Source organism: Microbispora sp. H11081 (assembly GCF_012999535.1).
In the GTDB taxonomy this organism is placed as follows: Bacteria; Actinomycetota; Actinomycetes; order Streptosporangiales; family Streptosporangiaceae; genus Microbispora.
The window spans coordinates 1-114,388 of the sequence record NZ_JABBWV010000019.1 but is presented as its reverse complement, the minus strand read 5'-3'; the positions used below and the strand labels follow the sequence as shown (position 1 = coordinate 114,388).

106 protein-coding genes, 3 tRNA genes and 1 riboswitch (1 of these 110 cut by a window edge) are annotated in these 114,388 nt (G+C 70.9%); of the genes, 63 read left to right on the top strand and 46 right to left on the bottom strand.

Annotated features, from left to right (window positions below):
- The 6 genes in view from HHX31_RS31190 to HHX31_RS31165 are tightly spaced (at most 38 nt apart) and all read left to right on the top strand, a layout consistent with a single transcriptional unit that may run on beyond the window.
- Positions 1-755, top strand: partial view of an FtsK/SpoIIIE domain-containing protein gene (locus tag HHX31_RS31190; protein ID WP_169952945.1) — the 3' portion only. The gene continues 685 nt to the left of window position 1, outside the view; 755 of the gene's 1,440 nt are visible here — the last part of the coding sequence; its start codon lies beyond the left edge, outside the window; it ends in the stop codon at positions 753-755.
- Positions 742-903: a hypothetical protein gene (locus HHX31_RS31185; RefSeq protein ID WP_169952943.1), complete on the top strand. Its 162-nt coding sequence runs from the start codon at positions 742-744 to the stop codon at positions 901-903. Before HHX31_RS31190 ends, HHX31_RS31185 begins: the two co-directional genes overlap by 14 nt.
- 38 nt (positions 904-941) lie before the next feature.
- Entirely contained in the window at positions 942-2,516 is a 1,575-nt protein-coding gene (locus HHX31_RS31180; RefSeq protein ID WP_211590587.1) for a replication initiator, read from the top strand.
- Positions 2,513-2,704 (top strand): helix-turn-helix domain-containing protein, encoded by a 192-nt coding sequence (locus HHX31_RS31175; protein ID WP_311932384.1) that lies wholly within the window; start codon positions 2,513-2,515, stop codon positions 2,702-2,704. The genes HHX31_RS31180 and HHX31_RS31175 overlap by 4 nt, the downstream gene beginning before the upstream one ends.
- Entirely contained in the window at positions 2,701-4,062 is a 1,362-nt protein-coding gene (locus HHX31_RS31170; protein WP_169952939.1) for a tyrosine-type recombinase/integrase, read from the top strand. The genes HHX31_RS31175 and HHX31_RS31170 overlap by 4 nt, the downstream gene beginning before the upstream one ends.
- A 26-nt stretch (positions 4,063-4,088) precedes the next feature.
- Entirely contained in the window at positions 4,089-4,601 is a 513-nt protein-coding gene (locus HHX31_RS31165; protein ID WP_169952937.1) for a hypothetical protein, read from the top strand.
- Positions 4,602-4,849: 248 nt separating this feature from the next.
- On the opposite strand, the gene HHX31_RS31160 is transcribed toward HHX31_RS31165, so the two are convergent.
- A tRNA-Arg gene (locus HHX31_RS31160) sits at positions 4,850-4,923 on the bottom strand.
- Positions 4,924-5,343: 420 nt separating this feature from the next.
- Here HHX31_RS31160 and HHX31_RS31155 point away from each other — a divergent pair.
- The 8 genes from HHX31_RS31155 to HHX31_RS31120 all read left to right on the top strand — a co-directional run bounded on the left by HHX31_RS31155 (position 5,344) and on the right by HHX31_RS31120 (position 11,927).
- The gene (locus HHX31_RS31155; RefSeq protein ID WP_169952935.1) at positions 5,344-6,156 is read left to right on the top strand and encodes an aminoglycoside phosphotransferase family protein; all 813 of its coding nucleotides are present in this window, start codon (positions 5,344-5,346) and stop codon (positions 6,154-6,156) included.
- Positions 6,157-6,197: 41 nt separating this feature from the next.
- On the top strand, positions 6,198-7,166 hold the full coding sequence (locus tag HHX31_RS31150) for a cobalamin biosynthesis protein (RefSeq protein ID WP_169952977.1): 969 nt from the start codon (positions 6,198-6,200) through the stop codon (positions 7,164-7,166).
- Positions 7,163-7,309, top strand: coding sequence for a hypothetical protein (locus tag HHX31_RS31145; RefSeq protein WP_169952933.1), 147 nt, complete (start codon positions 7,163-7,165; stop codon positions 7,307-7,309). Before HHX31_RS31150 ends, HHX31_RS31145 begins: the two co-directional genes overlap by 4 nt.
- A 10-nt stretch (positions 7,310-7,319) precedes the next feature.
- Complete coding sequence (locus HHX31_RS31140; protein ID WP_169952931.1) at positions 7,320-7,703, top strand: thiol-disulfide oxidoreductase DCC family protein; 384 nt, start codon at positions 7,320-7,322, stop codon at positions 7,701-7,703.
- 92 nt (positions 7,704-7,795) lie between these two features.
- Positions 7,796-8,704 carry an ABC transporter ATP-binding protein gene (locus HHX31_RS31135; protein ID WP_169952929.1) on the top strand — a complete coding sequence of 303 codons (909 nt, stop codon included), beginning with the start codon at positions 7,796-7,798 and terminating at the stop codon, positions 8,702-8,704.
- Positions 8,685-9,488 carry an ABC transporter permease subunit gene (locus HHX31_RS31130; RefSeq protein ID WP_169952927.1) on the top strand — a complete coding sequence of 268 codons (804 nt, stop codon included), beginning with the start codon at positions 8,685-8,687 and terminating at the stop codon, positions 9,486-9,488. Before HHX31_RS31135 ends, HHX31_RS31130 begins: the two co-directional genes overlap by 20 nt.
- The gene (locus tag HHX31_RS31125; RefSeq protein ID WP_169952925.1) at positions 9,488-10,540 is read left to right on the top strand and encodes a CdaR family transcriptional regulator; all 1,053 of its coding nucleotides are present in this window, start codon (positions 9,488-9,490) and stop codon (positions 10,538-10,540) included. Before HHX31_RS31130 ends, HHX31_RS31125 begins: the two co-directional genes overlap by 1 nt.
- Positions 10,541-10,697: 157 nt before the next feature.
- Positions 10,698-11,927, top strand: a complete 1,230-nt coding sequence (locus HHX31_RS31120) for a glycosyltransferase (RefSeq protein WP_169952923.1) — start codon at positions 10,698-10,700, stop codon at positions 11,925-11,927.
- Here HHX31_RS31120 and HHX31_RS31115 read toward each other — a convergent pair.
- The 7 genes from HHX31_RS31115 to HHX31_RS31085 form a co-directional block, all read right to left on the bottom strand.
- Complete coding sequence (locus HHX31_RS31115; protein WP_169952921.1) at positions 11,917-12,879, bottom strand: quinone oxidoreductase; 963 nt, start codon at positions 12,877-12,879, stop codon at positions 11,917-11,919. The two genes, HHX31_RS31120 and HHX31_RS31115, sit on opposite strands and share 11 nt — an antisense overlap.
- A gap of 87 nt (positions 12,880-12,966) precedes the next feature.
- A complete protein-coding gene (locus HHX31_RS31110) occupies positions 12,967-14,013 on the bottom strand; it encodes a zinc-binding alcohol dehydrogenase family protein (protein WP_211590563.1) in 1,047 nt (348 codons plus the stop codon).
- A 280-nt stretch (positions 14,014-14,293) separates the two neighbouring features.
- A complete protein-coding gene (locus tag HHX31_RS31105) occupies positions 14,294-14,959 on the bottom strand; it encodes an HAD family phosphatase (RefSeq protein ID WP_169952919.1) in 666 nt (221 codons plus the stop codon).
- Entirely contained in the window at positions 14,949-16,043 is a 1,095-nt protein-coding gene (locus HHX31_RS31100; protein ID WP_169952917.1) for an ABC transporter ATP-binding protein, read from the bottom strand. Before HHX31_RS31100 ends, HHX31_RS31105 begins: the two co-directional genes overlap by 11 nt.
- On the bottom strand, positions 16,040-16,927 hold the full coding sequence (locus HHX31_RS31095) for an ABC transporter permease (RefSeq protein WP_169952916.1): 888 nt from the start codon (positions 16,925-16,927) through the stop codon (positions 16,040-16,042). The genes HHX31_RS31100 and HHX31_RS31095 overlap by 4 nt, the downstream gene beginning before the upstream one ends.
- The gene (locus HHX31_RS31090; protein ID WP_169952914.1) at positions 16,915-17,751 is read right to left on the bottom strand and encodes an ABC transporter permease subunit; all 837 of its coding nucleotides are present in this window, start codon (positions 17,749-17,751) and stop codon (positions 16,915-16,917) included. Before HHX31_RS31090 ends, HHX31_RS31095 begins: the two co-directional genes overlap by 13 nt.
- 4 nt (positions 17,752-17,755) lie before the next feature.
- Positions 17,756-18,907 carry an ABC transporter substrate-binding protein gene (locus HHX31_RS31085; protein WP_249347141.1) on the bottom strand — a complete coding sequence of 384 codons (1,152 nt, stop codon included), beginning with the start codon at positions 18,905-18,907 and terminating at the stop codon, positions 17,756-17,758.
- A gap of 112 nt (positions 18,908-19,019) precedes the next feature.
- Between HHX31_RS31085 and HHX31_RS31080 the strand changes: the two genes are divergently transcribed.
- Complete coding sequence (locus HHX31_RS31080) at positions 19,020-19,757, top strand: GntR family transcriptional regulator (protein ID WP_169952912.1); 738 nt, start codon at positions 19,020-19,022, stop codon at positions 19,755-19,757.
- On the opposite strand, the gene HHX31_RS31075 is transcribed toward HHX31_RS31080, so the two are convergent.
- Genes HHX31_RS31075 through HHX31_RS31065 form a run of 3 tightly spaced genes read right to left on the bottom strand, consistent with a single transcriptional unit; the run spans position 19,758 to position 22,074 of the window.
- A complete protein-coding gene (locus HHX31_RS31075; RefSeq protein ID WP_396712263.1) occupies positions 19,758-20,744 on the bottom strand; it encodes a biotin-dependent carboxyltransferase family protein in 987 nt (328 codons plus the stop codon).
- A complete protein-coding gene (locus HHX31_RS31070; protein WP_169952908.1) occupies positions 20,672-21,310 on the bottom strand; it encodes an allophanate hydrolase subunit 1 in 639 nt (212 codons plus the stop codon). The genes HHX31_RS31075 and HHX31_RS31070 overlap by 73 nt, the downstream gene beginning before the upstream one ends.
- Positions 21,307-22,074 (bottom strand): LamB/YcsF family protein, encoded by a 768-nt coding sequence (locus HHX31_RS31065; protein WP_169952972.1) that lies wholly within the window; start codon positions 22,072-22,074, stop codon positions 21,307-21,309. Before HHX31_RS31065 ends, HHX31_RS31070 begins: the two co-directional genes overlap by 4 nt.
- A gap of 144 nt (positions 22,075-22,218) precedes the next feature.
- Here HHX31_RS31065 and HHX31_RS31060 point away from each other — a divergent pair, with 144 nt between their 5' ends.
- From HHX31_RS31060 to HHX31_RS31045, 4 genes are all read left to right on the top strand, one after another.
- Positions 22,219-22,917: a GntR family transcriptional regulator gene (locus HHX31_RS31060; protein ID WP_169952906.1), complete on the top strand. Its 699-nt coding sequence runs from the start codon at positions 22,219-22,221 to the stop codon at positions 22,915-22,917.
- A 68-nt stretch (positions 22,918-22,985) separates the two neighbouring features.
- Complete coding sequence (locus tag HHX31_RS31055; protein WP_169952904.1) at positions 22,986-24,245, top strand: hypothetical protein; 1,260 nt, start codon at positions 22,986-22,988, stop codon at positions 24,243-24,245.
- Positions 24,246-24,403: 158 nt separating this feature from the next.
- Positions 24,404-24,670 carry a DUF6504 family protein gene (locus HHX31_RS31050; protein WP_030509646.1) on the top strand — a complete coding sequence of 89 codons (267 nt, stop codon included), beginning with the start codon at positions 24,404-24,406 and terminating at the stop codon, positions 24,668-24,670.
- A gap of 91 nt (positions 24,671-24,761) precedes the next feature.
- Positions 24,762-28,319, top strand: a complete 3,558-nt coding sequence (locus HHX31_RS31045) for a DNA polymerase III subunit alpha (RefSeq protein WP_169952902.1) — start codon at positions 24,762-24,764, stop codon at positions 28,317-28,319.
- A 1,065-nt stretch (positions 28,320-29,384) separates the two neighbouring features.
- Here the strand turns inward: HHX31_RS31045 and HHX31_RS31040 are convergent.
- The 3 genes from HHX31_RS31040 to HHX31_RS35875 form a co-directional block, all read right to left on the bottom strand.
- Positions 29,385-32,240, bottom strand: coding sequence for a LuxR family transcriptional regulator (locus HHX31_RS31040; protein WP_249347138.1), 2,856 nt, complete (start codon positions 32,238-32,240; stop codon positions 29,385-29,387).
- Between the two features lie 285 nt (positions 32,241-32,525).
- Positions 32,526-32,960, bottom strand: a complete 435-nt coding sequence (locus HHX31_RS31035; protein ID WP_169952898.1) for a hypothetical protein — start codon at positions 32,958-32,960, stop codon at positions 32,526-32,528.
- Positions 32,961-33,314: 354 nt separating this feature from the next.
- The gene (locus HHX31_RS35875; RefSeq protein ID WP_169952896.1) at positions 33,315-34,040 is read right to left on the bottom strand and encodes a FadR/GntR family transcriptional regulator; all 726 of its coding nucleotides are present in this window, start codon (positions 34,038-34,040) and stop codon (positions 33,315-33,317) included.
- A gap of 93 nt (positions 34,041-34,133) precedes the next feature.
- Here HHX31_RS35875 and HHX31_RS31025 point away from each other — a divergent pair, with 93 nt between their 5' ends.
- From HHX31_RS31025 to HHX31_RS31015, 3 genes are read left to right on the top strand one after another with little or no spacing between them, the layout of a single operon-like run.
- Positions 34,134-34,871, top strand: a complete 738-nt coding sequence (locus HHX31_RS31025; RefSeq protein ID WP_169952894.1) for a (Fe-S)-binding protein — start codon at positions 34,134-34,136, stop codon at positions 34,869-34,871.
- On the top strand, positions 34,868-36,283 hold the full coding sequence (locus HHX31_RS31020) for a lactate utilization protein B (protein WP_169952892.1): 1,416 nt from the start codon (positions 34,868-34,870) through the stop codon (positions 36,281-36,283). Before HHX31_RS31025 ends, HHX31_RS31020 begins: the two co-directional genes overlap by 4 nt.
- Positions 36,280-36,891, top strand: a complete 612-nt coding sequence (locus HHX31_RS31015; protein ID WP_169952890.1) for an LUD domain-containing protein — start codon at positions 36,280-36,282, stop codon at positions 36,889-36,891. Before HHX31_RS31020 ends, HHX31_RS31015 begins: the two co-directional genes overlap by 4 nt.
- Positions 36,892-36,903: 12 nt before the next feature.
- Here HHX31_RS31015 and HHX31_RS31010 read toward each other — a convergent pair whose 3' ends face one another.
- Positions 36,904-37,977 carry a Vms1/Ankzf1 family peptidyl-tRNA hydrolase gene (locus HHX31_RS31010; protein ID WP_169952881.1) on the bottom strand — a complete coding sequence of 358 codons (1,074 nt, stop codon included), beginning with the start codon at positions 37,975-37,977 and terminating at the stop codon, positions 36,904-36,906.
- Between the two features lie 9 nt (positions 37,978-37,986).
- A complete protein-coding gene (locus HHX31_RS31005; protein WP_169952879.1) occupies positions 37,987-38,406 on the bottom strand; it encodes a DUF2795 domain-containing protein in 420 nt (139 codons plus the stop codon).
- Positions 38,407-38,540: 134 nt separating this feature from the next.
- Here HHX31_RS31005 and HHX31_RS31000 point away from each other — a divergent pair, with 134 nt between their 5' ends.
- The 10 genes from HHX31_RS31000 (at position 38,541) to HHX31_RS30955 (ending at position 52,577) form a co-directional block, all read left to right on the top strand.
- Positions 38,541-39,629: a GNAT family N-acetyltransferase gene (locus HHX31_RS31000; RefSeq protein ID WP_169952877.1), complete on the top strand. Its 1,089-nt coding sequence runs from the start codon at positions 38,541-38,543 to the stop codon at positions 39,627-39,629.
- Positions 39,630-39,843: 214 nt separating this feature from the next.
- On the top strand, positions 39,844-40,992 hold the full coding sequence (locus tag HHX31_RS30995; protein ID WP_249347135.1) for a sirohydrochlorin chelatase: 1,149 nt from the start codon (positions 39,844-39,846) through the stop codon (positions 40,990-40,992).
- Between the two features lie 103 nt (positions 40,993-41,095).
- Complete coding sequence (gene cobT / locus HHX31_RS30990; RefSeq protein ID WP_169952876.1) at positions 41,096-42,181, top strand: nicotinate-nucleotide--dimethylbenzimidazole phosphoribosyltransferase; 1,086 nt, start codon at positions 41,096-41,098, stop codon at positions 42,179-42,181.
- A 130-nt stretch (positions 42,182-42,311) separates the two neighbouring features.
- Positions 42,312-43,544: a uroporphyrinogen-III C-methyltransferase gene (cobA, locus tag HHX31_RS30985; RefSeq protein ID WP_169952874.1), complete on the top strand. Its 1,233-nt coding sequence runs from the start codon at positions 42,312-42,314 to the stop codon at positions 43,542-43,544.
- Positions 43,541-45,718, top strand: coding sequence for a dynamin family protein (locus HHX31_RS30980; RefSeq protein WP_311932374.1), 2,178 nt, complete (start codon positions 43,541-43,543; stop codon positions 45,716-45,718). The genes cobA and HHX31_RS30980 overlap by 4 nt, the downstream gene beginning before the upstream one ends.
- Before the next feature lie 57 nt (positions 45,719-45,775).
- On the top strand, positions 45,776-47,407 hold the full coding sequence (locus HHX31_RS30975) for a GTPase (RefSeq protein WP_169952872.1): 1,632 nt from the start codon (positions 45,776-45,778) through the stop codon (positions 47,405-47,407).
- A 269-nt stretch (positions 47,408-47,676) separates the two neighbouring features.
- Complete coding sequence (ssb, locus tag HHX31_RS30970; protein WP_169952871.1) at positions 47,677-48,462, top strand: single-stranded DNA-binding protein; 786 nt, start codon at positions 47,677-47,679, stop codon at positions 48,460-48,462.
- Between the two features lie 626 nt (positions 48,463-49,088).
- Complete coding sequence (locus tag HHX31_RS30965; protein ID WP_169952870.1) at positions 49,089-50,390, top strand: GGDEF domain-containing protein; 1,302 nt, start codon at positions 49,089-49,091, stop codon at positions 50,388-50,390.
- Positions 50,391-50,400: 10 nt separating this feature from the next.
- A complete protein-coding gene (gene ettA / locus HHX31_RS30960; protein WP_169952868.1) occupies positions 50,401-52,065 on the top strand; it encodes an energy-dependent translational throttle protein EttA in 1,665 nt (554 codons plus the stop codon).
- Between the two features lie 77 nt (positions 52,066-52,142).
- Complete coding sequence (locus HHX31_RS30955; RefSeq protein WP_311932370.1) at positions 52,143-52,577, top strand: thioesterase family protein; 435 nt, start codon at positions 52,143-52,145, stop codon at positions 52,575-52,577.
- A 185-nt stretch (positions 52,578-52,762) separates the two neighbouring features.
- Here the strand turns inward: HHX31_RS30955 and HHX31_RS30950 are convergent, their stop codons facing one another.
- From HHX31_RS30950 to HHX31_RS30935, 4 genes are all read right to left on the bottom strand, one after another.
- Entirely contained in the window at positions 52,763-54,316 is a 1,554-nt protein-coding gene (locus HHX31_RS30950) for an alpha-amylase family glycosyl hydrolase (RefSeq protein ID WP_169952866.1), read from the bottom strand.
- Between the two features lie 30 nt (positions 54,317-54,346).
- Entirely contained in the window at positions 54,347-54,730 is a 384-nt protein-coding gene (locus HHX31_RS30945; protein WP_169952864.1) for a globin, read from the bottom strand.
- Between the two features lie 34 nt (positions 54,731-54,764).
- Complete coding sequence (locus HHX31_RS30940) at positions 54,765-55,778, bottom strand: mechanosensitive ion channel family protein (protein ID WP_311932368.1); 1,014 nt, start codon at positions 55,776-55,778, stop codon at positions 54,765-54,767.
- 474 nt (positions 55,779-56,252) lie between these two features.
- Positions 56,253-56,513, bottom strand: coding sequence for a hypothetical protein (locus HHX31_RS30935; protein WP_030509616.1), 261 nt, complete (start codon positions 56,511-56,513; stop codon positions 56,253-56,255).
- 336 nt (positions 56,514-56,849) lie between these two features.
- Between HHX31_RS30935 and HHX31_RS30930 the strand changes: the two genes are divergently transcribed.
- The 4 genes from HHX31_RS30930 to purU all read left to right on the top strand — a co-directional run bounded on the left by HHX31_RS30930 (position 56,850) and on the right by purU (position 62,124).
- Positions 56,850-58,439: an XRE family transcriptional regulator gene (locus HHX31_RS30930; protein WP_169952862.1), complete on the top strand. Its 1,590-nt coding sequence runs from the start codon at positions 56,850-56,852 to the stop codon at positions 58,437-58,439.
- Between the two features lie 21 nt (positions 58,440-58,460).
- On the top strand, positions 58,461-59,027 hold the full coding sequence (locus tag HHX31_RS30925; protein WP_311932366.1) for a GNAT family N-acetyltransferase: 567 nt from the start codon (positions 58,461-58,463) through the stop codon (positions 59,025-59,027).
- A gap of 242 nt (positions 59,028-59,269) precedes the next feature.
- On the top strand, positions 59,270-61,195 hold the full coding sequence (locus HHX31_RS30920; protein WP_311932365.1) for a tetratricopeptide repeat protein: 1,926 nt from the start codon (positions 59,270-59,272) through the stop codon (positions 61,193-61,195).
- 80 nt (positions 61,196-61,275) lie between these two features.
- Positions 61,276-62,124 (top strand): formyltetrahydrofolate deformylase, encoded by an 849-nt coding sequence (gene purU, locus HHX31_RS30915; RefSeq protein WP_169952858.1) that lies wholly within the window; start codon positions 61,276-61,278, stop codon positions 62,122-62,124.
- A 2-nt stretch (positions 62,125-62,126) separates the two neighbouring features.
- On the opposite strand, the gene HHX31_RS30910 is transcribed toward purU, so the two are convergent.
- Positions 62,127-64,190, bottom strand: a complete 2,064-nt coding sequence (locus HHX31_RS30910; RefSeq protein ID WP_169952856.1) for a prolyl oligopeptidase family protein — start codon at positions 64,188-64,190, stop codon at positions 62,127-62,129.
- A 299-nt stretch (positions 64,191-64,489) separates the two neighbouring features.
- Here HHX31_RS30910 and HHX31_RS30905 point away from each other — a divergent pair, with 299 nt between their 5' ends.
- The 3 genes from HHX31_RS30905 to HHX31_RS30895 are packed head-to-tail and all read left to right on the top strand — an operon-like array spanning position 64,490 to position 66,096.
- Positions 64,490-64,999, top strand: coding sequence for an HNH endonuclease (locus HHX31_RS30905; RefSeq protein WP_169952854.1), 510 nt, complete (start codon positions 64,490-64,492; stop codon positions 64,997-64,999).
- A gap of 6 nt (positions 65,000-65,005) precedes the next feature.
- A complete protein-coding gene (locus tag HHX31_RS30900) occupies positions 65,006-65,824 on the top strand; it encodes a GNAT family N-acetyltransferase (RefSeq protein ID WP_169952852.1) in 819 nt (272 codons plus the stop codon).
- 50 nt (positions 65,825-65,874) lie between these two features.
- A complete protein-coding gene (locus HHX31_RS30895; protein ID WP_169952850.1) occupies positions 65,875-66,096 on the top strand; it encodes a zinc ribbon domain-containing protein in 222 nt (73 codons plus the stop codon).
- 64 nt (positions 66,097-66,160) lie between these two features.
- Here the strand turns inward: HHX31_RS30895 and HHX31_RS30890 are convergent, their stop codons facing one another.
- Positions 66,161-66,655, bottom strand: a complete 495-nt coding sequence (locus HHX31_RS30890) for a YafY family protein (protein ID WP_169952848.1) — start codon at positions 66,653-66,655, stop codon at positions 66,161-66,163.
- Between HHX31_RS30890 and HHX31_RS36090 the strand changes: the two genes are divergently transcribed.
- Both HHX31_RS36090 and HHX31_RS30880 read left to right on the top strand, forming a co-directional pair.
- Positions 66,635-67,147, top strand: a complete 513-nt coding sequence (locus HHX31_RS36090; RefSeq protein ID WP_211590562.1) for a nuclear transport factor 2 family protein — start codon at positions 66,635-66,637, stop codon at positions 67,145-67,147. The two genes, HHX31_RS30890 and HHX31_RS36090, sit on opposite strands and share 21 nt — an antisense overlap.
- Positions 67,032-67,901: a GNAT family N-acetyltransferase gene (locus tag HHX31_RS30880; protein WP_211590561.1), complete on the top strand. Its 870-nt coding sequence runs from the start codon at positions 67,032-67,034 to the stop codon at positions 67,899-67,901. Before HHX31_RS36090 ends, HHX31_RS30880 begins: the two co-directional genes overlap by 116 nt.
- 25 nt (positions 67,902-67,926) lie before the next feature.
- Here HHX31_RS30880 and HHX31_RS30875 read toward each other — a convergent pair whose 3' ends face one another.
- Entirely contained in the window at positions 67,927-68,145 is a 219-nt protein-coding gene (locus tag HHX31_RS30875) for a helix-turn-helix domain-containing protein (protein WP_311932360.1), read from the bottom strand.
- 204 nt (positions 68,146-68,349) lie between these two features.
- Here HHX31_RS30875 and HHX31_RS30870 point away from each other — a divergent pair, with 204 nt between their 5' ends.
- From HHX31_RS30870 to pip, 3 genes are all read left to right on the top strand, one after another.
- Positions 68,350-70,041, top strand: coding sequence for an alpha/beta hydrolase domain-containing protein (locus tag HHX31_RS30870; RefSeq protein WP_169952846.1), 1,692 nt, complete (start codon positions 68,350-68,352; stop codon positions 70,039-70,041).
- 369 nt (positions 70,042-70,410) lie between these two features.
- Entirely contained in the window at positions 70,411-70,866 is a 456-nt protein-coding gene (locus tag HHX31_RS30865; RefSeq protein WP_169952844.1) for a hypothetical protein, read from the top strand.
- A gap of 148 nt (positions 70,867-71,014) precedes the next feature.
- Complete coding sequence (gene pip / locus HHX31_RS30860; RefSeq protein WP_169952842.1) at positions 71,015-71,977, top strand: prolyl aminopeptidase; 963 nt, start codon at positions 71,015-71,017, stop codon at positions 71,975-71,977.
- 75 nt (positions 71,978-72,052) lie between these two features.
- Here the strand turns inward: pip and ilvD are convergent, their stop codons facing one another.
- Both ilvD and HHX31_RS30850 read right to left on the bottom strand, forming a co-directional pair.
- Positions 72,053-73,894, bottom strand: coding sequence for a dihydroxy-acid dehydratase (gene ilvD, locus HHX31_RS30855; RefSeq protein ID WP_169952840.1), 1,842 nt, complete (start codon positions 73,892-73,894; stop codon positions 72,053-72,055).
- Between the two features lie 98 nt (positions 73,895-73,992).
- Complete coding sequence (locus HHX31_RS30850; RefSeq protein WP_311932359.1) at positions 73,993-74,595, bottom strand: nuclease-related domain-containing protein; 603 nt, start codon at positions 74,593-74,595, stop codon at positions 73,993-73,995.
- A gap of 372 nt (positions 74,596-74,967) precedes the next feature.
- Between HHX31_RS30850 and HHX31_RS30845 the strand changes: the two genes are divergently transcribed.
- Positions 74,968-76,395, top strand: a complete 1,428-nt coding sequence (locus HHX31_RS30845) for an amidase (protein WP_169952836.1) — start codon at positions 74,968-74,970, stop codon at positions 76,393-76,395.
- 4 nt (positions 76,396-76,399) lie between these two features.
- Here HHX31_RS30845 and HHX31_RS30840 read toward each other — a convergent pair whose 3' ends face one another.
- The 4 genes from HHX31_RS30840 to pepN all read right to left on the bottom strand — a co-directional run bounded on the left by HHX31_RS30840 (position 76,400) and on the right by pepN (position 82,747).
- Entirely contained in the window at positions 76,400-77,368 is a 969-nt protein-coding gene (locus HHX31_RS30840) for a hypothetical protein (RefSeq protein ID WP_169952834.1), read from the bottom strand.
- 9 nt (positions 77,369-77,377) lie between these two features.
- Positions 77,378-79,216, bottom strand: a complete 1,839-nt coding sequence (locus tag HHX31_RS30835; RefSeq protein ID WP_169952833.1) for a DUF2207 family protein — start codon at positions 79,214-79,216, stop codon at positions 77,378-77,380.
- 2 nt (positions 79,217-79,218) lie between these two features.
- Positions 79,219-79,770 carry a LemA family protein gene (locus HHX31_RS30830; protein ID WP_169952831.1) on the bottom strand — a complete coding sequence of 184 codons (552 nt, stop codon included), beginning with the start codon at positions 79,768-79,770 and terminating at the stop codon, positions 79,219-79,221.
- 412 nt (positions 79,771-80,182) lie between these two features.
- A complete protein-coding gene (gene pepN / locus HHX31_RS30825; protein ID WP_169952829.1) occupies positions 80,183-82,747 on the bottom strand; it encodes an aminopeptidase N in 2,565 nt (854 codons plus the stop codon).
- 182 nt (positions 82,748-82,929) lie between these two features.
- On the opposite strand from pepN, the gene HHX31_RS30820 reads away from it, so the two are divergent.
- Together HHX31_RS30820 and HHX31_RS30815 are read left to right on the top strand one after the other, a co-directional pair.
- Entirely contained in the window at positions 82,930-83,538 is a 609-nt protein-coding gene (locus HHX31_RS30820; protein ID WP_169952828.1) for a DsbA family protein, read from the top strand.
- 94 nt (positions 83,539-83,632) lie between these two features.
- Positions 83,633-85,039, top strand: a complete 1,407-nt coding sequence (locus HHX31_RS30815; RefSeq protein WP_169952821.1) for an aldehyde dehydrogenase family protein — start codon at positions 83,633-83,635, stop codon at positions 85,037-85,039.
- Position 85,040: 1 nt separating this feature from the next.
- On the opposite strand, the gene def is transcribed toward HHX31_RS30815, so the two are convergent.
- Positions 85,041-85,529: a peptide deformylase gene (gene def, locus HHX31_RS30810; RefSeq protein WP_169952819.1), complete on the bottom strand. Its 489-nt coding sequence runs from the start codon at positions 85,527-85,529 to the stop codon at positions 85,041-85,043.
- Between the two features lie 107 nt (positions 85,530-85,636).
- Here def and HHX31_RS30805 point away from each other — a divergent pair, with 107 nt between their 5' ends.
- The gene (locus tag HHX31_RS30805; RefSeq protein WP_142557400.1) at positions 85,637-86,107 is read left to right on the top strand and encodes a ribose-5-phosphate isomerase; all 471 of its coding nucleotides are present in this window, start codon (positions 85,637-85,639) and stop codon (positions 86,105-86,107) included.
- Here HHX31_RS30805 and HHX31_RS30800 read toward each other — a convergent pair.
- Positions 86,068-86,274: a hypothetical protein gene (locus HHX31_RS30800; protein ID WP_169952817.1), complete on the bottom strand. Its 207-nt coding sequence runs from the start codon at positions 86,272-86,274 to the stop codon at positions 86,068-86,070. The two genes, HHX31_RS30805 and HHX31_RS30800, sit on opposite strands and share 40 nt — an antisense overlap.
- Positions 86,275-86,324: 50 nt before the next feature.
- Positions 86,325-87,557 carry a GNAT family N-acetyltransferase gene (locus tag HHX31_RS30795; RefSeq protein WP_169952816.1) on the bottom strand — a complete coding sequence of 411 codons (1,233 nt, stop codon included), beginning with the start codon at positions 87,555-87,557 and terminating at the stop codon, positions 86,325-86,327.
- Between the two features lie 117 nt (positions 87,558-87,674).
- Here HHX31_RS30795 and HHX31_RS30790 point away from each other — a divergent pair, with 117 nt between their 5' ends.
- Both HHX31_RS30790 and HHX31_RS30785 read left to right on the top strand, forming a co-directional pair.
- The gene (locus tag HHX31_RS30790) at positions 87,675-88,787 is read left to right on the top strand and encodes a PP2C family protein-serine/threonine phosphatase (RefSeq protein ID WP_169952814.1); all 1,113 of its coding nucleotides are present in this window, start codon (positions 87,675-87,677) and stop codon (positions 88,785-88,787) included.
- A 118-nt stretch (positions 88,788-88,905) separates the two neighbouring features.
- Entirely contained in the window at positions 88,906-90,213 is a 1,308-nt protein-coding gene (locus HHX31_RS30785; RefSeq protein WP_169952813.1) for an RIP metalloprotease, read from the top strand.
- 15 nt (positions 90,214-90,228) lie between these two features.
- On the opposite strand, the gene HHX31_RS30780 is transcribed toward HHX31_RS30785, so the two are convergent.
- On the bottom strand, positions 90,229-90,738 hold the full coding sequence (locus HHX31_RS30780) for a DinB family protein (protein ID WP_169952811.1): 510 nt from the start codon (positions 90,736-90,738) through the stop codon (positions 90,229-90,231).
- Between the two features lie 328 nt (positions 90,739-91,066).
- On the opposite strand from HHX31_RS30780, the gene HHX31_RS30775 reads away from it, so the two are divergent.
- Positions 91,067-91,516 carry a hypothetical protein gene (locus HHX31_RS30775; protein ID WP_169952809.1) on the top strand — a complete coding sequence of 150 codons (450 nt, stop codon included), beginning with the start codon at positions 91,067-91,069 and terminating at the stop codon, positions 91,514-91,516.
- Positions 91,517-91,547: 31 nt separating this feature from the next.
- On the opposite strand, the gene HHX31_RS30770 is transcribed toward HHX31_RS30775, so the two are convergent.
- From HHX31_RS30770 to HHX31_RS30750, 5 genes are all read right to left on the bottom strand, one after another.
- Positions 91,548-91,943, bottom strand: coding sequence for a nuclear transport factor 2 family protein (locus HHX31_RS30770; protein WP_169952808.1), 396 nt, complete (start codon positions 91,941-91,943; stop codon positions 91,548-91,550).
- Between the two features lie 73 nt (positions 91,944-92,016).
- Complete coding sequence (locus HHX31_RS30765; RefSeq protein WP_211590560.1) at positions 92,017-92,589, bottom strand: hypothetical protein; 573 nt, start codon at positions 92,587-92,589, stop codon at positions 92,017-92,019.
- A gap of 233 nt (positions 92,590-92,822) precedes the next feature.
- Positions 92,823-93,704 carry a hypothetical protein gene (locus tag HHX31_RS30760; protein ID WP_311932352.1) on the bottom strand — a complete coding sequence of 294 codons (882 nt, stop codon included), beginning with the start codon at positions 93,702-93,704 and terminating at the stop codon, positions 92,823-92,825.
- 64 nt (positions 93,705-93,768) lie between these two features.
- Positions 93,769-93,907: riboswitch (cyclic di-AMP (ydaO/yuaA leader) on the bottom strand.
- 70 nt (positions 93,908-93,977) lie between these two features.
- The gene (gene galT, locus HHX31_RS30755; protein ID WP_169952805.1) at positions 93,978-95,036 is read right to left on the bottom strand and encodes a galactose-1-phosphate uridylyltransferase; all 1,059 of its coding nucleotides are present in this window, start codon (positions 95,034-95,036) and stop codon (positions 93,978-93,980) included.
- Positions 95,037-95,070: 34 nt separating this feature from the next.
- On the bottom strand, positions 95,071-95,874 hold the full coding sequence (locus HHX31_RS30750; protein ID WP_169952803.1) for a DeoR/GlpR family DNA-binding transcription regulator: 804 nt from the start codon (positions 95,872-95,874) through the stop codon (positions 95,071-95,073).
- A gap of 139 nt (positions 95,875-96,013) precedes the next feature.
- Here HHX31_RS30750 and HHX31_RS36085 point away from each other — a divergent pair, with 139 nt between their 5' ends.
- Positions 96,014-96,091 carry a 50S ribosomal protein bL37 gene (locus HHX31_RS36085; protein ID WP_396712280.1) on the top strand — a complete coding sequence of 26 codons (78 nt, stop codon included), beginning with the start codon at positions 96,014-96,016 and terminating at the stop codon, positions 96,089-96,091.
- A gap of 2 nt (positions 96,092-96,093) precedes the next feature.
- Here the strand turns inward: HHX31_RS36085 and HHX31_RS30745 are convergent, their stop codons facing one another.
- From HHX31_RS30745 to HHX31_RS30730, 4 genes are all read right to left on the bottom strand, one after another.
- Complete coding sequence (locus tag HHX31_RS30745) at positions 96,094-96,660, bottom strand: TIGR03086 family metal-binding protein (RefSeq protein ID WP_169952801.1); 567 nt, start codon at positions 96,658-96,660, stop codon at positions 96,094-96,096.
- An 88-nt stretch (positions 96,661-96,748) separates the two neighbouring features.
- A complete protein-coding gene (locus HHX31_RS30740) occupies positions 96,749-98,482 on the bottom strand; it encodes a SpoIIE family protein phosphatase (RefSeq protein ID WP_169952799.1) in 1,734 nt (577 codons plus the stop codon).
- Between the two features lie 164 nt (positions 98,483-98,646).
- A complete protein-coding gene (locus HHX31_RS30735) occupies positions 98,647-100,005 on the bottom strand; it encodes a TrpB-like pyridoxal phosphate-dependent enzyme (protein ID WP_169952797.1) in 1,359 nt (452 codons plus the stop codon).
- A gap of 64 nt (positions 100,006-100,069) precedes the next feature.
- A complete protein-coding gene (locus tag HHX31_RS30730) occupies positions 100,070-100,570 on the bottom strand; it encodes a DUF2087 domain-containing protein (RefSeq protein WP_169952795.1) in 501 nt (166 codons plus the stop codon).
- Between the two features lie 50 nt (positions 100,571-100,620).
- On the opposite strand from HHX31_RS30730, the gene HHX31_RS30725 reads away from it, so the two are divergent.
- Complete coding sequence (locus HHX31_RS30725) at positions 100,621-101,013, top strand: VOC family protein (protein WP_169952793.1); 393 nt, start codon at positions 100,621-100,623, stop codon at positions 101,011-101,013.
- 308 nt (positions 101,014-101,321) lie between these two features.
- Here HHX31_RS30725 and HHX31_RS30720 read toward each other — a convergent pair whose 3' ends face one another.
- The gene (locus HHX31_RS30720; RefSeq protein WP_169952791.1) at positions 101,322-101,795 is read right to left on the bottom strand and encodes a MarR family winged helix-turn-helix transcriptional regulator; all 474 of its coding nucleotides are present in this window, start codon (positions 101,793-101,795) and stop codon (positions 101,322-101,324) included.
- A gap of 67 nt (positions 101,796-101,862) precedes the next feature.
- Here HHX31_RS30720 and HHX31_RS30715 point away from each other — a divergent pair, with 67 nt between their 5' ends.
- From HHX31_RS30715 to HHX31_RS30705, 3 genes are all read left to right on the top strand, one after another.
- Positions 101,863-102,249: a tautomerase family protein gene (locus HHX31_RS30715; RefSeq protein ID WP_169952789.1), complete on the top strand. Its 387-nt coding sequence runs from the start codon at positions 101,863-101,865 to the stop codon at positions 102,247-102,249.
- 92 nt (positions 102,250-102,341) lie between these two features.
- Complete coding sequence (locus tag HHX31_RS30710) at positions 102,342-102,629, top strand: hypothetical protein (protein WP_169952787.1); 288 nt, start codon at positions 102,342-102,344, stop codon at positions 102,627-102,629.
- Positions 102,630-102,820: 191 nt separating this feature from the next.
- Positions 102,821-103,384 (top strand): tyrosine-type recombinase/integrase, encoded by a 564-nt coding sequence (locus tag HHX31_RS30705; RefSeq protein ID WP_311932349.1) that lies wholly within the window; start codon positions 102,821-102,823, stop codon positions 103,382-103,384.
- A 108-nt stretch (positions 103,385-103,492) separates the two neighbouring features.
- On the opposite strand, the gene HHX31_RS30700 is transcribed toward HHX31_RS30705, so the two are convergent.
- Positions 103,493-103,569 (bottom strand) — tRNA-Pro (locus tag HHX31_RS30700).
- Between the two features lie 90 nt (positions 103,570-103,659).
- Here HHX31_RS30700 and HHX31_RS30695 point away from each other — a divergent pair.
- Positions 103,660-103,730 (top strand) — tRNA-Gly (locus tag HHX31_RS30695).
- 207 nt (positions 103,731-103,937) lie between these two features.
- Here HHX31_RS30695 and HHX31_RS30690 read toward each other — a convergent pair.
- Both HHX31_RS30690 and HHX31_RS30685 read right to left on the bottom strand, forming a co-directional pair.
- The gene (locus tag HHX31_RS30690; RefSeq protein WP_169952785.1) at positions 103,938-104,720 is read right to left on the bottom strand and encodes a methylenetetrahydrofolate reductase; all 783 of its coding nucleotides are present in this window, start codon (positions 104,718-104,720) and stop codon (positions 103,938-103,940) included.
- Between the two features lie 113 nt (positions 104,721-104,833).
- Positions 104,834-105,313, bottom strand: a complete 480-nt coding sequence (locus HHX31_RS30685) for an ATP-binding protein (RefSeq protein ID WP_169952783.1) — start codon at positions 105,311-105,313, stop codon at positions 104,834-104,836.
- A gap of 277 nt (positions 105,314-105,590) precedes the next feature.
- On the opposite strand from HHX31_RS30685, the gene HHX31_RS30680 reads away from it, so the two are divergent.
- The 6 genes from HHX31_RS30680 (at position 105,591) to HHX31_RS30655 (ending at position 113,886) form a co-directional block, all read left to right on the top strand.
- A complete protein-coding gene (locus HHX31_RS30680; RefSeq protein WP_169952781.1) occupies positions 105,591-106,457 on the top strand; it encodes a helix-turn-helix transcriptional regulator in 867 nt (288 codons plus the stop codon).
- Positions 106,458-106,658: 201 nt separating this feature from the next.
- A complete protein-coding gene (gene tig / locus HHX31_RS30675) occupies positions 106,659-108,050 on the top strand; it encodes a trigger factor (RefSeq protein WP_169952779.1) in 1,392 nt (463 codons plus the stop codon).
- Positions 108,051-108,423: 373 nt separating this feature from the next.
- The gene (locus HHX31_RS30670) at positions 108,424-109,068 is read left to right on the top strand and encodes a ClpP family protease (RefSeq protein ID WP_169952777.1); all 645 of its coding nucleotides are present in this window, start codon (positions 108,424-108,426) and stop codon (positions 109,066-109,068) included.
- 14 nt (positions 109,069-109,082) lie between these two features.
- Positions 109,083-109,730: an ATP-dependent Clp protease proteolytic subunit gene (locus HHX31_RS30665; RefSeq protein ID WP_169952775.1), complete on the top strand. Its 648-nt coding sequence runs from the start codon at positions 109,083-109,085 to the stop codon at positions 109,728-109,730.
- Positions 109,731-109,937: 207 nt separating this feature from the next.
- Positions 109,938-111,221 carry an ATP-dependent Clp protease ATP-binding subunit ClpX gene (gene clpX, locus HHX31_RS30660; protein ID WP_169952773.1) on the top strand — a complete coding sequence of 428 codons (1,284 nt, stop codon included), beginning with the start codon at positions 109,938-109,940 and terminating at the stop codon, positions 111,219-111,221.
- A gap of 76 nt (positions 111,222-111,297) precedes the next feature.
- Positions 111,298-113,886, top strand: coding sequence for a valine--tRNA ligase (locus HHX31_RS30655; protein ID WP_169952771.1), 2,589 nt, complete (start codon positions 111,298-111,300; stop codon positions 113,884-113,886).
- Positions 113,887-114,388: the final 502 nt, after the last annotated feature.

The following is a 114,388-nucleotide window of genomic DNA, read 5'->3' as shown; positions in this document are numbered from 1 at the left end:
ACGGCACACCGTACCGGCTCAAGGTCCACGGCACGCATGTGCTGATCGCGGGCGCGACCGGGGCCGGCAAAGGCTCCTACCTGTGGGCGGCGATCCGCGGCCTGCTCCCGGCGATGCGGGCGGGCCTGGTGCAGGTCTGGGCGCTCGACCCCAAGCGAATGGAGCTGTCCTTCGGACGGGCGCTGTTCGGCCCCCGCTACGCCGCCACTCCCGCCGAGTGCGTCGACCTGCTTGAGGCGGCCGTCTCGGTGATGCAGGAGCGGGCCGACCGGTTCGGCGGCAACCAGCGCTCCCACACAGCCACGGTGGCGGACCCGTTCGTCCTGGTCGTCGTCGACGAGGTCGCCTTCCTGACCGCCTACCAGTCTGACAAGGGCCTCCGTGAGCGGACCAAAGCGGCCCTCGCCACGCTCACCACTCAAGGCCGCGCGGTCGGCGTCGGAGTGATGGCCGCACTTCAGGACCCGCGCAAGGAGGTCATGAACATCCGCAACCTGTTCCCCGACAAGATCGCGCTCCGGCTGGATGAGTCCGAGCAGGTGGACATGGTCCTCGGCGACGGCGCACGCGACCGGGGCGCGCTCGCTGATCACATCTCGCCGGTCCCCGAACTCGGCGCGGGCATAGGCTACGTCCGGCTGGAGACCTCACCCGACCCGATTCGCGTGCGCGCGGCCTACGTCTCCGATGAGGACATTCGCGCCATGGTCGCCACCTTTTCCACCGGCAGGGCGGGGGCGCATGCCCGTGGTTGAGATCTCCCACCTCCTCGATGAGCTCACCTGCGCGGCCTGCGGCACCCGCAACGCGCTGTGGCTCTACCCCATCCGGGGCGTCATCGAATGCCGCGAGTGCGGCGAGAAGGCAACCGTGATCGTCGAGCCCTCCGGCGGTGACCGGTGACAGCCACGAACGACAGGGCCACCCCTCGCGCCGTCCGCATGGCGATGCCACTGGCCCGGAACGTTGTGGAAGAGATCGCCAAGCAGCACGGCGTCTGTATCCGCCCGGTTCCGCTGCGGCGGCAGGACATCCTCACCGGACAGGTTGAAGTTATCGACGTTCCCTGCGGGGCGACGCTGGAGAGCAAGTGCCCGCCGTGCGCCAAGCGCAACCGGCAACTCCGGCGGGCACAGTGCCGTGAGGGCTGGCACCTCAACTACGAACCGGTCAACCTGCCCGACAACGCCGACGACTATCAGCGGCACCTCGTGGAGCTGCGGGCCGACGCCCAGGCCTGGCGGGACGAGGTCGAAAAGGCCGGCGGCGACACCACCGACCTGGACGCCGCGATCGAGGACTTGGACGAGGAGATCAACGCCGCAGGCATGCGGGGCAACGTCCTCGGCCGTACCTCCGGCAAACGCACGCGGTCCACGAAGCGGCGGCAGGATGCCCCGGACCTGCCCAAGCGGCAGATGACCAAAACCACGCTCGGACGGACCTTCTCGGGATCGGATGGCAGGGTCTACCGGCCGTCGATGTTCGTCACGCTGACCCTGCCGTCGTACGGACGGGTGCAAGACGGGGTGCCGCTCAACCCGGACCGGTACGACTACGGCCGAGCGGCCCGGGATGCGTTGCACTTCTCCAAGCTCGTCGATCGCTTCGTGCAGAACCTTCGCCGGGTGGCGGGCTATGACGTGCAATACTTCGCCACCGTCGAGCCTCAGAAGCGGCTCGCTCCACATTTGCATTTGGCGATACGCGGCACCCTCCCTCGTGCGGAGCTGCGGCAGATCATCGCCGCCACGTATCACCAGGTGTGGTGGCCTCCGGCCGATGTCGTGCGGTTCGACGGCGACCGCGCGCCGGTCTGGGAGGACGGGGTTGGCTACCTCGACCCCGACACCGGGGAACTGCTGCCGACCTGGGAACAGGCCCTCGACCGCCTCGATGCCGACAACGACGCCGAGCCCCTGCACGTGCTGCGCTTCGGCGACCAGCTCGACATACAGAGTGTGCTCGCCGGGACCCCGGACGCTGACCAGCTCATCGGGTACCTGTCGAAGTACCTGACCAAGTCCCTCGGCGACGCTCTCGGCACCGACGACCCTCGCCGCAAGGCACACGCCGAACGGCTGCTTGAGGCGCTGCGGTTCGAGCCGTGCTCGCCAACCTGCCCGAACTGGCTTCGCTACGGCGTCCAGCCCAAGGGCGCCAAACCGGGCATGGCTCCCGGCCGGTGCAAAGGCAAGGCGCACAAGCCCGACCACCTCGGCTACGCGGGCCGCCGCGTCCTGGTCTCAAGGAAGTGGTCCAACAAGACCCTGACCGAGCACAAGCAGGACCGCCGTACCTGGGTCCTGGAAGCCCTCGGCGTCGAAGACGAGCCGGTCGACCCCCACCGCTACGTCTGGCGACCGGTTAAACCCGGTGATCCCGACCTGGCCCCGATCGGCGTACGGCTGCTCCGGTCGGTCCATGAACGCCAGCGCTGGCGCAACCATCTCGACCGGCTCCAGGCCGAAGCAGACGGACAGCATCTTTCGGCAACTGAAGGGAGGGCGGCGTGAAGAAGGACGACAAGCTGATGACGGTTCCCGAGATCCTCGCCGAGCTTGGCGGCATCTCCCGCCGCACCTTCTACCGCTGGCGCGAGATCGGCAAGGCCCCCGAGGGCATCAAGCTCCCCAACGGGGAGATCCGCATCTACCGCAGTGAGTTCACCGCCTGGCTTGAGAGCCTCCGGGAGGTCGCGTGAACGCCTCCTACGACGTGAAGTTCTGGGAGACCAGGCGGAACAAGTCGAGCAAGAAACCGTCCTACGAGGTGCGCTGGAAGGTCGGCGGCCGGGAGAAGTCCAAGAGCTTCGGGACCAAGGCGCTCGCGGACAACTGGCTGTCCGACCTCCGGCAGGCCGCGAAGCGCGGCGAGGCTTTCGACGTGGAGACCGGCCTCCCGGAATCCATGCTTAAGGCCAAGAAGGCGCGCACTTGGTTCGCCTTCGCGGTCGCGTACGTCGAGACCCGCTGGCCTCACTCGGCGGCCAAGAGCCGGGAGGGCATGACGGACGCGCTGTCCAATGTCACGCCCGTGCTCACCAGCGACCGGCCGGGCCGCCCCGATGACGAGACCCTGCGGCGGGCGCTGCGAGAGTTCGCCTTCGTCCCGGCCGACCGTCGCCCGGCGCCCTCGCCGGAGATCGCGGCGGCGCTGCGCTGGCTGGAAGCGGCTTCGCTGCCCTTGACGGCTGTGGAGGACGCCAAGCACGCCAGGGCGGCCCTGGAAGCCCTCTCGCTGCTCCTCGATGGCAAGGCCGCGGCGGCCTCCACCTTCCGGCGGAAGAGAGCTGTCTTCCATCACGCCCTGGAGTACGCGGTGGAGCTGGAAGAGCTTTCGGCAAATCCGCTCGACCGGGTGAAGCTGCGCCGGACCAAGGCGAATGGCGAGATAGACCGGCGCGTCGTCGTCAACCCGGCCCAGGCGCGGGAGCTCCTCGTCGCGCTCACCTACTGCGGCCGTAAGCGCGGGCCGATACTCGTGGCGATGTTCGCCTGCATGTACTTCGGCGGCCTGCGTCCGGCTGAGGCGGCCGGGCTGCGTGAGAAAGACTGCCACCTTCCCGAATCCGGCTGGGGCCTGCTGACGCTGGAGAGGACTCGTCCCCAGAGCAACAAGCGGTTCACTGACTCGGGGGAGGGCCACGACGAGCGGGGCCTCAAGCACCGGGACGACACGACGACGCGAGATGTCCCCATCCCGCCGGAACTGGTGAAGATCCTGCGCGCGCACCTGGAGACCTTCGAGACGGCGAAGGATGGCCGGCTGTTCCGGACGAGGACGGACGGCGTGATCTCGGGCTCGGCGTACGCGAAGATCTGGAAGCAAGCCCGGAGCTACGCGTTCACTCCCGAGCAGGTCGCCTCGCCCCTCGCGGCCCGGCCGTACGACCTACGTCATGCAGCCGTGTCCCTTTGGTTGAACGCGGGTGTCCACGCTCCGGAGGCGGCTGAGCGCGCCGGTCACGGCGTGGACGTCATGCTGCGCGTCTACGCCAAGTGCATCGACGGACAACGCGAGATCGCCAACCAACGTATAGAGGGCGCTCTGGCCTCATGAGTGATCAATCGCGGAATACTGGTCTGGTGGAACTTTCCCCCGAGCTCAGGAATCGTCTGGCTGAGCTGAGGGGTGATCTCCTCTGGGGCCGCCTCTCCGGGACCGCGCCGGAGGCCGGTTGGTTGGCCTGCGAACTGATCGAAGCGGGGCTTGACTCTCCAGAGGTGTGGGAGTTGGCGGGCTGTGCGCTGTCCATTGGATCAATGACCGAAGTTGAGCCGCTCATCCGCGAAGTGATGACGGAGAGCGGCTTCCCACCCATCGATGTTCAGCGCACGCCATGGGAGGTCGCCCGCGACGTGGCGCAGGGCATAGCCGAGGGCACACTCCCCATCGGTAAGGGTGCGGACTTCCTGATTCTCGAACTCAGGGACAAGTGCGACGGTCCCGAGGAGATCTTCTGGCTGATGATGCTTATCGACGACTGGGAGGCAGTGCGGGCAACTCCACCGAGCGACGACGAACTCCGCCTGCAAGCACGAAAGATCGCCGACGCCGCAACCGACCGGCTTGAGGCGTTGAAAGATCAGGATTCGTAGAAGTGAGAATCGCGCCAGCCAAGGGTCTCGGGTCACTCCGGGGCCCTTCGGCGTTCCCGGGGCGGGTCTCATCCCGCAGAGGTGCCGGGAAGCCCCGCGCGACCTGGGGAAACGCGACCAACATCATCCCGCGTATATCCCGTGACTGGCGACAAACGGCGGCTCTCGGCGGCGTACGGCTGCGCATGCGATCACGGAACGATCAAGCAGAAGCCCAGGTCAGAGGCCAAAGAGGCGGAGGAGAGGAGCGCGCCCTGAGGGATTCGAACCCCCGACCGTCGGATTAGAAGTCCGATGCTCTATCCAGCTGAGCTAAGGGCGCTCGTGCCTAATTGTGCATGATCCCGGGACCGGGTACACACCCGGTTTCCCCGGCATGGGCCGGAGCATGCCTCGCGGAGGCTTCCGAGCCTGGTGGGCGGGCCCGTCAGGGGCCGCGAACCGCGTTCCGACGCCGCTCGGGCGTCCCCGCTTGATGGGCTGACGCGCGGGCGCCGTGCCGCCGCGAAGCGGAACCGGGTCGGATTACGGCCGGCCGTGTGCGGCACGGGGCTGCGGGAACCCGATCGTGGCGGGCTCCGCCGTACGGCTCAGGCGCCGCCCGATGTGACGCAGTCCCAACCGCCGAGGTCCCCACAGATGGTCTCGCCACCCGGACGGTTGTCCGGGTGGCGAGACGTTTTCCTGTTCTTCGTGGTTTCGGGCGGAAATTCGGCCGCCTGCGGGGCTAAAATCCAGCGCCATGTCCGTTCGCGAGATCCCGCTCATCGGAGACGTCTCCGAGGGGGTCGTGCGGGTGGGGGCGACCGTACGGCGGCCGATGCGGCCTTCGTCGAAGGCCGTCCACGCGCTGCTGCGGCATCTGGAGGCGGTGGGGTTCGATCGGGCGCCCCGGTTCCTCGGGACCGACGACCGGGGCAGGGCGGTCCTCACGTACGTCGAGGGCGTGGCGCCAACGCATCCCCTGCCGGATTACGCGGTGAGCGACGAGGCGCTGACGGAGATGGCCCGGCTGCTGCGGCGCTTCCACGACGCGGCTGCGTCGTTCGCTCCGCCTTCCGGCGCGATCTGGGAGGACGGTTCGGGGCCCGAGGGCCCGGCGGACGTCGTGGGCCACTGCGACGTCACCCCGGCCAACGTCGTCTTCCGCGCGCGGCCGGGCGCGGGCCTCCTGCCGTACGCGCTGATCGACTTCGACCTGGCCAGGCCGACGACGCGGCTGTTCGACGTGGTCACCACGCTGCGGCACTGGGCTCCGCTCGCCGATCCGGTGGACCGCGACCCCACGCAGCGGTCCCTGGACGCGGCGGCCCGCGTGCGGCTGTTCTGCGACGCGTACGGCCTGCCGGCGCGGGACCGGCTCATGCTGGTGGAGACGGCCAGGATCCGGTTCGGCCACTCCTACACGATCATGCGGGACAGGGCGCGGACGCTGGGCGGAGGCTGGGCGCGCCTGTGGGCGGGCGGCGTGGGCGGGCGGATCAGGCGCGCCGCCGCCTGGCTCGACGCCAACGAGGACGCGATCCAGAGCCGCCTCCTCGCCCCCGGCCCCTGAGCTCCGGCGGCGTACGGCAGAATGCCTGCGTGACCCGGATCATGGACGGTGCCACGGCGGCGGGGCTGCTCGCCGGGGCCGCGATCGACGCCGCGGTGGGCGATCCCCGTCGGGGTCATCCCGTGGCGGTGTTCGGGAGCCGGGCCGCCGCCCTCGAAAAGCGCATATATCGAGACTCGCGGTTAGCGGGGGTGGCCTACACCGCCGTCTGCGTGGGCACGGCGACGGGCGTGGGCCTGCTCGCCGAGCGGCTGACCCGGTCGAGCCCGGTCGCGCGGGCCGCGGTCACCGCCGCCGCGACCTGGGCGGTCCTCGGCGGCACGACGCTGGGCCGGGAGGGCTCGCTGATGGCCCGCTCGTTGCGGGAGGGCGACCTGGCCGCGGCCCGCGCGCGTCTCCCGCACCTGTGCGGGCGCGACCCGTCCGGGCTGGACGCGGCGGAGCTCGCGCGGGGCACGGTGGAGTCGATCGCGGAGAACACCTCGGACGCCGTCGTGGCCCCGCTCCTGTGGGGCGCGGTCTTCGGCGTTCCCGGCCTGCTCGGCTACCGCGCGGTGAACACGCTCGACGCGATGGTGGGCCACCGGTCGCCGCGCCACGCGCGGTTCGGCTGGGCCTCGGCCCGGCTGGACGACGTGGCCAACTACGTGCCGGCCCGGCTGACCGCGCTGCTCACCACGGGCCTCGCCGGTCTGGTGGGCGGCTCACCGCGCCGCGCAGCGGCCGTCCTGGCGCGCGACGGGCACCGTCATCCCAGCCCCAACTCCGGGCGCTGCGAGGCGGCCTTCGCCGGCGCCCTCGGCGTACGTCTCGGCGGGGCCAACGACTACGGTGGCAGGGTGGAGCACCGCCCCGAGCTGGGCGACGGCCCATGCCCCGCCGTCTCCGACATCCCCAGGTCCGTACGGCTGGCGCGCGCGGTGTCGTGGGCGTCGGTCGGCCTGGCCGTCGCCGCACGCGCGGCCCGCGCACGGTCCGGGCGAAGGGCGGGGCGAGGGGACCGGCGATGAGCGTGCTCGTCCTGCTGCTGCTCTTCGCGGTCGTCTTCAGCGTCTCGGTCGCGGTGATCATCGTCGTGGTGCTGGCCCTGCGCGCGTCGCGGCGGTCCGCGCCGCCACCTCGCGACCGGAATGATCCGCCCCAGGATTGGTAGGTTCCATGACATGGGCGGAGAAAGCGGAGAGCACCGGATCACGCTGGTCTTCGACGGCGACTGCGCCTTCTGCCAGACGTGCGTGAACGCCGGGCACCGGTTCCTGCCCCACATGCCCGCCGTACGGGCGTGGCAGGGCCTCGACCTCGGCGCGGCGGGCCTGACCCGCGCGGAGGTGACGGCGTCCGTGCAGCTCCTCGGCCCGGACGGGCTGCGTGCCAAAGGCGCGCGGGCCGTCGCGCTGATCCTGGCCCTGCAGCCGGTCGCGGCCTGGCGCGCGGCCGGCCGGGTGATGCTGACGCCGCCGGTGAGCTGGCTCGCCGAGGCGGGCTACCGGCTGGTGTCCCGCTACCGCCACCTTCTGCCCGGTTCCACCACGTGCGGCACGTCATGACCTCCGCTTTGCCGAAGGTGCGAACGAACGGCACCGGCAAGTGTCCGGAAGCGGGCATACCCCGCGCGTGACGGCAGCGCCACCATTGCGGCATGACAGCAGTGGTGGAGACCGAAGGACTGACCAAGTTCTACGGTACGAGACGAGGGCTCGAAGACCTCACCCTCGACATCCGGCATGGCGAGGTCTTCGGCTATCTGGGCCCCAACGGCGCGGGCAAGACGACGACGATCCGGCTGCTCCTGGACGTGATCCGGCCGACGTCCGGCCGGGCGAGCGTGCTCGGCACCGACCCCCGTGATCCGCGCGTACGGGCCCGGATCGGCTATCTCCCGGGCGAGCTGGCCCTGGAGGGCAGGGAGCGGGCCCGCGACTATCTCCAGTTCCTGGCCGACGTACGCGGCGGGGTGAACCGGGGCAGGATCGACGACCTGGCCGAGCGGCTGGACGCGGACCTGTCCGCCAGGATGGGCGAGCTGTCGAAGGGCAACAAGCAGAAGGTCGGCCTCATCCAGGCGTTCATGCACGAGCCGGAGCTGCTCATCCTGGACGAGCCGACGAGCGGGCTCGACCCGCTGGTGCAGCAGGAGTTCCTGGCCATGGTCAGGGAGGCGCGCACGGCGGGCCGCACGATCCTGATGTCGTCGCACGTGCTCGCCGAGGTGGAGCACGTGGCCGACCGCGTGGGCATCGTGCGCGCGGGACGTCTCGTCGCGGTCGAGGACATCGCGGCCCTGCGCGAGCGGGCCGTACGGCATGTGGAGCTCCACTTCGACGCGCCGGTTCCCGCCGAGTCGTTCGAGGGGCTCCCGGGCGTACGCGACGTGGTCGTGCGCGGCGCGAGCCTGCGCTGCACGATCGACGGCAGGCCGGACGCGCTGATCAAGGCGGCGGCCCGCCACACCGTGGTCCACATGGTCAGCGCGGAGCCGGACCTGGAGGAGATCTTCCTGACCTACTACAGCGAGGAGGAGGGCCGTCATGCCCACGCTGGTGCGTAAGAGCCTCAGGGAGTACCGCCGCGCGCTCGTCGGCTGGACGGTCGGGCTGTGCGCGTTCCTCGGGATGTACATCTCGATCTACGCGAGCATGATGAAGCAGGATCCCGAGACGTTCGGCGCGCAGGCGATCGCCAAGTATCCCGGCGCGCTCAGGGACCTGATGGGCGGCATGTCCGACATCGCGACCGGGCGCGGCTACCTGCAGGCGATCGCCTACCAACTGCTCGGCCCGCTGCTGTTCACCATGTGCGCCGCGATCCTCGGCAACCGGGCCGTCGCCGGCCCTGAGGAGGCCAAGACGCTGGAGCTCACGCTGACGCTGCCGGTCGACCGCAGGCGGCTGGTCCTGGAGAGGTGGGCCGCGCTGGCGCTCGGCCTGCTCGCCGTGGCGCTGGTGACGCTGGCGCTCGTCGCCGGAGCGTCGTCCGCCGCCGGGATGGGCGTGCCGTTCGGCGACATCCTGGCCGCCCACACCGGGCTGTTCCTGCTCGTGCTGTTCTTCGGGACGCTGACGCTGTGCGTGGGCGCGGCCTTCGGGCGCAAGCAGGTCGCGCTCGCCGTGGTCGGCGTCTGGGGCGTCGCCGGATACATCATCGAGACCATGGGCAGGAGCATCGACGCGATCTCCTGGCTGCGCTGGATCTCGCCCGTCCACTACTACCTCGACGGCAGGCCGCTCTATCAGGGCTGGCCGTACGGTGACTACCTTGTCCTGCTGGGTGCGACGGCCGTCCTGCTCATGACGGCGCTGCTCGCCTTCGAACGGCGTGACGTAGGAGTCTGATGGACAGCGTTCTCGCTCGCGTGAGCGAGGAGACCGGGGTGCCCGCCGACTTACTCGGCGGGTTCCTGTCGGTTCTGGCCGCGTCGGCCGCCACCGGCAGGATGCCCGCCCGCGCCGACATGGACGGCCTGCGCGAGTGCGGCGCGCTCGCCGCCGAGCGCGGCATCCCGCTGCGGGTGCTCGCCGACGCCTGCCTGCACGCCGCCGAACTGTCCGCCGGCGGGGCCTTCGGCGCCGTACGCCGGGGCATGGCCGCCTACATCGAGGGATACGAGGAGGCCCAGCGCGCCGCACTCCGCCAGGAGGAGGAGGCCCGCCGCCTGTTCGTCGACGACCTGCTGCAGGGCAGGGCGGACGCCGAACGGGCCGAGCACTTCGGCCTGCGGCTCGCCGGGGGGTACGTCGTTACCGTGGCGAGGCCGCGGGCCCCGGTCGCGGCGGGCGACCCGCTGGCCGCGCGGATCGAGCAGGCGATGGTGGCGAGGTTCGGCTCGCACAACATCCTGGTCGCGGTCCGCGAGGGCCTGCTGGTGTGCGTGGCTCCGGCGGCGCTGGCCGCCGCGAGCGGCGAGTTCACCCACCACGTACGCGTCGCGCTCACGGACTGGCGGGTGGGGGTGGGCCGCCCCCACCAGGGTCCGGGCGGCATCGTCACCTCCTATCGGGAGGCGGCGGGCGCCATCGACCTGGGCGAGCGGCTGGGCCTGCGGGCCCAGGTGCTGAAGGCGGCCGACCTGCTGGTGTTCCCGGTGCTGCTACGGGACAGGGACGCGATCGTGGACCTCGTCTCCACCGTGCTCGGGCCGCTGACCGGCGCGCGCGGCGGGCCCGAACCGCTGCTGGAGACGCTGGAGGCCGTCTTCGCCTCCCAGGGCAACCACACGGCGGCGGCGCGCAGGCTCGGCGTCAGCACCCGGGCGATCACCTACCGGCTGGAGCGGATCCGGCGGTTGACCGGCTTCTCGCCCAGCGACCCGACGCAGCGCTTCACGCTGGAGACGGCCGTGCTCGGGGCCCGCCTGCTGGAGTGGCCCGTCCACCCGCTGGCCTGACCGGACGCGCTGGACACCCCGCCACCTTCAACGTATAGGCGACGGGGGGACTTGCCGCAATCCCCATGTGTTCCCGCACAATCGGGGGCCGTGAGCCGGGCCGGGTCCACGGGACGCCGTACCGAGCCTCACGTCCATCACGTCCGGGGGGAGTGCCATGCGCGTGCTGTTGTCCACGATCGGAACGCGGGGGGAAGTCCAGCCGATGATGGCGCTGGCCATGGCGTTGCGGGAGATCGGTCAGGAGGCCCGCCTGTGCGTGCCTCCCGACTTCCGCGACTGGGCCGAGAGCCTCGGATTCCCCGTGGTGCCCATCGGGCCCGAACTCCGCCCGACCGCGTCGGCCGCCGCGGGGGCGCAGGCACCGCCCACGCCCGAGCAACGCCGGCGGATGCTCGAAGGCATGGTCGCCGTCCAGTTCGCCACGATCCCCGCGGCGGCCGAGGGCTGCGACCTCATCGTGGGAGGCGGGGCGCTGTCGATCGCCGCCCGTTCGGTGGCGGAGCGGATGGGCATCGGCTACGTCTACGTGAGCTACTGCCCGGTCACGCTGCCGTCGCCGCACCACGCGCCTGTGCCCGTCTGGGGCCAGGCGCCGGCGGACGCGACGGCCGGCAACCGCGCGCTCTGGGCCGAGGACGCGCGGCGCTGGAACGGCGCCGTCGGCGCCGCGCTCAACGCCCACCGGGCCTCGGCCGGCCTGGCCGCGGTGACGGACACGCGAGGTCACATGTTCACCGACCGGCCCTGGCTCGCGGCCGACCCGACGCTCGGGCCCTGGCCCGGGCCCACGGACGTCGACGTCGTGCAGACGGGCGCCTGGATCCTGCCGGACCGGCGCCCGCTGCCACCGGACCTGGAGAGGTTCCTCGACGACGGTGAGCCGCCCGTCTGCGTCGGCTTCGGCAGCGTCCGCGCTCCCCGGGACGTCGCGCGGGCGACGGTCGAGGCGGCCCGCGCGCTGGGCCGCCGCGTGATCGTGCTCCGCGGCTGGGCCGGCCTTACTCAGGCGGACGACGGGCCCGATCACCTGTCGGTCGGCGAGGTCGACCAGCAGGTCCTCTTCCCGAGGGTCGCCGCCGTCGTCCATCACGGCGGCGCGGGCACCACGACCACCGCCGCGCTGGCCGGGACGCCCCAGGTCGTGCTGCCGCAGCAGTACGACCAGCACTACTGGGCGCGCCGGGTCGGCGATCTCGGGATCGGGGTCGCGCATGGGCCCGCGGCGCCGACCGCCGATTCGCTGACCACGGCTCTCGGCCAGGCCCTCGCCCCCGGTGTGGCGGCCCGAGCCGGGGTGGTCGCGGGCGAGGTGCGAACGGACGGCGCCGCGGTCGCGGCGCGACGTCTGGCGGACCTGGCCGCCGCGTGGGAGGTCAGGGGATGAGCAGCAGCTTGCCGGTCGTCCGGCGGCCTTCGAGGTCGTCGTGCGCCCGGCCCGCCTCGGCCAGCGGGTAGCGCTCGGACACCCGCACCTTCACCGCGCCGGAGGCGACCCAGCCGAGCACGTCGTCCGTCCGCGACAGCAGTTCCTCGCGGGTGGCCGTGTAGTGGCCGAGCGTCGGGCGGGTCAGGAACAGCGACCCGCCCGCGTTGAGCCGCTGCGGGTCGAACGGCGGGACGGCACCGCTGGCCGCGCCGTACAACGCCATCATGCCGCGGGGCCGCAGCGACGCGAGCGACCCGTCGAACGTGGCCGCGCCGACCCCGTCGTAGACGACGTGCACTCCGGCGCCCTCGGTGATGTCCCTGACCGCCTCGGGGAAGCCCTCGTAGCCGACGACCTCGTCGGCCCCGGCCTGCCGGGCGAGCTTCTCCTTCTCGGGGCTGGAGACCGTGCCGATCACGCGGGCGCCGCGCAGCTTGGCCATCTGGACGAGCAGCAGGCCCATGCCGCCGGCCGCCGCGTGCACGAGCACGTCGTCGCCCGACCGGACCGCGTACGTGGAATGGGTCAGGTAGTGCGCGGTCAGCCCCTGGAGCATCACCGCGGCCGCCAGGTCGGGCGACAGCCCGTCGGGCAGCCGGATCGCCTTGTCCGCCGGGATCACGGCCTTGGTCGCGTACGCGCCGGTCACGCTCGCGGAGGCGACGCGGTCGCCTGGCACGATGTCGGTCACCCCCGGCCCGACGGCCGTGACGGTCCCGGCCGCCTCCGAGCCGGGGATCAGCGGCAGCGGCAGCGGATAGCGGCCCTCGCGGTGGTAGACGTCGATGAAGTTGACGCCCGTCGCCGCCACGTCGACCAGCACCTCACCGGGGCCGGGCTCGGGATCGGGCCGCTCGGCGTACTCCAGCACCGAGGAATCACCGTACGCGGGGACGACGATGGCATGCATGCGGGCTCCTGTTGTCTTCGGCTCGGTTCCTGTGGTCCCCAACCGGCCGGGCCGTGCTCGTTGTTCCCCGGCCCGGCGCGGCGGGCCTCAGAAACCGGTGAGAGTGATCTTGCCGATGGCGGCGCCAGACTCGAGGATGCCGTGGGCCTCGCGCAGGTTGGCGGCGTTGACCGGGCCGAGGTCCAGGTTGGCGGTGGTCGTGACTACCCCGGCGTCGACGAGCCGCGCGACCCGCTCCAGGATGAGGTGCTGGTTCACCTGGTTCCTGGTCTGGAACAGCGAGTGGGTGAACATGAGCTCCCAGTGGAACGCGATGCTCTTCGGCTTGAGCACGCCGATGTCGAGGGCGTCGTGGTCGTCGATGGCGACGATCGCGCCGAAGGGGGTGACCACCTCGGCGAAGGCCGGGAGGTTGCGGTCGGTGCCGATGGTGCTGAAGACGTAGTCCACTCCGTCCGGCGCGACCTCGGTGAGCTGCTTGGCCAGCGGGCCGTGGTGGTCCACCACGTGGTGGGCGCCCATGCGGCGGGCGAACTCCACGGTCTCGGGCCGGGAGGCCGTGCCGATCACGGTCAGCCCGGTCAGGGCGCGGGCGAACTGGATCGCGACGGCGCCGACACCGCCCGCGCCCGCGGTGACCAGCAGCGTGCCGGTCTGGCCGAGCGCGTCGCCGCGCAGGCCCAGGCGCTCGAACAGGCCCTCCCAGGCCGTGAGGGAGGTCAGCGGCAGGGCGGCGGCCTCGGTGAACGACAGCGTGGCGGGCTTGTGGCCGGTGATGCGCTCGTCGACGACGTGGTAGCGGGAGTTCGCGCCGGGCCGGTCGAGCGCGCCGGCGTAGTAGACCTCGTCGCCGACCTCGAACAGCTCCACCTCGTCGCCCACCGCGACGACGGTGCCGGCCGCGTCCCACCCGAGCACCTTGGTCTCGCCGCCCGGGTCGGTGTTGCGCCGGACCTTGTAGTCCACCGGGTTCACGGCGACGGCCTCCACCCGGACCAGCAGGTCGCGCGGGCCGGGCTGGGGCACCGGCAGTTCGACGTCCACGAGGCTCTCCGGATCGTCCACGGGCAGGCTGCGCCGGTAGGCGACGGCGGGCATGACGGCGGGCACGTCGGTGCCGGGGTGCTCACTCATGATGGTCCTCCCACACACTGGGGCGTCGGCGCGGGTCGCGCGCCGGCGCGGTGACTGTCGGACGGTACGCCGGCGCGTGGCCACCCGTGAGGTGCACGAGTGCCGGCACGCCGGAGCCGGGCGCGCGGCGCGTCTACGGCGCGCCCAGGGCCGGCTCGCTCCGTCTGCCGGCCGCCGGGTCGTGCGTGTCGCGGCACAGGCAGGCGGTGAGGACCTTTCCGGGGTCATCGCAAACGCGCTGCACAGTGCGAAGATACCCGCGAAGAGGAACAAAAGGGACTTATGTCCCTGGAGTGACGGCCTCGGGAGGGGAGCCCAACCGGCGCAGCAGCGGCAGGTCGACGCTCTCCAATGTCGGTACGGTCGTGACGCCGCTCATCCCGGCGGACAGGCCGACCGCGATGACGGCGCACCCCGCGGCGCGCGCGGAGGCGACGCCCGTCGGGCTGTCCTCGATCGCCACGCACGCGGCCGGGTCGACGCCGAGCAGCGCGGCGGCGGCCAGGTAGGGATCGGGTGCCGGCTTGTTCCTGGCGCTGTCCCCGGCGGCCACCGACAGCCGGAAGCGGTGCCCGCCGACCGTCTCCAGCACCAGGTCCACGACAGGCCGGGGGGACGCGCTGACCAGCGCGGCCGGGACCCCGGCCGCGCGCAGGGCCTCAAGCAGCGCGACCGCGCCGGGGAGCGTGGTCACCCCGTTCTTCAGCCGGCGGGTGAACGCGTCCGTCAGCAGGGACTCCACGGCCCCCGCCCCCGGACCTCCGGCGATGTGCAGGGCGGCGTCCTCGACCGACAGGCCGAACAGCGCCTCCCGGTCGGCCTCCCCGAGAGGGGAGCCGAGGCCGTACGCGACCTCCACGCAGGCGTCCCACCACAGGCCCTCGGTGTCCACCAGCGTGCCGTCCATGTCGAACAGGACCGCCGCCGGGCGCTCCCTAGACGACATCGGGCTCGGGGACCGCCGCGGCGGCCCCGGCCTCGGTATGGGCCTCGGTGCGGGCCGACACGAGCACGGGCCGCTCGACCAGCCCGACGCGTACGGCGGTGCCCGGCGCGAAGCGCACGGAGTCGTGCCCGGGGACGTCGGCGAGCACCTCGGTGCCGTCGCCCAGGCGGACCCGCAGGCGGGCGGTGGAGCCGCGGAACGACGAGACCATGACGATCCCGCCGCCCTCGCCGTCGGGGGTGACCAGCACGGCCTCCGGCCGTACGAGCACGTCCACCGGCGCGGCGTCCGGGACCGGACCCTCCACAGGCAGCGTCTGGCCGAACACCGTGACCCGGTCGCCCGACACCAGGCCGGGCAGGTGGTTCATCGCCCCGACGAACTCGGCGACGAACGGGGTGGCGGGCCGGTCGTACAACGTGGCGGGGTCGGCGACCTGCTCCAGGCGGCCCTCCCGCAGCACGGCGACCCGGTCGGCCATCGACAGCGCCTCCTCCTGGTCGTGCGTCACGAAGATCGTCGTGATGCCGAGGGAGAGCTGAAGGCGGCGGATCTCCTCGCGCAGCGAGACCCGCACCTTGGCGTCGAGCGCCGACAGCGGCTCGTCGAGCAGCAGCACCCTGGGCTCCAGGGCGAGCGCGCGGGCCAGCGCCACACGCTGCTGCTGGCCGCCGGACAACTGGTGGGGGTAGCGGTCGCCGACCGAGGGCAGGCCGACCAGTTCGAGCAGTTCCCGCGCGCGGGCGTGCCGCCTGGCGGCGGGCACCTTGCGCACCCGCATGCCGAAGGCCACGTTGTCCCGCGCGTTGAGGTTGGGGAAGAGGCTGTAGGACTGGAAGACCATGCCGGCGTCGCGCCGGTTGGCCGGCACGCGCGTGATGTCGGCGCCGTCCACCAGGACCTCGCCCTCGTCGGGCTGCTCGAAGCCGGCCAGGCAGCGCAGCGCGGTGGTCTTGCCGCATCCCGACGGGCCGAGCAGCGCGATCAGCTCGCCCGGCTCCACCGTCAGGTCGAGCCCGTCCAGCGCGACCGTGCTGCCGAACCGCCGCCGCAGGCCGCGGAACTCGACCCGGGCGCCGTTCATGATCCACTCCTTTGCCTCGCGCCGGCGGACGACAGGGCGAGCAGCAGCAGCCAGGTGATCAGCAGGCTGAACACCGAGACGGCCACCGACACCTGCGCCTGAGAGCCGGAGATCCGGTAGATCCAGTTGGGGAAGGTCTGGAAGCTGAGCAGCCGGGCGATGGTGAACTCCCCGAGCACCAGCGCCAGCGTGAGGAACGACGCGCTCGCCATCGCCGACCGCATGTTGGGGATGATCACCCGCAGCAGCACATGGGGCCACGACGCCCCGAGGTTCCTGGCCGCCTCCGACAGCGTGCGCACGTCGATCGCGCCCAGGCCCGCGTCGAGCGAGCGGTAGGCGAACGGCAGCGCGAGCACGACATAGGCGAGCACGAGCACCACCGGGAAGCCGGGATTCTGCAGCGCGATGATCGTCTGGTAGAAGGGCGTGCTCGCCAGGTAGTCGGGCCCCCACCGCAGCACCGTGCTGATCCCGGCCACGAACGTGATCGGGGGCACGACCAGCGGCAGCGTGCAGACCACCTCCAGCACCGGCCGCAGTCGCGGCGCGCCGAGCCGTACGGCCACCGCGGCGGGCAGGGTCAGCAGCAGCACGACCACGATCGTGGCGAGCCCGAGCCCGAGCGACAGCAGGAGGCTGCCGCCGAAGCCCTCGGTCGAGAAGATCCGGCCGTACGCGTCGAGCGAGAAGCCCTGGCCCGGCGCCTTCACCGTGAAGACGAACGACGCGATCAGCGGGACGAGGAAGTAGACGCCGGCGAGCAGGAGGACCACCCCGCGCCACACCCGGGGACGCCGGGGGCGGCCGGGCCGGGCGGAGACGGGGGCCGGGGCGGCGCCGGGCACCGTCCCCGGAGTCACCTGGGGGGTCAGCGAAGCCATCGGGCGCTCCTTCGCTGCAGCGGGAGATAGACGGCCATGACCAGGCCCGCGACCACGATCATGTCGAGGCTGAGGGCCAGCGCGACGTTCTCGTGGCCGATCAGGACGTTGCCGGTGAGCGCGTCGGCGATCTTCAGCGTGACCAGCGGCACGGTGGACCCGACCATGGCCTGCGCCGTGGCGTAGGCCGAGAACGCGCCGCCGAACAGCAGCACGGCCCCGCCGAGCAGCGCCGGGGTCAGCACCGGGATCCCGACGTACCGCCAGAACTGCCAGGTGCTCGCGCCGTTGTTCTGCGCGGCCTCACGCCACTGCGGGCGCAGCCCGTCCAGGGCGGGCACGACCGTGAGCACCTGGAGGGGGATGGAGAAGTACAGGTAGACCAGGGTGAGACCCCAGAAGTTGTACAGGCTCCACCCGTGTCCGCCGAGGCCGAGCGTGGTGGTGACGACGCCCGCGTTGCCGAGCGTGGCGATCCAGGCGAAGGCCAGCGGCACGCCGCCGAAGTTGGCCAGCACGCCCGAGGCGGTCAGCACCCCCTCGCGCAGCGCCCGGAACCTGGAGGTCACCACGGCCTGGGCCAGGAAGGTGCCGAGCACCGCGCCCAGCACCGCCACGAGCGCCGAGAGCTTGACGCTCCCGATCAGCGCGGTCAGATACGCGCCCTGGAGCGACTCGGTGAGGTTGGCGGTGCTGAACGTGCCCTCCTTGGTGAACGTGCCACCGAGGAGGACGAGCAACGGCACGCCGAAGACGACGGCGACGAAGACCAGCAGCGGCGCCGCCGCCCACCGGCTCTTCGATCGTGTACGGCTGTCGCGCACGGTCTCAGCCCGAGACCGCCGCGCCCCACCCGCTCGCCAGGACCTCCTTGGCCTTGTTGACCTGGTCCGGAGTGGGGAAGGACGGGGTGCCCTCGACCTTGGGGAGCTGGGCGACCATGGCGGCGTCCGCGCTGCCGTCCTCCTGCATGGAGGGCAGCAGGACCGGGCGGGCGTAGCCCTTCAGCCAGAGGTTCTGGCCCTCGGAGCTGTAGAGGAACTCCTGCCACAGGCGGGCGGCGGCGGGGTGCGGCGCCCACTTGTTGATCGCCTGGGCGTAGAAGTTGGCGTACTGGCCGTCCGAGGGGATCGAGATCTGCCAGTCCACGCCCTTGGAGGAGAACTGCTTGGCATAGCTGGCCTGCAGGTAGTCCCAGTCGAGGGTGATCGGGGTCTCGCCCTTCTCGACCGTGGCCGGGGTGGCCTCCACCGGGTTGAAGTTGCCGTTCTGCTTGAGCTTCTTGAAGAAGTCGATGCCGGGCTGGATGTCGTCGAACGAGCCCTGGTTGGCGAGCGAGGCGGCGTACACGCCGGCGAAGGCGGCGCCCGCCTTGGTCGGGTCGCCGTTCAGCGCGACCATGCCCTTGTATTCCGGCTTGAGCAGGTCGGCGAACGTCTGCGGGCAGGTCTTCACCCGCTTGGCGTCGCAGCCGATGGAGATGTAGCCGCCGTAGTCGAAGTACCAGGCGCCGCCGGCGTCCTTCTGCGCGTCGGGGATCTTGTCCCAGCTCTGCACCTTGTAGGGCGCGAACAGGCCCTCCTGGGCGCCGCTGAGCGCGAAGGCGCTGCCGAGGTCGAGCACGTCGGGGGCGCGGTCCTGGCCCTTGAGGGTCTTGACCGCGTTGATCTCGTCCTGGCTGGAGCCGTCCGGGTTGTCACTGTTGATCTTGATGCCGTACTTGGCGGTGAACGCCTGGATGACCTCGCCGTAGTTCGCCCAGTCCGGGGGGAGGGCGATGACGTTGAGCTGGCCTTCCTTCTTGGCGGCCTCGACCAGCGCGTCCATCCCGCCGAATTCCTGCGCGGAGGTCGCGGAGGCGGCCTTGGAATCGCCCGTCCCCGAGCCGCCGCCGGCGGTCGTAGGGGCGGCTCCGCATGCCGCGATCGCCGAGGTGGCTATCGTGAGCGCGGCCACGAGGCCGGCGGTACGTGTGGACAACTGTCCCTCCCACTGTGTTGCGTGGATCGAACTTAAGCGAACTTGTACAAACAAGCCAGAGCTAGTAAGTCGCATATCGATGTCGGTCGCGTGAACAGAAGGGCTCAGCACGATGGCGCGCTACGAACAGATCGCGGGTGACCTGAGGGACGCCATCGTCCGGGGGGACTATCCGATAGGCGCCCAGCTTCCCTCCGAGGCTGAGCTGGCCTTGCGGTACTCGGCGGCGCGCGGCACCGTCCGCCAGGCCGTCGCCCTGCTCGCCGCGGAGGGGCTGGTCGGGTCCCGGCAGGGCGCCCGGCGCATCGTGCTAGGCAGCGAGCGCAGCCAGAGCTTCGCCGAGTTGCACAGCTTCGCGCAGTGGGCCCGCTCGATGGGCTACCGCGCCAGCGGGACCGTGCTGTCCTCCGCGCGCCGCCCGTGCTCGCCCTCAGAGGCCGTACGACTGTCGCTGGAGCCTGGGGAGGAGGTGCTCACCGTGCTGCGGCTGCGGCGGCTCGACGGCGATCCCGTGCTGGTCGAGCGCACCGTCTACGCCGGTTGGATCGCTCCCGCCGTCGAGCGGCTCGACCCCGAGTGCGAGTCGGTGACCCAGGAGCTCTACGACTCGGTCGGCCTCGTCTTCGCGTACGGCGAGCACCTGATCGACGCCGTGGCGGCCGGCAGCGAGGACGCCCGGCTGCTCGACGTGCGGCGGGGCAGCCCCCTGCTGCGCCAGCGCCGCGTCACCACCACCCAGGAGGGCCGGCCCGTCGAGTGCTCCGACGACCGCTACCGCGCCGGCAGCGTGACCTTCAGCATCCGCAACTCCACCGCCGCCAACCCCCTCGTCCGCCGTGCAGGGGAGTGATCAGGGCCGTCCCCGGCCGGCGGGCCGGGAGTCGCGGGTCATCCGGAAACGGACGCGCTGGCCGGGGCGGGCCTGCGCCGCCCGGTCGACGTGGTGGTCGCGCACCACCGCGATGACGGGGTATCCGCCGGTCACGGGGTGATCGGCGAGGAAGAGCGTCGGCTGCCCGGACGGCGGCACCTGCAGCGCGCCGGGGACCATGCCCTCGCTGGGCAGTTCCCCGTCGCGCGCGCGTTCGAGGCGCGGCCCGCGCAGCCGCATGCCGACCCGGTCGCTGTCCGCGGTGACCTCGTACGGCTCGGAGCACAGGGCGGCCAGGGCTCCGGGGGTGAACCAGTCGTGGCGTGGTCCCGGTAGCACGTCCAGCATGAGGACGCCGGACTCGGGCTCGGGCACCGGCGCGAGATCGGCCACGGGGAAGCCCGCGGGCGCGGGCCCGACCGGCAGCAGCGAGCCGGGGGCGGGACGTTCGGGGCCGAGCCCCGACAGCAGGTCGGTGGCCCGCGACCCCAGCACCTGGGGGACGTCGACACCCCCGCGGACCGCCAGATAGGTGCGCAGGCCGCGCGGGGGCACGCCGAGCCGCAGCGTGGCCCCGTCCGGCAGGCGCTCGACCGACGCGTGCCCGATGCCGCGCGTGCGCCCGCCGGGACAGCCGACGACTGCGGGACAGGGCGCGCCGGTGAGCGTCACGAGCAGGTCCCCGACGGCCCGCACGGCCAGCCCGCCCATTGTGACCTCCAGGCAGGCCGCGCCTTCGGGATTGGCCAGCAGGCGGTTCGCCAGCCGCAGCGCGCCCCGGTCGGCGGCGCCGGAACGCCCCGCGCCGAGATGGCCGTGCCCGCGCCGCCCGAGGTCCTGCACCGTGGTGAGGGGGCCGGGGGCCAGCACCAGCAGCGCACGCCGAAGATCGCTCACAGCGCCTCGCTGAACCGCACCAGGACGCCCGGCCGCAGCAGGGCGGGCGGCTCGGCCGCGACGTCCCACACCACGGTCTCGGTGCGCCCGATCAGCCGCCACCCGCCGGGCGACTCGCGCGGGTAGACCCCGCTGAACTCGCCCGCGAGCCCCACGGCGCCGGGGGGCACGCGTACGCGCGACTCCGGCCGCCGGGGCACGGCGAGCCGGGGGTCGCCGCCGACCAGATATCCGAAGCCGGGGGCGAACCCGCAGAAGGCGACGGTCCAGGGAGTCCCGGTGTGCGCCGCCACGACCTCGCGTTCCGTGAGCCCGGTCAGCGCGGCCACCTCGCCGAGGTCGTCGCCGTCGTACACGACCGGGACGACTACCTCCTCGGCCGCCGTACGGCGCCGCACGCCGGGCCGTACGGCCAGGACGGCGGACTCCGCGGCGGCCTCCACTGCGGCCTCCACAGTGGCGTGACGCGCCGGCGGCTCGAACCGGATGAGCACCGTCCGCGCCGCCGGGACGATGTCGGCGACTCCCGGCGGGGTGTCGGCCGTGAGGGCGTCGTAGAGCGCGACGACCTCGTCGAGCCGGTCGAGTTCGACCAGCACGGCGTGCTCGCCGCAGCGGCGCAGCCGCGCGTTCACCGGTTCTCCTCCACGAACGGCGCCAGGCCGATGCCGCTCGCCCTGAGCGCGTCGCGGACCTCCTGGGCCATGGCGACCGGGCCGGGGCTGTCGCCGTGCACGCAGATGGAGTCGGCCGTGATGGTGAGCGGCGTGCCGTCGACGGCCTCGATCGGCTCTCCTGTGGCCATGCGCACGCTGCGCTCGGCGACCAGGGCGGGATCGTGCAGGACGGCGCCGGGCGTGCCGCGCGGCACCAGCGTGCCCTGGGGGGTGTAGGCGCGGTCGGCGAAGCACTCGGCGACCGGCGTGAGGCCGGCCTTGCCCGCCCTGCGCAGCCACGCGGAACCGGGGAGGCCGAGGACGGGCAGGCCGGGATCGAAGGCCCGCACCGCCGCGACCACCGCGGCCGCCTGCTCCTCGTGGTGCACGATCGCGTTGTAGAGCGCGCCGTGCGGCTTGACGTACCTGACCCGGGTGCCCGCCACCCGCGCGAAGGCGTCCAGCGCCCCGATCTGGTAGATGACGTCGTCGGCGAGTTCGGCGGGCGGCACGTCGATGAAGCGCCGCCCGAAGCCCGCCAGGTCGCGGTAGCCGACCTGGGCGCCGATCACCACACCGCGCGCGGCCGCGGTCTCGCAGGTGCGCCGCATGGTCACCGGATCGCCGGCATGGAATCCGCAAGCGACGTTGGCGCTCGTGATGATCGACAGCAGCGCCTCGTCGTCGCCGAGCTTCCACTGGCCGAAGCTCTCGCCCAGGTCCGAGTTCAGGTCGATGCGCATGGTTCCGTACGGCACGTCGGCTCCGCTCGCCTCTCCGCCGAAGCGGGAGTATTGTTCAACAATTCAACAATACCGTCGGGGTCGCCTCCGTGCCACGGCCGTCCGCGATCCGGTGGTGATCGGCGGTCGGAGGAGGGGGAGGGAATGACGGACACGGAGGGCTGGACAGTGCGGTTGAGCGCCGCCCGGCCGCTGTTCGAGCGGGCCGGCGCCGCGGAACTGGTCGCCGACGTCCTGCGGGAGAACGTGATCGACGGCTCCCTGCCGCCGGGCACCCGTCTGTCGGAGGAGACGATCGGCAATCTGCTCGGCGTCTCCCGCAACACCCTCCGAGAGGCGTTCAGGCTGCTGACCCACGAGAACCTGCTGGTCCACGAGCTGCACCGCGGCGTCTTCGTGCGCAGGCTCGCGGCGGCCGACGTGGCCGACATCTACGCGATGCGGCGCGTCCTCGAGACGGCGGGCGTGCGGGCCGCCGCCACGGCCCCGCCCGAGGCCGTACGGGAGGTGGGGCGCCAGGTCGACGAGGGCCGGGCGGCGGCGGAGGCGGGTGACTGGGTGGCCGTCGGCACCGCCAACATGCGGTTCCACCGGGCGATCGCCGCGCTGCTGTCCAGCCCGCGCGTGGACGAGAGCATGGCCCGCCTGCTCGCCGAGCTGCGGCTGGCCTTCCACGTGATGGGCGAGCTCAGGCCCTTCCACGAGCCCTACCTGGAAGGCAACGCGCGCATCGCCGCGCTGCTGGCCGAGGGCGACCCCGAGCGGGCCGAGCGGGAACTGCTCGCGTACTTCGACGCCGCGCAGGCCCAGTTGCTCGCCGCCTACGCGGAACACACCGGCTGAGCCCCGCCTGGCCGGGCCCGCCGCCGTCACGGCGGAAACCGGATGACCGCCCCTCGCGTCCTACGGGTATGCGTACGCGGATTCTCGGGGTGGCGGCGGCGCTGGCGGCGGCGATCCTGCCGGTGGCATGCGCGTCGGCCACGCCACGCGATCTCGAGACCTGGAACGAGTCCGACGCAATGAGCGGAGAGTCCGCCGAGCAGGAGCAACCGCCGCCCCCCTGCCTGACCGGGTCGCCGACGCCGGAACCGGGCGGGGTGGCCGGGGGGACCGGGGCGTGGCGCGCCGCCTACTACGACTACCGCGACCGCCTCGCGGGCCTGGCCGTGACCCGCGAGGGCACCGTGTGGGCGGCCGGCGCGCGGGTGCCCCTGCCGTGCGGGCCCGAGACACGGGCGCCGCTGCTGCTGCGCGGGGACGGCGGGCGGTGGCAGGAGGTCGCGGCCCCGCCGGCGGTGCCCGAGCCGAGAGCCGTGGCCGCGTACTCCGACCGTGACGTGTGGTTGTTCGGCGGGGAGAACGCCGCGCACTGGAACGGGCGGGAATGGGCCGCGGCGCCCGGCCCGGGCGCCGACCTGAAGCGGGTGCACGCGGCGGCTCCCGGCGACGTCTGGGCGATCGTGGACGCGAACTTCCTGGACGGGGCCGGGGGAGCCGAGGGCGCCTGGGGCTCCCGGGCGGACCTGCGGCGGTGGGACGGCAAGGCCTGGCGTAAGACGCGGCCGCCGCTGGTCGCCAAGGACGTGGACGGCCTGCCCGGCGGCGAGGTCTGGGTGGCCGGTTCCAGCCGCGGCCGGGCCGCCGTGGCCCGGTGGAACGGCTGGTCCTGGAGCACGGTCCCGCTGCCCGCCGTTCCCGCGCTGCACGGAGCCTCCGCACCGCACGGGGGCCAGCTCTCCGAACTCGTCGACCTCGCGGTGGACGAGTCGGGCGGGGTGGCGGCCGTCGGCTGGGTCGCGTGGGTCTGCGGCACCCAGGAGGAGGACGTGAGCTACTGCGGCAGCACGCTCTTGCTGCGGCGGGAGAACGGACGGTGGAGCTACAGCCTGCCGGGCGAGCCCGCGCTCGATCCTCACCTGCGGCTGGAGGCCGACGGCCGGGGCGGGTTCTGGCTGTTCTACGCGAAGAACGAGTGGAACACGGCGGTCGGTCACCTGTCGGGCGGCAAATGGACGCACGGGACGTTTCCGGCGGGTCCGCTCGGGCACACCCAGCTGACGGCCGTCGTCAGGGAGCCGGGGACCGCGCGCCTCTGGGCGACGGTGACGGACTCGACCGAACGAGAGGAACCGCCCTACCGAGGCGGCGGGATCTGGCTCGGCGAGTGATCCGCCGGACGCGCTTCCTGGGCTTTCGCCCCCGCGAGCGGGTGCTGCCGACTTGCGTTCCCTCTCCTGGGAACGTATGTTCGAAGTAGCGGCGATTCCGTCCGAATCATCCGCCCGTCTTCCCCCGGGTGGCCAGAAAGCCACAGGGAGAAGGAGTCTTGAGCAGACTTTACGGGGATCCGATCGAGGTGTGGGTCCGGGACGGGCACCCTGCTCAGTTCGTCTGGCGTGACCGGCTCTACACCGTCCGCGAGATCCAGGACCACTGGGTGGTCGCCAGAGAGTGGTGGAAGACCTCGGACGCCGATCCCGGCGAGCGGCGCTTCTGGCGGGTGGGGGCCGCGGCCGGCAAGGAGGTCGGGACCTATGAACTGCGCTTCGACACCGCCAGCGGCGGTTGGCTCCTGCTGAGGGCCTGGGACTGATGGGAACGCTCCAGCCACCCACGACGACCGGGGGACGGGCCGCTGGAGGACGGAACGCCCGACGGGCCGGGGGGCGGACGGGGGCGCGCCGATGACGCGACCCTTCACGCACCTGCACGTGGCGTCCGCCTTCTCGCTGCGGTACGGCACCGCGTTCCCGGCCGCCCTCGTCCGGAGGGCAGCCGAGCACGGCATGGACACCCTGGCGCTGACCGACCGCGACGGCCTCTACGGCGCGATCAAGCACGTCATCGCCTGCCACGAGCAGGGCATTCGCCCGGTCGTCGGCGTCGATCTCGCCCTCGACAAGGGCTCCTCGACGCCGGACGACCTGTTCGGGGACGGCCTGCCGTCCGGCCGCCGCGCCGCGCCACGCCACCACACGGGACATGGCACGGGACACCGCACGGGGCACGGCAGGGGGACGGCGGCCGAGCCCGCGCGGGTCGTCGTGCTCGCGCGCTCGCACGGCTGGGCGGCGCTGTGCCGCCTGGTCACCGCCGCGCACCACGCGGGGGAGCGCGGCGAGCCGCGCGTCACGCCGGGGATGGTGGCCGAGCACGCGACAGGCCCGGACGGGGAGCCGCTGCTGACCGTGCTGCTCGGGCCCCGCTCCGGCTTCGGCCGCGCGGCGGCGGAGCGGCGCGACGACCAGGCCCGCGCCCTGCTGGCCGCCTGGCGCGCGGTGGTGCCCGACCTGGTCGTCGAGGTGTGCGACCTGTACGGCTACCGCGACGCGAACACCGCCGCCCGCATGATCGGGCTGGCCGAGTCGATGGGCGTGCCGGTCGTGCCGACCAACGCGGTCCGCTACCTGGACGCCGCCGACCACCAGGTCGGCAACGTGCTCGACGCGGCGCGCAAGCTGGTGCCCCTCGACGGGCGGCATCTGGACGACGCCACCGCCCACGCGTACCTGAAGGACGGGGCCGAGATGGCGCGGGTGGCCGCGCGGATCTGCGGCGGCGATCTCGACAGGGCCGGGCGGCTGCTGGCGGAGACGCGCCGCGTGGCCGACCAGTGCGCGCTCGACCCCGTCGAGATCGTGCCGCTGCTCGAACCCGAGCATCCCCGGCTCCACCTGCCGGAGGCCGGCGAGGACCCGGTGCCCCTGCTGCGGCGCCGCTGCGAGGAGGGGCTGGCCCGGCGAGGGCTGGAGCGCTCGGCCGAGGCCCGCGACCGGCTCGCCGCCGAACTCGGCGTCATCGAGAAGAAGCGGCTGTCGGGCTACTTCACGTCCGTCGCCGGCATCACGGACATGATCAGGGCGATGGGCGTGCGGTGCGCGATCCGCGGCTCGGGGGCGGGCAGCCTGGTCAACTACCTGATCGGCATCGGCGAGGTGAACCCGCTCGAACACGGCCTGCTGATGGAGCGTTTCCTTTCCGAGGGACGCAAGGGCCTGCCCGACATCGACGTCGACGTGGAGTCGGCCCGCCGCCTCGACTGCTACCGCGCGATCCTCGACAGGTTCGGCGAGGACCGGGTGGCCTGCGTGTCGATGATGGAGACCTACCGCGCCCGCAGCGCGATCAGGGACGTCGGCGCCGCCATGGGCCTGCCGCCGCACGAGATCGACGTCATCGCCAAGGCGTTCCCGCAGGTGCGGGCCAGGCAGATCAGGGCGGCGCTGTCCGACCTGCCGGAGCTGCGCGACAGCGGGCTGAACGACCGGTCGCTCCAGACCGTGTTCCGCCTGGCGGAGCGGCTCGACGGGCTGCCCCGGCACATCGCGCTGCACCCCTGCGGCGTGCTGATCGGCAACTCCACGCTGCGCGACCGCACGCCGGTCGAACGCAGCCTGCTGGAGTTCCCGATGTCGCAGTTCGACAAGGACGACGTCGAGGAGGCGGGCCTGCTCAAGCTCGACGTGCTCGGCGTGCGCATGCAGTCGGCGCTCGCCTACGCGCTCCAGGAGATCGAACGGGTCGAGAACCGGAAGATCGACCTGGACGCCGTGCCGCGCGACGACCGGGAGACCTACGACATGATCCGCCTCAGCCGCACGATCGGCTGCTTCCAGATCGAGTCGCCGGGACAACGCGAGCTGGTCGCCAAACTGGAGCCGCGCACGATGCACGACCTGATCGTGGACATCTCGCTGTTCCGCCCGGGACCGGTCAACTCCGACATGGTCACGCCATACCTGGAGACCAGGCACGGCTTCCGCGAACCGCGCTACCCGCACGAGTCGCTGCGCGACGCGCTCAGGGAGACCAACGGGGTGGTCGTCTTCCACGAGCAGGTCATGAAGGTCATCGACATCATGACCGGGTCGGGGCTCTCGGAGGCCGACCGGGCCCGCCGCGCGCTCGGCACGCCGGAGGGCCGCGCCGCCGTACGCGCCTGGTTCGTGCCGCTCGCCACGGAGAACGGCTACGCGCCCGACGTCGTGGAAAGGGCGTGGAAGGTGCTCGACGCGTTCGGCGGGTTCGGGTTCTGCAAGGCCCACGCGGCGGCGTTCGCGCTGCCCACCTATCAGTCGGCCTGGCTGAAGCGGCATCACACCGCCGCGTTCCTCGCGGGCGTGCTCACCCACGACCCCGGCATGTACCCGAGCCGGGTCATCCTCGACGAGGCCCGCCGGTGCGGGGTGGGCGTCCTGCCTCTCGACGTCAACCGCTCGGGGAAGACCTGGCTGGTGGAGCGTACGGGCCCGGCGGGCGACGGTCTGGGCGGGTACGGCCTGCGGGTGCCGCTCTCGGCCGTCCGGGGGGTGAGCGAGGCCGAGGTGGACCGCATGGTGGCGGGCCGGCCGTACACCTCGCTGGCCGACTTCTGGGAGCGGGCCAGGCCCTCGCGCCCGGTCGCCGAGCGGATCGTGGAGGTCGGCGGGCTCGACGCGCTGCACGGCCTGCGGCCGGGCGAGCCGCGCTGGCGGCCGGGACGGCTGACCAGGCGTGACCTGATCGCCCAGGTCGGCGCGCTCGACCGCGGCTCTCCCGCGGGCGCGGCGGGGCAGCTCCCCATGGCGTTCACCGAGAGGGTCACGCCGGGCGAATTGCCGGAGATGAGCGAGGCGGAGGCGGTCGAGGCCGAGCTGGAGATCCTCGGCATGGACGTGAGCCGCCACGTCATGGACTTCTACCAGGACCTGCTCGACGCGCTCGGCGTGACGCGGGCCAGGGATCTGCTCGGGCAGCGCAACGGCGCGGAGATCCTGGTCGCGGGGGTCAAGGTCGCCACCCAGACGCCCGCCGTGCGGTCGGGGCAGCGGGTGATCTTCACCACGCTCGACGACTCCACCGGCCCGATCGACCTGACGTTCTTCGAGTCGGTGCAGGCGCACACGGCCGCGACCGTGTTCGGGTCGTGGCTGCTGGCCGCCAGGGGGGTGGTGCGGCGCACCGGGGGCCGGGCGGTCTCGCTGCGGGCCGTCCACTGCTGGAACCTCGCCGACCTCGACCGCGTGTGGCGGGCCGAGGGGCTCGACGCCGTACGCGCCGTGATCGTCGAGACGCCCGCGCCCGGCGCCGGGGTGGGCGGACGGCCCATCGAGTACGGCAACGGCTTCCGGGTGTCGCCCTACTCCGACAACGGCGCTCCGCCGGCCGCGCGGGGAGAGCGGTTGCCCGGCCTGTCGGGGGAGCCCCAGCGGCGGCTCTGGCACGCCAGCTCCGGCAGTTCGGGGCCGTCGCCCGACCGGTGATCCTCTCCGCCGCCGTCGGCGGGTGCGGTGTAGGCGACGGGCCTGCCGGACGGCCGTTCGGCCTGGCCGAGTGCCTGGTCGCGTGCCTGGTCGAGTGCTGGGTTGCGGGCTTCGTCCAGGGCCTGGCCGACGCGGACCCGCGGGAGATCCTGCGGCCGATCCTGTGACAGTACCTGTGACAGAGCCTGTGACCGGGCCTGCGACCGGGCCGGGGGCCGGGCCGTGCGGCCGAGTCCCGCACCCGTGTGCCGGGCGGTGACCTCGCGGACGGCCGAGGCGAACAGGAGCGCCGCGACGGCGGTCGCGGCGGCCTGCGACACGCCGAGGCCGGTCAGCCCGTCCCGCCCCTGGCCGGCGAACACCAGCCCGAGCACCGCCAGCCAGCTCATCCACCAGCAGGCGAGGAGCACCAGCCAGCGGGTGCGCTCGCCGGGCCCTGTGCCGCCGTTTCCTGTGCCGCCGCGCTCTGTTCCGCGCGCGCCGCTCGTCTGCCGCGCGAGCCCGGCCCGGCCGCCGCGCGGCGGCACGGGCGCCTCACGCCAGGCGAGGTCCGCCAGGAACGGCGGGACCACCAGGTTCACGCCGGGCACGAGGCACGCCGCCGCGAGCGCGACGGGCGGCGTGCCGGGGCGCACCTGCCGCAGCCAGGACAGGAAGGCGACCGCGGTGATCACGGTGGCGGCGAGGAGCGCCAGGACCAGCACGGCGAACGTCGTCGCCGCGCCGCTGACGGTCCGCGCGGCGGGAGAGGCGGGATCCCCGCCGAAGGCCGCGATCTGCGAGGCCAGCCGCGCGCCCCTGGACTCCTCGAACACTGCCAGCGCGGCCACGGAGACGACCTGGGCGGCGAGAGCGGCGTACACTCCAGCAGCCGCCCGGCTCACCGCTGACGACGTGGACCGCATCTGTTCTCCCCCCGCGCCGGGTGTGTGACCTGCCTCACTCTTATCCCGTCCGCGATCGCGCTAATCCGGTCCGGGGCCACCTCGCGAGGAAGGGTGGTGCACGGTGATCACGCTCGGCGATCAGGCGAGAACACGACCCCGCTCCAATGTGAAGACCCGCTCAACTTCTGATGAGTTCGGGGCACTTCTCGGCGACGATGCGGGCCAGTTCGGTACGGGAAGCGATGTTGAGTTTGCCGAACATCCGGCGAAGGTGGGTGGACACCGTGTGCGGCGACAGGAACATCTGCTGGGCGATCTGGCGGTTGGTCATGCCCCTGATGATCAGGCTGGCGACGGCGCGTTCCGTGTCGGTGAGGCTGTCCCATCCGAAGGCCGGCCGCTGGGATTGGCCCCAGTGGCGGCGCCGCACACCAAGCGCCCGAAGCCGGGCTCGCACGCGGGCCACGTCCCCGAGCGCGCCGATGCGCTCGTAGCCGTCGAGCGCCTCGTCCAGGCTGTCGACGGCCTTGGCGGTGGCATCGGCGCCGGGCCTGGTGGACAGCAGGACGCCGAGGTCTTCGGCGACCAGGGCGCGTGCCCACGGTTCGGGTTGGTCAGCGGCGGCGGCCAACGCGTCGGGGTCCTGATGGAAAAGGCCGCGGGAGTGGGCGAACGTGACGGCGAAGAGTGGGTAGTCCGGGTTGTTGCGGGCCAGGTACTCGGCCGTGTCGAGGATGGCACGCGCGTACGGACGGTTCGCCGCGGCCAGCGCCAGCCGGGTCATCCAGGCGGCCGTGAGAGGCGTCGTGAGTAGTGTCCAGCGCCGCTTCTCCTCGTCGGTGTAGATGGCGTCGAGAATGCCGACCGCGCGCCCGGGATCGCCTTGGGCCTCGGCCACCGCCGCCATCACCCACTTCTCCCACACCGATCCGTACAACATCTCGGGTGCGGCCTGGATGGACTGGAACCGCTCGATGTGCCGGACCGCGGCGTCGAGGTCGCCCTGCCGCAGGGAGATGACGGCGAGTATGGACAGCCCGACGCGGTTGAACCCGTGTGTGCCGAGTTCTTCCGCGGTCATGCTCCCGGCCTGCGCCTCGGCGGCCGCGTCGTCGAGTCGGCCGACGCCCAGATAGAGAACGGAGCGGAACAGCGCGGGTTGTGCGGCGAGCACGGTCAGCCCGAGGTCGTTGATCTCCTCCTCGGCGGCCTGGATGGCGGTCTCGGCCGCGTCGAACTCGCGCATGGCCCTGTGGTAGAGGCTCAGTATCAGGCGCGTATACGGGCGCTGGATGGCCTCGGCGGTGCCGCGGTCGGTGATGCGCAGGGCTTCGCACAGGTGCGTGAACGAGTCGGCGATCCGCCCGTCGACCATGGCGAACCGAGCGAGCAGCAGGAGCGCTCCGACGACCGCGGCATCGGCGTGCCGTTCGCGCTCGGCCAGAACGGCCTCCGCCTGCCGCCGCCCTTTCCGGAAGTCGTTCAGGCAGGTGAGCCCCCAGAACATCGTCCATTCGGCGATGCCGCGAAGGTCATCGGGCAGGTCTTTCTCAGCGAGCAGGTTCTCGGCCTCGGATATCGCGTCCGCCGGCCGGCCGCTCAGAAGCAGGATGTGCGCCAGCGCGCATCGCAGGCGACAGGCGTGGAGGGGCGGGGCCCTGCCGAGTGCGGAACGGGCGAGATCGGCCGCCTCGGTCAGGCGTCCGATGACCGTCAGGGCGTCGACGGCTGTGGCGGCGCGGCCGAACCAGTCGGGGTCGGCGGAGTCGCTGAGTTCGAGCGCCCGTAGGGCGAGGTCGACGGCGGTCTGAGGTGAGGACCGCAGCACCTCGCGCGCCGCTCGGTCGAGCCCGAGTAGCGCGTAGGTATCACCGCGGCCGGCACTGTGAATGAGATGCGCGGCGGCGGGAACAGCCGATCCGCTCCGTTTGAGCAGCATCTTGCCCGCATCGTGGTGCATGGCCCGGCGTACGGAGTCGGGGATGGTTCTGACCACCGCCTGCCACAGCAGATCGTGCCGGAATGTGAGTTCGTCTCCGGCAGGTTCGATGATGCCCGCCGACATCGCCTCTTCCAGCATCGGCAACAGACCATTGGTCGATTCGCCGAGCATCTCGGCCAGATCCTTCACCGAGAACGAACGCCCGAGGATTCCGGCGCACTGGAGCAGATGCCTGGTCCGTGCCGACAGCCCTTCCAGGCGCTCCCGCATGAACGCCTGAGTATGCGGCGGGGACGCCGCCATCCGCGCGCGACCATCGGCGACCTGGAAGACGCCCTCGCCTTTGAACTTCTCCAGTAGATCGACGAGCAGGAAGGGGTTGCCGTCCGCGATGCCGGCCAAGGCCAGCACGTCCGGCTCGGGCTTCGCCCCGAGGACGTCGGTGATGACGTCCGCCACCGCCGGCTGGTCCAGCGCCCCCAGCGTGATCCGGATCGCGCCGTCACTTTCCAGCAGGTCGAACAGACGGTTGAGGCGGGGGCAGTCGCCGCTGCCGGTCGTACGGCTCAGCATCCAGACGAGCGGATAGGAGGTGAGATCTCTGGTCATCGACCGCAACGCCAGCAGAGTTATCGGATCAGCCCAGTGCAGGTCGTCCAACGCCAGGAGCATCGGCTCCTGGGCCACCCGCCGCTCCAACTGTTCCTGCAGGTGTTCCACCAGCAGCAGGCGTTGATCGACCTGACCCCAGACGTTCATGTGAGCGGCCGCGAGAAGCGCACGGCCCGATTCCCCGAGCGCCGACGTGAGCGGGGCGAGGGGTATCAGCTGGGTCAGTTCGTCCGCCGAGCCGTGAGCGACTCCCAGTCCCGCCCTCGCCGCCGCGGTGGTGGTTAGGCCGAGCATGCGACTCTTTCCGACGCCTGACCGGCCCTCGACCAGTAAGACCGCGCCCCGGCCTACCTCGGCCTCCTGCAGCAATCTGACGACAAGCGCCCACTCTCGGGCGCGACCACGCCAACCAGGCCACGACGATCTACAGAAATCGGACCTATCATCAGTCCTACGATCATCGTCGGTCAAATGCCCCATAAATCCATAAATCACCCAGGTGTCAGTCGTGTCAAGTGTGCGAGGCCGGAAGGGCTTGCGGCGCCTCCGTCTTCATGACATCCCCTTTGCGGAAAAGCCGTCACCCGCTCGCGAATGTAAGACCTCTACCTGGATTTACTCTCTTCTATTCTCTCCACCGTGCGGCATCCTCATGGCCGATCTCCGATCTCCACGCCTTCCCGGGTCCGCGCGGCGGGGGAGGTGGGATGCCCGCCGAAGGCCCGGCCGCCTGACGATGTGAGGAGGCCGGGCCGTTCCGGAAAGTCAGGCGGGGATCTGCTTCTCGTGCCAGGTGTAGTTGAGCACGGTGTTGTCGGGACCGGTCATCGTGCCGTAGATCTGCCAGAAGCTCATGGGGGTGTCGAGCGTGTAGCGGAAGATCTTGTCGCCGGGCCGGTCGTCCACGAACACGGTCTCGACCTGGTTGGCCCAGCTCCGCACCTCGATCGTGAACGTCGAGTCGTCCGGGATGTCGAGACAGATCTCGTACGTGACCGGCTCCGGATTGCCGAGGCCGTACTGGCGGCCGTCCACGGCCACCCGCCTGTAGTTGGAGTAGATCCAGCCGGCGTAGGCCCGCGTGTATCCGCCCGCGGAGCAGTCGACGCCGGAAGGGGCCGCGGAGGCGGGACCGATTCCGGTGAGCATGGCGCCGAAGACGCCGAGGACGACGGCGAAAACGGGAGTGGTGCGCTTCATGCCTCTCCTCCATCCGTGACAGCGAAACCCGCAACTAAATAGTTGAAGGCTAAACCGATCTTTACAGGGGCTGTCATATCCAGACAAGTCCGGGTAATAGGCCGGACATGCTTCGCGACGGGTTATATTCGGCCCTTAACCCAGACCTGGTGTCCGCCAGATGATCGCCACCTCGCCCGTGACCCGACTGGATCGCCAGGTCGGGGCCGCTGGAACGACCCTCCGCCGGCGCCGGCGCGGGCCGGTCCAGAACCGGCGGGGTGAAGGCCCGGATTTCTTGCCATCCGGCGCGACGGCCGTGAAAGGCGATGAAACGAGGCCGGATGTCGGCCGCGCGTGTGGTGAGAACGCGCTCTATGACTGCCGGGCGGGGTCCGGATAGGCGCGGGCGAGGTGCGCCGCGACCGCGTCGGCCGCCGCGCCGGCGTCTCCGTCCTCGATGGCCCGGTGGATGCGCCGGTGGTCGTCCTGCAGCCCGCCGGTGTCGCCGAGCCGTACGACGGCGTCCTCGGCGTAGCGGCGCACGGAGTCGCGCAGCGCCCGCATGACCGCCACGATCAGCCGGTTGCCCGGCGCCTCGGCCAGAGCCAGGTGGAAGGCGATGTCGTGCTCGACGAACTCGGCGGCGTCGCGGGTCGCGTCCATGGCCGCGACCGCCTCCGCCATCCGCGCCGCCGCCGTGCGCGTGGAAGCCGCCGACGGGGCCGTCGCCGCCCGGACGGCGGCCCACTGCTCGATCATCAGCCGGGTGTCGATCACCTCGCGCATCGAGAGCGTGGCGAGGCCGAGATGCAGCCGGAGCAGTTCGGTGAGCGCGCTTCCCGGGCGGGAGGTGAGCACCGCCCCGGCGTCCGGGCCCCGGCCCACCTGCGACGTGACAACGCCGAGGGTCTCCAGCACGCGCAGCGCCTCCCTGACCGACGACCGGCCGACGCCGAGCTGCTCGGCGAGCTGGCGTTCGCCCGGCAGCCGGTCGCCCACGGTCAGGCCGTCGGCCGCTATGCGCTCCTCGATGCGGGCGAGCACCTCCTCGAAGGCGCGCGGGCGGGCGTCCCCACGCCGGGCTTTCTCGACGGTCACCGCGGCTCCTCATGACGCCGGTGTCGCCGGAGGGCGCACCAGGATGTATGGTCTGACCATATTTGGTCTGACCATACACGCCCGGGAGGGCACGTGCGGGTAGCCCTGTTCGTCACCTGCGTCAACGACACGCTCTTCCCGGACACCGGGCGGGCGGTCGTGCGCCTGCTGCGCCGGCTCGGCGTCGAGGCCGACTTCCCCCACGCCCAGACCTGCTGCGGCCAGATGCACGCCAACACCGGCTACCGCGACGAGGCCGTACGACTGGCCAAGCGGGGCGTGGCGGCGCTGCGCGGCTACGACGCGGTCGTCGTCCCCTCCGGCTCGTGCGCGGCCATGATCCGCGAGCAGTACCCGAGGCTGGCCGGGCCGCGGGGACCCTTCGCCGACGCGGTGGCGCGGGTCGTGCCGAGGACCTACGAGCTGACCGAGTTCCTGGTCGACGTGCTGGGGGTGACCGACGTGGGCGCGTACTTCCCGCACCGGGTCACCTACCACCCGACCTGCCACTCGCTGCGGGGGCTCCACCTGGGCGACCGCCCGCTGACGCTGCTACGCGCCGTCAAGGGGCTGGAACTGGTGCCGCTGCCGGGCGCGGAGGAGTGCTGCGGCTTCGGCGGCACCTTCGCGCTGAAGAACGCCGACGTGTCGGCGGCGATGTGCGCCGACAAGGCGCGCGCGGTCCTCGGCACCGGCGCCGAGGTGCTGTGCGCGGCCGACAACTCGTGCCTGATGCACATCGGCGGCATGCTCGGCCGGCAGAAGTCCGGCGTACGGGTGATGCACCTGGCCGAGATCCTCTGCGCGACCGAGACGGCGGGAGTCCGATGAGCGTCACCTTCCTCGGCATGCCGGCGGACCGTCCCTTCCCCCGCAACGCCGCGAGAGCCGTACGGGACTCGCAGTTGCGGTTCAACCTGCGCAAGGCGACCGGGACCATCAGGGCCAGGCGGGCGGGCGTCGTCGCGGAGGCGCCCGACTGGGCCGAGCTACGCGAGGCCGGCAAGGCGATCAAGGAGCACACGCTCCGCAACCTGGACAGATATCTGGTCCAGCTGGAGGAGGCGGTCACGGCGGCCGGGGGCCGCGTCCACTGGGCCGCCGGCGCGGCCGAGGCCAACCGGATCGTCGCCGACCTGGTGAAGGCCACCGGCGAGACCGAGGTCGTCAAGGTCAAGTCGATGGCCACCCAGGAGATCGGCCTCAACGAGGCGCTGCTGGAGCACGGCATCACCGCTTACGAGACCGACCTCGCCGAGCTGATCGTGCAACTGGGCGACGACCGGCCCTCGCACATCCTCGTCCCCGCCATCCACCGCAACCGCGCGGAGATCCGGGAGGTCTTCGCCGAGCACATGTCCGGCTGGGGCAGGCCCGCCCCCGACGACCTGACCGACGACCCCGCGGCGCTGGCCGAGGCGGCCCGGCTCCACCTGCGCGAGCGCTTCCTGAAGACCAAGGTGGCGATCTCCGGGGCGAACTTCGCGATCGCCGAGACCGGCACCATGGTCGTGCTCGAGTCGGAGGGCAACGGCCGCATGTGCCTGACCCTGCCGCGCACCCTGATCAGCGTCGTCGGCATAGAGAAGGTGCTGCCGTCCTGGCGTGACCTGGAGGTCTTCCTCCAGCTCCTGCCGCGCAGCTCCACGGGGGAGCGGATGAACCCCTACACCTCGATGTGGACCGGCGCCGCGGAGGGGCAGGAGTTCCACCTCGTGCTGCTCGACAACGGCCGCACCGGCGTCCTCGCCGACGAGGTCGGACGGCAGGCGCTGCGCTGCATCCGCTGCTCGGCCTGCCTCAACGTCTGCCCGGTGTACGAGCGGACCGGCGGCCACGCGTACGGCTCGGTCTATCCAGGGCCGATCGGGGCGATCCTGACACCGCAGTTGCGCGGCATGGGCTCCGAGCTCGACCGCTCGCTGCCGTACGCCTCCTCGCTGTGCGGCGCTTGCTACGAGGTCTGCCCGGTGGCCATCGACATCCCGTCCGTACTCGTGGACCTGCGTTCCCGCGCCCGCCACTCCTGGCCGGAGCGCGCCGGGATGGCGGCGGCCGGATGGGTGTTCGAGCGGCAGGGGCGGCTGGCGGCCCTGCAGCGGGCCGGAGGACGGCTGCGCCGGTTCGTGCCCCGCAGACTGCCGGGGCCGCTCGGCAGGTGGACCGACACCAGGGATCTCCCCGAGGTGCCAAGGGAGTCGTTCCGCGACTGGTGGGACCGCACGGACGGAGGCCGCCGATGAGCTCCCGCGACCTGATACTCAACCGGGTCCGCCGCGCCCTGGCGGGCGTGCCCGACGTAGAGATCGCCCGCGCCTACCGCGGGCCCACCTCGGCGCCGGGCGACATCCGCCTGTTCGAGCAGCGGGTCCGCGACTACCGCGCCGTGGTCCACGTCGTGGACGAGGCGGGCGTGGCGGACCGCGTCGCGCGATCTCTCGCCGGGCGCGGGGCGCGCAGGGTCGTCGTGCCCGCGGGGTTCCCCTCCGCGTGGTCCGCCGCCGAGGGCGTGGCGGCGATCGCCGACGATCCGCCGCTGAGCGCCGCCGGCCTCGACGAGGTCGACGGCGTGCTCACCACCTGCGCGGTCGCGATCGCCGAGACCGGCACGATCGTCCTCGACGCCGGGCCCGGCCAGGGGCGGCGGGCGCTCTCGCTGGTGCCCGACTACCACCTGTGCGTGGTGCGCGCCGCGCGGATCGTGGCGGGGGTGCCTGACGCCGTCGCCCGGCTGGACCCCACACGCCCCCTGACCTGGATCAGCGGCCCGTCGGCGACCAGCGACATCGAGCTGAACCGGATCGAGGGCGTCCACGGCCCCCGGACGCTCGAAGTGCTGATCGTGACCTGAGCGCCACCTCGATCAGAAGCGCAGCAGCGCCCCGATGCCGTCCGGCGACTCGATGCGCGGGACGAACCACAGCTCGGCGTCGGTCGCGGCCACCGCACGCGCGAGGGCGGCGTCGGCGCGCTCCTCGACCGGCCGCTCGACCCCCCAGGCGGCCAGTTCCGCCGGGTCGGTGGACAGCTGCGTGGGCTCCGGCCCGATCCACATCGTGGCCGTCGAGGACGGGTCGTCGTGCATCAGCACCACGCCCACCCGCCGGTCGCGCAGCGCGCGCGCCGTCTCCGTCAGGCCCGTCACGGCGTTGCCCGCCGCGTACGTGTCCAGCAGATCCTCGCAGCGCCGCTCGGCCCAGGCCCGGCAGGCGCCGTCGACCTCCCTCCTGAAGTGGTCCAGGTCGGCGCCGGGGGCGCGGCTGCCGTGCTCGGCCACCGTCAGCCGCCGTACGACGTCCTTGGCGAGGTAGTCGGTCACGAGCGAGCGGGCCTTGGGATCGCCGGCCAGGACGACGACCTCCGCGCCGATGCCGTGCGCCTCCTTCTCCACCACCTCGGCGAGGGCCACGGCGTTGCGGCGCCAGCCCTCCTCGACCTCCCGGTCGAAGTTGGCCTGCGACCGGCCGCCCTGCCCGGTCTTCTGGAGCGGCCTGTCCGGGTCCGCCACCTCCACGGTCAGCTCCCGCCGCTGTCCGTCGGCCACGACGACCACCTCGCCGCCGGCCCGGTCGGCCAGCACCTCGACGTGCGGCACGTGCTCGCCGCGCTGCGCGAGCAGCGGCACCACGTGGGGGAGCGGCGACCACCGCGCGGTCTGGCGGCGCGGCCGGTGGGCGAGCGCCTCGGTGAGCACGATCTCGCCTCCCGTGGCGAAGGCCGCGCGTCCCGGCGCGACCCACGAAGGATCGAGCATCAGCTCGCCGATGGGATCGAGGTCCGAGGCCGGCGCGCCCTCCTCCGCGAGCCGCTCCCTGAGCTGGGCCCAGCGACGCTGGATCACGTTGGCCGTGCCCTCCGTCGACCGGTCGGTGTCCACGTATACCGAGGCGTACGGGCCGCCGCGCTCGTACAGCCGGCGGATGAAGTCCAGTCTCACAGGCCCTCCTCACCAGCGCTGGCGTTCCACCCCGAGTCCGAGTGCCTCCGCCACCTCCGCGATGTTGTGGAACGTCATCTCCGGCAGCCGCCGTACCGCCTCGATCACGGCGTCCGGCGCGTTCTTGCCCTCGGCGTGGGCGAGCAGTTTGGCCGGGTCGGCGGGGAAGCCCGCGTCGCTGAGCCAGGTGGCGAGGTGGCTGCGGCGTTCCACGTCGGCGGGGGTGATGCCGAGCGGAGTCCCGGGCTCGCGGCCCGGCGGGTGCCTGCGAGGCGGTGACATGTCCTCCTCGGGCTGCTGCGTCGGCTCCGGCTCGCGCCACTCCTCGACCCGGGTGCGTCCCGCGCCCTGTACGAGGCCTTGCGTCTCGTGCTTCTGCTCCTCGTCGAGTCGCCGGCCGTGCTTGTCGCTGCCGCGCTGGATACTCATGACCTCACCTCCCGATTAGGGTCACTGTCGTGCGTCGTACCCGGACCGCCTGCCCCAAACATCGGGAGCGGCGAGGCGGCTCCCCGCATAATCTGCGGGAAGCGAGAAACCCGCTCAGGTGATGGAGTGACGCATTGTTCGACGAGCGGCTGACGGTCAACACGGAACGGCTGATCCTCCGGCCGTTCGGCTTCGCGGACGCCGACCGGGTGCGGGCGATCGTCCAGGACGGCGCGCACCTCACGGCACTGCCCCCGGGCGCTCCCGGGCACGCCGCCGGCATCGCGCAGTGGCTGTCGTACGGCGTGCACGAACTGTGGCGCTCCGGCCAGGGCATCCATCTCGCGATGCACGCGCGGGACGCCATCGTCGGGTCGATCAGCGTCTTCAAGGCGCAGTGGGGCGCGGGCACCGCGGAGGTGGGATACGGCGTGCACCCCGGCCACCGCCGCCGGGGGTACGCGACCGAGGCGGTCCAGGGGCTCGTGGGCCGCCTGCTCGGCGAGGGCCCGCTGCGCCGGATCGAACTGCGCGCCAACGCCGACAACCTCGCGTCGATCAGGGTCGCGGAGAAGGCCGGCTTCATCCGTGAGGGACTGCTGCGCGGCGCGGGATTCGAGGACGACGGCCCGCACGACCTCGTGGTGTTCGGCCGGCTGCGCGGCGACGGACGCTCCCTCCAGCGCCACAGGATCGAGAGCGAGCGCCTGGTCCTGCGGCCGTTCTCCAAGCACGACGCCTTCGACGTCGTCGACGCGGTCAAGGGCGATCCGGAGATCGCGCGCTGGATGACATGGGCCGAGGGATACACGCTGGAGCGCGCCCTGGAGTGGTGCACCCGGCTCGCGCACTCGAACGGCCCCGGCTATGGTGGCAGCTTCGCGATACAGCCGAAGGACGGGGAACGGCTCGCCGGAGCCATCGGCGTGCAGCGCGAGGACCACCAGCGCATGGACGCCGAGTTGGGGTACTGGATCGCGCCGTGGGCCCGCCGCAGGGGATACGCGGTGGAGTCCGTCCAGCTGGCCACGGCCCACCTGTTCGATCTCGGCTTCCACCGCGTCCATCTGCTGGTCGCGACGGGCAACCACGCCAGCCAGGCGGTCGCGAGGAAGGCCGGGTTCATCGAGGAGGGCATCATGCGGCAGGCGTTGCCGGTCCCGGGGGGCTGGGCGGACGCGGTCCTGTTCGGCATGCTCCGCGGGGAAATTTCATGGCAATAGGTAAAGAATTCCCCTAGTCACTGGGCTGCTCGGTCAAGCGGCCACCATGATTGAGGGCCGGAAGGCTATCCTCACCAGCCGTGAGCCTCCCGCCGGCAGGCGAGCACGCGTCCCCGGCGCGGGCGACCCCGGCCGGCGCGCCCGGGCGGAAACCGGCCAGGACGGCGAGCGGGGATCGTGAACGACGCAGGTCAACCGCAGGGAGATCGACCAGATGAAACCGCCGCTGTTGCTCATCGGCCACGGCACACACGATGAGACCGGCGTCGCCGAGTTCGGCAGGTTCGTCCACCGGCTCCGCTGCCGTCTGGACGGGCTGCCCGCCGAGGTGAGCGGCGGCTTCATCACGAACGCCCGCCCCCCGCTCGGCGACTCCATCGCCTCTCTCGTGGCCCGTGGGCACCACCATCTGATCGCGGTGCCGCTCAGCCTGACCGGCGACCGGCGCGCGCTCGGGGACATCCCCGGCACCATGGCCCTCGAGCAGGAGCGGCACCCGACGCTCGAATACGACCTCGGCCGCCCGCTCGGGCCCGACCCGCGCGTGCTCAAGCTGCTCGCGGAGCGGCTCGCCGACGCCCGCGCGGAGATGCCGCGGTTCGTGAGCGACGAGCCGCCCGCCGAGATCACACCCGCGGAGACCGCGGTCGTCCTGGTCGGGCACGGCTCCACCGACCCCGCCGTCAACGCCGAGGTCCACCGGGTCTCGCGGTTGTTCTGGGAGACCCACGCCGCCGACCTGCTGACCGTGGAGACGGCGTACGTCTCGCACACCCGCCCGGGGGTGCCCGGGGGCCTTGAGCGCTGCCGCAGGCTGGGCGCCAAGCGCGTGATCGTCCTGCCGTACGTCCTGTTCGCCGGCGGGGTCCTCGAACGCATCTGGGCGCAGGCGCTCGCGTACGGCGCCAACCACGAGGGCCTCGACATCCGCTGCGCCGAGGTGATCGGCGACTGTGAGGGCCTCGCCGACGTGGTCATCGAGAGGTACGAGGAGGCGCTCGCCGGAGGCGGGCAGTCCACGTCGCCGGCCGCGCGCCCGTCCACGGCGTCACCGCTGACCAGGCCGTTCCCCGTGAGGCGCGCGGAGCATGGCGCGGGCTTCGCGACCGGCGGCGCCGCGCGCCTGACCACGGTCAGGGAGCCCGAGGGCGAGCCGCTGGACCCGGAACAGCTCGACGTGGACGTCCTCGACATCGAAGCGATCGAGGCGATCGAGGCCGATCTGCCGGAACCCGAGGCGGAGGGCGAGAACGGAGCGGATAGCATGATCGGCGTGGCCGGCCGCGGCGAGCCGGGGGACGAACCCCGCGACGACGCGCAGGACGGGCCCCTCGCCCAGCCCGGGATCGCCAGCGCCGTCTGAGCGCCGGCCGGTCCGGGTTCCGGCCCTCGCCCGGCCCCCCGGCCGGTGGACAGCAGGCAGGCGCCGGTGCGGGCCGGACCAGCCGGCGACAGAAGGAGAGAACATGACGTTCCTCGCCGAGACCATCGGTGCCGTCCGCCCGATCGAGCCCGGCCCGATGGCGGAGGCCAGGGCCCACCAGGACAGGCTCACCAAGCCGAGCGGCTCGCTCGGAGTCCTCGAGGACGTCGCGGTGCGGCTCGCGGGCATCGCCGGGACCTGTCCGCCGCCGCTCCCCTCCCCGGTCGCCCTGGCGATCTTCGCCGCCGACCACGGCGTGCACGCGCAGGGGGTGACTCCCTGGCCGCAGGAGGTCACCGCGCAGATGGTGGCCAACTTCACCGCGGGAGGAGCGGTCGCCAACGCCTTCGCCGCCCAGGTGGGCGCGTCGGTGACGGTGGTGGACGTGGGAGTCGCGGCCGACCTGCCGCCCGCGCCCCGGCTGCTGGCCAGGAAGGTCGCGTACGGCACGGCCGACCTCTCGCAGGGGCCCGCGATGACGCCCGAGCAGGCCGAAGCGGCCCTCACGGCCGGGATCGAGGTCGCCCGCGACCTGGTGGAGGCGGGTGCGCGCTGCCTGGTCACGGGCGACATGGGCATCGCGAACACCACCGCGTCGGCCGCCCTGATCTGCGCGTTCACCGGCAGGCCCGCCGCCGAGGTGACCGGGCGAGGGACGGGTGTCGACGACGCCACCTACGAGCGCAAGATCGGGGTCGTGCGGCAGGGCCTGCGGGCCAACGGGATCGGCGAGGAGGAGGCCGTGCCGGCCGGGCCGGACGCGGCGCTGCGCGCGCTCGCGGCGGTCGGCGGCCTGGAGCACGCGGCCATCGCCGGTTTCGTGCTCGGCGCCGCGGTTTCCCGGGTGCCCGTCATCCTCGACGGCGTGATCGCCGGGGCGGCGGCCCTGGCGGCCGGCGCGATCGCGCCCGACGCGCTCGGCTACTGCCTGGCCGGGCACCGGTCCGCCGAGCCCGGCCATGCGGCGGCGCTGGCCCACCTGGGCCTCGACCCGCTCGTCGACCTGGGGCTGCGCCTCGGCGAGGGGACGGGCGGGCTGCTCGCCCACCCACTGGTCGGCGCGGCGGCGCGGGTCATGCACGAGGTCGCCACCTTCGACTCCGCAGGAGTGGCGGACAAGGGCGCGTGAGCTCTCACCGCTGACCGCGGGCGGACCACCTTGCGGACTCACAAGTCTCAACCGGCGAATGCCGCCCGAGCCCAGCGGGTAGGTTTGCCTCCTAACAATGCACGCTTGACGCGATAGGGAGACTGGGGTCATGGCGCCCTACCTGCTCGGCCTCCGCCTTGACGGGCGGCGTGTTCTCGTGGTCGGCGGCGGACGTGTCGCCCAGCGGCGGGTTCCCGCGCTGCTCGACGCCGGAGCCTCCGTCACCCTGATCTCGCCCGGAGTCACCCCCGCCCTGGACGATCTCATCGCCGCGGGGCGGGTGACCTGGGAGCGGCGGCCGTACGAGGTCGGAGACTGCGACGGCGCCTGGCTCGTGCACGCGTGCACCGACCACCGCGACGTCAACACCGCGGTCGCCGCCGAGGCGGAGGCCAAGCGCATCTGGTGTGTGCGAGCGGACGACAAGGACGCCTCCGCGGCCTGGACCCCCGCCAGCGGCCGGGTGGACGAGGTCGGCGTGGCGGTCACCGCCGGTGGCGACCCCCGCCGCGCGGCCGGCATCCGCGACGCGATCGTCGGCGCGCTGCGCGACGGCACCGTGGACGCCAGGCGGCACCGCACCAAACCGGTCGGCGTCGCGCTGGTGGGCGGCGGCCCCGGCGACCCCGGGCTGATCACCGTGCGCGGACGCCAGCTCCTGGCCCAGGCCGACGTGGTCGTGGCCGACCGCCTCGCGCCGCGCGCGCTCCTCGACGAGCTGTCGCCGGACGTCGAACTGATCGACGCCGCCAAGGTGCCGTACGGCCGGTCGCTGTCCCAGGAGAAGATCAACGAGCTGCTCGTCGAGCACGCCCGCCGGGGCAGGTTCGTCGTACGGCTGAAGGGCGGCGACCCATTCGTCTTCGGCCGCGGCGGCGAGGAGATGATCGCCTGCGCCCAGGCGGGGATCCCGGTGATCGTGGTGCCCGGGATCACCAGCGCGGTCGCCGTCCCCGGGGCCGCCGGGGTCCCGGTCACCCACCGCGGGGTCAGCCAGGAGTTCCACGTCATCTCCGTGCACGTCGCCCCCGGCGATCCGAGGTCCACGGTCGACTGGCCCGGATTGGCGCGATCGACCGGAACCCTGATACTTCTCATGGCGGTCGAAAGGATCAAGGAGGTCGCCGAGGCGCTGGTTCGAGACGGACGTTCACCGGAAACTCCCGTGATGGTGGTACAGGACGGTACTCTTCCGACCCAGCGAGCCGTTTCCGCGACGTTGTCGACCGTGGCGGAACGCGTGACCGCGGCCGGAGTGCGGCCTCCGGCGATCGTGATCGTCGGCGAGGTCGTCAAGGTCGGCCAGGAGATCGATATGGTGCGAGCGGAGCGGGTCCCGTGAGATCGGCAGCCAGGAACACGCCCGAGCGCGGGACCGGTGCGGGTTCCGGCGACGCCGTGACCGAGGAGCCGGACATCGAGGAACACCCGGAGTCGCCGGGGGAGCGGACCATCGCTTTCCGCCCGATCAGGGACGACGAGCCCGCTCCTGAGCTCGCTTCGCATCCCGAGGATTCACGCGCCCCCTCCGAGCCTGCCGAGGAGCAGGACGCCCCCGCCGCCGAGGCGACGGACGACGCGGCTCCGGACGACGCGGTTCCGGACGACACGGCCCCGGACGACGCGGCCGTGAACGACACCGTCGTGGACGACACGGGCGCCGGTGACGCCGGGGACGGCGTCGTGGCGCCGGACGCGCCCGGATCCTCCGCGGACGCCGAGAGCACCGAGAGCACCGAGAGCGCCGAGGCCACGGAGAACGCCGAGAGCCCGGAGACTACTGAGAGCGCCGAGAGCACGGAGAGCGCCGAGGATGAAGAGTCCGGCGACGATCGCTCGTTCCCGCTGCCGGAGCCGGTCTCCGCGGCGCTGACCGAGGCGCTCAACCAACTCCGTACGGCGGTGAAGGACCTGCACTTCGGTCTCGACGTGCCGGGCGCGGAGGAGGCGCGCAAGGCGCAGGCGGCGGTCCTGGCGCAACTCGACGACTACGTCATCCCGCGCGTCCACATGAGCACCGCGCCCGCGCTGGTCGTCGTGGCCGGCTCCACCGGGGCGGGCAAGTCCACCATCGTCAACTCGCTCGCCGGGCGGCAGGTCTCGGCCACGGGCGTGCGCCGCCCGACCACGGCCACGCCCGTGCTCGCCTGTCACCCCGACGACCACAAGTGGTTCGCCGAGGGCGACCTCCTCCGCGACGTGGAGAGGATCGAGGAGCCCACGCGGGACGCCGCGCCCGGCAGCGTGGTGCTGACGTCGAGCCCGTCCCTGCCCCGCGGACTCGCGCTGCTCGACACCCCCGACATCGACTCGGTCGTGGAGGAGCACCACGAGATCGCGCATCGCATGCTGGACGCCGCCGACCTGTGGGTGTTCGTCACCACGGCGTCCCGGTACGCCGACGCGCCGTCGTGGGGTCTCCTGCGGCGGGCCAAGGAACGCGGGGCGCGCCTGGTCATCGTGCTATCCCGGGTGCCGCCGAGGTCGCGGGACGTCGTAGTCAAGCACTTCGGCCGCATGCTGAAGGAGTACGGCCTGAGCGAGGTCGAGTGCTTCGTCATCAACGAGACGACGGTGCAGGGCGCGCGGCTGCCCGAGATCGAGATCGCCGACCTGCGGATGTGGCTGTCCACGATGTCCGCCGACGACGAGCGGCGGCAGGCGGCGGTCAAGGCGACGCTGAACGGCGTGCTGAACAGCTTCCGCACCCGGCTGCCCGCCCTCGCCCGGCATCTGGAGACCCAGGTCGCCCTGCGGGCCGATCTGCGGTCCGACGTCGACGCGGCGTACATGGGGGCCCTGGCGGGGATCGACGAGGCGACCAGGGACGGCTCGCTGCTGCGCGGAGAGGTGCTAGCGCGGTGGCAGGACTTCGCCGGCTCAGGCGACCTCATGCGCGCGCTGCGGCTGCGGCGCGGCGCCAAGGGCAACCAGCAGGGCCCCGAGCGGGTGCGCGGGCTGAAGACCGCGCTGCGGACCGGCATCGAGGCGCTGGTCAACTCGGCCGTCCAGCAGGCCGCCGAAGAGGTCGTGACGCGCTGGCGGCAGCGGGCGGGCGCGGGCGACCGGCTGGCTGCGACGCCGGGACTCGGCCGCCCTGCGGAGGAGATCGGACGGAGGACCACCAAGACCGTCACCGCCTGGCAGGACCACGTCACCGAACTGATCCGCACCGAGGGCGTGACCAAGCGGTCGGTGGCCAAGCTGATCTCGTTCGACGTGGAGTCGCTCTCGCTGATCTTCATGATCGGCCTGCTCGGCTACGGCGCCACGGACGCGACGGCGGGCGGGGGCGCGAGCGCGCTGCCCCAGCGGCTGCTGCGCGGCCTGCTCGGAGCCGAGTCGCTGCGCAACATCAGCGCCAAGGCCCGCAGCGACCTGCGTGCCCGCGTCGGCCTGCTCTTCGACGAGGAGACCCTGCGGTACGTCGACGCGCTCGACAGCGCGGGCATCCCTGACGAGGCGGCGGCGACGCGGCTGTACCAGGCAACGTACAACCTCGAGGTCGCACGATGACGGAGCCGATCCGGCGGCTCACACCCGAGTACGTCTCCGGCACACGGTGAGGAACCCATGACGGCTGTCAGCACCGCCGAAACGCAGCACGGGCTCGGCTCCAGGCTCGCCGCCCTGGCCAAGATCGTCGAGCTGGGGCAGGAAAGGCTGGATCCCGCGCTGGTCACGGAGGCGGCCCAGCTCCTGCTCAGAGCGGGCGACCGGCTCAAGCTGTCGTCCGACCACACCGTCGTCGCGCTCGCGGGCGGCACGGGCAGCGGCAAGTCGTCCCTGTTCAACGCCGTCTCCGGGCTGGAGCTCTCGCCCATCGGCGTACGCCGGCCGACCACCGCCCGCACCCATGCCTGCGTGTGGGGCATCGACGGCGCGGGCCCGCTGCTCGACTGGCTGCAGATCCAGTGGCGGCACCGGTTCGCCCGGGCCAGCGCGCTCGACAAGGGCGAGAGCCAGTTGCACGGGCTGGTCCTGCTCGACCTGCCCGACCACGACTCGATCCGCGCGCTCACCGACGACGAGGCCCACCGGCTGATCCAGGTGGCCGACCTCATCGTGTGGGTGCTCGACCCGCAGAAGTACGCCGACGCCTCCGTGCACCGGCGCTACGTGACCGAGCTGACCGGCCACGACGCGGTCACGGTCTTCGTGCTGAACCAGGCCGACCGGCTCACCCCGGAAGAGCAGGCGGAGTGCGTGGCCGACCTGGAGGACCTTCTGCGGCGTGAGGGCGTGAGCCACCCCCGGGTGGTGGCGACCTCCGCCACCACCGGCAAGGGCGTGGACAGCCTGAAGGCCGTGCTGGCCGAGTCGGTGGCCGCGAGGCGCGCGGCCTACCAGCGCCTCGAAGCCGATCTCGACCGGCTGGTGCAGCGGCTGGTGAAGGACCTGCCGGAGCTGCTGCGGGTGGAGCCCACGGTGGACGGGGCGCGGCGAGCCGGGCTGGTCGACGCGCTGTGCGACGCGATCGGCGTGTCCGCTCTGGGTGAGGCGCTGGAGAACGTCCACGCCGTCCGCTCCGTCGACTGGGTCGGCTGGCCGTACGCGCGCTGGACGGCCAGGCTGCGGCCCGACCCGCTCAAGAGCCTGCGCCTCGGGGCGGTGAAGGACGACATCCGCGGCCTGGTCGCGAGCTCGGTCACCGCTCAGCCCGCCGAGGTGGACAACGCGGTGCAGGCGCTCGCCGACGGGCTGACGGCCGGCATGCCCGAGGTGTGGCGCGACGGCGTGCGCGAGGCCGCCCGCTCGCGGGTGGACGAGCTTCCCGAGGCGCTGTCGAACGATCTGTCGGAGGTGGCTCCGCCGCTCGACCGGGTGCCCGCGTGGTGGTGGCTGCTGAAGATCTGGCAGTACCTCCTGGTGGCCATGTTCGTCGCGAGCCTCGCCTGGGCCGGCGCGATCCTCGCGTACGGCGTGTTCAAGGCGGGGCGTCCGCCGGCCCAGCTCCTGGGTGACGTGGGCGTGCTGCCCTGGGTGGGGCTGATGATCGTCAGCGTCCTCGGGCTCGGGCTGTTCTCGGCCCTGGCGAGCAGGAACTTCGTGGTGCTCGCGGCGGGCAGGGAGCGCGACCGGCTGGAGCGCGACATGAGACGCCGGGTGGGCGTCCTGGCGCAGGACATGGTCGTCGGACCGGTCGAGCGCGAACTGGACCGCTACAACGCGTTCTTCGGCGCGATGGCGGCCGCCCGGCGCTGACGCGCGGCGCGGACGGGCGGCGCGGACGGGCGGCGCGGACGGGCGGCGCGGACGGGCGGCGCGGACGGGCGGCGCGGACGGGCGGCGCCGCCCCTGACGAGCGCCGACCCTGGACGGGTGTCGACCTGGATGGGTGTCGACGCTGGACGAGCGTCGTCCACAGGTGCCGCGTCATCCCCAGAACGCGGTTCTGGCCGGTGGAGTGGTGACGTGCCCGGCCAGTGTGGTCACCCGGGCCCGGCGAGTGACCGGGCCGGGGAGGCACATCGATGAACGACATCTACGTCACGCTGAGCGGGAACGTCACAGACGACCCGCGGCAGTACCAGTTCCGCGACGGCTCTCGCGTGACCTCGATGCGGATGGCCGTGAACAGGCGCGTCCTCGACCAGCAGACCAACACCTGGCAGACCAGGGACACCACGTACTACACCGTGCGCTGTTACCGGGGGCTGGCCGACAACGTCCAGCAGTCGATCCGCAGGGGCCACCCGGTGGTGGTGTACGGCAAGCTCCGCATCAAGCAGTTCGAGCGTGAGGGCGAGCAGCGGTTCTGGGCGGAGATCGAGGCCACCTCCGTGGGCCATGACCTGAAGTGGGGCATCGCCACGTTCGAGAAGCCGATCCGGGCCTACTCGGCGGGCGCGCCGAGCGACGGTGAGCGCCGGGCGATGGAAGACGCGACGCGGGAGTGGGAGCTGACCGGCCCCACCGCCCTCGGCGGGGGAATCGCCGAGGACGGTGGCGGTGACGAGGCGTTCGACGCTCTCGTCGGCGGACGAGGCGCGGACGGCGAGGCCGCGCAGGCCGCCGGAGCACGGGAGAGCGCCGGAGTCCGCGAGACCTGGCCGGCAGGGGACACGGGACCGGCCGCCCAGCCGGGGGAGACCGGCCTGGGGGACGCGCAGGAGGCGACGGACGCCGCGACAGCCCTGGGCGATGCGGCCGCCCCGCGCGACGCGTCCGATACGGGCGACGCGTCCGATCCGGAGGCCGAGGGGGGCGACTCTCAGGGCGGCGAGGACGCCTGGCTCACACGCGCTGTCGCCGCCTGACGATGCCCGCCGCCCCACCCGCCCCGCCCCGCCTCGGAGAGGCACGCTGCCCTGGCGGCACCGCCGTGACGGGGGAGGTTCGCTGCTTCGGGGTACCGCCGTGGCGGGGGAGGCGCGCTCGCCGGGCGGCTTGGGGCCTTCCCGCCGGGCCGCCCGGCGGCACCGCACCGCCTGGACGGGCACGGCTGGTGCTCACGAGCCGGGCGTGGGGCACGGGCAGGGGTGGACGAGGCCCGGGTGCGGGATCGGCATGGGTGAACGTGGGACGGGCACCGGTGGGCAGGGCTGGCGGGCACGGGTGGACCCGGGTCGGGTGTCCGTATTCCGCCGCCGGTCGCCGGGCCCGGCGCAGCCGGGGACCGCTCAGGTCCAGATGACGCCTCGCACCATGGCTGCTCCTTCCGGCGGTGGCCCACTTCTCGCTGGTTTCCCCCGTATCCCACACCCCACGTGTCCGTCTGCTCGGGTCCTTAGGAGTCCGCGGGCAAACCGCCGCAGACAGTCCCATAGCCCATCAGAAGCAGATGGTCACCGTGCCAAGGTAGCGGTTCCCGTCGCGCTTCGCACCCTCCGCAATTATTGTGTTACTCATCGTGAGATGGAGCCTTCGGCCACTGGGGGGCGGGATGACGGCGACCGGTCAGACCACGGCCAGGCCACGAAGCCCGATCTGCTCGCGAAGTCGCTGGCCACTGCTGGCCCAGCCGCCGGCCCTCGTGGCCTACGTGTGCGCGATCGTGGCGTTCGACGCGGTCCTGATCGCCGTGCTGGCGAAGTCCGTCGTGTTCCACGCTCCCCACCTGGTCGTGTTCGCGGCGCTGACCGCGTGCGGTGCCGTGTGCATCGAGGCGACCCGCCGCCTCGGCATGCCGGCCGGGGTGTCCCGCGACCTGTTGTCCGCCTGGTGGCTGCCGGTGGCGTTCCTGCTTCCGCCGGTCTACGCGCTGCTCGCGCCGATACCGATGCAGATCCTGCTGCAGCTCAGGGTCCGGTCGACCGTGCTGTACCGCCGCGTCTTCAGCGCCGCGGCGATCGGGCTCGCGGCGGCCTGCGCCTCCGCGGTCTTCCATCGCTGGATCCCCGGCCCCGCGCCGCTGTCGTCCGGAGAGAGCAGGCCGATCGCGGTCGCGGCGGTCTGCGCGATGCTGTTCACGGTGCTCAACACCGCGCTGATCGCGGTCGCGGCGCACGCGTCGGACCCGGAGAGCCGCTGGGGCGAGGTCCTGTGGGACCGCGAACGCGTCATCCTCGACGCGGTCGAGCTCTGCCTCGGCGTGCTCGTCGCGGCCGTCTGCGGGCTCAACCTGGCGCTGCTGCTGCTCGTGCTGCCTCCCGTCGTGCTGCTCCAGCGGAGCCTGCTGCACGCCCAGCTCCAGGCCGCGGCGCGTACGGATCCGAAGACGGGCCTGCTGAACGCGGCCGCCTGGCAGCGGGAGGCGGACACGGAGATCGCGAGGGCCCAGCGGAGCGGTGACACCCTCGCCCTGGTCCTGGTGGACATCGACCACTTCAAGAAGGTCAACGACACCTACGGGCATCTGGTCGGCGACCAGGTCCTCGCCCAGGTGGCGGCGACCCTCCGCACCCAGCTGCGCGAGTACGACGTGGTCGGGAGGTTCGGCGGCGAGGAGTTCGTCGTGCTGCTGCCCGGCGCCGACGTGCGCGAGGCGCGGCGGGTGGCCGAGCGGCTGCGCGCCCGGGTGGGCCGGATGGTGGTCCCGTCGGAGCAGGCGGCGGTGACGGTCACGGTGTCCGCCGGGGTGGCGATCATGAACATGCACGGTGAGGATCTCATCGAGTTGCTGGCCGCCGCCGACCTCGCGCTCTACCGCGCCAAGGAGCTCGGCAGGGACAGGGTCTGCCTTCCCGCCGCACCAGTGGCTCCGCCTCCGCGCAGCGCGGACGGCGCTGCCGGTGCTATCCCCTAGGCTTGAAGGTATGCCGGAGTACATCTATACGTTGCAGCGCGTGCGCAAGGCGCACGGTGACAAGGTGGTCCTCGACGATGTCACGTTGTCGTTCCTGCCGGGGGCCAAGATCGGTGTCCTGGGCCCGAACGGCACGGGCAAGTCGACGCTGCTCAAGATGATGGCGGGGCTGGAGCAGCCGTCCAACGGTGACGCCCGGCTGATGCCCGGCTTCACTGTCGGCATCCTGATGCAGGAGCCGAAGCTCAACGAGTCGAAGACCGTGCTGGGCAATGTCGAGGAGGGCGTCGCCGAGACCAAGGCGATGCTCGACCGGTTCAACGCGATCGCCGAGCAGATGGCCACCGACTACAGCGACGAACTGCTGGAGGAGATGGGCCGTCTGCAGGACGCGCTCGACCACCGCAACGCGTGGGACCTCGACAGCCAGCTAGAGCAGGCCATGGACGCGTTGCGCTGCCCGCCGCCGGACGCCGAGGTGTCCAAGCTGAGCGGTGGTGAGCGCCGCCGGGTCGCGCTGTGCAAGCTGCTGCTCGAACAGCCCGACCTGCTGCTGCTCGACGAGCCCACCAACCACCTCGACGCGGAGAGCGTCCAGTGGCTGGAGCAGCACCTGGAGAAGTACCCCGGCACCGTCCTGGCCGTCACCCACGACCGCTACTTCCTCGACAACGTCGCGACCTGGATCCTGGAGCTGGACCGCGGCCGGTGCTACCCCTACGAGGGCAACTACTCCACCTACCTGGAGGCCAAGGCCGCGCGTCTCAAGGTCGAAGGCCAAAAGGACATCAAGCGCAAGAAGCGCCTTGAGGAGGAGCTGGAGTGGGTGCGCTCCAACGCGCGTGCCCGCCAGACCAAGAGCCGTGCCCGTCTCCAGCGCTACGAGGAGATGGCCGCCGAGGCCGACAAGTACCGCAAGCTCGACTTCGAGGAGATCCAGATCCCGCCGGGCCCGCGTCTGGGCACGACCGTGATCCGGGCCGAGAAGCTGAGCAAGGGCTTCGGCGACCGGCTGCTCATGGACGAGCTGTCCTTCGATCTGCCGCGCAACGGCATCGTCGGCATCATCGGCCCGAACGGTGTCGGCAAGACCACGCTGTTCCGGATGATCACCGGGTCCGAGACCCCCGACACCGGGTCCATCACGGTCGGCGAGACCGTCAAGATCTCCTACGTGGACCAGAGCAGGGCCGGCATCGCCCCTGACAAGAACGTCTGGCAGGTCGTCTCCGACGGGCTCGACCACATCAAGGTCGGCAACGTCGAGATGCCCTCGCGGGCGTACGTCGCGGCGTTCGGCTTCAAGGGCCCCGACCAGCAGAAGCTCGCGGGCGTCCTGTCCGGCGGCGAGCGCAACCGGCTCAACCTTGCGCTCACCCTCAAGCAGGGCGGCAACGTGCTGCTGCTGGACGAGCCCACCAACGACCTCGACACCGAGACGCTGTCCAGCCTGGAGAACGCGCTGCTCGACTTCCCGGGCTGCGCCGTGATCACCTCGCACGACCGGTGGTTCCTCGACCGCATCGCCACCCACATCCTGGCGTGGGAAGAGGGCTCGAACTGGTTCTGGTTCGAGGGCAACTACGCCGACTACGAGAAGAACAAGATCGAGCGGCTGGGTGCGGACGCCGCCCGCCCGCACCGCGTCACCTATCGCAAGCTCACCCGCGACTGAGCCGCGCTCTCTCCGCTGTCCACGGGCGCCCGTCCCCCGCCGCCGAGCGGGGGACGGGCGCCCGTTAGGTTTGACCGGTGACCGAGCCGCTTACCGATCCGGATCAGGTGTCCCGCTACGTCTTCGAGCGCAACGTGCGTTTCGCCGACATCGACAGCTTGGGCCACGTCAACAACGTCCGCTTCTTCGACTACCTCGAGGACGCGCGGGTGGCCATGTTGTGGGACCGGCCGCGTGAGGTCGAGGGGCGCCGACAGGACCTGGTGGTGGCCCGGCATGAGATCGACTACCGGCGGGCCCTGACGTTCCGCACCGAACCGGTCCGCGTCGAGGTGTGGGTGACCGAGATCTCCAGGGTCCGCTTCACCCTGGCCTACGAGATCCGCGACGACGAGACGCTCTACGTCGAGGCGCGCACGATCTTGGTCGCGTACGACGCCGCGTCCGCCCGTCCGCGCAGGCTCGATGAGGACGAGATCCTCTTCCTCAAGCGGTTCTACGCCGCCTCCTGAGGCCCGCGCGCACGGAGAAGACCCCGAACCGAAGAGCCCGCCCGGACACCCGGTCTACGGCGGTCTCAGGGACGCCCTGATCCAGCCCTGATCCAGCCGTCGCCACACGCCGTGGTTCAGCCGTGGCACGGCCCGGGACCGGCCGCGACGCGAGAAGCCCACGGCCGGTCACGGACACGGCGAGGTCAGCCGGCGAGCAGCCAGGCGGCGGTGTCGGCGGGAAGGGCGGTGCCGTCGAGCGGGCCGCTTGTCATCAGCACCTGGTCGTGGGTCGGCAGCGCGACCGGGCCCTCACCGCAGTTGATCACACAGATCAGGCCGCCTCTCCGGAAGAACAGCGTCTCCTCGGGGGACTCCAGCCAGGTGATCGCGTCGGGCAGGGTGCCGCGCAGTTCCCGGCGCGTCCGCAGCGCACGGCGGTAGAACCACAGCGTCGAGGCCGGGTCGGCCGCCTGCCGCTCGGCCGTGAGATCGGCCCAGTCCGCGGGCTGCGGCAGCCAGGAGCCGTCACCGGGCCCGAATCCGTACGGCGGCTCTGTGCCCGACCAGGGCAGCGGCACCCGGCAGCCGTCGCGGCCCGGCACCTCGCCGTTCGACCGGGCGAAGATCGGGTCCTGCCGCGCCTGCGGTGGCAGGTCGGTGACCTCGGGCAGCCCGAGCTCCTCACCCTGGTAGAGGTAGGCGGAACCCGGCAGGGCGAGCATGGCGAGCAACGCCGCGCGGGCCCGGGCCAGACCGGCCTCCGGGTCGAGCGACCCCTGGCCGTAGCGGGTGACGTGCCGTACGACGTCGTGGTTGGACAGCACCCAGGTCGGCGAGGTGACGGCCTTGAGCGTGTCGTCGATGACCTTCCGGAAGGCCGTCGCCGACCAGGGGGCCTCCAGCCACGCGAAGTTGAAGCTCTGGTGCAACTCGTCCGGCCGCACGTACAGCGCGAGGTCCTCGGCGGAGTCGGTCCAGACCTCGCCGATGGCGACGCGGGTGCCGGGATAGGAGTCGAGCACCCGCCGCCACTCGCGGTAGATGTCGTGCACCTCCGGCCGGCTCCAGATGGGTGACCTCGCCCTGAACCCCGGGTCCGTGTTCGGCAGTCCCTCCTCCTTGATCAGGCCCATCGCGACGTCGATGCGGAAGCCGTCCACGCCCCGGTCGAGCCAGAACCTCAGGATGTCGAGGAACTCCTCCCGCACCTCCGGGTTGCGCCAGTTGAAGTCGGGCTGCTCGGGCGCGAACAGATGGAGGTACCACTGCCCGTCGGGCGCCTGGGTCCACGCCGGGCCCCCGAAGGTGGAAAGCCAGTTGTTCGGCTCTCCATGGCCGCTTCCGCCGCCCTCGGGGCCGCCGTCCCTGAACATGTACCGCGCACGCTCCTGCGAGCCCCTGGGGGACGCCAGGGCCTTCTGGAACCACGGGTGGGCGGACGAGCTGTGGTTGGGCACGATGTCCACCATCAGCCGCAGGCCGTGCGCGTGCGCGTCGGCGACCAGGTCGTCGAAGTCGGCCAGCGATCCGAACAACGGATCCACATCGCGATAGTCGGCGACGTCGTAGCCGCCGTCGGCCATGGGGGAGGGGTAGAAGGGGGTCAGCCAGACAGCGTCGACGCCGAGCTCGGCGAGGTACGGCAGGCGGTCGCGGATTCCCGCCAGGTCGCCCGTACCGTCGCCGGAGGCGTCGGCGAAGCTGCGGACGTAGATCTCGTAGACAACGGCGTCACGCCACCAGGGGGTCGTTTCCATGTGTCTTTGGCTGCCCGCTGCTTCCGTTGCTTAAGCGTTGACCATGCTGTGGGCGGCGTAGACGAGGTAGTCCCACAGCTGCTTCTCTAGCTCGGCCGGCAGTTCGAGTGACCGCACGGCGTCGCCCATGTGCCTCAGCCAGGCGTCTCGCGCCGCCTCGTCCACGACGAACGGCACGTGCCGCATCCGCAGACGGGGGTGGCCGCGCTGGTCGCTGTAGGTCCTCGGGCCGCCCCAGTACTGCATGAGGAACAGGCGGAGCCGCTCCTCCGCCCCGGTGAGGTCTTCCTCGGGGTACATCGGGCGCAGCAGGGGATCTCCCGCCACGCCCTCGTAGAACCGGTGGACGAGCCGCCGGAAGGTCTCCTCGCCGCCTACCGCCTCGTAGAAGGACAGGGTCTGCTCGCTGGTCACGATTTCAGCCTAAGCCAGCTACCGATCGGTAATATCAGGAGGCGAAGGTGAGGCTCTTCTCGTCGAATGCCCGCTTGACCCGCAGCCGCAGCTCGCGGGCGACCTCCAGGTGCCGTGCGGGCACGGTCTTCGCGCTGACGCGGAAGATAACGGACGAGCCCGACATCGACTCCAGGCCGAAGACCTGCGGCTCCTCGACGACGATCGTGTCCCGGAACTCCGGGTCCTCCCACAAGTCGGTGGCGATGCCCGTCAGCAGCTCGCGGACCGTCGCCACGTCGCTGTCGTACGGCACGGGGACATCCACCACGGCCCTCGACCAGCCCTGCGACTCGTTGCCGACCCGGGTGATCGTGCCGTTGCGCACGTACCAGACCTTTCCGTCGGCGTCACGCAGGCGGGTGATGCGGAGCGTGACGGCCTCCACCGTGCCGACCGCCACACCGGTGTCGATCACGTCGCCCACGCCGTACTGGTCCTCAAGGAGCATGAACATGCCGGCGATGAAGTCCTTGACCAGCTCCTGGGCGCCGAAGCCGACCGCCACACCGAGGATGCCGATGCTGGTGAGCAACGGCGTGATGGCGATCCCGAGCTTCGCGAAAATCATCAGCGCCGCGGTGCCCAGGACCACTACGGACGCTAGGCTCCGCAGCACCGAGCCCATCGTCTCTGCCCGGGCCCTGCGGCGCTCCGTCATGATCGCCGTCGCCGCTTCCGTGCTGGTCAGCACGGCCTTGCCGCGCAGCCGCTCCGGCAGCACGCCCACGCTGGCCCGCACGGTGACCCGCGTGATCAGCCGGTGCACGACGTTGCGGACGATCAGCGCGCCCGCCATGATCAAAGCGATCAGGAGCAGCACGTCGACGATGCCGCCCAGGAGTTGCACCCAGGCGGGAAAGTCTCTCTCGGGGAAGACGCTGTTCAGGACCGTGCAGAAGATGCCCTCGTTGTTCGCGCACGCCGCCGAGACCTTCGCGGCGACCACGTCGGGGTCGGGCACTACGGTCTGCTCAGGGCCGGGCGTCACGGGCGACAGCGGTAACACGAGGTGGATCCCCCTTGGATCGATTCAACGGCAGGTCATGGACGTAGCCAATACTGCCGACTGATCCGGCCCGCGTCACATCGCCGGGGTAGACGGAAGCGTGTCCCGTCCGGGGCCGCGGAGGGCGGACCGGACACGCTCCAGTGACGGAGGCAGGGCGAGGGCGCGCACCCGGAAGCGTGCCCGTCGCCGTTCTCCACAGGGGGATCCCCCTCGATCACCGCCCGGCCCCCCCTGCTCGACGGGGCCGGACGGCGGTCCATGATGCCGGCGGGCCGGGGGGCCCGCCGGTAGAGCCAGAATGCGGACGGGCCGGGGGCGGGCTGGACGCCGCAGCGTCGCGTCGCGCAGGGGCGGCACGACGGCCACGCTCCGCACCGGGCGTCCTGCCCGCCCCCCTAGGCCGCGGTGGATGCGGCGGCACCATGGCGACTGCGTCTTCAGCGCCTCCACCTCGATGGCCGCCACCTTCCCCTACTCGCTCACCGCGGCGAGCACACGGGCCACCTTCGTGGCCGCTCCGGCGGGGTCGTCCGCCCGGTGCATCCGCTCACCCCAGGACCACCAGTAGTCGGCCGCCTGGCAGACGACGTTCTCCGTGAGGCTCGTCGCGTCGGGGTTGATCACGCGCACGTAGGCGCGGCCCGACGGGGTGCGCACGACTCGCGCGAGCAGACCCCGCGCGTCGAGTTCGGCCACCAGATGCTCCAGGCGCCGGAAATCGTCCTCCCCCACCGTGACTTCCTCCTTTGTTTCCGTTCGCAGGCAGAATGTCTACTTTGCGTTCCCGTCTGTTCACTCTGGTGCGCCAAAGATGGCTCACAGAAGTGCTCGGGTCAACGAGGGCCTAAGTGGCTGCGGTGAAGGAAAACCCCTGCTGGTTGAAAGAAAACCCCTATCGGGGGACGATCCTTAGTCGGCAGGTTCGCATTGGGGGCTTGGCCGGGCCAACTATGGTCCATCATTATGGTGTGGTCGGAGCGCGACGGCGGCGTCACTCTCGGTCACATGGTGAGGGGCCGCTCGAGACCACGGGCTGCGAAAGCGGCCGGCCGCGAGAGAGGGGCCGGAATGTCCGGCAGGCAACACAGGGAGACGGAGATCGCGCGCCGCATTCGGGCGCGGGGCCTGGCCGCCGGGCGCGGGCTGGCCGAGATCGCCGAGGAGATCCACAACGACTGCGGGCCACAGTTCGGCACGACCAGGATCAAGGCACACCGCCTCTCGTACGGCGTGGCGCTCGCCGATGTGATCGAGCAGGTGCGCGCTCTCTTCGAGAGGGACGGAAAAGCCGTCCCCGGCATCGGAGAGACGCTACTGTCCGCGTACGAGTCGGGCATGAAGCGGCCCGGCCCGGAGTATCTCCACTACTTGTGCTCGGTCTATCGGGTGGAACCGCTGGCCCTCGGGTTCGAGAGCCCGTGTATATGCGGCCACGGACATGCCGCCGAGTTAAGTAGTGGAGCCCCACAAGAGGACAGACCTGACACTTCACCCGCTCCGTGGGTGGCGCCGGCCCCGTCGGGCGGTGCGATCCCCACGACGCACGGGGGCGAGGAGGACGAGAACGTGCTACGGAGGACGCTATTGAGGCTCCTCGCCGGCGGCGCCGTCGGGGCGACCGGCCTCCAAGAGCTCAACGAAGAGGTGCTCGGCGCGGTGGAGAACCTCCGTCGGCGTATGGACGAAACCATGGTCTCGGCCACCGTGTCGCCGGCGATGCTCGACCAGTGGGAACAGGCCACGTCCGGCTTCGGGCGGCAGTACATGAACACCCCGCCCGTACGGCTGCTCTGCGACGTCATGCTGGAGTTCGCCGCGGTGCGCAAGTCACTGGACCGCCGCCAGCCCGTCGACGTGCAGGAGCGGCTGTGCCGGATGGCGGCCCAGCTCGCCGGGCTCTCCGGGATGATCATGATCGACCTGGGAGACCAGCGGATGGCCCGGTCGTTCTTCCGCACCGGCAGGATCGCGGCCGACGAGACCGGGGACCGCGCGCTGCGGGCCTGGGTGACCGCCAGAGAGGCGCTGGTCCCGCTCTACTACGGCGACCCGCGCGAGGCGCTCACGCTGGCGAAGAAGAGCCGCGACCTGGCCGGCCACACCCCTTGCGCCGCGAGGACCATGGCGCCGGTCGTCGAGGCGAGGGCACTGGCGAAGATCGCCGGCGTCAACGGCTCGCGGCACGAGGTTGTCGAGCAGGCCAAGCGGGCCCTGCACCGCGCCAGGGCGGCCTTCCAGCAGATGAGCGACAGCGACCGGGAGGACCCGGCCTTCGGCTACACCGAGCGGCAGCTCTACTTCTACCAGGGCGACGTCCTGGTGAAGCTGGGGCAGACCGTGGAGGCCGACGTGATCCTGCAGCAGGCGCTCGACAAGTACACGGACGAGGACCTGCTCGACCAGACGCTGATCCGCTTCGACCGGGCGATGTGCCGGCTCATCGACGGCGACTTCCAGGCGGCGATCCAGCTGGGCAGGGAGGCCATCGAACTGGTCGACAAGGACCACAGGACCGACCTGCTGCTCAAACCGGCGTACGACCTGGCGAAGGCGATCAGGGCCAAGCACGGTGACTCCGCCGAATTGCAGGAGTTCTGCGAGGTGATCAAGGAGAGCCGCGTTACGATCCCGCCGGAGCTGCTCCGGGACGCCGGGTGACGTGCGTGGCGAGGAGGACGTGTGGCAGGTGACGCGCTGGCGGGACATCTCGATCCGGGAGATCCCGTGAGAGGCGGGGAGAGCGGGATCGCGCCGCTGAGGATCCGGCGGTACCGCTGGTCGGATCTCGACGCGGTGTGGTCCCTCCACCAGATCGGCCTGGCCCAGGTGGGCGTGGTGCCGGGTGACGGCGTCTACTACGACGACGACTTCCCGCGGATCACCGAGATCTACCTGGCGGCCGGGGGTGAATTCCTCGTCGGGGAGGTGCCCGGGACGGGACTCGTCGCGATGGGCGGCCTGCGGCGCATCGACGCCGGCACCGCCGAGATGTGCCGGCTGCGGGTCCACCCCGAACACCAGCGGCGCGGCTACGGCGCGCGGATCACGCAGGAGCTCGAGGAGCGGGCGCGCAGGCTCGGTTACACGACGTTGCGCGGGGACACCACCCTGCGCCAGGTCGCCGCGCTGGAGCTCTACCGCAAATCCGGCTGGCGGGAGCTGCGGCGTGAGGCGTGTGGCGACAACGTGGTTATTTATATCGAGAAGCAACTGAATGGTGTGGTCTCCCCGCTTTTCTCCCGATAGATAATGCTTCCATCCCTTGGCGGATAGCTGATCCCTGCGAATACTTGTGCCTTGTCCACAAGAGTGGGGAGAGGCGCCATGAAGAAGATCATGATCCGTAAGCCGGGGACGACGAAGCTGAGCGGAACGTCGAGCGTCATCCACAAGGGGTGAGTGTCCTCCCGAACCACATCTGGGTCCGGGGAGACCTCTCCCGCGACCGTGTAGCGGCCCTCCGAGCGCTGGAGAACCATGCCTTGGGGGTGCCGCCCCCAGTGGCGCCCGTGGTCAACGGGCACCGACGGCTGCGCGGTCCGTACACGATCGGTGGCGCGCTCCTGCGCGCCCTCGTGCCGGTCGCTGTGGAGCGCTCCCCGGGCCTGGTGGCGGAGCACGACATCGAGATCCGCGCCGTCGCACCCGGCCTGCGCGCTCTGGTGCCGGCACGGCGGCAGCCCATCGAGGACCGCCTGACCGAGGACGAGCGGATCCTCGTGCCCGCGCCACGCCGCACGCTGCGGCTCGCCAACGGCGTCGCCGAGTTCGTGCGCGACTGCCTGGAGGGGCCGCGGACGCTGCTGGTGGACAACCTGCACGAGGCCGATCCCGCCGACCGCGAACTGCTGCGCGTCTTGGCGCGCCGGGTGCCGGGCCTGACGCTGGCGGTGGGCTCGGCCGAGCCGCCATGGGAGGGCATGCGGCCGGTGGAGGCGCCGGCCCATGGCGGGCCGCCCGGTGACTACATCGCCTCGGACGGCACCTCCGACGACCCCCGGGCCTACGAGGCGTACCTGTCGCTGCCGCCGGAGGAACGCGCGCGCAGGCACGACAGGCGCGCCGCCGAGCTGAGGGCCGATGACGCGGCGGTGGAGCACGCCCTGGGCGCGGTGCCGTATCACCTGGAGCACGGCGGCGACCCGGACGCGGCGGCGCGGGCGCTGTGGGCGGCGGTGGACCACTGCGTCACCGAGGGGTTCCTCCACGCCGTCGTGGAGCTGGGCTCGCGCGGCCTGCGGCTGGTGGAGCCGGGCTCGGAGCTGTGGTGGCGTTTCACCCAGCGCACCGCGACCGCCCTGGCGGGGCTGGGCCGGCGCGCGCAGGCGCAGGAGCTGTACGACCAGGCCCGGCGGGTCAGCGTCGATCCCGCCGTGCACGCGGCCGCCGCGTACGGCACCGCGATGCTCGACGCGCGCGACCACGACCCGGCGCGCCGTGACCTGGCCAGGGCGAGGGGCTGGATCAACGAGGCGATAGCGATATCCACGCTGCTGCCCGACCGGCGGACGCGGGCCTTCAAGCTCGGCTTCGACCAGAACGCCCGTGCGCTGATCGAGCTGCGGGAGGGGCGGGCCGACGAGGCGCTCGGCCTGGTGCAGTCGGCCATCGACCTGGCCGAACGGGACCTTCCGCAGGACGCCCACCCCGTGCACCGCATGGTGCTGTTCGCCAACCGCGCGCAGCTTCTCGCGCGCCTGGGGCGCACGCGGGAGGCGCTGGCCGACTTCGACCGCGCCGTCGCGATCGACCCGGGCTTCCCCGACCACTATCTCGACCGGGGCAACCTGCTGTTCGGGACGGGCCGCACGCGGGAGGCGCTGGCCGACTACGAGACCGCGATCCGGGTGAGCCCGCCGCTGCCCGAGGCGTACTACAACCGGGCCGAGCTGCGCCTGGCCGGCGGGGACCTGGAGGGCGCCCTGGCCGACCTCGGCCACGTGCTCGAACTCGATCCCGGCTACCTCGACGCGTACGTCAACCGGGCCGGCGTGCTGGAGATGCTCGGCGACCACGAGGCCGCGAGGCGCGACGTCGAGGCGGGGCTCGCGCTGGACCCGGGGAACGCTCACCTGCACGCCGTGCTGGGGCAGCTGGAGACCGAGGCCGGACGCTACGCGGAGGCGGCCCTGGCGTTCGACGCGGCGCTGGCCGCCGACGCCCGCCTGGCCTCCGCCTGGGCGAACCGAGCGACCCTGCGGTTCGAGACCGGCGACGCGCCGGGCGCGGTGGACGACCTGACACGGGCGATCGAGCTGGGCGAGGACGCCGCCCTGTACTTCAACAGGGCCACCGCGCTCGACGCGCTCGGCCGTGGCAGGGAGGCGCTGTCCGACCTGCGCCGGGCGCTGGCCCTGGCTCCCCACGACCCCGACGTACGCGCCGCGCTGGAACGGCACGACAAGGAGGGATGAGCGGGCTGCGTCTGGCCGCGCCCGTAGGGCCGCTGGCCCTACGCTTGACCAGATACGTCGCCGCTGTCGAGGATCTGAGCATGAGCGCTGAGTACGTGCTGACCCTGTCCTGCCCGGACCGGCCCGGAGTGGTCGCGGCCGTCTCCGGGCTGCTGGCCGGGAAGGGCTGCAACATCATCGAGAGCCAGCAGTTCGGCGACCCGGTCGAGGCGCGGTTCTTCATGCGCGTGCAGTTCGCCAGCGGGTCCGCCGTCGACGAGTTGCGGGCCGACTTCGCCTCGCTCGCGCCGGAGTTCTCCATGGAGTTCCAGCTCTTCGACCTCGCGGTGCGGACCCGCGTGCTGGTGCTCGTCAGCCGGTTCGACCACTGCCTCAACGACCTGCTCTACCGCGTGCGCTCCGGACTGCTGCCGATCGAGATCGTGGGCGTGGCGTCCAACCACCCCGACCTGCGCCCGCTCACCCAGTCGAACGGGGTGGACTACCACCACCTGCCGGTCACCCCGGAGACCAAGCCGCGGCAGGAGGCGGAGATCCTCACCCTGGTCGACCACTACCAGGCCGACCTGGTGGTGCTGGCCCGCTACATGCAGGTGCTGTCGGAGGACATGTGCGCCAAGCTCTCCGGGCGCATGATCAACATACATCACTCGTTCCTGCCGTCGTTCAAGGGCGCCAAGCCGTACCACCAGGCGTACTCCCGGGGCGTGAAGCTGATCGGCGCGACGGCGCACTACGTGACGGCCGACCTCGACGAAGGGCCGATCATCGAACAGGAGGTGGCGCGGGTGAACCACACCCACTCGCCGGAGGACCTCGCCGCGATCGGCCGTGACCTCGAATGCCAGGCGCTCGGCCGGGCCGTCCGCTGGCACGCGGAGCACCGCGTGCTGTTGGACGGCCACAAGACCGTCGTCTTCCCCCGCTGAGGTCAGCCCACCTTCAGGCCGGTGTGCCTGGCCAGGAACGCGAGCTGGTCGGCCGCGAGCTCGACCGACCGGCTCACGGCCCGGGCGCCGTGACCCACCTCGGCCTCGTTGCGCAGCAGGATCGGGCGGTCGCCGGCCTGCGCGTGCTGCAGGGCCGCCGCCATCTTCCACGCGTGCAGAGGATGGACGCGGCTGTCGGAGGCGAACACGGCGAACAGCGTGGCCGGGTACGACACCCCCTCGCGGACGTGGTGGTACGGCGAGTAGCCCCACAGCCAGGCGAACTCCTCAGGCACCTCGGCCGAGCCGTACTCGACGTTCCAGGTCGCGCCGAGACCGAACTTCTCGTAGCGGATCATGTCGAGCAGCGGGGCCGAGCAGACGACGGCCGCGTACAGGTCGGGGCGCTGGGTGAGCGCCGCGCCGACGAGCAGCCCGCCGTTTGAGCCGCCGGAGATGGCCAGCTGGTCGGGGCTGGTGACGCCGGTGGCGATGAGGTGCTCGGCCGCGGCGTGCAGGTCGTCGAAGACGTTCTGCTTGTGGCCGAGCATGCCGGCCCGGTGCCACTGCTCGCCCTCCTCGCCGCCGCCGCGCAACTGGGCGACCGCGTAGACGCCGCCCGCCTCGACCCACGCAAGGGTGGTGGCGGAGAAGCCCGGGTTCATCGAGATCCCGAAACCGCCGTAGCCGTACAGGATGGTGGGGCGGGGCCCAGAGCCGGGACGCGACGTGATCAGCATGTGCACCTCGGTGCCGTCCGCCGTACGGTAGACCACCTGCTCGCTGGTCGCCTCGGGCACCTCGACCGCGCCGGGGGGCGAAGCCCACAGGCTCGTCTCGCCGGTCAGCGCGTCGTAGTGGTAGACCGCGGTCGGGGTGATCTCGTCGGTGTAGCTGAACCAGGCCTCGTGCCCGCCCTCCGGCCGCTCGACGATCCCGCCGATCGAGCCGAGCCCCGGCAGGGGGACCTCGCCGGTCCGCTCGCCGCTCTCCAGCGCGTGCACGGAGATCTCGCCGATGGCGTGCCGGGTCCAGCCGACGAGCAGGACCGGCTCCGCCATGCCGTCGAGGATCGCGAAGTCGGACAGCACCGCCTCGGCGTCCTCGGGGATCAGGTCGCGCCAGTGCTCGAAACCTGGCGTCAGCGGCGAGGTGACACAGACGCGCCCGCGCGGGGCGTCGCGGTCGGTGAAGACGTAGAGGCGCCCGTCACGGCCGAAGTGGAGCCCGGTCTGGGCGTCGACGTCCTGCTGCACGGTGACCAGTTCCGGCGCCTCGGGCGACGAGGAGGTCAGGTCGGCCACCCACAGGTCGTTGCGCGGGGCCGTCCCCTGGGAGGCGGAGACCGACAGCCATCTGCCGTCGAGGGAGACCGACACCCCGTAGTAGTTGGTCTTCTCCAGGCCCTCGCCGAAGACCAGCACGTCGTCGTCGGGGGAGGTGCCGACACGGTGCAGGTAGACGCGCCGGTGATACTGCTCCTCGCCCGCCGGGACCAGCGAGGGCGCCAGCCTGCGCACGTAGTAGAACGCCTCGCCGCCGGGCAGCCAGGCCACGGGGGAGTAGCGGCAGCGGTCGATCGGCCCCTCGACGACCTCTCCCGTCGCCACGTCGACGACGTACAGGCGCGACTCCTCGTCGCCGCCCACGGAGATCTGGTAGGCCAGCCGGTTGCCCTCCTTGTCCGGCTGGTAGGAGTCGAGCGTGGTCAGGCCCGAGGCGTCCAGGGCGGTCGGGTCGAGCAGCACGCGCTCGCCGTCTCCCTCACCGACGTACAGGACCGGATGCTCCTGGTCGGGGGCGCGGCGGGTGAAGAAGCGGCGTCCTCCGCGCCAGGACGGCGTCCCCACCGAGCCCGAGCGCAGCAGTTCGGCGACGCGCGCCCGGAAGTGGTCGCGCCCTTCCAGCTCGGCGGACCGGAACAGGCTCTCCTGGGCGTCCAGCCACTCCTTCGTCGCCGGATCGTCCGGGTCCTCCAGCCACCGGTACGGGTCGGGGACGGGCGTTCCGTGGAGATCGTCGACGATGTCGTCACGGCGGGCTGGCGGGTACGGCGGTCGGCTCATGCTGGCACTTTAAATCAGCTGGACGACTGCGACGGTACATCGGCCGTACCCGGCCAAGACGGGAATAAAGGGGTGATCGGCTGGGCATAGATGCAGCAGGCGTCCCAGTCGTTCACCTCACGGACCCTTTTATGGGTGGCGAAGGGGTCGCGGTAAAGGCCACACTTTGGTGAGGGGCGGTGCCGTGGTGACCATCCGCTGGGCCGTCCGGCGGAGGTCCCTGTGACGGAAGCACGCGGGTCCCAACAGGCGGGCCCACAACCCAGGCGCACAGCCGAGATCGCTGTGGAGGCCGGCTGATGCGCCAAGTCCTGCTCCTCAATGCCACATACGAGCCGTTGACCACGCTCTCCCTGCACAGGGCCGTCATCCTGGTGCTCAGGGAGAAGGCGGATGTCGTGCACCGGGACGGCCGGGGCGCGGTGCTCCACTCGGCCACCCGCACGCTCGACGTCCCTTCGGTGATCCGGCTCCGGCGCTACGTCCGCATTCCCTATCGGACGCGCATCCCGCTCACCCGCGCGGCGCTCATGCGCAGGGACAACTTCCGCTGCGCCTACTGCGGCCAGCGGGCCGAGACCATCGACCACGTCATCCCGCGGTCCAAGGGAGGCCCCCACACCTGGGAGAACTGCGTCGCCTCGTGCACTCCGTGCAACCACAGGAAGGCCGACAGGCTGCTGGAGGAGCTGGGCTGGGCGCTGCGCGTCGCCCCCGCGGTGCCGCACGGCGCGCACTGGCGCCTCATCGGCGCGCAACTCGACGGTGATCCGCTGTGGGCGCCCTACCTGTCGGAGACGGCGGCCTGATCCGGCATGAGATGGGTGATCACCACCGAGGTCGAGGCGTACGCCGCGGCGGCCGAGCCCTGGCTGCTGCGTGATCCCGTCCGCAACACGGTCCTGCTGACCGCGCTGCGCGGCATCCGTAGCGGCCAGTTCACCGGCGATCACCTGCTGGCCTGGCTGGAGGACGACGACGGCACGGTGGCGGGGGCGGCGTGCCGGACCCCGCCGTACCCGCTCGCGTTCGGCGACGTCCCCCTGGCGGCGCTTCCCCTGCTGGCCCGCGACCTGATGGACATGGAGACGGACGTCCTGGAGGCCGGCGGTCCCGTGCGCGTCGTGGAGGCGTTCGCGGACGCCTGGTGGCGGCCGGAGACGCGCCGCCGGTCCGAGCGCCTCTACCGTCTCGGCGCGCTGCGGGCGCCCCGCGCGGAGGGGAAGCCCCGGGTCGCGGGCCCAGGCGACCTGCCGATGGCCGTGCGCTTCTTCCGGGCGTTCCAGGACGAGGCGCACGTCGACCGTACGGCCGATCCCACCCCGGTCGTCGCCGCGCGGCTCAACCGCGAGGAACTGGTCTGGTGGGAGGACGGCGAGCGCCCCGTGGCCATCGCGGGGACCTCCGCGCCGATCGCCGGGATGTCCAGGATCGGGCCCGTCTACACCCCGCCCGACCTGCGCGGGCGCGGCTACGGCAGCGCCGTCACCCACGCGGCCAGCAGGAAGGCGCTGGACGACGGCGCGACCGAGGTGCTGCTGTTCACCGATCTCGACAACCCGACGTCGAACTCCATCTACCAGCGGCTCGGCTTCTCGCCCGTCACGGACTACGCGAGCATCCGGTTCGGCTGATCGGGGGCCGCCCGATGTCGCGCCGCGACGGCGGGCCGTAGGCTTGAGACATGCCTCGCTATGACTACCGTTGCCGCGCGTGCGGATCGACGTTCGAGCTCAACCGTCCCATGGCCGAGGCCGGTGACCGGGCGGTGTGCCCCTCCGGCCACGAAGACACCGTGAAGCTGCTGTCCACCGTGGCCGTCACCGGCCGCGCGTCCGGGACCTCCGCCGCCCGCCCGGCGGGTGGCGGAGGCGGCGGGTGCTGCGGCGGTGGCTGCTGCGGCTGACGCGCCACGGCCGCGCGGCCCGTGGGTGTCACGCCCACGGGCCGTACGGCCCTCTCAGGGGGTCCTAGGCCGCGGACGGGCGCCTGACCCGCGGGCGTCGCTGGAACGGCAGGTAGCGCTGGGGCAGGTGGGGGCGGGCCGGCAGGTCGGTCGGCTCGACCGCCAGGATCCGGTCGAAGCGGAAGGCCCTGATCGAGCGGCGCATGCGGCACCAGCCGACCAGGTACCAGAACTCCCGGTGGACCAGGCAGGTCACCGGCTCGACGTCGCGGACGGTCATCCGGCCGGTGCCGTCGTGGTACTGGATGCGGATCACCTGGCGCGTGGTGATCGCGTTGGCCACCACCCGCGCCCGGCGGGCGACGTCCGTGGGCAGTGGGGTGGTCAGGGTGGTCAGGGTCGTGGCGATGACGTCGTCGTCCAGATCGAGGTGCTCGAAAGCGTGGCGCAGGCCGCGCCGGGCGGTGACCGACTGGGGGCCGGCACCGAGGTGAGCGAGTGACAGGGCGAGGGCGGCGAGTTCCTCGGCGGTCAGCGAGTGCCGAATGACGTTGGCCATATTTCGACAATAGCGACGAGGACTGACATTTTTCCGAACGCCTTATCGGATGGTCACCATCGTGTCGCCGCCGTGCCAGCCATTACTTCCCTGCGCGACGGCCGGAGAATTCGAGTCGGCGACGACGGCGAGCCCGGCACCACCGTCCCGGCGCAGACCCTCAACGGCCGTGACAAGCTGGCCTCCGCCTTCGGCGGGCTGCGGACCTACGACAAGACGACGCACTTCATCGGTCAGAGCACGGTGACCGTCGACGGCGACCGCGCGACCGGGGAACCTACTGCCTGGCGTACCATCTCTGGAGCGAGGAGGGGCAGCGCACCCTCATGCTCATCTCGATCCGCTACCACGACGCCTTCGTCCGGCAGGACAGCCGATGGCTTTTCGCCGAGCGCCGGCTCATCGTCGACTGGGTCGACCGCCGGCCTTCGACCGGCTGACAGACTACGACAAGGTGTTACTTATGGTTACCCCGATCATTCCGGCCGATGACCCGATCAAGCCGGTTGTGGCAGCGTACGCGGCCACCTTCGAGAAGCTCGCCGCTGTCACAGGTCACGCACGACGAGGGCCGAACGGCGCTGTGCTGGCCGTCTCCGGGGCTCCGATCGCCACGCTGAACGCCGTCATCAGCCCCGACGTGGAGCCGATCCCCGACGAGATAGCGGCGCTGGCAGCCTTCGAAGGCCGATGGGAGGTTCCCTGGAGCATCCATGTGCGCGGAGAGGCGGGGCCTCTCGTCACCAAGGTGGCCGCCGAGCACGGGCTGACCCAGTTCACCAGACAGCCGCTGATGATACGCAGGCCCGAGCGAGGACTTCCGGCCGAACCGGCCGTCGACGCCCTGCGTATTCGCGCCGTGCCGGCCGATGAACTCGACCTCTACGCCGAGACTGTCGCCGACGGCTTCGAGGCGCCACGCGAGATGTTCACGGCGATGGCCGACCGATCTCTCGCGAACGTCGACGGGCTCACCTTCTACCTGGCAGAGCTGCGCGGCATACCGGTAGGGACGGGAATGACGGCCGTTTCGGGCGGCTTGACGGGAATCTTCAACATCACCACGCTCCCGGGCCACCGACGGCGGGGTTACGGACGGGCCGTCACGATGGCGATGGTCCGCGCGGGCTACGCCGCCGGCGCCGCCACCGCCTACCTCTACGCGAGCGCGATGGCCGAGTCCGTATACGAGTCGGCCGGCTTCCGCACCGAAGAACACCTGACCGTGATCACCGCTCCGGCGTGAGGCGGCGCCGCGGTGGTTCCCGCGTTCACGCACCACCTGCGCGAGAAGATCGAGCCGCGAGTGCGTTGCGCACCCGGTGCCGGTAGCGCAGCGGTGATTCGCCGACCTCACGTTTGAACGCTGTGCTGAACGCGCTCTCGGAGGCGTACCCCAGCTCCGCCGCCAGCGACCCGACCCGGACGTCCTCGTCGCGGAGAGCGCGCTGCGCCAGCAACACCCGCCAGCGGTTGAGGTAGTTCGACACGTTCGTCCGGCGATGCGGTGACTTTGTGTTGAATTCATCGAAAGTATGACGGTGGCAAGACTATCTTTCGTTCGTATGCGCGGTTAGTGTCTGCGACAGAGACAGCGCGCTGATCCGGACGACCCCCCTCCCGGCCTCTCGCAGCGAGGTGAAGTTTTGCCTGCTCCTCTTGCATCTCTCCGACACGTTCACCGCCACTTCGCCGTGCTCGGCCTCGTAGGCGCGCTGGTCCTGCCCCTCGCGCTCGCCTCTCCCGCGAGCGCGTCCGGGCCCGCCCGGAACGAGACCGCGCCCCGCCCGTCCACCGCGACCGGCGACAGCGTCGCCGATCCCGTGCTCACGGGACCGATCGCGCGCACCACCGCCGTCGGGGATCCCGCGCACGGCTACCCGTTCCTCGCCACCGACGTCGACCTGAAGGCGGCGGGCTACGTCGAGCAGGAGTTCTTCGTATCGGGCACGGCGACGAGGTACGCGACGTCCGGCACGGGCACCGCGACCGTCGTCAGCACGGGCAACCCGTACAGCACGCGCATCGTCGTGCGCCGCCCGGTCTCGCCCCGGGCGTTCAACGGCGTCGTGATCGCCGAGTGGTACAACGTCAGCAACCAGTGGGACCAGGAGGTCGACTGGTTCCAGTCGCACGAGCATCTGATCCGGGAGGGGTACGCCTGGGTCGGCGTCTCCGCCCAGCGCGCCGGAGTGCACTCCGCGACCGGGCTCAAGGCGTGGAGCCCCGCCCGCTACGGAGCCCTCGACGTGACCGCGGGTGGGACGATCAACGACGACAGCCTGTCCTACGACATCTTCAGCCAGGCGGTGAAGGCCGTCCGCAGCCCGGTGGGCATCGACCCGCTCGGCGAGCTGCCCCCGCCCCGGTACGTGATCGCCACGGGCCACTCGCAGTCGGCCGGTCGCCTCGCGAACTATCACAACGGCGTCCAGCCCCTCGCGAACGTCCTCGACGCGGTCGTCCTGCACGGTGGCGGTGGCGTCCTGCGCACCGATCTCGCGACGCCGGTGTTCCGGATCAACTCCGAGGGCGACGTGAGCGGCGGCATCCTGTCGGCGGCGGCCCGCGCCCAGGCCGACTCGCCGGTCCTGACCAGCTGGGAGGTGGCCGGCGCGTCGCACGGCGACTGGAAACTCATCAGGGACTACGGACCGCTGCGCAAGCGTGACATCGGCTCCTATCCCGGGGGTTACCCGGGCGAGCCGCAGACGTGCGCGCTGCCCTCGTTGTCCCGCATTCCGCAGCACATGGTGCAGAACGCGGTCTACGACCACACCGTCGCCTGGGTCGCCCACGGCGTGCGGCCCCCCGCGGCCCCCAAGATCCAGATGGCGGACACGACTCCGCCGGCGGTCGCCCGTGACGACCTCGGTGTCGCGCTGGGCGGCATCCGGCTCGCCCAGCAGGAGGCGCCGCTGCGCGTCAACAGCGGCAGCAACACCGGGCCGGGCTTCTGCTTCCTCGACGGCAGTTCGGTGCCGTTGACCGACGCGCAGCTCGCGGAGCTCTACCCGACCGTGCGGTCGTACGCCGGCGAGGTCGTCGCGACGACGCTCGCCGGTGCCGAGGCCGGCTACATCCCCAGGTCGTTCACCCGCGATCCGGCGTGGTACTCCGACATCCGCGACCTGATCGGCGAGTACGCCGCCGCCGGTCGTATCAGCGGGTCTGTCGCCGCTTCCCTGGAGGACCGTCTCCGGCACGCCGAACGGGCCGGTCTCGCCGGTGACGAGCCTCCTGCCATCGCCCATCTGCGGCAACTCGCCGAACGTGCGGAAAGGCACGTCGAGGACGGCGCGGCGAAGGCCGGAGTGCTGCGTATGACCGAGGCGCTCATCGCGCTCCTCGCGGAGGCGCGGAAGGCGGAGCACAAGGGCCGCTAGCCACGGTCCGCTCCGGTCGGCGGGTCCGCGGGCGTGCCACTCACGCCCGCGGACCGTCACGCGGATCGGTGAATCTTTCACCGATCCGGTGCTGTTTGAAAATCCCGCGAATTCCCGCGCTCGCGGAATTTCGGCGAGCCACCGGCACGAATTCCGCGATCATCGCTGCGTATCGGATCCTGGAGGATCGGCCTGACCGGTACGGCATTTCCGGTCCTCGGCGACGTGCGGTTTCCGCGTCGGGGGTGGCCATGCCTTCCGGCCCGCCGAAAAAGCAGGTTCATTGACGGCGCCGAAGGGAGATGGTGCATTCGCTGTGGCTGCTGTCAGAGGCGTGAGAAGGGATACCCCATGTTCGCGGTTAATTCAGTGAGGCGAGTGCTGGCGGTCGGCGCGACGCTCGTGACGACCGGAGTGCTCAGCCTGGCGCTCGCGCCCACCCCCGCCACGGCGTCCACCATCACGCTGAACGCCACGATCGACTGCCTCAACTACAACAGCTTCGGGGACACCAGGGACTGGTACCCCGTCGGCCCCAGCCTCAGCGCTTCGCCGTACGGGCTGGGGGGGACGCCCAGCCTGGTCGCGGTCCCGGCCACGCACTCGTGGCAGACCACGCATACGCTGCCCAGCGGGACGACGTCGGTCAGCGCCCGCGCCATGTGCAGCCAGGGCCATCAGTACGACATGTACGGCTCGTCCGGCGGTATCACCATCCCCGCGGGAGTCACCACGGTGACGGCCACCTGGGGCTGCACCACGGCTCCGGTCTATCCCGGCCCGTGGATGACCAACTGCAGCGTGCAGTCGGTCTCGTACAGCTGATCGCCGCCGGGACACCGAGCTGGTGAACGCGGGCCGCTCCGGCGGGCCGCGCGGGGCGGGGACGCCGGAACCGGGGTGAGCGGGCGACGGCCCGTCCGCCGCCGGGAAACCGCTTCCCCGCCCATGGCGATCACTGTAGTTTCTCTGGGTGCATCCCCCGATCGAGCCCTACGACCACGGCTATCTGGACACCGGCGACGGCCATCTCGTCTACTGGGAGGTCTGCGGAAACCCCGAGGGCAAGCCCGCGCTCGTCGTCCACGGCGGCCCCGGCTCGGGCTGCACGCCGGGCCGGCGCCGGGCCTTCGACCCCGCACGCTACCGCGTCATCCTCTTCGACCAGCGCAACTGCGGCCGGAGTCTGCCCCATGCGAGCGATCCGGCGGCCGACCTGACGACCAACACCACCCATCACCTGGTCACGGACATGGAACGGCTGCGTGAGCGTCTCGGGGTCGAGCGGTGGCTGCTCCACGGCGGATCCTGGGGCTCCACCCTCATCCTCGCCTACGCCCAAGCCCACCCGGAGCGGGTGTCGGAGATCGTCATCGCCGGTGTCACGATGACCCGCCGCTCCGAGATCGACTGGCTCTACCGGGGAGTCCGCCGGTTCCTCCCTGAGCAGTGGCAGCGCTTCCGCCGCGGGGTCCCCGAGGAGTGGCGCGACGGCGACCTGGTCGCCGCCTACGCGCGGCTGATGTCCGACCCCGACTCCGGCGTGCGGGCCAGGGCCGCTCGCGACTGGACCGCGTGGGAGGACGCGGTGATCTCCCACGAGGTCAACGGCCATCCGGACGCCTACAGTGACCGGCCTTCCCCGGCGCTGCAGGCGTTCGTCCGCATCTGCACGCACTACTTCTCGAACGCCGCATGGCTGGAGGAGGGCGTGCTGCTCCGCGACGCGTACCGGCTGGCGGGCATCCCCGGCGTGCTCGTCCACGGCCGCCTCGACCTCGGCGGACCGCTGGAGACCGCCTGGCAACTCGCCCAGGCGTGGCCCGAGGCGCGTCTGGTCGTGGTGGACGACGCGGGCCACACCGGCAGCGACGCCATGCGCCGGGAGATCGGGGCGGCGCTGGACGGCTTCGCGGGCACCGCGAACGGGCGGTGACCCGCGTGCGTCTCACGAGGGACAACGCCTGACGGCCGCCACCCCCCGACGGGGGTGGCGGCCGTCAGGGACCGGTCAGCGGGACGAGAGCTGCGACAGGTCCCGCGAGGCGCCCGTCGAGGCGGAGGTGGTCAGCGCGGCGTACGCCTGCAGGGCGGCCGACACCGGGCGGTGCCGGTCGCGCGGCCGGTAGCCGCCAAGGTCCGCCAGCAGCCGCTCACGCCGGGCGGCCAGCACGTCCTCGGCCACCTTGAGCTCGATCGAGCGGCCCGGGATGTCGATCTCGATGATGTCGCCGTCCTCGACCAGGGCCATCGTGCCGCCCTCGGCCGCCTCGGGGGACGCGTGGCCGATCGACAGGCCCGAGGTGCCGCCGGAGAAGCGGCCGTCGGTGACCAGCGCGCACGCCTTGCCCAGGCCGCGGCCCTTGAGGAAGCTCGTCGGGTAGAGCATCTCCTGCATCCCCGGACCGCCCTTGGGGCCCTCGTAGCGGATGACGACGACGTCGCCGGGCTTCACCCGGTCGCCGAGGATGCCCTCGACGGCGTCCTCCTGCGACTCGAACACGACGGCCGGTCCCGAGAAGCGCCAGATCGACTCGTCCACACCGGCCGTCTTGACCACGCAGCCGTCCAGGGCGAGGTTGCCGTACAGCACGGCGAGGCCGCCGTCCTTCGTGTAGGCGTGGTCGAGGTCGCGGATGCAGCCCTCGGCGCGGTCGACGTCGAGCGACTCCCAGCGGGCATCCTGCGAGTACGGCTTGACCGTCCGCACGTTGCCGGGGGCCGCGTGCCACAGTTCCATGGCCTCGTCGGTGACCTCGGGAGACTTGGGGTCCCACTTGGCGATGTACTCCGCGATGGACGCGGAGTGGACGGTCGGCAGGTCGCGGTGGAGCAGACCGGCCCGGTCCAGCTCGCCGAGGATGCCGGGGATGCCGCCGGCCCGGTGCACGTCCTCGACGTGGTACTTCATGGTCGCCGGGGCGACCTTGCACAGGCACGGCACGCGCAGCGACAGCTCGTTGATCTCCTTGAGCCCGAAGTCGACGCCCGCCTCGCGCGCGGCGGCCAGGATGTGGAGGATCGTGTTGGTCGAGCCGCCCATGGCGACGTCGAGCGCCATCGCGTTCTCGAACGCATCGCGGGTGGCGATGTTCCTGGGCAGGACGGACTCGTCGTCCTGCTCGTAGTAGCGCCGGGTGAGGTCGACGATCTGCCGTCCCGCGTTCTCGAACAGAGCCTTGCGGGCCTTGTGCGTGGCCAGCGTGGTGCCGTTGCCCGGCAGGGCCAGGCCGATCGCCTCCGCGAGGCAGTTCATGGAGTTGGCGGTGAACATGCCGCTGCAGGACCCGCAGGTCGGGCAGGCGTTCTCCTCCATCTCCAGGAGTTCGGAGTCCGACACGCTCGTGTCGGCGGAGGCGATCATCGGGTCGATCAGGTCGAGCTTCCGGCCGGGGACCTTGCCGGCCTCCATCGGCCCGCCCGACACGAAGATCGTGGGGATGTTGAGCCGGAAGGCGGCGAGCAGCATCCCGGGCGTGATCTTGTCGCAGTTCGACACGCAGACGAGCGCGTCGGCGCAGTGCGCGTTGACCATGTACTCGACCGCGTCGGCGATCAGCTCGCGGGACGGCAGCGAGTAGAGCATGCCGCCGTGGCCCATCGCGATGCCGTCGTCCACGGCGATCGTGTTGAACTCACGCGGGACGGCTCCGGCCTCGCTGACCGCGCCTGCCACCACCTCGGCGACCTCGCGCAGGTGCACGTGGCCGGGCACGAACTGGGTGAAGCTGTTGGCGATCGCCACGATCGGCTTGCCGAGGTCGCTGCCCGCTACGCCCGTGGCCCTGAGCAGCGCACGGGCGCCGGCCATGTTCCTGCCGTGAGTGACAGTGCGGGACCTGAGAGCGGGCATCGAGGGACCCCCATCTGGAGACTACTGAGTCTTCAAATGGTACGGCCACCGCCCGGCCGCCGAGACCGCTGTCCACACCTCGGGACGGCGCGCCGCCTCTATTCGGGGTAGCGCGCGGGCAGCACGCGCTCGGCGGCCCGGTAGATCGCGTCGATCTCGGCCGTGGTGAGCGATCTCTCCCGCTTGGTGATCCACTTGCGTACGAGCCCGCCGGAGAAGACGTCGACCTCGCGCACGTTGAGGATGCGCCAGGGGATCGCCGGGCCGTAGACCGCCAGGGACGGCACCACGGTGATCTCCCGGCCGAGCGCCTTGCTGATCAGATCGCTCGCCTGCTCCGCCTCCCAGCGGGCCTCGTCGAGCCGGGGCTTCTGGTTGAACGGGCCGTGGAAGAGCTTGCGGTGCGACTGGACCCGTACGGGCAGCCGCTTGTCCCACTTCTCCGAGTCGACGGCGTAGACGCCGGTCGGCCCGACCACCAGGTGGTCGATCTGGGCCTCGCTGCCGGGGATGGCCCGCGCGTGCAGCGTCCGGTAGCCGTTCCGCTCCAGCTTCTTGAGCTGGGCCTCCGTCTGGCGCTCCGCCGCGGAGGCGCGCCGCCACGCCGGGATGGTGGACAACGTCCGCGCGCGGTAGACCGCGTCGGCCACACACGCGAGGATGGCCGCGGTGAGCCCGAGCCGCCAACTGGTGAAGAGCACGCCGAACACCACGCCCGCCGCGACCGCGATCAGGGCGCGGCGGCGGAGATGGCGATATCGCGTGTCCTGCCACAGGCTGCTCAGCGACGTGCGCTGGACCGGAGCGTAGCTGGGGGACGCCGGCGCCTCAGGTGGCGCCGGAGGGCGTTCCGCCTGCTCCGACGTTTGGTCACCGACCCAGATGGGTGACGTATCGTGACCGTCTTCTGGCGCTAGACCGGTATCCACATCACTCACGGTAGTTGAGCCGTCCGAGGCTTGCCTAGTGTTGGATGGTTCATACTTTTGTGGCCTGCTTGAGCCGATTCATCGCGCGGAAGTGCGGGTATCTTCTCTAGATATCCTCGGCCGGGGGGCCTACCGTTCGGTAGCGTGGCGCACATTCACGATCTTACCGCCCTTGAGCAGGCGGCAGCCGTACGTACCGGTGAACTTTCCCCCGTCGAAATCACCGAGCACTACCTGGAGCGCATCGCGCGGCTCGATTCCGGCCTGGGGGCGTTCGTCACCGTGACCGCCGACCGGGCGCTGGCCCAGGCGCGTGAGCAGGAGGCCAGGGTCACCGCCGGTGACACCGGGGACCTGCCGCCGCTGCTGGGCGTACCGGTTCCGATCAAGGACCTCAACTTCGTCAAGGACGTGCCCGTCCACTTCGGCTCGGCCACCTACGAGGGGTTCGTCGCGCCCGCGGACGACAGCGTGGTCGAGCGCCTGCGGGACGCGGGCACGATCATGCTGGGCAAGACCAGCACTCCCGAGTTCGGCATGCCCTGTTACACGGAGACCTATCTGGGCGAGCCGGCCCGCACTCCCTGGGACACCACGCGGTCGGCCGGCGGGTCGAGCGGGGGAGCGGGTGCCGCGGTCGCGGCCGGTCTCGCGCCGGTGGCCCAGGGCAGCGACGGCGCGGGATCTATCCGCATCCCCGCCTCCGTCTGCGGCCTGTTCGGCATCAAGCCCAGCCGCGGCCGCATCTCCGCCGCCCCGATCGTGCCCGACCTCGCGGGGCTGTCGACCAACGGGCCGCTCGCCCGCGACGTCGCCGACGCCGCGGCGCTGCTGGACGTCATGGCGCACAACAACCCCGGCGATCTCTATCACGCCCCGCCGCCCGCCCTCGGGTCGTTCTCCGCCTATGTGGGGCGCGACCCTGGCCGGCTGCGGATCGCCAGATTCGCCACGCCCGCCGTGCCGGGAGCGGAGGTCCACCCCGAGGTGCTCGCGGCGTACGAGAGCGCCTCGGCGACGCTGGAGTCGCTCGGCCACGAGGTGGAGGAGATCGCCCCGCCGTTCGGGCCCGACGTGGTGCCCGAGTTCGTCAAGATGTGGTTCGCCTTCTCCTGCATGCACCCGGTCGCCGAGGAACTGGAGCCGAAGCTGCGCCCGCTCACGGCCTGGCTGCGCGAGCGCGGCCACGCCGTCTCCGCCCCCGAGTTCCTCCAGGCGCAGGGGACGCTGCAACTCGCCACGCGGTTCGCGCTGCTGGTGACCGACGCGTACGACGCGGTGCTCTCGCCGACCGTCACCCAGCCGCCCGTGCCGGTGGGCTGGTTCGAGGACGTCGACTCGCCCGAGGAGACGTTCGAGCGGATGATGCGCTTCGCGCCCTTCGCCGCCATCTACAACGTCAGCGGCCAGCCCGCGGTGAACCTCCCGCTCCACTGGTCGCCCGAGGGCCTGCCGATCGGCGTCATGCTTGCGGGCAGGTACGGCGACGAGGGAACGCTCATCTCGCTGTCGTCCCAGGTGGAGGCGGCGGCCGGGGGATTCTGGGGCGACCGCAGGCCGCCGGTCTGGTGAACGGCTAACGCAGCAGTTCGACCACGTGGGCGGCGACGTCGGCGAGCAGCGTGGCGGGCCGCACCGGCGCCGCCGCCACGGCGGAGAACAGGGCGGGCAGGCCGGGCAGCGGGAAGCCGTCGTCCGCGGTGACCGCGCGGGCCGCGTCGTGCTTGGCCAGCGCGGCGCGGCTGCGCTCCCACGCCTCCAGCACCTCCTCGGGCGACGGCACGCCGAAGCCGTGGCCCACCGGGGCCGCGTGGCGCAGGCGTACGAGCGGGGTGTCGGCGAACGCCAGCGCGATCCTGCAGCGGGCGGCGAGGTCGTCGAGGCCGGGCACCCAGGCGAGCGCCCCGCACGGGGTGCGGCACCGGCCCGCGCACGTGGCGAGGGCCCCCGCCACCTGGCTGTGCTGCCGGTCGAAGTAGGCCCGCCAGCCCGGCGGCGGCTCCACGGCCACGCGCAGCGTCCGTTCGGCCGCCGACCGCTCGGCCCTGGTGTGGTCGCAGTCCCCGGCGGGCATGGTCCCGAACCGGCTGCCGGGGGCGCGCAGGCCCTCCGGCCAGCGGACCGGGTCGCCCGCGTGGCCGAGCGCGGGCTCGAACGCGAGCAGGGGCAGATATTCGCCGCAGATGTGGACGGCGGCGATCATCGCGCTGAGCTCGCGCCGCCGCCAGCGGGCCTCGATCACCTCTAAGAGCAGCGCGTAGGCCGGTCGCAACGAGTCGAGCGCGCCGCGCGGCTGCTCCCTCGGCGTCTGCGGCATGTGACACGCGCGGGCGCGTCTGCGCAGGTCGGCGGGCACCGTCTGGGCGTCGATCTCGGTGGCGAAGTCCTCCGCGTCGAGGGTGAGCAGGCGCTGGCCGAACTCGCACACCGACTCCACCAGGGCCGCCCGGTCTCCCTCCCCGAGCACGTCGGGCGCCAGCGCGCCGACGTCGCCGAACGAGTACCGGCGGGCCAGGACGATCAACAGGTCTCGGGCTGAGTGCACCCGACGACCCTACTGATCCAGGCGGGCGGCGGCCGTACGGGCGAGTTCGATCAGCGGTCCCGGCGGCGGCGGGCCCTGCGGGGACGACACGGTGATCGCGAACGTGCCCCTGCCGGTGGCCGCCGACACCAGGCCCGGATAGAGCATGGCGCCGTCGCCGACCCCCTCGACCGGCCGGCCCTGCACCCGGGTCAGCGTGTGCCCGACCACCATGAGATAGCGGGAGCGGATGCCGGTGGCGGCGTGGACGTCCACCCTCACCCCTGTGGCGGTCTCGTACCGGCAGGAGTCGATCCTGAGCCAGGCCGGGGCGGGCGGGCCGTCGCACGCCACGGGGGCGCCGACGTCGATCCCGAGCGCCCGCTTGAGATCGGCGGGAGTGACGAGGTCGGCCGGGCGCACGCCGTCCGCCGCCGCCGTCGCGCGCGGGCCGGGCTCGGGCAGGATCCGCACCTGGCCCAGGTTCTCCGGCGCGTCCACCAGGTGCTCGCCCGTGTCGTCGTAGGAGGCGGCGGCCCGCGGACGCGACCCCTCGATCACATCGATCCGCCTGATCCAGCCGAGCCTGCGCCCCGCGACGGCCCGCACCTGGTCGCCCTCCCGCAGGGGACGCCACATCTCCTCGCTCAGGCACATGGCCCTGACCTCGCGGGAGCGTCCTTCGTCGATCGCGCACCAGTAGGTCCACTTGGGGGTGTCGTCCCCCTTGCTGCCCGCGGCGAACCGGCGCAGCCGGACGATCTGGCCTTCGACCGTCGCGGCGCCACCGAGATCGGAGACCGCGTACAGGACCGGCAGGCCGGCCACCCCCAGACCGGCGGCGAGAGCGGCGGGCAGGACGAGCCCGTCCGGCCACACCTCGAAGGCGGCGGCGACGACCAGCAGGATCCAGGTGAAGAACCCGGCGAACCAGCCGGCCGCGAGGCCGCGCAGGACCGTCGCCCCAGGCGGCCGGCCCCACAGCAGCCGCGAGGGATAGCGGACGTCGACGACGCGCCACATCCCGCCGTACTCGGACCAGGCCCGGTTGTCGTCGGCCGGGGTGCTCACCGGAAGGCTCCTGACGGCCCGCGGCGCGAGCCCCAGCGCGGCGGCGTACGCCAGGTGGCGGCCCCAAATCGTCACCGAGGCGGCGGGCTGCTCGGCGAACCGCCCGGTCGCGCGCAGATGCTCGCGGACGCCGAGCCAGTGCGCGGCGGCCCGCGCCCCCTCGGCCGTGCCGCGCTCCCCGTTCAGCCTGCCCATCAGCGCCACGAGAAGCGCGAAGGACACGATCGCGGCCCCGGGACCGCCGTCGTGGTTCGCGCGGGTGTCGTCGATCGAGACCGCGATGCCGACCGCCACGGCGGGCACGATCGCCGCCGCGCCGAGGAGCAGCGCGTGCGCCCTGCTCCAGCGCGGCCTCGACAGGCCCTGCTCCCGCGCTTCGACAATCACCTTCTTGCGGAAGCTCTTCCACCACCGGCCGAGGTCGCGCGAGCCCTCGGCCAGCGCCCCCGTCGCGACGACGCCGTCGACCGCCAGCGACCGGACGTGGTCGTAGACGAGGCGATCGTAGGGCCGCAGGTCGCCGGGTTCCTTGCGGAGCCGTACGAGGGACAGCTCGGGGCCGATCTCCTCGACGGCAACGACGCCCCTGGCGGCCATGTCGAGCAGGGTGGCCGAGGCCGCCTCGTCGCACAGCCGCCAGTTTCCGGTGATCAGGTCGACCACCGCGGGGGAGTGCGGGGCGAGCTCTCCGGTGGCCGGCCCCGGCTCGACGTCCGGGTTTCTCGTCGCGACGGCGAGCGCGAGCAGGAGCAGCAGCCACAGGCCGGTCGCCGCCGCCGCGGCCACCCAGGCCACCATGGTCAGAACCTGACCCGGACGGGGCCGCGCTCCTCGCCGGGCGCCTGGAAGTACTCGCGGGGCGTGAAGCCGGTCATCCCGGCCACGATGTTCGCGGGAACCGCCTGGACGGCGTTGTTGTAGGTCAGGACGGCGTCGTTGTAGTACTGCCGGGAGTAGGCGATCCGGTTCTCGGTGGCGGCCAGTTCCTCCTGGAGTTCGGCGAAGTTGGCGCTCGCCTTCAGGTCGGGGTGGGCTTCGGCCACCGCGAACAGGCTCCTGAGCGCGCCGGACAGCATGTTCTCCGCGGCCGCCTGCTCGGCCGGGCCGTGCGCGCCGATCGCCTGGGAACGCGCCGCGACGACGGCCTCCAGCGTGGCCCGCTCATGGGCGGCGTAGCCCTTGACGGTCTCCACGAGGTTGGGAACGAGGTCGTAGCGGCGCTTGAGCTGCACGTCGATCTGCGCCCAGGCGTTGTCGACGTTGTTTCGGGCGCGTACGAGACGGTTGTAAACGGAGACGAGCGTCGCGACGAGGACGGCCACGACGGCGAGGACGACGATCAAGGGGATCATGGAGGCCTCCTGCACGGACGGTAGTCCCGGACCGTTCACCCTGTAAACGGGCACCCCATGTGACCACCCCCCGCTTGCACCCCACTTTCCCCCCACTTTCCCGTGGTGATCTTGTAGTTTGTCGCAGGCGTGCCTCCCACCTGCACGGCACCCCTCCGTGATCTTGCAGTTTGTCGCACGCACACCCTCCGGCCTGCGGTACAACCGCGCGTGATCATGCAGCGGCCGGCATCGCGCGGCCGTTCCCGCTGCTCGTGCCGTACGACAAAAGTCCGTGATCTTGCACCCAGTGAGGCGGCTGCAAGATCACGGACTGCATTCGTGCAGGTAGAGAGGTTATCCCGCCGAACTGTGCATGATCACGAAAGGTGAACGGGCAGCTCGACGGGGTCCTCTGCGACAAACTACAAGATCACGCGGAGGCGTCGCGGGCGCGGGCTCGCAGCGCCCGGCTGACCCCGTCGGCGCCTTCGAGCAGCAGACGCCGCAGCGCGTGCGGCGGCTGCTCCGCGCTGATGTAGTCCTGCGTGCGGGCCACGGTCTCCGGCCGGATCAGCAGCGCCGGGTAGCAGCCGACGGCGAAGTTCTGGGCCATGTCGAAGGTCCACTCGCTCCAGATCCGCCCGATCTCCGCGAAGTACCGGTCGCCGTACGGCTCCAGCAGTTCGGGATGGTGCGGGTCCGAGAAGCCGAGCAGCGTGGAGCGCAGCACCGCGCCGCTGAGCTCTCCTCCCACGATCTTCGCCCAGGTCTCGGCCTTGGCCTCCGGGGTCGGGATCATGGCCCGGCTGGTGGCGGCCGACCGCTCGCCGGTCGCGGTGGCGTCCCGCGCCAGCTCCGCGTCGATGTCCCCGGCGCCGAGCACGCCGCCGGACACGAGCGCGTGGACGAGCGTCCAGCGCAGGTCGGTGTCCACGGCGAGGCCTTCGGGCACCTCTGTGCCGTCGAGGACGCCCTTGAGGAAAGCCAGGTCCTCGGGGGAGGTGGCGGTCGCGGCGAACGCGTTGACGTAGGCGAGCTGGTGGTCCGAGCCCGGCTCCGCCGCCGCGATGAGGCGGCGCAACGCGCTTGCGAGCTCGGCGAGGCCGGCGCCCCGCCACGCCGGGTCGGCGTACTGCTGTACGGCCTGGCGGGCCTGGCGCAGCACGGTCTGCAGGACGGTCATGTCGCGCACCGAGTCGATGCCGGAGACGACCAGCTTGACGTAGTCGCGGGTGGCCATCTCGGCGTCCCGCGTCATGTCCCAGGCGGCCGACCAGCACAGCGCGCGGGGGAGCGACTCGGTGAACGCGGTGATCCCGCCGTTCACGAGGGTCTGCAGCGACCGCTCGTCGAGCCGGATCTTGGCGTAGGTGAGGTCGTCGTCGTTCACCAGGACGAGGTCGGGCCGGACCTCGCCGACCAGCTCGGGCACGGCCGTACGCGCACCGACGACGTCGAGCTCGACCCGCCTGGTCCTGGTCAGCACGCCGTCCCGCAGGGAGTACAGGCCGATGGCCACCCGGTGCGAGCGCAGCGTCGGGTGCTCCTGCCTGGCCTCCTGCAGCACCTCGAAGCTGAGGAACCGGCCCTCGTCGTCGGTCGTGAACGACGGCCGCAGCGTGTTGACGCCCGAGGTCTCCAGCCACTCCTTGGACCAGGACGACAGGTCGCGCCCGGAGGTGCGCTCCAGCGCCGACAGCAGGTCCTGCAGGGTGGTGTTCTTCCAGGCGTGCTCGTTGAAGTAGTCGCGGACCCCGGCGAGGAAGTTGTCGAGCCCAACGTACGCGACGAGCTGCTTGAGCACCGAGGCGCCCTTTGCGTACGTGATGCCGTCGAAGTTGACCTCGACGGCCTGCATGTCCGGGATGTCGGCGGCGATGGGGTGGGTGGAGGGCAGCTGGTCCTGCCGGTAGGCCCAGGCCTTCTCGACGTTCGCGAACGTCGTCCACGCGCCCTGGCCCCAGCGGGTGGCCTCGGCCTGGCACAGCACGGACATGTAGGTGGCGAACGACTCGTTCAGCCACAGGTCGTCCCACCAGCGCATGGTGACGAGGTCGCCGAACCACATGTGCGCCATCTCGTGCAGGATCGTCTCGGCGCGGCGCTCGATGACGGCGTCGGTCACGCGCGAGCGGAAGACGTAGTCCTCCAGGAAGGTGACGGCTCCCGCGTTCTCCATGGCGCCGGCGTTGAACTCGGGCACGAACAGCTGGTCGTACTTGCCGAACGGGTAGCGCAGGCCGAAGACGCGGTGGAAGAAGTCGAAGCCCTGCTTGGTGACCTCGAAGAGGTTCTCGGGGTCGAGGTACTGCGCGAGCGAGCGCCGCACGTAGATGCCGAGCGGGATGCCGTCGTGCTCGTCCCGCACGACGGCGTACGGCCCGGCGATGAGGGCCGTGATGTACGTCGACATGACGGGGGTCGGCGGGAAGTGCCAGCGCTTGGCGGCCTGCAGCGTGCCGTGCCGCCCGCGGTGCTCCTCCAGCTGCTCGACCGTGTCGGGGGCGGCGTTGGACACCACCTCCCATTCGGCGGGGGCGAGGACGGTCAGCTCGAAGGTCGCCTTGAGGTCCGGCTGGTCGAAGCAGGCGTACATCCGGTGGGCGTCGGCCGTCTCGAATTGGCTGTGCAGGTAGACCTGCTGGTCCACGGGGTCGACGAAGCGGTGCAGGCCCTCACCGGTGCGCATGTAGGAGCAGTCGGCGTCGACGCGCAGCTCGTTGTGCCCGGCCAGCCCGGTCAGCGGGATGCGGCCCTTCTCGGCGTCGTAGGTGCTTACGTCCACCTCCCTGCCGTTGAGTACGACCTTCCGCACGTGCGCGCCGTGCAGGTCGATGAAGGTGTCCGCCCCCTCGCGGTCCGAGGTGAAGTGCACCGTGGTGATGCTCTCGAACCGGTCCTCGCCCTCCGTCAGGTCGAGCTCGACCTGGTAGGACTGGACAGAGAGCAGCCGAGCGCGCTCCCTGGCCTCGTCCCGTGTCAGATTCCCTGCCACACCCGCTCCTCAATCACATGATCGAACCCCCGGAACCCCGCCGCCCCGTCGCGTCAGGGATGCCTGAATCCTGCCACGCCCCGGTGACGGGTCGAATTCAAGATCACTCCTATCTGGAATAGGAGATTTACTTCCCAGGTTGACGACCGAGGGAACCATAGTCTGTTCGAGAGGGTGTCACAGTGTCTGACCGAAAGCTTGTCGATTTCTGGTTCGACCCCGCCTGCCCCTGGGCGTGGATCACCTCCAGGTGGATCCACGAGGTGGCGGCGCTCCGGCCCGTCGACGTGCGCTGGCACATCATGAGCCTGGCGGTGCTCAACGAGGACAAGGACATCCCCGCCGAGTACGCCGAGCGGGTCAAGGAGACGCTCGGCGCCGTACGGGTGCTCGCCGCCGCGTCGGACAAGTACGGCGAGGAGGTCCTCGGGGAGCTCTACACCGAGATCGGCAGGCGGTTCCACGACGAGGGGCGTGAGCGCGACCGGGCCACGCTCGCCGAGGCGCTCACCGCCGCCGGGCTCGACCCGGCGCTGGTCGCCGCCCACGACTCGGACGAGTTCGACGAGGCGATCCGCCGCTCGCACGGCGAGGGCATCGACCTGGTCGGCCAGGAGGTCGGCACGCCGGTCATCGCCGTCGAGGGCACGGCGTTCTTCGGCCCCGTCGTCTCGCCGATTCCCAGGGGCGAGGCCGCAGCCAAGCTGTGGGACGGCGTCCTGCTCGTCGCCGGCACCGACGGGTTCTTCGAGCTGAAGCGGTCCAGGACCCGCGACCCCATCTTCACCTGAGTGTTACGGGCTCCTTCACAGGCGCTTGAACCCGTCGGAAAGGTTTCGGCCCGAGGGCTCGCCATCTGACAGGACAGGCGCAAGGATGAGGTACATGCGTCATCTCTACGTCAACGGAGCCTGGGTCCCGTCCGCCTCCCGGGAGGCCGTCGACGTCGTCAATCCCGCGACCGAGCAGGTCGTGGACCGGGTGCCCGCCGGGTCGCCCGCCGACGTCGAGTCCGCCGTCGCAGCCGCCCGTGCCGCCTTCCCCACCTGGTCGGCCTTGGAGCCGGCGGAACGCGCCGCGTTCCTGGGGGCGGCGGCCGGGCTGCTCAAGGAGCGGGCCCAGGAGATCGCGGCGACGATCGCCACCGACTTGGGGGCGCCGCTGACGCTCGCGCTGAAGGTGCAGACGCTGATGCCCGCCGAGGTGCTGGCGTCCTACGCCGACCTCGCCAGGAGGTACGCGTTCGACGCCGGCCGGGTGGGCAACTCGCTGATCGTGCGCGAGCCGGTCGGCGTGGTGGGGGCGATCACGCCCTGGAACTACCCGCTCCACCAGGTCGTGTGCAAGGTGGCCCCGGCGCTGGCCGCCGGCTGCACGGTGGTGCTAAAGCCGAGCGAGGTCGCGCCGCTCGCCGCGTACGCGCTGGCCGACATCCTCCACGAGATCGGCCTGCCGCCCGGCGTGTTCAACATGGTCAGCGGGCACGGGCCGGTGGTGGGCGAGGCCATCGCCGCCCATCCGGACGTCGACATGGTGTCCTTCACCGGGTCGACCCGGGCCGGCCGGCGGGTCGCGGTCCTCGCGGCCGAGACGGTCAAGCGGGTGGCGCTCGAGCTCGGCGGCAAGTCGGCGAACGTCATCCTGCCCGACGCCGACCTGGAGAAGGCGGTGCGGAACGGGGTCGCGGGGGCCTACCTCAACTCGGGCCAGACCTGCTCGGCGCTGACCCGGATGCTGGTCCACTGGGACCAGTACGACGACGCCGTGGGGATCGCCGTCGAGGCGGCCGGCGCCTACGTCCCCGGAGATCCGTTCGCCGAGGGCACGCGTCTGGGGCCGCTGGTGTCCGCCGCCCAGCGCGACCGGGTCGTCAGATACATCAACCGCGGCCAGGAGGAGGGCGCCCGCCTCGTGCTCGGCGGGACCGACAACCCCATGGAGCGCGGCTACTACGTCGAGCCCGCGATCTTCGCGGGGGTCTCGCCCGGCATGTCCATCGAGCAGGAGGAGATCTTCGGCCCGGTGCTGTCGATCATCCCGTTCGCGTCGGAGGACGAGGCCGTCGAGATCGCCAACGGGACGCCGTACGGGCTGTCGGGGGCGGTCTGGGCGGGCACGGAGGACAGGGCGCTCGCGGTCGCGCGCCGCCTGCGCACCGGGCAGGTCGCGGTCAACGGCGGCAGGTTCAACACGATGGCGCCGTTCGGCGGCTACAAGCACTCCGGGATCGGCCGGGAGCTCGGGGAGTTCGGTCTGGAGGAGTTCCTGGAGGTCAAGGCCGTCCAGCTCTGAGTCAGGGCGTCTGCAGCAGGATCCTGCGGCGCTCGTCCTTGCCCAGCCGGTCGACGTACAACGTGCCCTCCAGGTGGTCGAACTCGTGCTGGAAGCACCGGGCGAGCATGCCGCGGGCCTTGACGGCGACGGGGCGGCCGAGCTTGTCGACTCCGCGCACGGTCACTCCGGCGGCGCGGGCGGTCGGGGCGTACAACGGCTTGCCGGTCTCCTTGCCGGGCACCGACAGGCAGCCCTCCTCCTCGACGACCGGCTCGGGATCGTCGATCGTCAGCTCAGGGTTGATCATGTGGCCCTTGCGGTTGCTGATGTCGTAGACGAACAGCCTCCGCCCCACGCCGATCTGCGGTCCGGCCAGCCCGACGCCGTCGGACTGATACATGATCGCGAACATCTCCTCGACCAGGCGGCGCAGCTCGCGGTCGAAGTCCGTCACCGGTTCCGCCGGGGTACGGAGGACCGGGTCGCCGACGTAACGAAGCTCGTGCATGACACTCCTGTCAGCCGGAATGATGTAAGGGACGCAGGCCTGTTCGGTCGTTACTTTAGTGGAGCCCGGGGTCCCGTCCGCCAGAGGCCGTCTGGGAAACTTGTGCTGTGCGTGTCTACATCGGTGCCGACCATGCCGGCTACGAGCTGAAGAATCACCTGGTCTCCTGGCTGAAGGAGCAGGGCCACGAGGTGGAGGACTGCGGCCCCCACGTCTACGACGCGGAGGACGACTACCCGCCGTTCGTGCTACGCGCCGCGCAGGGCGTGGCCGGCGACGCGGACAGCCTCGGGGTGGTGATCGGCGGCTCCGGGAACGGCGAGCAGATCGCCGCCAACAAGGTGCGGGGGGTGCGCGCCGCCCTCGCCTGGAACGAGGACACGGCGAAGCTGGCCCGCGAGCACAACGACGCCAACGTGATCAGCCTCGGAGCCCGGCAGCACACGCCGGAGGAGGCCGTCCGGTTCGTCGGGCTCTTCCTGGCGACGCCGTTCTCGGGGGCGGAGCGGCACGCCCGGCGGATCCGCCAGCTCGCCGACTACGAGACCACCGGCGAACTGCCGCCGTTGCCCGCCTGACCCTGCGTGCGAAAGTCCCTGTCCCGGCCCCGGCGGGGCTCCCGCCGGGGCGTCTCGTCCCGCAGGGGCCGCTGGTCGGCTGCCTCCTGCTGTTCGGACGTCGGACGGGACACGTCGCGGGACCGCATGGCCGTGACCGCGGTGATCTGCAAACTCTGCAGTGCCATGTCCTGAAGCCTACGCGCCGATCACCGATCTCCGCGCTGCCCCGCGCGGCTCAGAACACCCGGCAGCCCCACGGCGCCGGGTCCCACGACATCGCGGCCGACAGTTCCCGCAGCGCGCCCGCGCGGTGCTCCCGCACCAGCCCGGCCTCCGCCGCGGCGCTCAGCGGCCGCCCGCCGAGGTACGCCGCGCCCAGCACGCCGACCGGCATCGTGAGGTCGGCGGGCGCCTCGCTCCGCTCACACGACTCCGCACCACCGGCCGTCTTCAGCCGCCAACGTCCGGCGTTCCACGGGCAGACCTCGTCCTCCACCTCGACGACCAGGTCGGCGGGGGCGGCGTAGGCGCGGGCGGCCAGAGCCCTGTCCACGTCCACGAGACGGACCCACAGGTCGTCGATCCAGACCGCGCTCGCCTGACGGGGCTCGGCCAGCAGGTGCACGATCGCGTCGTCGGACGGCCGCCGCCCGGCGTGGACGACCGCGCACAGGTCCCGGTCGAGCACGCCCCGCCAGACCAGCGCGTACGCCGCGGGGTCGCAGGCGTGCAACTCCATGAGCCGGACCTCGCCGTCGGCCACGCCGTGCTCGTTCCAGCCGGACTTCGCCCGGAACAGCGCGTAGCCGCGGGGCCCCGCCGCGTCCTCCGCGATCAGGCAGCGCAGCGGGCCCATCCCGCCCTGGTCGTAGTCGGTGTCCGGGAGGATCTCGGCCCGCCAGAACGCCTCCGACCGCCCGTACAGGCCGGGCCTGCCGGGCTGTACGGCGTCGTAGACCCGGCGCAGGGCGGCGAGCGCGTCGGCGGGCCGGGCCAGCCGGAGCCGCAGCGTGGCGTCGGCGGGAGCCGCGCGGGTGAACGCCGCGTGGGTGGGGATGCGGAAGGACAGGGCGTCGGAGGCCCTGCCGTACCCGAAGCGGCCGTAGATGCCGGCCTCGCTGGCGTAGAGCGCGGCGACGGCCTCGCCCCCGCGGTGGTGCAGGCCGTGCAACTGGTGGGTCATCAACGCGGTCAGCACGCCCCGACGGCGGTGCGAGGAGAGCACGCCGACCGCCGTGACCCCGGCCACGGGGATCGGCCCGCCCGGGACCGTCATATGGAAGGACAGCGTGCCGGCGCAGCCGACCGCCAGGTCGTCGTCGAAGGCCGCCACGAGGCGGTCGAACTCCATGATCTCGCGCCAGCGGTCGGTGATCTCCAGCGGGTAGGTGGAGCTGAAGGCCTCGTAGGCGACCGCCACGAAATCCGGCCACTCCGCTTCCCCGATGGGACGTACGGTGATGCTCATCGGACCACCGTAGAAGCGGAGCTCCAGGCGAGGCGACCCAATATCCGTGCCGGATGATCTAGACCTTGGTCAAGCAGGTGCCGTCACCTGGGATGTCCGGATACAGTCGAGGCCATCATGACTTCCCGTCCGGCGCCGCTGATCCCTCCTCGGCTGCGCGCGTTCCTGGCGCGCGTGCCACTCCTGGTGCCGTTGGTCCGTTTCCTCAGGAAGGTCTGGTCGACGGACCGGTATCTCCTCATCGCTCTCGCCACGCTCACCGTCGTGGTCGGCGTGCTCGACGCGGAGGTGTCGGCGTACTGGTTCTCGCCCTCGCTGCTGATCCTCTTCACCCTGATCGGGGGTCTCCAGCTCCGGCTGCGCAGCCTCGCGATCCTGCTGTGCGTGGTCGTGGCCTCCCTGACGTACATGGGACCGATCACGGGAGTGCCCAGCATCGGGCCCGGCCTCCTGATCACCATGGCCTTCACGGCCGCGCTGGCGTGGACGATGGCACGGACCCGGGGCAAGCTCGGCGTCCAGGGGCTGCGCGGCGACGCGATGCTGCTGGAGCTGCGCGACCGGCTGAAGCGGCAGAGCGAGCTGCCGCCGCTGCCCAAGGACTGGGGCGGCAAGGTGGTGCTCAAGCAGGCCGGGGGATCGTCGTTCGGCGGCGACTTCGTCGTCTCGATGCGGGAGGGCGACCGGGTCCAGATGGCGGTCGTCGACGTGTCGGGCAAGGGCGTGGACGCGGGCACCCGCGCGCTCATGCTGTCGGGCACCTTCGGCGGGCTGCTCGGCTCGGTGGACGACTTCCTCGTCGCGTGCAACTCCTACCTGCACCGCCAGCTCGGCGACGAGGGGTTCGTCACGGCCGTCCACCTCGAGCTCGACCTGTCCACGGGGGCGTACACCATCACATCGGCGGGACACCCTCCGGTGGTCAGGTTCGACGCCGGGTCGGGCACGTGGCGGGTGTCCACGGCCAAGGGCGTCGTGCTCGGCGTGGTCCCCGACCTGGCCTGCGAGACCGACAGTGGGGTGCTGCGCAAGGGCGACGCGCTCATGCTGTTCACCGACGGGCTGATCGAGCAGCCCGGCAGGGACATCGACGCCGGCCTCGACCGGTTGCTCGGGGAGGCGGAGCGGCTGCTGCCGTCCGGGTTCAGGGACAAGGCCAGGCAGCTCGTCCAGTCGATGTCCTCCGGCCACAACGACGACTGCGCCCTCGTCCTGATCTGGCGTCCCTAGGTCGCGGACGGACCGGCGGGGCCTTCGCGGGAGACGTCTTCGCTCTGGTGCGGGTGAGCTACGCTCGAATGGTGCTTCGTCTGCCAGAGCACCTTCTCCACCTCGGGGGTACGCGCTGATGAGCTGGCTCATCGTGGCCGGATTCGTGATCGTCTTCGTGGGCCTGCTGCTGTCGATCGCGCTTCACGAGATCGGGCACCTCGTGCCCGCCAAGCTTTTCGGTGTCCGAGTGACCCAGTACATGGTGGGGTTCGGGCCCACGCTCTGGTCGCGGAGGCGGGGCGAGACCGAGTACGGCGTTAAGTGGATCCCGCTCGGCGGCTACATCCGCATGATCGGCATGCTTCCCCCGCGTCCCACCGATGAGCCCGGCAGGCTGCGCAGCGTCTCCACGGGCCCCTGGCAGGGCCTCATCGAGAACGCGCGGGCCGTCGCCTCGGAGGAGATCCGGCCGGGCGACGACAACCGGGTCTTCTACCGCAAGCCGTGGTGGCAGAAGGTCATCATCATGGCCGGCGGCCCGGCGATGAACTTCGTGCTCGCGTTCCTGCTGTTCGCTGTCGTGATGATGGGGTTCGGCGTGCGCGTGCAGACCCCGGTCGTGTCCTCGGTGTCCAAGTGCGCCATCCCCGCCGCCGAGGCGGGGCAGAACCGCGACTGCCGGGAGAGCGATCCGCTGACGCCCGCCGCCAAGGCCGGCCTTCGGCCCGGCGACCACATTGTCGCCATCGGCGGCACCCCGGTCCCCGACTGGGAGACGGCGCAGCGGCTGATCAGGGAGCACGGCGCGGGGGAGACGACGCTCGGGGTCGAGCGGGGCGGGCAGCGGACCGACGTGCGGGTCGATCTGATCGCGCAGGACATGCCCTCGCTGACCGACCCCGACAAGGTCGAGAAGAACGTCGGCTTCCTGGGCGTGAGCCCGACCACCGTCGTGGAGAAGAAGGGCCCCGGCTACGTCGTCGGGCAGATGTGGGACATGACCGAGCGCACCGCCGTCGCCATGGTCAACATCCCCAAGAAGATGGTCGGCGTGTGGAACGCCGCGTTCTCGGGAGACAAGCGCGACCCGAACGGGCCGATCGGCATCGTGGGGGCGGGCCGGATCGGCGGTGAGATCGCCGCCTCGGACCTCTCGGTCGACACCAAGATCGAGTTCTTCATCAGCCTGCTGGCCGCGCTGAACCTCGCGGTTGGCATGTTCAACCTGATCCCGCTGCTGCCGCTGGACGGCGGTCACATCGCCGGCGGGCTCTGGGAGGGCCTGAAGCGGGCCGTCGCGCGGGTGCGACGCCGGCCCGTTCCCGGTCACGTGGACGTGGCCAAGGCGCTTCCGCTGACCTACGTCATGGCGACCCTGCTGATCGTCATGGGCGGCCTGCTCATCTACGCCGACCTGGTCAACCCGGTCCGCCTGTCCGGCTGAGCCCCGCCGGGGGACCTACTCGCCTGTCACGCCGTCGACGCGCTCGCGCAGCAGATCGGCGTGGCCGTTGTGGCGGGCGTACTCCTCGATCATGTGACACATGATCCAGCGCAACGAGTAGTGGACGCCCTCTCTGCCCGTCTTCGACGTGGCGTCCAGGTCGGCGCACGCCTCCTCGGCCGCCCGCGCGTGCTCGATCTCCGCGCGCCAGGTCGCGAAGGCCTCCTCGGCGGACGCACCGTCCACGTTGTCGAACTCGCCGTCCGGGTCGTCGTCCCCGTAGTAGATGGCGGCCAGGTCCTCGCCGTTCAGCCGCCGCCTGAACCAGGCACGCTCGACGTCGGCCATGTGCCGTACGAGGCCGAGCAGCGACATGCTGGAGGGCGGTACGGAGCGCAGTCGCAACTGCTCCTCCGTGAGTCCTTCGCATTTGACGGCCAGGGTCTCACGATGCCAGTCCAGCCAGGCGCGCAGCATCGTGCGCTCGTCCGCGGCGACGGGGGGATCGATGCGTGTGTCGGTCATCCCCGCATCCTGCCCCACCCGGCGCGCTCCTGTCGGCGTCGGCCTGTCTTTCCGCGGGCCGTATCGCGCGGTGTGGGGGTCGGCGCCGTCCGCCCAAGCGGCCTGTCCGCGACCGGCGTACGGATTTCCCATCACACCAGGAAACGCTCGAATACCGGCGCCCATAAGCAGACAAACAGCGTTTTTCGGCTGAATCCGGAATGCGGCCAAGCTCTAAATGAAAGTTTCACGTTTTCTTCTCAAACTTGTCCCAATGTGGCAAATGGGGCAGAATCAGTTGAGCCTTCAACTATTTGGTTCGGAGGCCACCGCACGGATGAGGAGAGGCATGAAGCGCATCATCTCCAGTCTCGCCGTCGCCACCGGCGTACTCGGCGCCACGCTCACCGGCGTCAGCCCCGCGTCCGCGGCCACCACCGAAATCGACTGCACGACGGGCGGGTACACCTACGTCAAGCACACGTACGCCCTCACCAACTACCCGTGGGGGGCGGTGGACGGCCGTAACTACAACATCGTCGGCTCGCCGTACAACTACGAGATCTGCCTCGATGTCCCGGACGGCACGACGTTCACCATCGAGATCCGGAAGGGGGAGGCACCGTACATCCTCGTGGACGACCGGCCCGGGGACAAGATCTTCACCTTCACCGCCGATACCTGGTATCAGGTCCACGGCACGTTGAGCGGACCCCCTAGCACCTACTTCTACTACACCTGGTACGAGAAGCGGTCCCCGGCCCGTAGCGCCCCACATAAACGCGGAATACGGCCCTGAGAAGCCCGAAGGGCTCAATAGAGCATTCGGCTTACCATCCGAACGGAGACGGGTGATGGCCGGACTCGACGAATGAGTAGTCGCGAGACTCGATGACCAGGCCATCGGAGTCGAACCGCAGCACTGTGCACCCGGAGATGGTCAGCGGACCACTGTCATAACGGGAAAGCGCCCAGTATTCGACGGTCGCCTGGTCGTCGTCGACCACCGGCTCGGCAAAACGGGCCCGCGTAGGCTCGATCTCCGCCGCGAACACGTCCTGCAGGTATTTTCTGAGCCCGGCACGTCCCTCGCAAGGAGCGCGGAAGGGCGACGACCAGTGAACGCCGTCTTCCGCCTGGAGGGCGACGATCGCTTCGGCGTCCTGACCTTCCCAGGCCGCGGTCCATGTGTGCGCCCAGCGCAGCGCGGCTTCACGAGTATGCACGACGTCTCCTATTTCGAACCCTGGTTGTCTCGGTGGTTCTCGTCAGTTCGCGGCCGATCGTCCGGGGCACCTCTTACGGCGACTCCGCAGCTGCCAGAAAGCGCCGACGTCGCTCCACGAGGAGGAAGTGAACGACGACGAGGCCGATACTCGTGGCAGCCACCGTCCATACGATCGTCTTCCCTATGGTCTCGACCACCTCGTTCCTGCCTGGCGGGAGCACGACCATCTGTACCGCGGCGCCGACCGGCACGGTCAATCTCGCGAGCAAACCGATCGCTCCCGGTTGCCTGACGCGTGCACCAATGGCACCCAGGGGCGCTCCGAAGACGACACTGGCGACCCACCATATGGGCGGCTCGGACTCGTACCAGGGGATCTGCCCGCCGCTACGGATGGTGTCCACAATGCTGTAGGCGGCTGTGGCCGCGAGAAGTGCCAGTGCGCCAGCGGCGGCACCGCCTTGCGCTGATGCCGCAGGACGGCTCTCCCCGGCGCGTCTGACCAGCCACCCCACCGCGACCGCCAAACCCGCCCAAGCCCAGCCGGAGTCCAGCAACACGCTGACGATTTCCGCGACGGACCACCCACTGGTGGTGTAGGCGCGGCTTGAAAGGTCGGCATAGCTGTGGGACAGGGCGTTCATGAGGGAGGTCGCCGCGCCGAATCCTGCTCCTACCGCCAGAGCTCTCCCCAGGATCACCACGAGATGGGGCACACGTGAGCGGTCCTGCCATCGACTGCCATGCCGCTGATCGCTAGTCACGATGCCTTTCTACCGAAAAGATCCTCGACGTCGCCGCCGTGAAGCCCTCGCGACCGTCGCGGCCTGAGGCCGCCCTACCCTGCTCGAACGGGCAGATGAACGGCTTGTGGGGCTCAGTACATCGAGATGTGGACGTGGTCGTAGTGGTTGGCGGTGATTCCACCGCGGTCGGACATGGTCCGCCAGCCCGGCTGGCCGAGGTTGTAGATGCGCTGCTGCCAGATGACGTACATCACCCCGAGCTTCGGCCCGTTCTTGATGGCCCAGGCGGCCAGGCTGTCGCCGAGCGCCTTCATCTCCGGCGAGGGCATGGCGCCGCCCGAGCTCATCATGAAGTCGCAGGCACGCCCGAGTGGGTGCTCACCGCTGTTCTCCGCGCGGTAACAGCCGACCGGGAACCGCAGATCGAAATACTTGCCGACCTCGTCGCGCATGAGCCGCATGCGGGGGGTGATGTTGTCGGATCCCACGGGTAGCTCCGGCGCCCACGAACCGCCGGCTCGTTTGCCCGGGGCGATCGGGATGAGGGCGTCGAGCTTGTCCTTGATCTCGTCGATGAGGTCCTCGGCGTCCTCGCGCTGCGCGGCGACCTGGGCCGCCTGCGTCTTGAGCCGCCCGGTGAGCGTCTCGGCGGCGTCGGCGGCCCGTTGCCGCTCGGCGCGGACCCGGTCGAAGTGCTCGATCCTGGCGGCCTGCTCCTGCTTGAGCTGGTAGTTCAGGGCGGCGGTGTTCATGTCGGGCAGCGCCAGCGAGTTGTCGGCCTGGTAGCGCAGCCCGGCCATCTGCCGTACGGCGTCCCTGGCGGCCTCGTAGTCGGCCTCCGCCTTAGCCAGCCGTCCGCGCGCGGCCTTCTCATCTTCCCTGGCCTGGGCGAGCGCGACGCGTTTGGCGTTGTAGTCGGCGATCAGCCGGTCGACCTTCTTCCGCAGGTCGGACAGCTCCTGCTTGAGCTGCTTCTCCGTCGGCTTGGGGTCGGCGGCGCCGGGGCCGGTCACGCCGAACACGAGGGCGGCGGAGACGAGCCCGCAGACGACCAGGGGGAACGCGCGGGGCAGAGCCCACTCCTCTCCACGTGCCGGCCGGGTTAGCTGACGGGTTCGGGCTGGAGGAGCCCGGGCAGGCGGCTGCCTTGACCCCAGGTGCTTGGTTGGGTCCCCGGCTCCCGGGCGAGGCGCCCGGGATTAGGCGTACCTGCTGTGACAGCTGGTGCCAGGGATACTACTGGTAAAGAAAGGACAGCTGCCACCCGAGTCGCAACCGTTCGGAGATCAATCCGTGACCACCTCGCGGAGCATCCGGGCGGCCTCCTCCGGGAGCACGTCGTTGACGAACGCGCCCATCGCCGACTCCGAGCCGGCGAGATACTTCAGCTTGTCCGGCGCCCGCCGGATCGTGAAGAGCTGCAGGTGGAGATAGGCCAGGTCGCGGTGGTGGGCGACCGGGGCCTGGTGCCAGGCCGCGACGTACGGCATGACGACGCCGAACAGCCCGTCCAGGCGGCGCAGCACGCCGGTGTAGAGCGGTGCGAACGCGGCCCGTTCCGCGGGTGACAGCGCGGGGATGTCGGGCACCTGGCGGTGCGGATAGACATGCACCTCGAACGGATAGCGCGCCGCCGCGGGGACGAAGGCCGTCCAGTGCTCGTTGGCGGCGACCACCCGGGGCCCGCTTCGTTCCGCGGCCAGGACGTCCGCGAACAGGTTGCCGCCCCGGTGCCGGGCGGCGACGTCCAGCATGTGGCGGGTACGCGGCGTGACGTACGGATAGGCGTAGATCTGCCCGTGGGGGTGCGGCAGGGTGATGCCGATCTCGGCGCCGCGGTTCTCGAAGCAGAAGACCTGCTCCACGCCGGGCAGCGAGGACAGCTCGGCCGTGCGGTCGGCCCACGCCTCGACGACCAGTTCGACCTGCTCGTCGCGGAGGGAGGAGAACGACGCGTCGTGGTCGGAGGTGAAGCAGACGACCTCACAGCGCCCGAGCCCAGGCCGCACCCTGCTGAGGCCGCCCACCTGCTCGTACGCCCCGGTGTCGAAGCTGAACGACGGGAAGCGGTTCTCGAACACCGCCACCTCGTACGGCGAGGGGATCTCCGAGCCGGGATGGGCCGGGCAGAGCGGGCACTCGTCGGCGGACGGCAGGTGGGTGCGCGTCTGACGATGCCGGGCGACGGCCACCCACTCGTCCATCAGGGGGTCGTAGCGCAACTCGGAGGCGAGCGGACGGGGTGGCAGGTCCCTGGGGTCGGTGGCGCTGTGGTCGGCGTCGTCGCGCCGGTCGAAGTAGATCAGCTCGCGACCGTCGGCGAGATGGGTGATGGTGCGCTTCACGTGGCGTTCTCCAACTCTGGGGCGGTGCCCGGCGTCACGGCGCGGTCTCCAGCGTGGACTCCCCGGGCGGATCGGCGAGGATGAGCCCGCCGGCGTGCTCCGACAGCGCGGCGCGCGCGTCCTCCGGCAGGCCGGCGTCGCTCACGACCAGGTCGGCCTCGCCGAGGGCGGCGATCGTGCTGATGCCGACCGTCCCCCACTTGGTGTGGTCGGCCAGGACCACGAGCCGCTGGGCGGCGGCGATGAGGGCCCGGTCGGTCTCCGCCTCCAGCAGGTTGGGCGTGGTGTATCCGGCACGCACGCTCATGCCGTGCACGCCGAGCATGAGCGTGTCGACGTTCAGGGAGCGGACGGCCGCCACGGCCACCGGGCCGACCAGGGCGTCGGAGGGCGTGCGCACGCCGCCCACCAGCACCACGGTCTGGTCGGGCCGCCCCGCCCGGTGGAACACGTCGGCCACCTGCACGGAGTTGGTGATCACGGTCAGTTCCGGGACGTCCACCAGATGGTGGGCCAGCGTCCAGGTGGTGGTGCCGGCCGAAAGGGCGACGGAGCTGCCCGGCCGTACGAGCATGGCCGCCCGGCGGGCGATGGCCTCCTTCTCGGCCTGCTGCCGCATCGACTTGGCCGCGAAGCCCGGCTCCTCCGTCGAGCCCGCGCCGGTGGCGGTCGCCCCGCCGTGCACCTTGACGATGAGGCCGCGTTCCGAGAGGACCTCCAGGTCACGGCGGATGGTCATGTCCGAGACCCCGAGGTCGCGTACGAGCTGCGCGACGCGCACCCCGCCGGTTCTGCGCACCCGCTCCAGGATCACCTGCTGCCGTTGCTGGGCCAGCATCCACCACTCCGCTCAACAGATTCCAACAAATTATGCCCCAGGAGCGTGGGGACATGTTGAGTTGGCGGCCGGGTACTTGCCGGGCGCGAGCCCAGGGGGGACAGTGGGCGAAAAGCATGCTCGACGGAAGGCGGTCGTCATGGGCAGACGCGCACGCAAGTCGAAGGCACGCAAGAAGAAGAAGGCCAACCACGGCAAGCGGCCCAGGGGCCGGTAGGGCTAGGGGTTCCTGCCCCAGGCGACGAGCAGGCGGGTCTGCTGGTCGGCGCCTGCCGGGATGTCACGCTCGTCCCCGATCACGCCCGCCTCGCGGTAGTCCTCCCGCGCCTTCTCGAACCATTCCGAGCAGGAGGCGACGAGTTCGGGGTCGAGCCTTTCCGGCCCGCCGATGGCACGTGCCAGGTCCCAGGTGTGGATCAGCGCGTCCGCGAACAGCTCGGTGATGTACTCCTCGCCCGGCACGTCGCCGAAGGACAGGTGGGCGACGCTGGTCAGCGCGCCCTCGGCGTACACGGCCTGCACGGCGCCCTGCGCGGACGCCTCGAACGCCTTGAACGGGTCGTCTCCGAGCACATCGCCGTCGAAGGCGTCCCCCACCTCCGCGGCCGTACGGCCGGACAGCAGTTCGGGGGCCCACAGGTTCTCGGACACGACGTGGTTGACCAGTCCCCGGACGTCCCAGTCGACGCAGGGGGTCGGCAGCTCCCACTGTCCGCGGCGGACGAGATGGAGGCGGTCCCCGAAACCGTCCAGCGCCCTGCGGTACGCGTCACGGATATCGATCATGTCCCCTCCTCGCCACGAACTCCCCGTTCGAACGTAACTCTTCTCAACGATCAGTCATACACGCTCACAAGGGGAGAGATCGTCCGGGTCAAGGGATGTGCTGCTCGACCCAGACGATCTTGCCGTACGGAGTGGGCCGGGTGCCCCAGCGGTAGACGAACCGCTTGATCAGCTGAAGACCGCGGCCGGTGTCCTCGTCGAGGGTGGCCTGCCGCGGGGCGGGAACGACGGGCGAGCCGTCGGCGACCTCGACCACCAGCGTCCGCCCCCGCAGCAGCCGCAGCTCGATCGGCGGCCAGCCGTGCTTGAGCGCGTTGGTGACGAGCTCGCTCACGACGAGCTGGGTGGCGTCCACCAGGCTGCCCAGGCCCCACCGCTGCAGGGTGCCGCGGACGAAACGGCGCGCGTGCGCGACGAACCGCGGGTCGGCGGGCAACGGGCAGGTGGCGATCTCGTCAGGATCGAGATCACGGACCTGGGCCACCAGCAGGGCGATGTCGTCCCGCTCGTGACCCGACCGCTGGCTGTTGATGATCAGGTCGCACATGTCCTCCAGATCGTCGACGGGACCGGCGAGCAGGCGGCGCAGTCCCATGATCCCGGCGTCCAGGTCCCGCTCGCGGCTCTCCACCAGGCCGTCGGTGTAGAGGGCGAGCACGCTCCCGGCGGGCAGGACCATCTCGCACGACTCCAGGGGGTCGCTGCCGATGCCCAGCGGCAGGCCGGGCGGCAACTCGATGATCTCCGTAGAGCGGTCGGGGTGCAGCAGGATCGGCGGCACGTGCCCCGCGCGGGCGAGCGCGCAACTGCGCGTCACCGGGTCGTAGACGGCGTAGATGCACGTCGCGATCTGGCTCGGGTCGAGGTCCTGGCTCATCAGGTTGAGCCGGAACAGCACCTCGTCGGGCGGCAGGTCGAGGCTCGCCAGCGTCCGCGCGGCCGTGCGCAGCTGACCCATGGTGGCCGCGGCCCTGGTCCCGTGCCCCATGACGTCGCCGACCACCAGGGCGGAACGACCACCGGGCAGGGCGATCACGTCGTACCAGTCGCCGCCGACCCCCATGAGGTCGCTGGCCGGCAGGTAACGCGACGCGATGTCCATCCCGAGCGCCTGCGGAAGCTCGACGGGCAGCAGGCTGCTCTGCAGGGTCAGCGCCGTCCTGCGCTCCCTGGTGTACAGCCGGGCGTTGTCGATGCACAGGGCGGTCCGGGCGGCCAGGTCCTCGGCCACCACCACGTCCTGCTCCTCGAACGGCAGGCTGCCGGCCCGCCGGGTGAAGACCACGCAGCCGAGGACCCGTCCCCGCGCGCGCAGGGGCACCGTGAGGAACGAGCAGTCGGTCAGGAGCGCGGCGACCGCGTCCTCCCGGTCCAGGCTGGCTCCGATCAGCCGGGCGCTCTCCTTGTCCAGCGACGGGTACATCAGCGGCTTCCCGCTCGCCATGCACTGCGCCTGCGGGAGGATCGCCGGGTAGATGATCGCCTCGTCGACGGGGAAGGACTTCATCCAGGCGTCGGGATCCTCGCCGGCCACGCCCAGGGCCAGCCGGCGTACGAGTGTCGTCCCGTCCACCGCCCGCGGCGACAGCTCGCCCTCCGCCATGAGGCGGTCCTGCACCATCACGGCCGCCGCGTCGGCGAAGCGGGGGACCGCCACGTCCACGAGCTCCCGGCTCGTCTCGGCCAGGTCGAGCGTGCTGCCGATGCGCCGGCTCGCCTCGTTCAGGAAGGCCAGCCGCTCGTTGGCGGACGCGGCGCTGCTGCGGCGCCACTGCGCCCGGTTCCCCGGGGCGGGGTCCTTGATAACGCAGTTCCGGTTCAACGAATTCTCCGGAGAGAGCGGATGGTGTTCCAGAAATCGTAGGGAGCTGATACCGCGCATTTCAGCTGTTTGACATGAGTGCTCTGAACAGGCCCGTCGGCACGATGGCGCAGCCCTACCCGCCACTCAAGGGACGAAACGGATATCAGTGAGCATGCGTCACATCAGACAGCGGGGAGATGCGTCAGAGCCTCGTCGATCCGCTCCCGGGGCAGCGTGAAATCCTCCAGGCGACCGGCGAGGTGGCTCTCGTAGGCGGGCAGGTCGAAGTGGCCGTGCCCGCACAGGGACATCACGATGACCTTCTCCTCGCCCGACTCCGCGCACCGCGCCGCCTCCGCTATCGTCGCGGCCACCGCGTGGGAGGGCTCGGGGGCCGGCACGATCCCTTCGGACCTCGCGAAGCGGATCCCCGCGTCGAAGCACTCGGTCTGCGTCACGGCCACGGCCTCCACCAGGCCCAGCTCGTACACGTGCGAGAGCAACGGCGACATGCCGTGGTAACGCAGCCCGCCCGCGTGGATCGGGTCGGGCACGAACGTGTGCCCCAGCGTGTGCATCTTCATCAGCGGCGTGAACCCCGCGGCGTCGCCGAAGTCGTAGGCGTACGTCCCCCTGGTCAGCGACGGGCAGGCGGCCGGCTCCACGCTCCGCAGCACGGGGTTCATCCGCCCCGCCAGCTTCTCCCGAAGGAACGGGAAGGCCAGCCCGGCGAAGTTGGAGCCGCCGCCGGTGCAGCCGATCACCAGGTCAGGAGTCTCGCCGAGGGCGGCGAGCTGCTCCAGCGCCTCCTCGCCGATCACGGTCTGGTGCAGCAGGACGTGGTTGAGCACAGAGCCCAGGGCGTACCGCGTGTCGTCGTGCTGCCCGGCCACCTCGACGGCCTCGCTGATCGCGATGCCCAGCGACCCCGTGCAGTGCGGGTCCTCCGCCAGGATCCTGCTGCCCGCCGATGTCACCGCCGAGGGGCTGGCGTGCAGAGTGGCGCCGTAGATCCGCATCAGCGTGCGCCGGTACGGCTTCTGGTCGTACGACGCCCGGACCATCCAGACCTCGCAGTCCAGGCCGTACTGGGCGCAGGCGAACGCAAGAGCCGAGCCCCACTGGCCCGCGCCGGTCTCGGTGGTCAGCCTGCGCACGCCGTCCCGCGCGTTGTAGTACGCCTGCGGGACCGCGGTGTTGGGCTTGTGCGAGCCCGACGGGCTGCCGCCCTCGTACTTGTAGTAGATCCGCGCGGGCGTGCCGAGGGCGCGCTCCAAGCGGCGGGCGCGGATGAGCGGCGTCGGCCGCCAGAGGCGGTAGACGTCGCGGACGTCGTCAGGGATCGGGACGAACCGCTCGGCCGTCACCTCCTGCCGGATCAGCTCCGCGGGGAAGAGCGGCGCGAGGTCGTCCGGGCCGACCGGCTGCAGCGTCGCCGGGTGGAGCACAGGCGGAGGCGGTGCGGGCAGGTCGGGAACGATGTTGTACCAGTTCCGGGGGATCCGGGACTCGTCGAGAAGGACCCTGGTCGGCTCACCCATGTCTCCCAGTGTCCGCACCGGGGGCCCATCGGGAAAGGGAGTCGGCCGATGTGGCCGGACCCGGTCAGACGGTTCCTCCCGAGCGCCAGTAGACGTTCGCCTCCCGGGTCAGGAACCCCTCGTCCACCAGGTAGCGGCGCAGGGCGGCGTGGTCGTCGTGGAAGGCCCGCAGCGCCACGTCGACCTCCTTTTCCGGGTAGCGCACGCCGATCTCGAAGACCCGGGCGATGTAGTCGAGCACCATAAGCCGTTTGGCCCGCTTCACCGGAATGGAGACGAGCCGCCCGTCGACCAGGAACGCGTCCATCGGGTCCGCGGGCGCGGAGGGGGCCGTGCGCAGCAGTTCGCGGAAGGCCTCCGGCCGGGCCCGCCAGCCGGTCTCCTCGTCCCGTACGGCGAGGCCGCCCCTGGACAGCCGGTCCAGGGCTCTCGCCACCGTCTCAGGGCCGAGCCCGGTGACCTTGTCGAGCGGCTCGCCGGGACGCAGGACCAGGCCGGCGAGAACGCGAAGCGTGTCGTCCTGCCCCAGCAGCCCGAGCACGCGGGAGATGCGCTTGTCGATCACGTGTCCACGGTATTGGGTCGATGAGGACCGCGGAGAATCTGGAGGGCGCCGTGACCGCTCGACTGGACCACACGATCGTGCACAGCAGCGACCGCTTCGAGTCCGCCCGGTTCCTGACCGGGCTGCTCGGCGAGCCGGAGCCCGGCGCCTTCGGGCCGTTCGCCACCGTACGGGTCGCCAACGGCGTGACGATCGACTACGCCGACTCGATCGTCGACAGGGACCGGATCGTCATGCAGCACCTGGCGTTCCTCGTCTCCGAGGACGAGTTCGACGCGATATGCGCCCGCATCGCCGAGCGGGGCCTGCCGTACTGGGGTGGCCCGCACCACCAGGAGCCGCAGCAGGTCAACCACCGCCATCACGGCCGCGGGGTGTACGTGGACGACCCCGACGGACACGCGATCGAGTTCATCACGCATCCGTACGTGGAGGAGGAGTGACGTCCGGCCGGCTCCGACCGGCTCGGAGCCGCAGCCGGTCGGCCAGGAGACGGACAAGGCCGCTTCCGATCACCGGAGGCGGCCTTTGACGTGCATGCGTGCTGGTCGGGGCGACAGGATTCGAACCTGCGACTTCTTGCTTCCAAAGCACTCTTTGTGATGGGCTCACCAGGTATTTGCCCTGGTAGATAGGCCTGTCAGCGTGCACTGTTGTGCGTTGATGTCGCCCGCGACACTTCCGCTCATGCCGATGACAGCGCATGGTAAGCAGCTTGTCCTCGCACGGTCGGTTGGGATGCGCGGCGGCTCTAATCGTCTTGAGGTGCGGTCTCCGTCGCGGTGGAGACAGCCGCCTCGTATCTGAGCAGGGTGTCGACGAATGTCCGCTGTTGTGCTGGGCTCAGCGGCGATAGGGCATGCCGCCACGCATGGGCGCCCGGAGACAGCCACTGAGCGATGGCGGGACGGCTCTCGGCACTGATGTCGATGATTCGTCGTCGGCGGTCGGCGTCGTCCTCACGCCGCACCAAGATCCCTTTGCGGCTCAGGTCGCTCACGATCAAGCTCATCGTGGTCGGCGCGACACCCAGCATCCCGGCCAGCTGAGAGACGGTCAGCGGACCTTCGAGGAGGAGCAGGGACAGCATCGACAGATGCCGGGGTGCTAGATCAAGTGACCGCAACTGTTCCGGCGGCCGCAGACGTTTGACCCTACCGACGAGCCTTGGCATCACCAGGAGCAACTCCCTGACCACATCGTCTGTGGTGTCAGGCGTTGACATCCGCTCACCTTCCAAATACGTTTGCTATCAAATGTAATTTGCCATCAAACCTGTTTGTGAGGATGGTATGCCCCATCTCAGCGTCCACGTCCTGGAAAGCGATCTGGTGGGCCGCGAGGCCGCCCTGATTGAGAAGCTGACCGATGCGGTTGTCGCGGTCTACGGGGAATGGGCGCGAAGCATCGCTGTCGTACAGTTGATCGGCTTGCCCCCTGATCGATGGGGCATCGGCGGCATCGCAGCACAAGCGCCCTCGCCGAGCGTCACGTTCGGCATCAGGGAAGCCGCGTTCAGCCGACCCGATGCCGACGAGATCATCGCCCGCCTCATCTCCGGAGTCACGGATGCCATCGTCGAGGTCTTCGGGGAGCGCGTCCGCGCTGGTGTGACGGTCGAACTCGTAGGCACTCCGGCCGGACGCACAGGCATCGGCGGAGTCGTTGTCGCGTCATAGCGACGGCGGACGACCAGCGCCCGCCTCAATCGGCGCCTCATTTGCCGCGAGCCGGCAGGTGTGCGCACAGCAGTGGATCTACGCTTCCGGCCATGAACGGCCAGTTCTATCGCCGCCGCTGGGACGAATCGCGCGGTGACGAGTTCGACGATTGGGGGCACTCGGTCTGGTACTTCGAGGTCGACGACGACGGTTGTCCGGTGCGTCAGGTCGAGGTGTACGACGCTGGCCCGGTCCTTCGCTACGGGCCCGAACACAAGGAAGACCGGTACGGCGGCCTCGGGCAGGCGAGTTTGTTTGATCCTGACGAAGACTGGAAGCAGTTCGTCATCACCCGAGACATGTTCGAGCGGGTCTGGGAGTCCCCTCCTGGCGGTTAGCAGAACCTCAGGACCACGCGCCTCGCGGCGAGTTAGTGCGTTCACTGGCAGGCAGTAGTCGCCATGGCGCCCTCGGCGCCGAGGGCGTGCCGCGCCCCCGTCCGCGTTCAAGATTGTTGTGACGATGCTAATCAACATTTCTGGGTTGAGGCCGCCCGTCTAAGGCACTGACGTTCGCCCAGGCCGAAGCCGTGCTCAAAGCGGCCGAGGGGACCAGGACGCACGCCTACATCGTGCTGTCCCTGCTCACGGGTGCTCGTATCGAAGAGCTTCGAGCGTTGACTTGGGATCACGTAGACCTGGAAGGAGACTCCGAGGCGAATCCACCCGTCCCGCCTCACGTCGCTGTGTGGCGCTCAGTGCGTTCGGGAGGTGGCACCAAGACACGGAGGTCTCGGCGTACCCTCGCGCTCCCCAAACGGTGTGTGGACGTCCTGCGGCGGCACCGAGAGGAGCAGCGCAAAGCGCAGGGCGATGAGTGGGCCGAAACCAGCCTCGTGTTCGCCTCGGCTGCCGGCACGCCGTTGGACGCGGCGAACGTCCGTCACGCCTTCCGCGCTGTGCTCAAGAACGCCGGGGGAGGGGGATGCCTCGCAGTGGACGCCCCGGGAGTTGCGGCACAGCTTCGTCTCGCTGCTGACTCGGGGGTTGCCCTGGAGGAGATTTCCGGCTTGTGGGGTATAGCAGTACGGCCGTCACGGAGATCGTCTATCGCAAGCAGATCCGGCCGGTGTTGCAGACGGGGGCCGTGGTGATGGACCGTCTCTTCGGGGGCTCAGAGCCGTAGTCACTCCGTTAGTCACCCAGGGGACGGACAAGGCCGCTTCCGATCACCGGAGGCGGCCTTTGACGTGCATGCGTGCTGGTCGGGGCGACAGGATTTGAACCTGCGACTTCTTGCTCCCAAAGCAAGCGCGCTACCAAGCTGCGCCACGCCCCGTCTCGTCGGGTACGCGAACGGTCCGAGACTCCGGTACGCTTACGCCCTGACGACCGGATGAAGTCTAGACCAGATGGACACCGGACGCGCGCGGACGTAGCTCAATGGTAGAGCCCCAGTCTTCCAAACTGGCTACGCGGGTTCGATTCCCGTCGTCCGCTCTCAGTGAGAAGGCCCAGGTCGGGGGAGTGATCCCGGCTCTGGGCCTTGATCTTTTCTTGCCTTCGGATTCCTGTCGTGCCCGTCATGTGCCCGCCGTCTTCTCGCCGTGTTTCCTGTCAAGGTGCTTCCGCAGCCCGGGAATGATCTCCTGTGGCAGGGCCACGACCCGCAGGACCGATCACCCGCCAGGACTGCCGATATGTCCGTCAGCTGAGCAGGTGCTCCAGCCGGGCGGCTACCTGGCGATACCGGGCCACCGGGATCAGATGTACGCCGTCGAAGGCTCCGGAGTCCCGGATCCGGAGCACTTGTTCGCAGGTGGCCTCGACACCGGCGAGGCGGTCGGAGGCGACTTTCTCCACCAGTTCGCTCGGAATGTCGATGTCCGGGATCGCAGCCGCGAGACGTTGGGCGTGCGTCTCACTGGCGAGAACCATCACGCCCGCATATACCGGAACGTCCATCGGGTTGGCGTCCCGCCACCTCAGTAAGGCTTCCAGCGAGAAGCTGACCTGGACGAACATGAAGTCCGCCGCTCGCTTCCAGGCTGGCACCGGACGCAGCGCCGCCGCTGTGCCGACGCGGAAGGGTCGCACTCCCGCGAACGCGCTGTCCTTCGGCAGGGCTCTGACCTCCTCGATCATCGCCCGCACGTTCAGCTCTCCGGTGCGGCTACCTGAACTGGGCTTGTCCCCGTAGACGAACAGGAACTGGTCGACACCGTATGCGGCTGCGGTGAGCAGGTCCCGGCGGAACCCCAGCAGGTTACGGTCGCGTGCGTTGAGGCAGGCGATACTACGGCCCCCCATCGCCTCGACCTCGTGCGCGACCGCCACGCTGGACACCGTGGCACGGCCGATGTGGTTGTCAGGTATGAGGAAAGCGTCGGCCACATTGCTCAGGGTGCCGATCTGGTGCCGAACCTGCTTCAGGTCTGGCCGGGTGGGCGGTTCGATCTCGCAGATGATCTGGAACGGGTGATCGGTCATGGAGCAAAACTAAAGAAGGCAGGCGGCGGCCAGCCACTCGCTTTCATCGACCGAGCGTTCGGGATCTGAGCCACCGGTAGGAAGTCAGCAGGGTCGGCTATGCCGGAGAAACGTCAGTCGCCGGTGCGGAACAGGGCCCATACGGCCTTGCCGCCCTCGTCGAGGGTGTCCCAGCCCCATGCCTGACTGTAGGTCTCGACGATGTAGAGGCCACGTCCGTGCTCGGAGACGAAGTCGGGCTGTGCGGGGCACGGCGCCTGGTCGCTCGGGTCCGATACGGCGAGCAGTACGTGCGGCGCGATGTGAAGGAGCGTCAGCGTTATCGGCGGGTCGCAGGTGCGCGCCGTCGGGCACAGAGCGTAACGAACGGCGTTCGTCACCAGTTCGCTCACGACGAGCGCCGCGTCGTCGCTCAGTTCCGACAGACCCCACTGCCGCAGGGTCGTCCGGGTGATGTCGCGTGCGGTCTTGACCGAATCGGCCTGCGGGGCGAGGGGACACATCGTCTTATCGGACGGACCGGCCGCCCTCCGGAACCAGCCGAATCCCACGTCTCGGGTCAGCTGGCCGCCGGATTTGGGCTCGTCCGACATGGTTGCCCGTACCTCCTGCTGGCCTAAGTCGACTGACTGGTGCACATTTAGCCCAATATGCCCCTAAGACATGATGGATCAGCGACTCCTGCCGCTGCAAGACCCAAATGCACGTGCAGCCGTCATGTGCAGACGCACACTCCGGAAGTGCTAACCGTCAGGGACACCTAGATCAGACCTTGTCATCGGGGCCTGAAGTGGTGACACTGTGTGGGCTGGGGGTGTCGTACGGGTCGTCCCTTGGCGGCACACAGGGCCGAGGTGAGAGGGAGGCGCCGTGATACAGATCCAGACTGGATCGGGTCCGACGGCTCTGCGCATCCTTCTCGGTTCCCAGCTCCGCAAGCTTCGTGAGAGCAAGGGCATCAGCCGCGACCAGGCCGGCCAGTGCATCCGGGCGTCCGAATCGAAGATCAGCCGGATGGAGCTGGGCCGGGTCGGGTTCAAGGAACGCGACGTCACCGACCTTCTCGCCCTCTATGGGGTGGAGGACGAGGAAACGCGCGTCGTCGTGATGAACCTGGTCGAAAGGGCCAACGAGCCCGGCTGGTGGCACAGGTTCAACGACCTTCTCCCCTCGTGGTTCCAGGCGTACGTCGGCCTGGAGGAGGCCGCCGAGCGCATCCGCACCTACGAGGTGCAGTTCGTCCCCGGCCTGCTGCAGACCAAGGAGTACGCGCGTGCCGTCATCATGGCGGGCGCGGTCGGCGCGGCGCCCGAGGAGATCTCCAGGCGGGTGGACCTCCGGCTGGAACGCCAGCGCATCCTCGACGGCGGGAGCAGCCCCAAGTTCTGGGCCGTGATCGACGAGGCGGCGCTGCGCCGCCCGATCGGCGGCGTCGACGTCATGCGGGGCCAGATCCAGCACCTCATCGACCTGATGGGCCAGCCCAACGTGACGATTCAGGTCATCCCGTTCAGTTACGGAGGACACGCCGCCGAGGGCGGCGCCTTCAGCATTCTTCGGTTCGCCGACCCCGACCTGCCCGACATCGTGTACGTCGAGCAGCTCGCCAGCGCGCTCTACCTGGACAAACGCGAAGAGGTCGACCGCTACAGCGAGGTCATGGAACGCCTCTGCGCGGTCAGCACCACCCCCACGGAGACGGTGGACCTGCTGCGGCAGATCATGGCCGACCTCTGATCAGTCGCTACCGGGCCTCATCTGCTCTAGACTGCCCTTGGCGTTGGACACCCGCCACAGTCGAGCATGCCCGGACAGGTCGCGTGCAGGCGAGTCGGTGATCCTGTGCCTTTTACGTGGGCGCGGCGCGCGTTACAGTGCCGCGGTTGCCGTGCACGACGTGCCCGCGATCACCAGCTGCTGGATCAAGGAGACCACCCCGTGAAGACCGCTGTCGAGGAGCTCAGCCCTACCCGGGTCAAGCTCACCGTCGAGGTGCCGTTCAAGGAGCTCGAGCCTAGCCTGCAGGCCGCATACAAGAAGGTCGCACAGCAGGTGCGGGTGCCCGGCTTCCGCCCCGGCAAGGTGCCGGCCCGTATCATCGAGCAGCGCTTCGGCCGCGCGGTGGTTCTCGAGGAGACCCTGAACGACGCCCTGCCCAAGCTGTACGGCCAGGCCGTTGACGAGACCGACGTCTTCCCGGTCAGCCAGCCGGAGATCGAGGTCACCAAGATCGAGGACGGTGAGCAGGTCGAGTTCACCGCCGAGGTGGACATCCGCCCCGCCTTCGACATCCCGGACTACCGGGGCGCCGAGATCGTGGTCGACGCCGCCGAGGTGACCGACGAGGACATCGACGCCCAGCTCGAGGCCCTGCGCCAGCGTTTCGCGACGCTGACCGGGGTGGAGCGGGCGGCCCAGAACGGCGACTACGTCGTGATGGACCTGCGTGCGGAGATCGACGGTCGCAACCTCGACGAGCAGCAGGCCACCGACGTGTCGTACGAGGTCGGTGCGGGCTCCGTCCTGCAGGGCCTGGACGACGCGCTGCAGGGCATGGCCGCGGGCGACGAGAAGACCTTCCGCACCACGCTCGTCGGCGGTGAGAACGCCGGCGAGGAGGCCGACGTGATCATCAACGTCAAGTCGGTGAAGGAGAAGGTGCTGCCGGAGCTGGACGACGAGTTCGCGCAGCTCGCCAGCGAGTTCGACACGCTCGACGAGCTCAAGGACAGCATCCGCGAGCAGGTCCGCCGCAACAAGCTCGTCGACCAGGTCGTGCAGAGCCGCGAGAAGGCCCTCGACGCCCTGCTCGACAGGATCGACATTCCGCTGCCCGAGAGCGCGCTCCAGACGGAGATCGACGCGCGCAAGCACAACCTCGAGCACCAGGTCGCCGAGAGCGGCCTGAGCCGTGAGGCGTACCTCCGTCTCCAGCAGACCACCGAGGAGGAGCTGTTCGCCGACTACGAGGCGAACGCCGCCAAGGCGCTGAAGTCGGGCTTCGTCCTCGACAAGATCGTCAAGGCGGAGGAGCTCGGCGTCAGCGAGCAGGAGCTGACCGACTTCGTGGTGCGCCGCGCCATGCAGATGGGTGTCGCGCCGAACACGCTGGCCCAGCACCTCGCCGACAACAACCAGCTCCCGCTGGCGATGATGGAGATCGTGCGCGAGAAGGCCAAGACCGTCATCGGTGACGCCGCCAAGGTCACCGACACCGCCGGCAACGAGGTGGACATCCAGGCCGTCTACGCCGAGCTCAACCCCCAGCAGGAGGCCGTGGGCGTGGACGAGGCGGGCGTGGAGCCCGCCGACGAGGCCAAGGAGAGCTGACCTCCGAGGCTCTCGCCCGACCTCTCCCGCCGGCCGCCGCGACGCGGCCGGTGCGGTGGCTGTAAAGGAACCCCTGGCGCACTCAGGTGCGCCGGGGGTTTTCGGTTATATCCGGGCAAATCCCCGAGAATTTGTTTATTACCGTGCTGAGAGATCGGCCGCCGGCGGCTTCTTACGGGGTGGTCCGGCAGTGACACACGCGGCTCGGTAGCGCGTCCAGGGCGGGAAACACGGGCGTTCCGCCGAGGACGGCCCGGTGAGGGCGGGGCATGCGCCGACAGCGAACAGTACGGCGCACGGGCATGACCTGTCTGCGCCGCGCGTTAAGGTCACAAGCAAAGCCAATCGATTACGAGCATCGGAAGGTGACGCTGTGACCAGCCCGCCGACCTTCTTCCCGACCGGTGGTTCCGGCTTCGAGGCCCGGAGCCCGGAGGGTGGCCCCTCCCGCCTCGAGGACCAGCTCTACCAGCGCCTGCTGCGCGAGCGGATCGTGGTGCTCGGCACCCAGGTGAACGACGAGGTGGCCAACCGGCTGTGCGCTGAGCTCCTGCTCCTCGCCGCCGATGACCCCGATCGCGACATCTGGATGTACATCAACTCCCCCGGTGGCTCGGTGACCGCGGGCATGGCGATTTACGACATGATGGAGTATGTGCCGAACAACGTCTGCACGGTCGCCATGGGTCTGGCCGCCTCCATGGGGCAGTTCCTGCTGTGCGCCGGCGCACAGGGCAAGCGGTACGCGCTTCCGCACGCCCGGATCATGATGCACCAGCCGTCCGGTGGCATCGGCGGCACGGCGGCCGACATCGCGATCCAGGCCGAGCAGATGCTCTACGTGAAGAAGACGCTCGCGGAGCGGATCGCCTACCACACCGGCCAGCCGCTCGACCAGATCGAGCGCGACTCCGACCGGGACCGCTGGTTCACGGCCGAGGAGGCCAAGGACTACGGCTTCATCGACCACGTGGTGCGCAGCGCCCGCCAGGTGCCCTCCGAGGGCGCCGTCTCGTGACTGGAGCTTCCCAGATGAGTGAGCTGATCCGGCCGGGTGACATCAACGGCCGCTACGTCCTTCCCTCCTTCGTCGAGCGCACCTCGTACGGCGTCAAGGAGATGAACCCGTACAACAAGCTGTTCGAGGACCGCATCATCTTCCTCGGTGTCCAGATCGACGACGCCTCGGCGAACGACGTGATGGCGCAGCTGCTGACGCTGGAGTCGCTGGACCCGGACCGCGACATCAGCATGTACATCAACTCGCCGGGTGGGTCGTTCACCGCCATGACGGCGATCTACGACACCATGCAGTTCGTCCGGCCCGAGATCCAGACGGTCTGCCTGGGCCAGGCGGCCTCGGCCGCGGCGGTCCTGCTGGCCGGCGGCACGCCGGGCAAGCGGTTCGCCCTGCCGAACGCCCGCGTGCTGATCCACCAGCCCTACACCGAGGGCGGCGGTCAGGGCAGCGACATTGAAATCCAGGCTCGTGAGATCCTGCGGATGCGGTCGCTGCTCGAGGACCTCGTGGCGAAGCACTCGGGCAAGTCGGCCGACGAGGTCCGCAGGGACATCGAGCGCGACAAGATCCTCAGCGCCGAAGAGGCGAAGGCGTACGGGCTGGTGGACGACATCATCCCGTCGCGGAAGAAGCGTGCGGCGGCGGTCGCGGCTTCCTGAGGGAGTTGCCGCACCGGAACGGTGCCCATTTGGGCACGTTCCGGTGCGACTCACCGCTAGGGGGCTCACTGAGGGCCCGAGAGACGGTAACGTCGAAACCTGAGCGGGATGACGTTTTCGCACCGGATCGCGATCACCAGATCACGATCGCGATGCGGACGAAAGCGACCGCGGCGGCAGGCGGTCCCACGCAAAGGAGTATCTGGGGTGGCACGCATCGGCGACGGGGGAGACCTGCTGAAGTGCTCGTTCTGCGGCAAGAGCCAGAAGCAGGTCAAGAAGCTCATCGCCGGACCAGGCGTATACATCTGCGATGAGTGCATCGATCTCTGCAACGAGATCATCGAGGAGGAGCTCTCCGAGTCCTCCGAGCTCAAGTGGGACAACCTCCCCAAGCCCCGTGAGATCTACGAGTTCCTGGACGCGTACGTCATCGGGCAGGACAAGGCGAAAAAGGCCCTGTCGGTGGCGGTCTACAACCACTACAAGCGCGTCCAGTCCGGGGAGCGGGGCCGCGACGACGGCCTGGAACTGGCCAAGTCCAACATCCTGCTGCTCGGCCCCACCGGGTCGGGCAAGACCCTGCTCGCGCAGACGCTCGCCAAGATGCTCAACGTGCCGTTCGCCATCGCGGACGCGACCGCGCTGACCGAGGCCGGCTACGTCGGCGAGGACGTGGAGAACATCCTCCTCAAGCTGATCCAGGCCGCCGACTACGACGTCAAGAAGGCCGAGACCGGCATCATCTACATCGACGAGGTCGACAAGATCGCCCGCAAGAGCGAGAATCCGTCGATCACGCGGGACGTGTCGGGCGAGGGTGTGCAGCAGGCCCTGCTCAAGATCCTGGAGGGGACCACGGCGAGCGTGCCGCCGCAGGGCGGGCGCAAGCACCCCCACCAGGAGTTCATCCAGATCGACACCACGAACGTGCTGTTCATCTGCGGCGGCGCCTTCGCCGGCCTCGAGAAGATCATCGAATCCCGGGTCGGCAGGAAGGGCATCGGCTTCAACGCGATCATCCACTCGAAAGAGGAGATGGACTCGTCCGACATCTTCTCCGACGTCATGCCGGAAGACCTGCTGAAGTTCGGCATGATCCCCGAGTTCGTCGGCCGGTTGCCGGTGATCACGTCGGTGCACAACCTCGACAGGAGTGCGCTGATCCAGATCCTCACCGAGCCGCGCAACGCGCTCGTGAAGCAGTACCGGCGCCTACTGGAGCTGGACAACGTCGAGCTGGAGTTCACCGACGACGCGCTTGAGGCCATCGCCGACCAGGCGATCCTGCGCGGCACCGGCGCCCGCGGCCTGCGCGCCATCATGGAGGAGGTCCTCCAGTCCGTGATGTACGAGGTGCCCTCCCGCCAGGATGTGGCCCGCGTCGTCATCACCCGTGAGGCCGTGCTCGAGCACGTGAACCCGACCCTCGTGCCGCGCGACCAGTTGCAGGCCAAGCAGCAGCGCACTCCGAGGGAGAAGTCGGCCTGACAGCCCCTTCGCCGACCGGGTTGTCGTCCACAGGGTGTGCGGCGACGGCTCGGACGGCGTCCGGACGTCCCTAGAATTGGGCAGCGTGACTACGTCTGAGCTGCCCACCCAGTACGCCCCCGCCGATGTGGAGACCCGGAGCTACGAGCGCTGGGTATCGGCGGGCTACTTCGCCGCCAACCCGGGCAGCGGGCGTGAGCCGTACAGCATCGTGCTGCCTCCGCCCAACGTGACCGGGTCGCTCCACGTCGGCCACGCGCTCGACCACTCGATCCAGGACGCGCTCACGCGTCGGGCCCGGATGCGGGGGATGGAGACGCTGTGGCTGCCCGGCATGGACCACGCCGGCATCGCCACCCAGAACGTCGTGGAGCGTGAGATCGCCAAGGAGGGCCTGTCCCGCCACGACTTCGGCCGGGAGGCGTTCGTCGAGCGCGTCTGGCAGTGGAAGGAGGAGTCGGGCGGCCGGATCCTCGGCCAGATGAAGAAGCTCGGTGACGGCGTGGACTGGTCCCGCGAGCGCTTCACCATGGACGCGGGGCTCTCCCGAGCCGTCCAGACGATCTTCAAGAAGCTGTTCGACGACGGGCTCATCTACCGCGCCGAGCGAATCATCAACTGGTGCCCCCGCTGCCTGACCGCCCTGTCCGACATCGAGGTCGAGCACAGCGACGACGACGGCGAGCTCGTCTCGATCCGGTACGGCTCGGGTGACGAGGAGATCGTCGTCGCCACGACCCGCGCGGAGACCATGCTCGGTGACACCGCGGTCGCGGTCCACCCCGCCGACGAGCGTTACGCGCACCTGGTCGGCAGGCACGTCGAGGTTCCGCTCACCGGGCGGCGCATCCCGGTCGTCGCGGACGAGCATGTGGATCCCTCGTTCGGCACCGGCGCGGTCAAGGTCACCCCGGCGCACGACCCGAACGACTTCGAGATCGGGCGCCGCCACTCGCTGGAGTCGCTCGTCGTCATGGACGAGCGGGGCGTCATCACCGCTCACGGTCCCTTCCAGGGCCTCGACAGGTTCGAGGCGCGGCCCGCCGTCGTCGCCGCGCTGCGCGAGCAGGGCCGCATCGTCGCCGAGAAGCGCCCGTACGTGCACTCGGTCGGCCACTGCTCCCGATGCAAGACGGTTGTCGAGCCGCGGCTGTCCCTGCAGTGGTTCGTGAACGTCACACCGCTGGCCAAGGCGGCCGGCGACGCGGTGCGTGACGGCCGCACCCGCATCCACCCGCCGGAGTTGGCCAAGCGCTACTTCGACTGGGTAGATGACATGCACGACTGGTGCATCTCGCGCCAGCTGTGGTGGGGTCACCGGATCCCCGTCTGGTACGGCCCGGACGGCGACATGGTCTGCGTGGGGCCCGACGAGGAGCCGCCGGCCGGTTACGAGCAGGACCAGGACGTCCTCGACACGTGGTTCTCCTCGGGTCTGTGGCCGTTCTCCACGCTGGGCTGGCCCGACGACACCCCCGAACTGGCGCGCTTCTACCCGACGAGCGTCCTGGTCACGGGCTACGACATCCTGTTCTTCTGGGTCGCCCGGATGATGATGTTCGGGCTGTACGCGATGGACGGCCAGCCGCCGTTCCGCACCGTGGCGTTGCACGGCATGGTGCGCGACCAGTTCGGCAAGAAGATGTCGAAGTCGTTCGGCAACGTCGTCGACCCGCTCGACTGGATCGAGCGGTACGGCGCGGACGCCACCCGCTTCACGCTGCTCCGCGGTGCCAACCCCGGCTCCGACGTGGCGATCAGCGAGGACTGGGCGGGCGGATCCCGCAACTTCTGCAACAAGATCTGGAACGCCACCCGGTTCGCGCTGATGAACGGCGCCGTCTCCGACGGCCTGCCCGACGACCTGACCGCGGCCGACCGGTGGATCCTGTCCCGGCTGCAGGAGGTCGTCGCGAGCGTCGACGCGGCCTTCGAGGAGTTCGAGTTCGCGAAGGCGTCCGACGCCCTCTACCACTTCGCCTGGGACGAGGTCTTCGACTGGTACGTCGAGCTGGCCAAGGTGCAGTTCGCCGAGGGCGGCGCGGTGGCCGAGAACACCAAGCGCGTGCTGGGGCACGTCCTCGACGCGCTGTTGCGGCTGCTCCACCCGCTCGTGCCGTTCGTGACGGAGGAGCTGTGGCGTGCCCTGACCGGCAGGGAGTCGATTGTGGTCGCTCCCTGGCCGTCGGTGTCGTCCGGTCTGCTCGACCCTGCCGCGGAGCAGGAGATCGTCTCGCTGCAGAACCTCGTCACGGAGGTGCGCAGGTTCCGCTCCGACCAGGGTCTCAAGCCCGGCCAGCGCGTGGCCGCGCGACTGTCCCTGTCCGGTACGGCTCTCGCGGCCCATGAGGGCGCGATCCGCGTCCTGCTGCGCCTGGACGAGCCGGCGGACACGTTCAGTCCGACGGCCCGGCTCACCGTCGGCACGGTGCTCGTGGAGATCGACACGGCCGGTGCCATCGACGTCGTCGCCGAGCGGAAGCGGCTGGAGAAGGACCTGGCCGTGGCGCGCAAGGAGCAGGCGCAGGTCACGGCGAAGCTCGGGAACGAGCAGTTCATGGCGAAGGCCCCCGACGACGTCGTGGCGAAGGTGCGGCGGCGCGCGGAGCAGGCCGCCGAGGACATCGCTCGCCTTGAGGCGCAGCTCGCGGCCCTGCCCGAGTAGGTGTGCCAGAGGAGGTTTGGGAGTGCTGGAGACAGGGCAGGACTAAGAAGTTGCCCAAGTTGTCTCCAGCACCTCCGGACCGGTGCTAGTCTTTCTCAAGCGCTGAGGGTCTGGCAGGCCGGAGCACATCCGGTGGTCGAACTCTCGGGCACTCCCTCCTTCTGATCCGATCTCGGGATGTCGTGGCGATTCGACGAGATGCCGAGGATCGGGTAAGTTCGAGGGGTTGTCTCGGAAACGGGGCAGCTGAAATTCTTGGCGGAAAACGGAATTCGTAGCAAATCGGGTTGATTTGACACGAATAACGGAACTCGCCAGAATAGAACACAGAACGAAGCGAAACGCCCCGGAGCGTGGGACCTGCGAAGCGGGTTCCGGGTGATGGTGGTCGCGTCCGTTTCTTGAGAACTCAACAGTGTGCTAAAAGCCAGTGCATGAATCATGCATGACCCCGTCATATCGGTGGTTTCACCGGTGACGGATTCCTTTGAACGGCATCCTT

Bases quoted from the DNA above. Each gene is read 5' to 3' on its own strand.
- HHX31_RS31185 (WP_169952943.1), top strand. From the start codon at position 742: ATGCCCGTGGTTGAGATCTCCCACCTCCTCGATGAGCTCACCTGCGCG.
- HHX31_RS31180 (WP_211590587.1), top strand. From the start codon at position 942: ATGGCGATGCCACTGGCCCGGAACGTTGTGGAAGAGATCGCCAAGCAG.
- HHX31_RS31155 (WP_169952935.1), top strand. From the start codon at position 5,344: ATGTCCGTTCGCGAGATCCCGCTCATCGGAGACGTCTCCGAGGGGGTC.
- HHX31_RS31150 (WP_169952977.1), top strand. From the start codon at position 6,198: ATGGACGGTGCCACGGCGGCGGGGCTGCTCGCCGGGGCCGCGATCGAC.
- HHX31_RS31145 (WP_169952933.1), top strand. From the start codon at position 7,163: ATGAGCGTGCTCGTCCTGCTGCTGCTCTTCGCGGTCGTCTTCAGCGTC.
- HHX31_RS31140 (WP_169952931.1), top strand. From the start codon at position 7,320: ATGGGCGGAGAAAGCGGAGAGCACCGGATCACGCTGGTCTTCGACGGC.
- HHX31_RS31135 (WP_169952929.1), top strand. From the start codon at position 7,796: ATGACAGCAGTGGTGGAGACCGAAGGACTGACCAAGTTCTACGGTACG.
- HHX31_RS31130 (WP_169952927.1), top strand. From the start codon at position 8,685: ATGCCCACGCTGGTGCGTAAGAGCCTCAGGGAGTACCGCCGCGCGCTC.
- HHX31_RS31125 (WP_169952925.1), top strand. From the start codon at position 9,488: ATGGACAGCGTTCTCGCTCGCGTGAGCGAGGAGACCGGGGTGCCCGCC.
- HHX31_RS31120 (WP_169952923.1), top strand. From the start codon at position 10,698: ATGCGCGTGCTGTTGTCCACGATCGGAACGCGGGGGGAAGTCCAGCCG.
- HHX31_RS31115 (WP_169952921.1), bottom strand. From the start codon at position 12,879: ATGCATGCCATCGTCGTCCCCGCGTACGGTGATTCCTCGGTGCTGGAG.
- HHX31_RS31110 (WP_211590563.1), bottom strand. From the start codon at position 14,013: ATGAGTGAGCACCCCGGCACCGACGTGCCCGCCGTCATGCCCGCCGTC.
- HHX31_RS31105 (WP_169952919.1), bottom strand. From the start codon at position 14,959: ATGTCGTCTAGGGAGCGCCCGGCGGCGGTCCTGTTCGACATGGACGGC.
- HHX31_RS31100 (WP_169952917.1), bottom strand. From the start codon at position 16,043: ATGAACGGCGCCCGGGTCGAGTTCCGCGGCCTGCGGCGGCGGTTCGGC.
- HHX31_RS31095 (WP_169952916.1), bottom strand. From the start codon at position 16,927: ATGGCTTCGCTGACCCCCCAGGTGACTCCGGGGACGGTGCCCGGCGCC.
- HHX31_RS31080 (WP_169952912.1), top strand. From the start codon at position 19,020: ATGGCGCGCTACGAACAGATCGCGGGTGACCTGAGGGACGCCATCGTC.
- HHX31_RS31065 (WP_169952972.1), bottom strand. From the start codon at position 22,074: ATGCGCATCGACCTGAACTCGGACCTGGGCGAGAGCTTCGGCCAGTGG.
- HHX31_RS31060 (WP_169952906.1), top strand. From the start codon at position 22,219: ATGACGGACACGGAGGGCTGGACAGTGCGGTTGAGCGCCGCCCGGCCG.
- HHX31_RS31055 (WP_169952904.1), top strand. From the start codon at position 22,986: ATGCGTACGCGGATTCTCGGGGTGGCGGCGGCGCTGGCGGCGGCGATC.
- HHX31_RS31045 (WP_169952902.1), top strand. From the start codon at position 24,762: ATGACGCGACCCTTCACGCACCTGCACGTGGCGTCCGCCTTCTCGCTG.
- HHX31_RS31040 (WP_249347138.1), bottom strand. From the start codon at position 32,240: ATGGGGCATTTGACCGACGATGATCGTAGGACTGATGATAGGTCCGAT.
- HHX31_RS31035 (WP_169952898.1), bottom strand. From the start codon at position 32,960: ATGAAGCGCACCACTCCCGTTTTCGCCGTCGTCCTCGGCGTCTTCGGC.
- HHX31_RS31020 (WP_169952892.1), top strand. From the start codon at position 34,868: ATGAGCGTCACCTTCCTCGGCATGCCGGCGGACCGTCCCTTCCCCCGC.
- HHX31_RS31015 (WP_169952890.1), top strand. From the start codon at position 36,280: ATGAGCTCCCGCGACCTGATACTCAACCGGGTCCGCCGCGCCCTGGCG.
- HHX31_RS31005 (WP_169952879.1), bottom strand. From the start codon at position 38,406: ATGAGTATCCAGCGCGGCAGCGACAAGCACGGCCGGCGACTCGACGAG.
- HHX31_RS30995 (WP_249347135.1), top strand. From the start codon at position 39,844: ATGAAACCGCCGCTGTTGCTCATCGGCCACGGCACACACGATGAGACC.
- cobT (WP_169952876.1), top strand. From the start codon at position 41,096: ATGACGTTCCTCGCCGAGACCATCGGTGCCGTCCGCCCGATCGAGCCC.
- cobA (WP_169952874.1), top strand. From the start codon at position 42,312: ATGGCGCCCTACCTGCTCGGCCTCCGCCTTGACGGGCGGCGTGTTCTC.
- HHX31_RS30975 (WP_169952872.1), top strand. From the start codon at position 45,776: ATGACGGCTGTCAGCACCGCCGAAACGCAGCACGGGCTCGGCTCCAGG.
- ssb (WP_169952871.1), top strand. From the start codon at position 47,677: ATGAACGACATCTACGTCACGCTGAGCGGGAACGTCACAGACGACCCG.
- HHX31_RS30965 (WP_169952870.1), top strand. From the start codon at position 49,089: ATGACGGCGACCGGTCAGACCACGGCCAGGCCACGAAGCCCGATCTGC.
- ettA (WP_169952868.1), top strand. From the start codon at position 50,401: ATGCCGGAGTACATCTATACGTTGCAGCGCGTGCGCAAGGCGCACGGT.
- HHX31_RS30950 (WP_169952866.1), bottom strand. From the start codon at position 54,316: ATGGAAACGACCCCCTGGTGGCGTGACGCCGTTGTCTACGAGATCTAC.
- HHX31_RS30930 (WP_169952862.1), top strand. From the start codon at position 56,850: ATGTCCGGCAGGCAACACAGGGAGACGGAGATCGCGCGCCGCATTCGG.
- purU (WP_169952858.1), top strand. From the start codon at position 61,276: ATGAGCGCTGAGTACGTGCTGACCCTGTCCTGCCCGGACCGGCCCGGA.
- HHX31_RS30910 (WP_169952856.1), bottom strand. From the start codon at position 64,190: ATGAGCCGACCGCCGTACCCGCCAGCCCGCCGTGACGACATCGTCGAC.
- HHX31_RS30905 (WP_169952854.1), top strand. From the start codon at position 64,490: ATGCGCCAAGTCCTGCTCCTCAATGCCACATACGAGCCGTTGACCACG.
- HHX31_RS30900 (WP_169952852.1), top strand. From the start codon at position 65,006: ATGAGATGGGTGATCACCACCGAGGTCGAGGCGTACGCCGCGGCGGCC.
- HHX31_RS30895 (WP_169952850.1), top strand. From the start codon at position 65,875: ATGCCTCGCTATGACTACCGTTGCCGCGCGTGCGGATCGACGTTCGAG.
- HHX31_RS30890 (WP_169952848.1), bottom strand. From the start codon at position 66,655: ATGGCCAACGTCATTCGGCACTCGCTGACCGCCGAGGAACTCGCCGCC.
- HHX31_RS30880 (WP_211590561.1), top strand. From the start codon at position 67,032: ATGGCTTTTCGCCGAGCGCCGGCTCATCGTCGACTGGGTCGACCGCCG.
- ilvD (WP_169952840.1), bottom strand. From the start codon at position 73,894: ATGCCCGCTCTCAGGTCCCGCACTGTCACTCACGGCAGGAACATGGCC.
- HHX31_RS30835 (WP_169952833.1), bottom strand. From the start codon at position 79,216: ATGGTGGCCTGGGTGGCCGCGGCGGCGGCGACCGGCCTGTGGCTGCTG.
- HHX31_RS30830 (WP_169952831.1), bottom strand. From the start codon at position 79,770: ATGATCCCCTTGATCGTCGTCCTCGCCGTCGTGGCCGTCCTCGTCGCG.
- HHX31_RS30815 (WP_169952821.1), top strand. From the start codon at position 83,633: ATGCGTCATCTCTACGTCAACGGAGCCTGGGTCCCGTCCGCCTCCCGG.
- def (WP_169952819.1), bottom strand. From the start codon at position 85,529: ATGCACGAGCTTCGTTACGTCGGCGACCCGGTCCTCCGTACCCCGGCG.
- HHX31_RS30800 (WP_169952817.1), bottom strand. From the start codon at position 86,274: ATGGCACTGCAGAGTTTGCAGATCACCGCGGTCACGGCCATGCGGTCC.
- HHX31_RS30795 (WP_169952816.1), bottom strand. From the start codon at position 87,557: ATGAGCATCACCGTACGTCCCATCGGGGAAGCGGAGTGGCCGGATTTC.
- HHX31_RS30790 (WP_169952814.1), top strand. From the start codon at position 87,675: ATGACTTCCCGTCCGGCGCCGCTGATCCCTCCTCGGCTGCGCGCGTTC.
- HHX31_RS30785 (WP_169952813.1), top strand. From the start codon at position 88,906: ATGAGCTGGCTCATCGTGGCCGGATTCGTGATCGTCTTCGTGGGCCTG.
- HHX31_RS30780 (WP_169952811.1), bottom strand. From the start codon at position 90,738: ATGACCGACACACGCATCGATCCCCCCGTCGCCGCGGACGAGCGCACG.
- HHX31_RS30775 (WP_169952809.1), top strand. From the start codon at position 91,067: ATGAAGCGCATCATCTCCAGTCTCGCCGTCGCCACCGGCGTACTCGGC.
- HHX31_RS30765 (WP_211590560.1), bottom strand. From the start codon at position 92,589: ATGAACGCCCTGTCCCACAGCTATGCCGACCTTTCAAGCCGCGCCTAC.
- HHX31_RS30750 (WP_169952803.1), bottom strand. From the start codon at position 95,874: ATGCTGGCCCAGCAACGGCAGCAGGTGATCCTGGAGCGGGTGCGCAGA.
- HHX31_RS36085 (WP_396712280.1), top strand. From the start codon at position 96,014: ATGGGCAGACGCGCACGCAAGTCGAAGGCACGCAAGAAGAAGAAGGCC.
- HHX31_RS30745 (WP_169952801.1), bottom strand. From the start codon at position 96,660: ATGATCGATATCCGTGACGCGTACCGCAGGGCGCTGGACGGTTTCGGG.
- HHX31_RS30735 (WP_169952797.1), bottom strand. From the start codon at position 100,005: ATGGGTGAGCCGACCAGGGTCCTTCTCGACGAGTCCCGGATCCCCCGG.
- HHX31_RS30720 (WP_169952791.1), bottom strand. From the start codon at position 101,795: ATGTCAACGCCTGACACCACAGACGATGTGGTCAGGGAGTTGCTCCTG.
- HHX31_RS30715 (WP_169952789.1), top strand. From the start codon at position 101,863: ATGCCCCATCTCAGCGTCCACGTCCTGGAAAGCGATCTGGTGGGCCGC.
- HHX31_RS30710 (WP_169952787.1), top strand. From the start codon at position 102,342: ATGAACGGCCAGTTCTATCGCCGCCGCTGGGACGAATCGCGCGGTGAC.
- HHX31_RS30690 (WP_169952785.1), bottom strand. From the start codon at position 104,720: ATGACCGATCACCCGTTCCAGATCATCTGCGAGATCGAACCGCCCACC.
- HHX31_RS30685 (WP_169952783.1), bottom strand. From the start codon at position 105,313: ATGTCGGACGAGCCCAAATCCGGCGGCCAGCTGACCCGAGACGTGGGA.
- HHX31_RS30665 (WP_169952775.1), top strand. From the start codon at position 109,083: ATGAGTGAGCTGATCCGGCCGGGTGACATCAACGGCCGCTACGTCCTT.